General features: G+C 41.5%; 112 protein-coding genes and 2 tRNA genes (2 of these 114 running past the window's edge). 66 read left to right on the top strand and 48 right to left on the bottom strand.

Features of this window, described 5'->3' with window-relative positions; translation table 11 throughout:
- From E4635_RS08925 to E4635_RS08905, 5 genes are all read left to right on the top strand, one after another.
- Positions 1 to 900 carry the 3' portion of a helix-turn-helix domain-containing protein gene (locus E4635_RS08925; RefSeq protein WP_135526287.1) on the top strand. It extends 252 nt beyond the left edge of the window, so the window shows 900 of its 1,152 coding nt (coding positions 253–1,152); its start codon lies beyond the left edge, outside the window; the stop codon is at positions 898 to 900.
- A gap of 150 nt (positions 901 to 1,050) precedes the next feature.
- Positions 1,051 to 3,438 (top strand): TonB-dependent receptor domain-containing protein, encoded by a 2,388-nt coding sequence (locus E4635_RS08920; protein WP_135526286.1) that lies wholly within the window; start codon positions 1,051 to 1,053, stop codon positions 3,436 to 3,438.
- Positions 3,439 to 3,561: 123 nt separating this feature from the next.
- The gene (locus E4635_RS08915; protein WP_135526285.1) at positions 3,562 to 4,377 is read left to right on the top strand and encodes a 2,3,4,5-tetrahydropyridine-2,6-dicarboxylate N-succinyltransferase; all 816 of its coding nucleotides are present in this window, start codon (positions 3,562 to 3,564) and stop codon (positions 4,375 to 4,377) included.
- An 11-nt stretch (positions 4,378 to 4,388) separates the two neighbouring features.
- A complete protein-coding gene (locus tag E4635_RS08910; protein ID WP_135526284.1) occupies positions 4,389 to 5,363 on the top strand; it encodes a glycosyltransferase family 2 protein in 975 nt (324 codons plus the stop codon).
- A 7-nt stretch (positions 5,364 to 5,370) separates the two neighbouring features.
- Positions 5,371 to 6,435, top strand: coding sequence for a glycosyltransferase family 9 protein (locus tag E4635_RS08905; protein ID WP_246020734.1), 1,065 nt, complete (start codon positions 5,371 to 5,373; stop codon positions 6,433 to 6,435).
- Between the two features lies 1 nt (position 6,436).
- Here the strand turns inward: E4635_RS08905 and E4635_RS08900 are convergent, their stop codons facing one another.
- Both E4635_RS08900 and E4635_RS08895 read right to left on the bottom strand, forming a co-directional pair.
- Positions 6,437 to 7,204 carry a lipopolysaccharide kinase InaA family protein gene (locus tag E4635_RS08900; protein WP_394345974.1) on the bottom strand — a complete coding sequence of 256 codons (768 nt, stop codon included), beginning with the start codon at positions 7,202 to 7,204 and terminating at the stop codon, positions 6,437 to 6,439.
- Positions 7,205 to 7,230: 26 nt separating this feature from the next.
- The gene (locus E4635_RS08895; protein ID WP_135526283.1) at positions 7,231 to 8,094 is read right to left on the bottom strand and encodes a hypothetical protein; all 864 of its coding nucleotides are present in this window, start codon (positions 8,092 to 8,094) and stop codon (positions 7,231 to 7,233) included.
- A gap of 93 nt (positions 8,095 to 8,187) precedes the next feature.
- On the opposite strand from E4635_RS08895, the gene E4635_RS08890 reads away from it, so the two are divergent.
- Complete coding sequence (locus E4635_RS08890) at positions 8,188 to 9,204, top strand: glycosyltransferase family 2 protein (RefSeq protein WP_135526282.1); 1,017 nt, start codon at positions 8,188 to 8,190, stop codon at positions 9,202 to 9,204.
- Positions 9,205 to 9,208: 4 nt separating this feature from the next.
- Here E4635_RS08890 and E4635_RS08885 read toward each other — a convergent pair whose 3' ends face one another.
- Genes E4635_RS08885 through pseB form a run of 7 tightly spaced genes read right to left on the bottom strand, consistent with a single transcriptional unit; the run spans position 9,209 to position 17,928 of the window.
- Positions 9,209 to 10,699 (bottom strand): capsular polysaccharide export protein, LipB/KpsS family, encoded by a 1,491-nt coding sequence (locus E4635_RS08885; protein WP_169630232.1) that lies wholly within the window; start codon positions 10,697 to 10,699, stop codon positions 9,209 to 9,211.
- A 20-nt stretch (positions 10,700 to 10,719) separates the two neighbouring features.
- Positions 10,720 to 11,757, bottom strand: a complete 1,038-nt coding sequence (gene pseI, locus E4635_RS08880; RefSeq protein WP_135526280.1) for a pseudaminic acid synthase — start codon at positions 11,755 to 11,757, stop codon at positions 10,720 to 10,722.
- Positions 11,744 to 12,769 (bottom strand): GNAT family N-acetyltransferase, encoded by a 1,026-nt coding sequence (locus tag E4635_RS15735; protein WP_169630231.1) that lies wholly within the window; start codon positions 12,767 to 12,769, stop codon positions 11,744 to 11,746. Before E4635_RS15735 ends, pseI begins: the two co-directional genes overlap by 14 nt.
- A 10-nt stretch (positions 12,770 to 12,779) precedes the next feature.
- The gene (locus E4635_RS08870) at positions 12,780 to 14,870 is read right to left on the bottom strand and encodes a glutamate-1-semialdehyde 2,1-aminomutase (protein ID WP_135526279.1); all 2,091 of its coding nucleotides are present in this window, start codon (positions 14,868 to 14,870) and stop codon (positions 12,780 to 12,782) included.
- Positions 14,867 to 15,715 (bottom strand): aldo/keto reductase, encoded by an 849-nt coding sequence (locus tag E4635_RS08865; protein WP_169630230.1) that lies wholly within the window; start codon positions 15,713 to 15,715, stop codon positions 14,867 to 14,869. The genes E4635_RS08870 and E4635_RS08865 overlap by 4 nt, the downstream gene beginning before the upstream one ends.
- 2 nt (positions 15,716 to 15,717) lie before the next feature.
- Positions 15,718 to 16,908, bottom strand: coding sequence for a UDP-4-amino-4,6-dideoxy-N-acetyl-beta-L-altrosamine transaminase (gene pseC, locus E4635_RS08860; RefSeq protein WP_135526277.1), 1,191 nt, complete (start codon positions 16,906 to 16,908; stop codon positions 15,718 to 15,720).
- Between the two features lie 6 nt (positions 16,909 to 16,914).
- Positions 16,915 to 17,928, bottom strand: coding sequence for a UDP-N-acetylglucosamine 4,6-dehydratase (inverting) (gene pseB, locus E4635_RS08855; protein WP_135526276.1), 1,014 nt, complete (start codon positions 17,926 to 17,928; stop codon positions 16,915 to 16,917).
- 108 nt (positions 17,929 to 18,036) lie between these two features.
- On the opposite strand from pseB, the gene E4635_RS08850 reads away from it, so the two are divergent.
- From E4635_RS08850 to E4635_RS08835, 4 genes are all read left to right on the top strand, one after another.
- Entirely contained in the window at positions 18,037 to 18,606 is a 570-nt protein-coding gene (locus E4635_RS08850; RefSeq protein ID WP_135526275.1) for an L-threonylcarbamoyladenylate synthase, read from the top strand.
- Positions 18,607 to 18,692: 86 nt separating this feature from the next.
- On the top strand, positions 18,693 to 20,117 hold the full coding sequence (locus E4635_RS08845) for a CCA tRNA nucleotidyltransferase (RefSeq protein WP_135526274.1): 1,425 nt from the start codon (positions 18,693 to 18,695) through the stop codon (positions 20,115 to 20,117).
- Between the two features lie 33 nt (positions 20,118 to 20,150).
- Positions 20,151 to 20,501 carry a four helix bundle protein gene (locus E4635_RS08840; protein ID WP_135526273.1) on the top strand — a complete coding sequence of 117 codons (351 nt, stop codon included), beginning with the start codon at positions 20,151 to 20,153 and terminating at the stop codon, positions 20,499 to 20,501.
- A gap of 42 nt (positions 20,502 to 20,543) precedes the next feature.
- Positions 20,544 to 21,569: a COX15/CtaA family protein gene (locus tag E4635_RS08835; protein WP_135526272.1), complete on the top strand. Its 1,026-nt coding sequence runs from the start codon at positions 20,544 to 20,546 to the stop codon at positions 21,567 to 21,569.
- Here the strand turns inward: E4635_RS08835 and E4635_RS08830 are convergent.
- The 7 genes from E4635_RS08830 to E4635_RS08805 form a co-directional block, all read right to left on the bottom strand.
- The gene (locus E4635_RS08830; protein WP_135526271.1) at positions 21,550 to 22,302 is read right to left on the bottom strand and encodes a LytR/AlgR family response regulator transcription factor; all 753 of its coding nucleotides are present in this window, start codon (positions 22,300 to 22,302) and stop codon (positions 21,550 to 21,552) included. The two genes, E4635_RS08835 and E4635_RS08830, sit on opposite strands and share 20 nt — an antisense overlap.
- Positions 22,303 to 22,345: 43 nt before the next feature.
- Entirely contained in the window at positions 22,346 to 22,705 is a 360-nt protein-coding gene (locus E4635_RS08825) for a 2TM domain-containing protein (protein WP_246020732.1), read from the bottom strand.
- Complete coding sequence (locus E4635_RS08820) at positions 22,671 to 22,976, bottom strand: 2TM domain-containing protein (RefSeq protein WP_135526270.1); 306 nt, start codon at positions 22,974 to 22,976, stop codon at positions 22,671 to 22,673. Before E4635_RS08820 ends, E4635_RS08825 begins: the two co-directional genes overlap by 35 nt.
- Positions 22,977 to 23,095: 119 nt before the next feature.
- Positions 23,096 to 24,433, bottom strand: a complete 1,338-nt coding sequence (locus E4635_RS08815; RefSeq protein ID WP_135526269.1) for a histidine kinase — start codon at positions 24,431 to 24,433, stop codon at positions 23,096 to 23,098.
- A gap of 19 nt (positions 24,434 to 24,452) precedes the next feature.
- Complete coding sequence (locus E4635_RS15730; RefSeq protein ID WP_169630229.1) at positions 24,453 to 24,617, bottom strand: hypothetical protein; 165 nt, start codon at positions 24,615 to 24,617, stop codon at positions 24,453 to 24,455.
- Positions 24,618 to 24,661: 44 nt separating this feature from the next.
- Entirely contained in the window at positions 24,662 to 25,285 is a 624-nt protein-coding gene (locus E4635_RS08810; RefSeq protein WP_135526268.1) for a tetratricopeptide repeat protein, read from the bottom strand.
- 168 nt (positions 25,286 to 25,453) lie between these two features.
- A complete protein-coding gene (locus E4635_RS08805) occupies positions 25,454 to 27,628 on the bottom strand; it encodes a TonB-dependent receptor (protein WP_135526267.1) in 2,175 nt (724 codons plus the stop codon).
- A 1,094-nt stretch (positions 27,629 to 28,722) separates the two neighbouring features.
- Between E4635_RS08805 and E4635_RS08800 the strand changes: the two genes are divergently transcribed.
- The 15 genes from E4635_RS08800 (at position 28,723) to E4635_RS08730 (ending at position 46,773) form a co-directional block, all read left to right on the top strand.
- A complete protein-coding gene (locus E4635_RS08800; protein ID WP_135526266.1) occupies positions 28,723 to 29,181 on the top strand; it encodes a YciI family protein in 459 nt (152 codons plus the stop codon).
- Between the two features lie 90 nt (positions 29,182 to 29,271).
- Positions 29,272 to 29,622, top strand: a complete 351-nt coding sequence (locus E4635_RS08795; RefSeq protein WP_135526265.1) for an MmcQ/YjbR family DNA-binding protein — start codon at positions 29,272 to 29,274, stop codon at positions 29,620 to 29,622.
- Between the two features lie 101 nt (positions 29,623 to 29,723).
- The gene (locus E4635_RS08790; RefSeq protein WP_135526264.1) at positions 29,724 to 31,004 is read left to right on the top strand and encodes a chloride channel protein; all 1,281 of its coding nucleotides are present in this window, start codon (positions 29,724 to 29,726) and stop codon (positions 31,002 to 31,004) included.
- Positions 31,005 to 31,009: 5 nt separating this feature from the next.
- Positions 31,010 to 31,615: an HPP family protein gene (locus E4635_RS08785; RefSeq protein WP_135526263.1), complete on the top strand. Its 606-nt coding sequence runs from the start codon at positions 31,010 to 31,012 to the stop codon at positions 31,613 to 31,615.
- Positions 31,590 to 31,850, top strand: coding sequence for a hypothetical protein (locus tag E4635_RS08780; RefSeq protein WP_135526262.1), 261 nt, complete (start codon positions 31,590 to 31,592; stop codon positions 31,848 to 31,850). Before E4635_RS08785 ends, E4635_RS08780 begins: the two co-directional genes overlap by 26 nt.
- The gene (gloA2, locus tag E4635_RS08775) at positions 31,850 to 32,239 is read left to right on the top strand and encodes an SMU1112c/YaeR family gloxylase I-like metalloprotein (protein ID WP_135526261.1); all 390 of its coding nucleotides are present in this window, start codon (positions 31,850 to 31,852) and stop codon (positions 32,237 to 32,239) included. Before E4635_RS08780 ends, gloA2 begins: the two co-directional genes overlap by 1 nt.
- Positions 32,240 to 32,335: 96 nt before the next feature.
- A complete protein-coding gene (locus tag E4635_RS08770) occupies positions 32,336 to 32,872 on the top strand; it encodes an IS1096 element passenger TnpR family protein (RefSeq protein ID WP_135526260.1) in 537 nt (178 codons plus the stop codon).
- Between the two features lie 114 nt (positions 32,873 to 32,986).
- Complete coding sequence (locus tag E4635_RS08765) at positions 32,987 to 34,045, top strand: nucleoid-associated protein (RefSeq protein ID WP_135526259.1); 1,059 nt, start codon at positions 32,987 to 32,989, stop codon at positions 34,043 to 34,045.
- 242 nt (positions 34,046 to 34,287) lie between these two features.
- Positions 34,288 to 34,527, top strand: coding sequence for a DUF1660 family phage protein (locus tag E4635_RS08760; protein WP_135526258.1), 240 nt, complete (start codon positions 34,288 to 34,290; stop codon positions 34,525 to 34,527).
- A 139-nt stretch (positions 34,528 to 34,666) separates the two neighbouring features.
- Positions 34,667 to 35,125: a YybH family protein gene (locus tag E4635_RS08755; protein ID WP_135526257.1), complete on the top strand. Its 459-nt coding sequence runs from the start codon at positions 34,667 to 34,669 to the stop codon at positions 35,123 to 35,125.
- Between the two features lie 70 nt (positions 35,126 to 35,195).
- Positions 35,196 to 36,101: an ABC transporter ATP-binding protein gene (locus E4635_RS08750; RefSeq protein WP_135526256.1), complete on the top strand. Its 906-nt coding sequence runs from the start codon at positions 35,196 to 35,198 to the stop codon at positions 36,099 to 36,101.
- Between the two features lie 86 nt (positions 36,102 to 36,187).
- On the top strand, positions 36,188 to 37,027 hold the full coding sequence (locus tag E4635_RS08745) for an ABC transporter permease (RefSeq protein ID WP_135526255.1): 840 nt from the start codon (positions 36,188 to 36,190) through the stop codon (positions 37,025 to 37,027).
- A gap of 15 nt (positions 37,028 to 37,042) precedes the next feature.
- On the top strand, positions 37,043 to 39,319 hold the full coding sequence (locus E4635_RS08740; RefSeq protein WP_135526254.1) for a choice-of-anchor L domain-containing protein: 2,277 nt from the start codon (positions 37,043 to 37,045) through the stop codon (positions 39,317 to 39,319).
- 36 nt (positions 39,320 to 39,355) lie between these two features.
- A complete protein-coding gene (locus tag E4635_RS08735; RefSeq protein ID WP_135526253.1) occupies positions 39,356 to 44,365 on the top strand; it encodes a T9SS type B sorting domain-containing protein in 5,010 nt (1,669 codons plus the stop codon).
- Positions 44,366 to 44,394: 29 nt separating this feature from the next.
- Positions 44,395 to 46,773 (top strand): T9SS type B sorting domain-containing protein, encoded by a 2,379-nt coding sequence (locus E4635_RS08730; RefSeq protein ID WP_135526252.1) that lies wholly within the window; start codon positions 44,395 to 44,397, stop codon positions 46,771 to 46,773.
- A gap of 153 nt (positions 46,774 to 46,926) precedes the next feature.
- On the opposite strand, the gene typA is transcribed toward E4635_RS08730, so the two are convergent.
- The gene (gene typA, locus E4635_RS08725; protein WP_135526251.1) at positions 46,927 to 48,726 is read right to left on the bottom strand and encodes a translational GTPase TypA; all 1,800 of its coding nucleotides are present in this window, start codon (positions 48,724 to 48,726) and stop codon (positions 46,927 to 46,929) included.
- A gap of 192 nt (positions 48,727 to 48,918) precedes the next feature.
- Here typA and E4635_RS08720 point away from each other — a divergent pair, with 192 nt between their 5' ends.
- Positions 48,919 to 49,680, top strand: a complete 762-nt coding sequence (locus E4635_RS08720) for a DUF5995 family protein (protein WP_135526250.1) — start codon at positions 48,919 to 48,921, stop codon at positions 49,678 to 49,680.
- A 90-nt stretch (positions 49,681 to 49,770) separates the two neighbouring features.
- Here E4635_RS08720 and rpsT read toward each other — a convergent pair whose 3' ends face one another.
- The 4 genes from rpsT to proS all read right to left on the bottom strand — a co-directional run bounded on the left by rpsT (position 49,771) and on the right by proS (position 51,915).
- Entirely contained in the window at positions 49,771 to 50,022 is a 252-nt protein-coding gene (gene rpsT, locus E4635_RS08715) for a 30S ribosomal protein S20 (RefSeq protein WP_135526249.1), read from the bottom strand.
- A 157-nt stretch (positions 50,023 to 50,179) separates the two neighbouring features.
- Positions 50,180 to 50,251: transfer RNA gene (locus tag E4635_RS08710), tRNA-Glu, on the bottom strand.
- A 30-nt stretch (positions 50,252 to 50,281) separates the two neighbouring features.
- A tRNA-Glu gene (locus tag E4635_RS08705) sits at positions 50,282 to 50,353 on the bottom strand.
- An 83-nt stretch (positions 50,354 to 50,436) separates the two neighbouring features.
- On the bottom strand, positions 50,437 to 51,915 hold the full coding sequence (gene proS, locus E4635_RS08700) for a proline--tRNA ligase (protein ID WP_135526248.1): 1,479 nt from the start codon (positions 51,913 to 51,915) through the stop codon (positions 50,437 to 50,439).
- Positions 51,916 to 52,016: 101 nt separating this feature from the next.
- On the opposite strand from proS, the gene E4635_RS08695 reads away from it, so the two are divergent.
- The 4 genes from E4635_RS08695 (at position 52,017) to rimO (ending at position 57,016) form a co-directional block, all read left to right on the top strand.
- Positions 52,017 to 53,090 (top strand): hypothetical protein, encoded by a 1,074-nt coding sequence (locus E4635_RS08695; protein ID WP_135526247.1) that lies wholly within the window; start codon positions 52,017 to 52,019, stop codon positions 53,088 to 53,090.
- Positions 53,091 to 53,164: 74 nt separating this feature from the next.
- Complete coding sequence (locus E4635_RS08690; RefSeq protein WP_135526246.1) at positions 53,165 to 54,664, top strand: outer membrane protein transport protein; 1,500 nt, start codon at positions 53,165 to 53,167, stop codon at positions 54,662 to 54,664.
- A 16-nt stretch (positions 54,665 to 54,680) separates the two neighbouring features.
- Positions 54,681 to 55,547 carry a TolB-like translocation protein gene (locus E4635_RS08685; RefSeq protein WP_169630228.1) on the top strand — a complete coding sequence of 289 codons (867 nt, stop codon included), beginning with the start codon at positions 54,681 to 54,683 and terminating at the stop codon, positions 55,545 to 55,547.
- Positions 55,548 to 55,711: 164 nt separating this feature from the next.
- Positions 55,712 to 57,016, top strand: coding sequence for a 30S ribosomal protein S12 methylthiotransferase RimO (gene rimO, locus E4635_RS08680; RefSeq protein ID WP_135526244.1), 1,305 nt, complete (start codon positions 55,712 to 55,714; stop codon positions 57,014 to 57,016).
- An 82-nt stretch (positions 57,017 to 57,098) separates the two neighbouring features.
- On the opposite strand, the gene E4635_RS08675 is transcribed toward rimO, so the two are convergent.
- Positions 57,099 to 57,503, bottom strand: coding sequence for a DUF1573 domain-containing protein (locus E4635_RS08675; RefSeq protein WP_135526243.1), 405 nt, complete (start codon positions 57,501 to 57,503; stop codon positions 57,099 to 57,101).
- Between the two features lie 180 nt (positions 57,504 to 57,683).
- On the opposite strand from E4635_RS08675, the gene E4635_RS08670 reads away from it, so the two are divergent.
- From E4635_RS08670 to E4635_RS08655, 4 genes are all read left to right on the top strand, one after another.
- Positions 57,684 to 58,943, top strand: coding sequence for a sensor histidine kinase (locus tag E4635_RS08670; protein WP_135526242.1), 1,260 nt, complete (start codon positions 57,684 to 57,686; stop codon positions 58,941 to 58,943).
- A complete protein-coding gene (locus E4635_RS08665; RefSeq protein ID WP_135526241.1) occupies positions 58,943 to 59,632 on the top strand; it encodes a response regulator transcription factor in 690 nt (229 codons plus the stop codon). The genes E4635_RS08670 and E4635_RS08665 overlap by 1 nt, the downstream gene beginning before the upstream one ends.
- Positions 59,633 to 59,840: 208 nt before the next feature.
- Positions 59,841 to 60,392 carry a YfbU family protein gene (locus E4635_RS08660; protein ID WP_135526240.1) on the top strand — a complete coding sequence of 184 codons (552 nt, stop codon included), beginning with the start codon at positions 59,841 to 59,843 and terminating at the stop codon, positions 60,390 to 60,392.
- A 106-nt stretch (positions 60,393 to 60,498) separates the two neighbouring features.
- Positions 60,499 to 61,035, top strand: a complete 537-nt coding sequence (locus E4635_RS08655) for a hypothetical protein (protein WP_135526239.1) — start codon at positions 60,499 to 60,501, stop codon at positions 61,033 to 61,035.
- 4 nt (positions 61,036 to 61,039) lie between these two features.
- Here E4635_RS08655 and E4635_RS08650 read toward each other — a convergent pair whose 3' ends face one another.
- The 3 genes from E4635_RS08650 to E4635_RS08640 all read right to left on the bottom strand — a co-directional run bounded on the left by E4635_RS08650 (position 61,040) and on the right by E4635_RS08640 (position 64,062).
- Positions 61,040 to 63,229: a B12-binding domain-containing radical SAM protein gene (locus E4635_RS08650; protein ID WP_135526238.1), complete on the bottom strand. Its 2,190-nt coding sequence runs from the start codon at positions 63,227 to 63,229 to the stop codon at positions 61,040 to 61,042.
- Positions 63,230 to 63,252: 23 nt separating this feature from the next.
- Positions 63,253 to 63,597, bottom strand: coding sequence for a helix-turn-helix domain-containing protein (locus tag E4635_RS08645; RefSeq protein ID WP_135526237.1), 345 nt, complete (start codon positions 63,595 to 63,597; stop codon positions 63,253 to 63,255).
- A 108-nt stretch (positions 63,598 to 63,705) separates the two neighbouring features.
- A complete protein-coding gene (locus E4635_RS08640) occupies positions 63,706 to 64,062 on the bottom strand; it encodes a hypothetical protein (RefSeq protein ID WP_135526236.1) in 357 nt (118 codons plus the stop codon).
- 360 nt (positions 64,063 to 64,422) lie between these two features.
- Between E4635_RS08640 and bshC the strand changes: the two genes are divergently transcribed.
- The 3 genes from bshC (at position 64,423) to E4635_RS08625 (ending at position 67,440) form a co-directional block, all read left to right on the top strand.
- Positions 64,423 to 66,015 (top strand): bacillithiol biosynthesis cysteine-adding enzyme BshC, encoded by a 1,593-nt coding sequence (gene bshC, locus E4635_RS08635; protein WP_135526235.1) that lies wholly within the window; start codon positions 64,423 to 64,425, stop codon positions 66,013 to 66,015.
- Between the two features lie 110 nt (positions 66,016 to 66,125).
- The gene (locus tag E4635_RS08630) at positions 66,126 to 66,950 is read left to right on the top strand and encodes a formylglycine-generating enzyme family protein (RefSeq protein WP_135526234.1); all 825 of its coding nucleotides are present in this window, start codon (positions 66,126 to 66,128) and stop codon (positions 66,948 to 66,950) included.
- Positions 66,951 to 67,020: 70 nt separating this feature from the next.
- Positions 67,021 to 67,440 (top strand): nucleoside-diphosphate kinase, encoded by a 420-nt coding sequence (locus E4635_RS08625; RefSeq protein ID WP_135526233.1) that lies wholly within the window; start codon positions 67,021 to 67,023, stop codon positions 67,438 to 67,440.
- A 113-nt stretch (positions 67,441 to 67,553) separates the two neighbouring features.
- Here E4635_RS08625 and aceA read toward each other — a convergent pair whose 3' ends face one another.
- On the bottom strand, positions 67,554 to 68,831 hold the full coding sequence (aceA, locus tag E4635_RS08620) for an isocitrate lyase (RefSeq protein WP_135526232.1): 1,278 nt from the start codon (positions 68,829 to 68,831) through the stop codon (positions 67,554 to 67,556).
- Between the two features lie 78 nt (positions 68,832 to 68,909).
- The gene (aceB, locus tag E4635_RS08615; RefSeq protein WP_135526231.1) at positions 68,910 to 70,490 is read right to left on the bottom strand and encodes a malate synthase A; all 1,581 of its coding nucleotides are present in this window, start codon (positions 70,488 to 70,490) and stop codon (positions 68,910 to 68,912) included.
- 167 nt (positions 70,491 to 70,657) lie between these two features.
- Here aceB and E4635_RS08610 point away from each other — a divergent pair, with 167 nt between their 5' ends.
- Positions 70,658 to 72,136, top strand: coding sequence for a helix-turn-helix domain-containing protein (locus E4635_RS08610; RefSeq protein ID WP_135526230.1), 1,479 nt, complete (start codon positions 70,658 to 70,660; stop codon positions 72,134 to 72,136).
- A gap of 12 nt (positions 72,137 to 72,148) precedes the next feature.
- Here E4635_RS08610 and E4635_RS08605 read toward each other — a convergent pair whose 3' ends face one another.
- Positions 72,149 to 72,445, bottom strand: coding sequence for a DUF721 domain-containing protein (locus tag E4635_RS08605; RefSeq protein WP_135526229.1), 297 nt, complete (start codon positions 72,443 to 72,445; stop codon positions 72,149 to 72,151).
- Positions 72,445 to 72,861 carry a lipocalin family protein gene (locus E4635_RS08600; protein ID WP_135526228.1) on the bottom strand — a complete coding sequence of 139 codons (417 nt, stop codon included), beginning with the start codon at positions 72,859 to 72,861 and terminating at the stop codon, positions 72,445 to 72,447. Before E4635_RS08600 ends, E4635_RS08605 begins: the two co-directional genes overlap by 1 nt.
- Before the next feature lie 71 nt (positions 72,862 to 72,932).
- On the opposite strand from E4635_RS08600, the gene E4635_RS08595 reads away from it, so the two are divergent.
- Positions 72,933 to 74,000, top strand: a complete 1,068-nt coding sequence (locus E4635_RS08595) for a serine hydrolase domain-containing protein (protein ID WP_135526227.1) — start codon at positions 72,933 to 72,935, stop codon at positions 73,998 to 74,000.
- 26 nt (positions 74,001 to 74,026) lie between these two features.
- Here the strand turns inward: E4635_RS08595 and E4635_RS08590 are convergent, their stop codons facing one another.
- From E4635_RS08590 to ccsA, 3 genes are all read right to left on the bottom strand, one after another.
- Positions 74,027 to 74,512 (bottom strand): glutathione peroxidase, encoded by a 486-nt coding sequence (locus E4635_RS08590; protein ID WP_246020743.1) that lies wholly within the window; start codon positions 74,510 to 74,512, stop codon positions 74,027 to 74,029.
- A gap of 114 nt (positions 74,513 to 74,626) precedes the next feature.
- Positions 74,627 to 75,220 carry a glutathione peroxidase gene (locus E4635_RS08585; RefSeq protein ID WP_135526225.1) on the bottom strand — a complete coding sequence of 198 codons (594 nt, stop codon included), beginning with the start codon at positions 75,218 to 75,220 and terminating at the stop codon, positions 74,627 to 74,629.
- A 5-nt stretch (positions 75,221 to 75,225) separates the two neighbouring features.
- Complete coding sequence (ccsA, locus tag E4635_RS08580) at positions 75,226 to 78,363, bottom strand: cytochrome c biogenesis protein (protein WP_135526224.1); 3,138 nt, start codon at positions 78,361 to 78,363, stop codon at positions 75,226 to 75,228.
- A 142-nt stretch (positions 78,364 to 78,505) separates the two neighbouring features.
- Here ccsA and E4635_RS08575 point away from each other — a divergent pair, with 142 nt between their 5' ends.
- Positions 78,506 to 78,940: a VOC family protein gene (locus E4635_RS08575; protein ID WP_135526223.1), complete on the top strand. Its 435-nt coding sequence runs from the start codon at positions 78,506 to 78,508 to the stop codon at positions 78,938 to 78,940.
- 71 nt (positions 78,941 to 79,011) lie between these two features.
- Here the strand turns inward: E4635_RS08575 and E4635_RS08570 are convergent, their stop codons facing one another.
- A complete protein-coding gene (locus E4635_RS08570) occupies positions 79,012 to 79,452 on the bottom strand; it encodes a hypothetical protein (RefSeq protein WP_135526222.1) in 441 nt (146 codons plus the stop codon).
- Between the two features lie 239 nt (positions 79,453 to 79,691).
- Between E4635_RS08570 and E4635_RS08565 the strand changes: the two genes are divergently transcribed.
- From E4635_RS08565 to E4635_RS08530, 8 genes are all read left to right on the top strand, one after another.
- Entirely contained in the window at positions 79,692 to 80,453 is a 762-nt protein-coding gene (locus E4635_RS08565; protein ID WP_135526221.1) for a Rossmann-like and DUF2520 domain-containing protein, read from the top strand.
- On the top strand, positions 80,437 to 80,964 hold the full coding sequence (locus E4635_RS08560) for a KdsC family phosphatase (RefSeq protein WP_135526220.1): 528 nt from the start codon (positions 80,437 to 80,439) through the stop codon (positions 80,962 to 80,964). The genes E4635_RS08565 and E4635_RS08560 overlap by 17 nt, the downstream gene beginning before the upstream one ends.
- Before the next feature lie 54 nt (positions 80,965 to 81,018).
- A complete protein-coding gene (locus tag E4635_RS08555; protein WP_135526219.1) occupies positions 81,019 to 81,942 on the top strand; it encodes a geranylgeranylglycerol-phosphate geranylgeranyltransferase in 924 nt (307 codons plus the stop codon).
- Positions 81,932 to 82,519, top strand: a complete 588-nt coding sequence (locus tag E4635_RS08550) for a Maf-like protein (RefSeq protein ID WP_135526218.1) — start codon at positions 81,932 to 81,934, stop codon at positions 82,517 to 82,519. The genes E4635_RS08555 and E4635_RS08550 overlap by 11 nt, the downstream gene beginning before the upstream one ends.
- A 94-nt stretch (positions 82,520 to 82,613) precedes the next feature.
- On the top strand, positions 82,614 to 83,120 hold the full coding sequence (locus E4635_RS08545) for a hypothetical protein (RefSeq protein WP_135526217.1): 507 nt from the start codon (positions 82,614 to 82,616) through the stop codon (positions 83,118 to 83,120).
- A 105-nt stretch (positions 83,121 to 83,225) separates the two neighbouring features.
- The gene (gene truA / locus E4635_RS08540) at positions 83,226 to 83,978 is read left to right on the top strand and encodes a tRNA pseudouridine(38-40) synthase TruA (RefSeq protein ID WP_135526216.1); all 753 of its coding nucleotides are present in this window, start codon (positions 83,226 to 83,228) and stop codon (positions 83,976 to 83,978) included.
- Positions 83,965 to 85,722 carry an ABC transporter ATP-binding protein gene (locus E4635_RS08535; protein WP_135526215.1) on the top strand — a complete coding sequence of 586 codons (1,758 nt, stop codon included), beginning with the start codon at positions 83,965 to 83,967 and terminating at the stop codon, positions 85,720 to 85,722. Before truA ends, E4635_RS08535 begins: the two co-directional genes overlap by 14 nt.
- A 10-nt stretch (positions 85,723 to 85,732) precedes the next feature.
- Positions 85,733 to 86,146, top strand: coding sequence for an acyl-CoA thioesterase (locus tag E4635_RS08530; protein WP_135526214.1), 414 nt, complete (start codon positions 85,733 to 85,735; stop codon positions 86,144 to 86,146).
- Here E4635_RS08530 and folP read toward each other — a convergent pair.
- Positions 86,143 to 86,967 carry a dihydropteroate synthase gene (folP, locus tag E4635_RS08525; RefSeq protein WP_135526213.1) on the bottom strand — a complete coding sequence of 275 codons (825 nt, stop codon included), beginning with the start codon at positions 86,965 to 86,967 and terminating at the stop codon, positions 86,143 to 86,145. The genes E4635_RS08530 and folP overlap by 4 nt on opposite strands.
- A gap of 110 nt (positions 86,968 to 87,077) precedes the next feature.
- Between folP and E4635_RS08520 the strand changes: the two genes are divergently transcribed.
- From E4635_RS08520 to E4635_RS08490, 7 genes are all read left to right on the top strand, one after another.
- On the top strand, positions 87,078 to 87,620 hold the full coding sequence (locus E4635_RS08520) for a DUF1599 domain-containing protein (RefSeq protein ID WP_135526212.1): 543 nt from the start codon (positions 87,078 to 87,080) through the stop codon (positions 87,618 to 87,620).
- 1 nt (position 87,621) lies between these two features.
- Positions 87,622 to 88,092: a GNAT family N-acetyltransferase gene (locus E4635_RS08515; protein ID WP_135526211.1), complete on the top strand. Its 471-nt coding sequence runs from the start codon at positions 87,622 to 87,624 to the stop codon at positions 88,090 to 88,092.
- Positions 88,079 to 89,200, top strand: a complete 1,122-nt coding sequence (locus E4635_RS08510) for a MauE/DoxX family redox-associated membrane protein (RefSeq protein WP_135526210.1) — start codon at positions 88,079 to 88,081, stop codon at positions 89,198 to 89,200. The genes E4635_RS08515 and E4635_RS08510 overlap by 14 nt, the downstream gene beginning before the upstream one ends.
- Positions 89,201 to 89,224: 24 nt before the next feature.
- Positions 89,225 to 89,719, top strand: coding sequence for a TlpA family protein disulfide reductase (locus tag E4635_RS08505; RefSeq protein ID WP_135526209.1), 495 nt, complete (start codon positions 89,225 to 89,227; stop codon positions 89,717 to 89,719).
- On the top strand, positions 89,719 to 90,468 hold the full coding sequence (gene tpiA / locus E4635_RS08500; protein WP_135526208.1) for a triose-phosphate isomerase: 750 nt from the start codon (positions 89,719 to 89,721) through the stop codon (positions 90,466 to 90,468). The genes E4635_RS08505 and tpiA overlap by 1 nt, the downstream gene beginning before the upstream one ends.
- Positions 90,469 to 90,657: 189 nt before the next feature.
- The gene (locus E4635_RS08495) at positions 90,658 to 91,188 is read left to right on the top strand and encodes an RNA polymerase sigma factor (protein WP_135526207.1); all 531 of its coding nucleotides are present in this window, start codon (positions 90,658 to 90,660) and stop codon (positions 91,186 to 91,188) included.
- Complete coding sequence (locus E4635_RS08490) at positions 91,189 to 91,977, top strand: anti-sigma factor (RefSeq protein WP_135526206.1); 789 nt, start codon at positions 91,189 to 91,191, stop codon at positions 91,975 to 91,977.
- Positions 91,978 to 92,217: 240 nt separating this feature from the next.
- Here the strand turns inward: E4635_RS08490 and ftsY are convergent, their stop codons facing one another.
- The 11 genes from ftsY to E4635_RS08435 all read right to left on the bottom strand — a co-directional run bounded on the left by ftsY (position 92,218) and on the right by E4635_RS08435 (position 100,915).
- Positions 92,218 to 93,171 carry a signal recognition particle-docking protein FtsY gene (gene ftsY, locus E4635_RS08485; RefSeq protein ID WP_135526205.1) on the bottom strand — a complete coding sequence of 318 codons (954 nt, stop codon included), beginning with the start codon at positions 93,169 to 93,171 and terminating at the stop codon, positions 92,218 to 92,220.
- Positions 93,172 to 93,395: 224 nt separating this feature from the next.
- Positions 93,396 to 93,548 (bottom strand): DUF4295 domain-containing protein, encoded by a 153-nt coding sequence (locus E4635_RS08480; protein WP_135526204.1) that lies wholly within the window; start codon positions 93,546 to 93,548, stop codon positions 93,396 to 93,398.
- Positions 93,549 to 93,558: 10 nt separating this feature from the next.
- On the bottom strand, positions 93,559 to 93,741 hold the full coding sequence (gene rpmG, locus E4635_RS08475; RefSeq protein ID WP_011963553.1) for a 50S ribosomal protein L33: 183 nt from the start codon (positions 93,739 to 93,741) through the stop codon (positions 93,559 to 93,561).
- A gap of 25 nt (positions 93,742 to 93,766) precedes the next feature.
- Entirely contained in the window at positions 93,767 to 94,003 is a 237-nt protein-coding gene (gene rpmB, locus E4635_RS08470; protein ID WP_135526203.1) for a 50S ribosomal protein L28, read from the bottom strand.
- Positions 94,004 to 94,077: 74 nt separating this feature from the next.
- Positions 94,078 to 95,328 (bottom strand): competence/damage-inducible protein A, encoded by a 1,251-nt coding sequence (locus E4635_RS08465; protein ID WP_135526202.1) that lies wholly within the window; start codon positions 95,326 to 95,328, stop codon positions 94,078 to 94,080.
- 98 nt (positions 95,329 to 95,426) lie between these two features.
- On the bottom strand, positions 95,427 to 95,771 hold the full coding sequence (locus tag E4635_RS08460) for an Hpt domain-containing protein (protein ID WP_135526201.1): 345 nt from the start codon (positions 95,769 to 95,771) through the stop codon (positions 95,427 to 95,429).
- Positions 95,771 to 96,382, bottom strand: a complete 612-nt coding sequence (locus E4635_RS08455) for a fumarylacetoacetate hydrolase family protein (protein ID WP_135526200.1) — start codon at positions 96,380 to 96,382, stop codon at positions 95,771 to 95,773. The genes E4635_RS08460 and E4635_RS08455 overlap by 1 nt, the downstream gene beginning before the upstream one ends.
- Before the next feature lie 86 nt (positions 96,383 to 96,468).
- Positions 96,469 to 97,242, bottom strand: a complete 774-nt coding sequence (locus E4635_RS08450) for a 3'-5' exonuclease (protein WP_135526199.1) — start codon at positions 97,240 to 97,242, stop codon at positions 96,469 to 96,471.
- 170 nt (positions 97,243 to 97,412) lie between these two features.
- A complete protein-coding gene (locus E4635_RS08445) occupies positions 97,413 to 98,165 on the bottom strand; it encodes a porin family protein (protein WP_135526198.1) in 753 nt (250 codons plus the stop codon).
- Positions 98,166 to 98,359: 194 nt separating this feature from the next.
- Positions 98,360 to 99,670, bottom strand: a complete 1,311-nt coding sequence (locus E4635_RS08440) for a dihydrolipoamide acetyltransferase family protein (RefSeq protein ID WP_135526197.1) — start codon at positions 99,668 to 99,670, stop codon at positions 98,360 to 98,362.
- Positions 99,671 to 99,754: 84 nt separating this feature from the next.
- Positions 99,755 to 100,915, bottom strand: a complete 1,161-nt coding sequence (locus E4635_RS08435; protein ID WP_135526196.1) for a glycosyltransferase family 2 protein — start codon at positions 100,913 to 100,915, stop codon at positions 99,755 to 99,757.
- A gap of 225 nt (positions 100,916 to 101,140) precedes the next feature.
- Between E4635_RS08435 and E4635_RS08430 the strand changes: the two genes are divergently transcribed.
- From E4635_RS08430 to E4635_RS08410, 5 genes are all read left to right on the top strand, one after another.
- A complete protein-coding gene (locus E4635_RS08430) occupies positions 101,141 to 102,145 on the top strand; it encodes an ATP-grasp domain-containing protein (protein ID WP_135526195.1) in 1,005 nt (334 codons plus the stop codon).
- A complete protein-coding gene (locus tag E4635_RS08425) occupies positions 102,130 to 103,245 on the top strand; it encodes an FAD-dependent oxidoreductase (RefSeq protein WP_135526194.1) in 1,116 nt (371 codons plus the stop codon). Before E4635_RS08430 ends, E4635_RS08425 begins: the two co-directional genes overlap by 16 nt.
- Before the next feature lie 221 nt (positions 103,246 to 103,466).
- Positions 103,467 to 105,326 (top strand): ABC-F family ATP-binding cassette domain-containing protein, encoded by a 1,860-nt coding sequence (locus E4635_RS08420; protein ID WP_135526193.1) that lies wholly within the window; start codon positions 103,467 to 103,469, stop codon positions 105,324 to 105,326.
- 56 nt (positions 105,327 to 105,382) lie between these two features.
- The gene (locus E4635_RS08415; RefSeq protein WP_135526192.1) at positions 105,383 to 105,745 is read left to right on the top strand and encodes a four helix bundle protein; all 363 of its coding nucleotides are present in this window, start codon (positions 105,383 to 105,385) and stop codon (positions 105,743 to 105,745) included.
- 30 nt (positions 105,746 to 105,775) lie between these two features.
- Positions 105,776 to 106,549 (top strand): O-methyltransferase, encoded by a 774-nt coding sequence (locus tag E4635_RS08410; RefSeq protein WP_135526191.1) that lies wholly within the window; start codon positions 105,776 to 105,778, stop codon positions 106,547 to 106,549.
- A gap of 12 nt (positions 106,550 to 106,561) precedes the next feature.
- On the opposite strand, the gene E4635_RS08405 is transcribed toward E4635_RS08410, so the two are convergent.
- Both E4635_RS08405 and E4635_RS08400 read right to left on the bottom strand, forming a co-directional pair.
- On the bottom strand, positions 106,562 to 108,226 hold the full coding sequence (locus E4635_RS08405; RefSeq protein ID WP_135526190.1) for a DUF6029 family protein: 1,665 nt from the start codon (positions 108,224 to 108,226) through the stop codon (positions 106,562 to 106,564).
- A 9-nt stretch (positions 108,227 to 108,235) separates the two neighbouring features.
- Positions 108,236 to 108,709 carry a TlpA family protein disulfide reductase gene (locus tag E4635_RS08400; protein WP_169630227.1) on the bottom strand — a complete coding sequence of 158 codons (474 nt, stop codon included), beginning with the start codon at positions 108,707 to 108,709 and terminating at the stop codon, positions 108,236 to 108,238.
- Between the two features lie 124 nt (positions 108,710 to 108,833).
- On the opposite strand from E4635_RS08400, the gene E4635_RS08395 reads away from it, so the two are divergent.
- On the top strand, positions 108,834 to 109,649 hold the full coding sequence (locus tag E4635_RS08395; RefSeq protein ID WP_135526189.1) for an Omp28-related outer membrane protein: 816 nt from the start codon (positions 108,834 to 108,836) through the stop codon (positions 109,647 to 109,649).
- A 125-nt stretch (positions 109,650 to 109,774) separates the two neighbouring features.
- On the opposite strand, the gene E4635_RS08390 is transcribed toward E4635_RS08395, so the two are convergent.
- On the bottom strand, positions 109,775 to 110,452 hold the full coding sequence (locus E4635_RS08390; protein WP_135526188.1) for a DUF6565 domain-containing protein: 678 nt from the start codon (positions 110,450 to 110,452) through the stop codon (positions 109,775 to 109,777).
- A 158-nt stretch (positions 110,453 to 110,610) separates the two neighbouring features.
- On the opposite strand from E4635_RS08390, the gene E4635_RS08385 reads away from it, so the two are divergent.
- The 5 genes from E4635_RS08385 to secA all read left to right on the top strand — a co-directional run.
- Positions 110,611 to 111,300, top strand: coding sequence for an ABC transporter ATP-binding protein (locus E4635_RS08385; protein ID WP_135526187.1), 690 nt, complete (start codon positions 110,611 to 110,613; stop codon positions 111,298 to 111,300).
- 47 nt (positions 111,301 to 111,347) lie between these two features.
- Positions 111,348 to 112,205, top strand: a complete 858-nt coding sequence (locus E4635_RS08380; RefSeq protein WP_135526186.1) for an ATP-grasp domain-containing protein — start codon at positions 111,348 to 111,350, stop codon at positions 112,203 to 112,205.
- Between the two features lie 43 nt (positions 112,206 to 112,248).
- The gene (locus tag E4635_RS08375; protein WP_135526185.1) at positions 112,249 to 112,818 is read left to right on the top strand and encodes a cob(I)yrinic acid a,c-diamide adenosyltransferase; all 570 of its coding nucleotides are present in this window, start codon (positions 112,249 to 112,251) and stop codon (positions 112,816 to 112,818) included.
- A gap of 154 nt (positions 112,819 to 112,972) precedes the next feature.
- Positions 112,973 to 113,194 carry a DUF2795 domain-containing protein gene (locus E4635_RS08370; protein ID WP_002986941.1) on the top strand — a complete coding sequence of 74 codons (222 nt, stop codon included), beginning with the start codon at positions 112,973 to 112,975 and terminating at the stop codon, positions 113,192 to 113,194.
- A gap of 77 nt (positions 113,195 to 113,271) precedes the next feature.
- Positions 113,272 to 115,343, top strand: the 5' portion of a protein-coding gene (gene secA, locus E4635_RS08365) for a preprotein translocase subunit SecA (protein WP_135526184.1). 1,279 nt of this gene lie beyond the right edge of the window; only the first 2,072 of its 3,351 coding nucleotides appear in the window; it begins with the start codon at positions 113,272 to 113,274; its stop codon lies off the right edge, out of view.

Below are 115,343 nucleotides of genomic sequence, written 5' to 3'. Positions count from 1 at the left end.
TTGGCCGTCTGCTATACTGATTTCCGCCTGGAGGCCAGGCATCTGCTACACGCCACTCCCTTCGTTTTATTGAATTTGGCTTTGGCTCCTCGCCTATACCTCGCCGGAAATATTGAAAAACAATGGTTTGTAGCACATTTGCAACATACACCTGAAATGTATTTCTCCCACATCCTCGGGGAAGCGCAATATGCGTTTTATATTATTGCCGTTCTTAGGATCCTTACAAAATACAAAACGCTCTACCTGGAGAATTATGCCAATCCGAACAGGTCTTCCTACCAATGGCTTTTCCAGATGACCATGGTTTTCCTGGCCGCCCATTCTTTTGTCTTTTTCAGGAATGTGCTTCGGTTTACGGATTACAGCAGGCTCTTTCTTTGGGTGAATGTGGTTATTGGGATTGCCGTGCTGCTTATCACTTGCTGGTTTGTGTTGAAGGCTTTGAACAGCCCGGAACTTTTCAGGGGGATCGATTCCAAACTCGAATTGTCCAAAGACATCCACAAACCGCAACCGGAAGCCACCGGAAGCCAGCCTCAAAATCCTACGGATGAGAGTACTGTTTCCCAAATTGCTTTGCTGAAAACCTATATGGTAGAAGAGCAGCCGTACCTGGACCCTTCGCTGACCATTCAGGAACTGGCAAACCGGATTGAGATGCCCGTCCGTGAGTTGTCTGTTTTGATCAACCACCATATGGACCAGCATTTTTTTGATTTTGTAAATGAATTCCGGATCCTAAAAGCAATGGAAATCCTAAAAGACCAATCGAAAAGCCAGCTGACTATTCTCGAAATCTTATATGAAGTGGGTTTTAATTCTAAATCCTCCTTCAATACTTCGTTTAAAAAATACACATCACTCACACCGACCGACTTTAGAAACAGCTCATTATAAGTGTTTTGCAAAAAGTCGAACGGCTGCCTGAAAAAGTCGGACTCATTTTTACCGCTTAAATGAGTTCGACTTTTTTTTGTCGGTCGCCATTCCGGATTTCCTAAAGCACCTTTGCTTCAAATTATTAAAAGCATTAAATATTTAGAAATCATGAATAAAACAACCTTGTTTATTTTTTTACTGTTGCCGGTATGGGCCTTTTCGCAATCGGCTTCTTTTCAGTTAAAAGGAAAAGTATCTTCCACTTCAGATGCATTGGCTCAAGCCAGCATAGAACTCTTTAATCCGAAGGGAGAAAAAGCAGCGGCAACACTAACCGGAGCAGACGGAACTTTTGCCGTAACCGTTCCCGGAAGCACCTTCAAAATCAAAATCAGTGCTACAGGTTTTATGGTTTGGGAGAAAGACATCCTCATGGACAAAGACACTGACCTTGGTTTGGTATTTTTAAGCGAAAGCACCACCCGCCTCGGGGAAGTTTCCATCACCGCATCCAAAAAAACAATCGAACAGAAAACAGACCGCCTTGTTTATCATGCAGGCAATAACCTTTCCCATGCCGGAGGCGATGCTTTGGATGTCCTGGCAACCGCTCCGGGAGTGATGGTGCAAAACAATACCATCGGCCTGTTAGGGAAAGGCACAGCCCGCGTTATGATTGACGGGCGCATGGTTGAATTGTCAGGAGAAGAACTCGTTACATTCTTAAAATCATTGGCGGCAAGCGATATCAAAGACATTGAAATCATTAGCAATCCACCGGCTAAATATGATGCGGGTGGCGAAGGCGGGCTGCTCAACATCATCCTGAAAAAAGGAGCACGGGATGCCTGGAAAAACACAACAACGGCATCGTATGACCAAAATACCTATGCTTTTTATACGCTACGGAACAGTTTCAATTACAGCAAAGGCAAAATCCGTTTCTCCTGTACCGGAAACGGGCGCCTGGGGAACAGCAAGGAAACTGAAAAACTGGATATTTATTACCCGGACGGGCTGTGGCAATTAAGGGACGATTCAAAAATAAAAAAAGACAACCTTTCCGGCCGCCTTTCCCTTGATTACAATATTTCAGATAAAACTACCGTTGGTGCACAGTATTTGAATGACAATGGCAATCCTGATATCCAATCGAACACAGCGATTTCGGTTTACAATACGGCCAATAACCTTGACGCAATAGTGCTAAACAAAGGCCTCAATAATAAGCATACCGACAGCCAGACCTACAATGCCCATGTATTGTCCCAATTGGGTTCGGGTAAAAAAATAGCGGTAGATATTGACCATTTTACCTTCGCTTCCAGATTTGATAAAGATTTTGTGGCAACAGCGTACACTCCGGACATGGAATTCCAGGAGGTAACCCAATCGGCCAAAAACCAATCGGGCCAAAACATAAAAAACACAAGCATAAAAGCCGATATGGAGCATTCTTTATCCTTTCTTGACCTGTCTTATGGTTTTAAGGCCAGCTTTACCAATAGTAAAAGCGCGGTGGGTTATTTCAATACCATTACCGGTACTCCCGAATTGGATCCAAACCAGTCAAATGAGTTTGCTTACAAGGAAAACAACCAGGCCTTGTACATCAGCGGGAATAAAAAATGGAAAGAGAAGTGGGACATGCAATTAGGGCTTCGATTGGAAAACATGCAAACCAACGGCTATTCCCAAACGTTAGGCCAACACACGGAAAACAGCTATGTAAAACTTTTTCCTACCGTGTATCTTTCCTACCATAAAAACGAAAACCATACTTTCAATTTCAGTTATGGCAAAAGGATAAACAAGCCCGGTTTTAGCATGCTTAACCCGTTCCGTTCGTATATCAACAGTAACAGCTATTCGGAAGGCAATCCTTTCCTGAAACCTTCCTTTCATGACAACTTTGATTTTACATACGTTTATAAAGAAAAATTACGATCTAATATTTTCTGCAATGCCACTACGGACGGTTACGGTGTGTTATTTACTTCAAACCCTGACACGAATACGCAAATCATCAGCCGGGGAAATTATTACAAAGGTTATTCGTATGGGATTGGTGAAAATTATGCTTCTGAGATTACCCCATGGTGGGAAAGCGAAAATTCGGTTTATTTATTAGGGTCGAAAACCAACTTTACTACAGATATTGATGCGGTTCCGGCCAACGGATTCCAGTTTTATGTGGCCACCAGCAATACTTTTTCTTTAGGGAAAGGCACAAAACTGCAATTGGACTATATGTACAATTCTCCCAACAAAAGCGGTTTGTATACCACAGGTTATGCTTCCGGGCTGGATATTGCAATAAAACAACAATTATTGGGCAAAAGCCTGCAAATTACACTGCTTGCCAACGATGTTTTCAATACGGCCTACCTGAAAGAATATACTTCGGTTGTTAATGGTATCAAACAGGTGTACAGCGAAAATGAAAGCAGCCGTTTTTTCAGGGTATCTGTCACGTATATGTTCGGGAACAGCAAGATTAATGTAAAACAGCGGGAGCTTGGGAATGAAGAGGAGAAAAAACGTGCTGTAAAATAAAACCATCAGGCAAAAGCCGCATCAGGCAACTGCAACAATAAACCCCAAATATGTTAAATTAAAGACGGCTTTTCACTTTTGGCTATTGCCTAAAACAATTATCTTTGCTAAAAATTAAACACGATGAATGCATTACAAACCATTATAGAACAAGCTTGGGAGAACAGAGCATTGTTACAGGAAGAAACTACTACAAAAGCCATCAGGGAAGTTATCGATTTGCTTGATGCCGGGACATTACGTGTCGCCGAGCCCATCGAAGGAGGCTGGCAGGTAAACGAATGGGTAAAGAAAGCCGTAGTAATGTACTTCCCTATCCAAAAAATGGAAACCTTCGAAGTAGGCATTTTCGAATACCACGATAAAATCCCATTGAAGCGAGGTTATGCCGAAAAAGGAATCCGTGTTGTCCCTCATGCCGTAGCGCGCCATGGTGCCTATATCTCCAAAGGGGTTATTTTAATGCCGAGTTATGTAAATATCGGCGCTTATGTCGATGAAGGTACTATGGTTGATACCTGGGCTACCGTAGGAAGCTGTGCTCAAATTGGCAAAGATGTCCACTTAAGCGGCGGTGTCGGTATTGGCGGTGTGCTGGAACCTTTGCAGGCGGCTCCCGTAATTATCGAAGACGGAGCATTTATCGGTTCCCGCTGCATTGTAGTGGAAGGTGTCCGCGTGGAAAAAGAAGCTGTTTTAGGGGCTAACGTATGTTTGACCGCATCTACCAAAATCATTGATGTAACCGGACCGGAACCTGTTGAATATAAAGGAGTTGTTCCTGCGCGTTCCGTAGTGATCCCGGGAAGTTATGCCAAAAAATTCGAAGCCGGTGAATTCCAGGTGCCTTGTGCCTTGATTATCGGGAAACGCAAACCGTCGACTGATTTGAAAACCTCTCTGAACAATGCCTTGAGAGAATACGACGTAGCGGTTTAAGCCATTCTCCTATGACTGATATTGCCATCGTTATTGTAAATTATAAAAGCTGGGATGCTTTGGGCGAATGCCTCGAGGCCTTATCTGCTATGGACACCAACCGTTTCACTTTTGAAACAATTGTGGTCGACAATTGCTCCGGCGATGGAAAATACGAAACTTTTGCAAGCCGGTTCCCTAACATCCGTTTTATCGGGAATACAGGGAACAACGGTTTTGCCAATGGCTGTAATTTTGGCGCAAATGCCGCTCATTCTAATTATTATCTTTTCCTGAATCCGGATACGGTGGCCAGCGAAGAAGCCATTTATACCCTTTGGCAAACCGCCAAAAACAATCCGGATTTTGGCATTGTAACCTGTACACAGGTGGATGCACAGCATAAAAAATACAAGGAAATCCGGTTTTTCCCAAGCCTCAAAACATTGTTCGGGCCTTTCAGGGCTTTAAACCGGGCCATGAGCAAAGAAACGGTTCAAGGGGATTTCAGCAATGACAAGGCTATTGTTTTCCCGGATTGGGCAACAGGTGCCGTGATTTTTATGAGCAAAGGCTGGTACGACAAAATAAGCGGCTGGAATGAAAAATACTGGCTTTATTTTGAAGATGTGGATATCTGCAAGCGGGTTATCGACCAAGGCGGAAAAGTGGCCCTGATACGAAATGCCTCCATTTTGCATAAACACGGCGGTGCTTCCCGCATCAATATCAAAACCAAAGCATTGACAAAAACCGAAGTCCTGATCTCGCAGCATGTCTATTTTAACGAGCATACCAAAGGATTCGAGCGGATGCTGATCCAGTTCCTGCTATTGTTTACTTTGCTGCTGGAAAAAACACTTCTTGCAATCCTGGGCTTGGTTTTCTTTTTTATCCCAAAACTGAAAGTGAATATTTTTATTTTCAGGAACCTGGTGCTTTATTATGTTTCGGCCCTTTCAAAAGGCACATGGACAAGCCCAAGGGCACCATTATACACAAAATAACCATCCGATGAAGATTCTTGTTATCCAGCAAAAAATGATTGGCGATGTCCTGGTAAGTTCGGTCTTATGCGATAATTTGCGTAAGGCATACCCCAATGCCACCATCGATTATATGGTATATGAATCAACAGTTGCGGTTTTACAAGGGAACAAATCCATCAGTAACCTGGTATTGTTTAAAGAGGAGCACCGCAAGAGCAAATGGGCGTTTTTCAAATTCCTGATGAAGATTCGCAAAGCGAAATATGACATCGTTATTGATGCTTACGCCAAAATAGAAAGTTTCCTGCCGGTCATTTTTTCGGGTGCCAAAAGAAAAATCTCCTACGATAAAAAATGGCGTAGCCTTATTTTTACCGATGTTGTAAAGAAAAAACAAGTTCCCACTTCTAATTTGGGGTTGATTATAGAACAACGGCTTTCATTGCTTTCCCCATTGCATTTGGATATTGAGCTGGAAACGTTCCCAAGGCTGTACGTAACGCCCGAAGAAGAACATTTTGCCAAAGCACTCTTTGAAAGCAATGGTTTAGCCCCTTCCCGGAAAACCGTCATGCTCAGCATTATAGGCAGTTCACCTGACAAGACCTATCCGTCTGAATACATGGCTGCCATTATCGATTATATTGCCGATCATTACCCAGTGAATATGCTCTTCAATTATATCCCGAACCAGAAAGAATTGGCCCTGGAGATTTTCCGTTTGTGCAAACCCGAAACACAGTCTAAAATCTATTTTGACCTTTTAGGGAAAAACCTGCGGGAGTTTATTGCCATTATGCATGAATGCGATGTGATTATCGGAAACGACGGAGGCGCCATCAATATGGCCAAAGCCTTGCACAAGCCGTCCTTTATCATTTTCTCTCCCTGGATTGATAAAAAAGGCTGGGCGACCTTTGAAGATGGCAAAAACCATATTTCAGTGCATGTATCGGAATACAAGCCACAATTGTTCGAAGGAAAATCCCCTAAGGAAATCTTTGCGGAAAACAGGTCGTTGTACCACGAATTTGATCCCGCGTTGTTTATGCCTTTATTGGAACAGTTTGCCAAAAACCATTTGGACTGAATTATTTCTTCCAGAAGATAAACCGTTTTTTCAATCTCCTTTTCCTAAAGTACCTTTCCTGGAATTGGCTGGTATAGCCCCACATCTTATCAAACACTTCCACATAAGGACGGGAATACAGTTTGGCGTATGCATCGCTCATAATCATCACCATTTCTTTTTTTGGCGTTAATCGGGAAAGGTTTTTCATCCGGGTTTCGAAACTCATCTGCTTATGGAACTTCATCCGGTTCAAATCAACCAGGAAAAAATCGTATTTTCCTTCTTCGTTTTTCTTTATCAGTGTATTGCCTGGGGAATGATCGAGGAATTCGATGCCTTTTTCATGCAGCTGAAAGGAAAATGCGGTAAATTGCCGTAAGATGTTTTCAGTGTCTGGATAATCGGTTTCCACCAGCTCCCGATACGTTAGGTCCGCTTGCAGGTGCTCACTGACATAGTAGCTGTCATGCAATCCCACCGTGTCATAGTTTTCAAAATAAGCAATAGGTTGTGGAGTACCTATCCCGTTTTGCATCAGGATATTAGCATACTCGAATGAACGTTTAGCTTTAGATTTACGAAAGTACCTGTAGACGATTTTATTGTAGAATTTCGGTATTTTAAAGGACTTTACATTGGCATTGATAACTCCCAAAGGAAAAATTTTAATGACATTCCTTTTCCCGTTTTCCAATACTGTCCCTGAGCTTCCAAATTCCCGGATAACGGCGGTCAGTTCCTTTTGCAAGGAAACAAATAATGGATTGAAATGTTGTATCGGCTTCAAAATAATAAGGTTTGGATTAATCGGGATTATTTGAACAAGAACTTGAACCACTGCCCAAAATTCTTGAAAAACAAAAACGGCTTAGAAATAGCAAGGGCTTTGCTCGAATGGACAAAGTTCTTCATTTCGCCAATGTTTTTGGTAGGAAGGTACCCAAGTGTTTTCCATGTTTCGGGTTCGATATAATAAAAATCCCGCATTTCTTTGTAATTGTCCTGGTTTACGGATTTCCATTTGTCAAAAAAAGTAGTGTTGATCTGGACATTGTGCCCCCAATTTTCGAGTTTGAAAGCCAGTTGTTCTTCTGTCCTTGACAAACATTCGTGCAGGAGTACCTTATCGGTATAAATGACTCTTTCCTTCGATTTCCGGCCCACTTTATAGTTGGGGTAATTCGTCGCCAGGAGCACTCTTGTCAAGTTCTCCACGTACAATATCCCTTCATCGGTATATTTGTAAAGATGGGTCAGGAAACAACCGATCTGGATAGGGTTTTTCTCAGGGTTTTCCAGGTAGCTGTCATATTTCCTGAGGTCTTTGACAAATCCTGCAAAATCCAGGAAATATTCATCGGCATCAATCTGGATCAGCCAGTTCCCGATGCCCATTTTTTCAGAAAGCATGGTACGTTCGCGTACTTCGCAATCCATGGTGGTTAGTTCCGGGCGGTAAAAATTATCTTCGTAGATAACAATTTTATGGTCTGTATCGATTTCTTTTATCCACTGAAAAAAATCATCCTCAATGACAAATGAACCGCCGTTCCAGGTTTTCCTGTCCTTGTCAATGGCCAGGAATATGGTATCCGACTCTTTGTACACTTGCGGTATGGCATTTTTAAGCAGGTCGTAGTCGTACGATACCAAAAAACCAACTTGAATTTTTTTCATTTTAATTTATTTACAAAGCAAATATAAGAATATTGAAATCATTACTTTTGCTTTTATATATTTTACGTACACGTTTATCTTAAATAGTCCAATATGCCCAATCCTCAAGTTTCAGTAATAATGCCGGTATACAATGCTGAAAAGTATATAAGCGAAACCATTGAAAGTATTTTAAACCAGACTTATACGGATTTCGAATTATTGATCTTGAATGATAAATCGACAGACGGCAGCAAGGAAATCATTGAAAAATACCAAGCAAAAGATTCTCGTATCATACTGGTTGACAAAGAAATAAACGTTGGTCCTGCCCGCCTTAGGAATGAAGGATTCGAATTGGCAAGAGCACCTTTTGTTGCTTTGATGGATGCTGATGATATTGCAGCCCCGAACCGTTTTGAAAAGCAGCTGGCTTATCTTAAAAACCATCCTGACGTAGGTGTTTGCGGTACCTGGATGACTTATTTCGGAGGAAAAAAAAACAAGGCCATCCGCCACAGCGAAACCCATGATGCTATCAAAGTGTCTTTTTTATACAGCTGTGCCATCGGAAACCCAACCGTAATGCTCCGGAAAGAAAGCCTAAGCGGATTGCGGTTTGACAACGATTATGTTCCCGTGGAAGATTATGATTTATGGAGCAGGCTGCTGCCGAAAACCAAATTCCATAATATCCAGGAATCCTTGTTGCGTTACAGGCTGCACCCGAATAACATCAGTAAAACCAAAATAGAAAATGTAAACCGTTCGGTTAAAAAAGTAAAAATCAACCAATTATCAGAATTCGGCATTGAAAGCAACGATCCTAAAATAGAGTCATATTTAGGTGCGTTTGAGGTGCGAAGAGGCTTGCAGACGGCGGAAATCATCGAGATCATTGAAGCTTCAAAATACCTGAAAACACAAAACGGAAAACTCCGGAATTTCAACGCTGCATTACTTGAAAAACAAATCGATAAAACGCTACTCCGCATCATCAGGAATGCCGGCGCGAACAATCTTGCTTTTTACAGGCAATTAAAGAAAAACGAAGGTAAACTGTTTGCCAAAATGAGGTTTTTGGATAAAGCAATCTTATACTTAAAATCAGTAACAAACTGGAAAAGCTAGTTTTTTATTGAATGGTTTTTTTCCTTTTTTCAATAAACCGCCTCAATTCGCGCAGGATGAAATTCGCTTTGACCTGCTTCCCTTTATAGGTTCCTTTTCCTAAATTTATAGGGCTGTAATAGTTGTAATTGATCCCGAAACTTTCATTCCAATACCCATATTTCAACGGATCTTCCGGGTTTATTTCAGGAAAAACATACTGATCATCCATTAGGATACGCACCAATTCCTCGTGGTTTTTTGGGATGACAAAAGAGTCCAGGTTTTCGTAAGCAGCACGGCCCAACAATACTACTTTTTTTCCTGCAAAAACGGCTTCAGCCCCTACGGTAGAACCAAAAACGACTACAATATCGCTCTTGTTGATCAAGGCATAGGTATCGACACTGTCTTCGGCCGGGATAATCTCAATGGATGGATAAGAACCGATAACTTCTTTCAGGTACTTGTTCTGGCTGTTGTCCAAGCCTTTCAGGTTCGGGTGGACCCTAAGGTACAACTTGATTTCGGGATGATTTTGAAGGCTTTCGCATATTTTTTGTATCCCTTCGTTGTCATTAGCATAAAAATAAGGGCCAAAACCTTCCAATCCTTCGTATTCATCCAAAGACGAATTGAAAATCGTAATGACTTTTTTGTTTTCAACATGCTTAAAACTTTCGGGCAACCTTCCCTCCTGTTGTTCTTTGGTAAACGAATACCAGGCGTCTTCCACCCTTTTTATCCTATTGGTGTAAAATGTTTTCCCGATCTCTTTCCTGTTGTTCCGGGCAGTTTCCCATAAATAATCCATTTCGGCGCTGATTGTCTCTATGGAATGCGGGATGGAATTGATCCTGAACAGGAAATTATTGATTTTCCCGCCCCGTTCATGCGTTGCATACTTAATGTTCCGTTCCTGGCAAACGCGCAATAAAGGCCTGTTCTCAATGAACCTTCCGTTAAACAAAACAACCATATCCGGCTGGATCGTATCCAAAACCAATTGGAATGTTTCGTATAGGTAACCGCCGGTCAAAAGCCCTCTTTTGATAAAATCCTGGTATTTTGACACATCTGGCTCGTGGTTTCTAGTATAAGACACTAACGAAGAAGCTGTTGCCATTCCCGAATCATACGATTTATGATGGAATGCCTTGAGTTCTTTGATATCCGAAAAATGAAGATCCTGCTGGAAATAGCTTTTTTTAAACGCCTCGAGTGTTAAAAATTGCCTGTATTTTAGGATGTGGAGGTTTTCCGAGTGTTTACTGCTCTTTTTTAAGACATCCAACCCTTTATTGACACGGGAAAAGCAAACCTTGCAATCCATTGTGGTATGCTCCGGATTGTTAAAACAGGCTTTGAAATCGCTTTCGCAAACAATCCAGTAAATCGTATTTCCCTGTGCCAGCAATCTTTCTACAATCTCCATTTCCGTTTCAAGATGCGGAGCCGGATGATAGGTTGTCTGGACAAGGATTTTTTGATTCGATATAAGGTCTAATGGTGTCATAAAGTGCATTTACAAAAATATTATTCGGCAAATTCCAATTGCATCGGTGTCCCTTTTGTGAGGTCCATCAAAGCCTTTTTGCCCAATAGTCCATGGTAATATTTAGGATGGAGTCCAAAACCCGGGCGCACGGACCGAAGGTTTTTTTCTGTAAAAACCTCGCCTTGGGCCACATCTTCGGCAATATATAACGAACGGCTGAAATCCCTTCCTTTGGCTTGTTTTTCCGTTAAGGCATAATCGATAACCCCGGAAGCTTTTTCGGCTTCACGCACAGCTTTGACCATGGCGGCAAATTCTTCTTCATTCATCGAAAATGAGGCATCAGGCCCGCCGATAGCACGATCGATTATGAAATGTTTTTCAATAATTTTAGCCCCGAAAACAGTCGCAACAACAGGTACGGTACTTCCCATGGTATGATCGGAAAGCCCGCTGATAACCTGATAACGCTCGGCCAGGTCTTTGACCATGACCATATTTGCTTCTTCAATAGGCGCAGGGTAACTTGAAGTGCATTTTAACAATGCAATATCGTTATTGCCCATTCTTTTACAGGCATCCAAAGCCAGTTCGATGTCTTCTTTTTCCGCTATTCCGGTCGATATGATTACCGGTTTTCCTTTAGAAGCCACATATTCGATCAAGGGAATATCGGTAATTTCAAACGAAGCAATTTTATAGGCCGGGGAATCCAGGTTTTCCAGGAAATCGACCGCAGTCTTATCAAACGGGGAAGAAAAACAAACAAGCCCTTCTTCTTTTGCCACCTTGTAAATTTCTGCATGCCATTCCCATGGAGTGTAGGCTTCCTGGTATAATGAATGCAGTTTTTTTCCGTCCCAAATGGTTCCTTTAATCACAAAATCCTCTTTATCGGAATCCAGGGTAATAGTATCTGCAGTATACGTTTGCAGTTTTATACAATCGGCACCGGCACGTTTTGCGGCACGGATGGTTTCAATAGCCGTTTCCAGGCTTCCATTATGGTTGGCCGAAAGTTCGGCAATAATGAAAACCGGCGAATTGGAATCTATTGTATAGTTATCTATTGTCATATTTTTTTATATAATGAAAGCTCTCCGTATGTTGGTACTGAAGCATTTCTTTTAGTGTGAAACCTGCTTTTTCAAAAGCTTTGGCCGAAGCCAGGTTTTCCGATTTGATATAAGCGCTAATGCAAATATCCGGATTTTTAGCCAAAAAATACGCAGATGCCAACGAGATCATCTGACTGGCATACCCTTTTCCCCGGTGGTTTTCATCGGTGGAAACGCCTATCACAGCGGTATTCCCTTCCGATTTCTGGATACGTACCTGGCCCACATCCTGATGGTTTTTGTCTTGAAAAACAAGCATCAGGCAGTCCTCCTCTTTTATTTTGGAGAGAAACCAGCGAACGTGGTTTTCATAAGGAATACTCTCAGACATATAGGAATTGCTGCGTACCGAAGGGTCATTCGTCCAATTAAAATACAATTCAACATCGTTTTCTGTGGCCTTTCGGAAAGAAAGCAAATTATTTATTTTGGAATGAATGACTACATCCAGGTATTTGCCATCAAAATAACAATGTTCCTTGAGCCGGGCATCTTGCTTAAACCCACAACTCAAAAGGACTTCGTACAAATGTGGTCGAAGGTCGAAGGCATATGTGAATATCTTATGGAATTTTAATTCCTCAAAAGCCATTTTTTCTATCAATTGCAAGTAATTGGACCAGAATGACGCAAAAAATCCTTGCTCCATTGCTGTTTTCATCACAAAAGAGATCTCAGCGTTTTTGTCAATCCAATTGATATGCACCAGGCCGCCATAGCCCACAAATTCACCCTGATGGAAAAAAGAAAACAGCAATTGATTGGGCTTTTCCGTTTCAAACAAACCGGAAACCACCGTCGCAAAATAATTTTCCTGTTGGGCTGCAGTCAAGGGCTGGGACTGCCTCAAATGGTACAACTGCTCATTCCTGATTTCCAGGATGGCATATTTGTCCTCGTCCCGCAACGGTTCGATATGAAACAAATCATTCCTGAAAATATTGGTATGCAAACATTTGTATATCCTCATCAAATAAGTATTATAGTGTTTTCCGGAATACGGCTTTGGCCGGTTCGCCTACAAGGAATTTTTCAAATCCCTGCGCTAATGCTTCCTTGTAAACCGGTAATGACTCGCTGAAGGCTTTGGCAAAATAGTACACATCATCTTCCGTATGGGAAAAACAAGGCACAAACGCCCCCTGGAACAATACACCCCGTTTTATCATTTCCTGCATAAAAAGAGTACGGTACCCTTGACTGGCAATACCTGACGCGTCTTTAAACACGAAAAACGGCATCCATTCTGCGGGGACTACCTCGATAGAATCTGCCAGCCCGCTTTCTGTCACAAGCTGTTGGCATAATTCTGCCAGTTTTTTACCGATACTGTGGTTGTGTGCGATTACATCTTTTTCCCGGTATTCTTTAATCGTAGCGATAGCAGCGGCTAATCCATGGGTTTCTCCACCGTGAGTGGTAGAGATCAAAAATACTTTCTCTTCGCCTTCGCGGGTGATCCCGCCTAATTCCATTATTTCTTTTGTCCCGGTAAGGGCGCAGAATGAAAATCCGTTGGCAATGCCTTTTCCCCAGGTAGCCATATCAGGCTTGAGGCCGTATTTGGTAATGGATCCCGGAAAATCTGTTTTGAAACCCGTCACCATTTCATCTGCAATAAACAAAGCACCATTGGCGTGGCATAGGTCGATGGCTTCTTGCAAAAACGTTCCGGCATTAAAATCCGGGTTGTTCAGGTGCGGATAATTCCCTTTTTCAGGCTCGGTAATCACGCAGGCAATCTGATTTGGGTATTTCGCAAACAATTCTTTTAAAGATTCGATATTAAAGGATTGGAAGGTTACCGACAATTTCGAAACATCATCAGGAACTCCTTTATTACAGGCTGTTGAGCCGATGAACCAATCGTCATAACTGTAAAACGGATGGTCTCCAGGGAACGCCACCAAATTCCTTCCTGTCTTGGCCCTGGCCAGCTTCACGGCTGCGGTGGTCACGATAGAGCCGTTTTTGGAAAACTTAACCATATCATGCCCAGGCACCAAGGCTAAAAATTCTTCTGCCATCTCTTTTTCCAAAGCGGAAGGACGCTGGAAGTTCACTCCGTTTTCCAATTCTTTCCTCACAGCCTCCAAAACCGGTTCATAAGCATGGCCTAAACTAACACTGGTCAATCCCATGGAGCAATCCAGGAATTCATTCCCGTCGACATCCCATAAATGGGACCCTTTCCCTCTTACGATAGCCGCAGGAGATAAAACCGGGAATTGATCATCCCCTTTGGAATAGGTATGCCCGCCACCCGGAATAAGGTTGTGTATCGTTTTTCTGTACTCGTCCGATGCTTGGAAATTCGTGATATTCCTAAGCTGTATTTCGTTAAATTTACTTTTCATATAACCTTCGTTTCTAAAAATAGTATAATTAATATTTTGAATGTCTTGATGCTGTACAATGTAATCCGCATAGGGTTTCCATGGCAAATCTGCTCCCAAATGCTCTATCAAGTGCCGGATGAGCACAAAATCAGAAGGTTCGTCTACGGTAATCCGCAAGGACGCATATTTTTTATCGATGCCTTCATTGGCAACTTTTGTCCTGGCATTCCTCCTGATAAATGGCGTAACATGCTCCCTGTCGGCAATTGCCGTGGCAGAATGCCATGCTTCGGATAAAGCCTTAAAACTAAACACTTCCACGTCCAATCCATCGGGATAGGCTTCCTGTGATTGGTTGGAGTGGTAATCCAATTGATTGTCGAGGCAAAATTGTATGGTCTGATCGATCAATCCGGCGTCGATTAAAGGGCAATCTGAGGTAATGCGTACCACATAATCCGGCCCTTCGTCCTTGACAGACTGGTAAAACCGATCCAAAACATCCTCCAAACTTCCTCTGTAACTCCCGATTCCCAACTGTGTGGCAATATCGCAAATGGCTTCAGCCCCTTCTTCCTGGGTAGTAGCGACCAACCATTGGTTAACCAATTTGGATTTTTTAGCCCTTTCGAGGTGGTATTCCAAAAGTGTTTTGCCGTTTACCGTCAGGAGTACTTTTCCGGGTAACCGGGAAGAACCAATCCTGGCTTGTGTTATACCGATTATTTTCACCAGTTTACAGGATTTAATAATGATTTATCTTTTATTTCAATAGCTTCAATTCTTGAAAACAATTCCGCATCCCGTTTCCAGCTTGAAACCATCCGGATATTTTCCTGTAATTGCCCGGCCGTTTCCACACCCATGACAATTTGGTCGATATTTGGGTTTGAAACCGCGTAATTCAAGGCGGCGTCCCCAACAGAAATGTTTTTTCCCCTGCAAATAGCCTGCAACTCCATTAACGCTGGCCGCAACGGCTGTAATTTTTCCGGCAGTCGGTCAGGGTCCATAAAATAAAGACCTTGTAGGAAAACTGATCGGACATGGATTTCAGTCCCTATTTTTTTTAGGATGGAAAGGCTGTCTTCAAACTTACGGTCTAAAATACTGTACGGCAATTGTACCAAATCCGGGATGCACTGCAATTCCAAAAGCTGTTCCAACTGTTCCGGATGGTATAATGAAAATCCGATTTTAGCTATGGTCTTCTCTTCCTTAGCCTTTTGCAAAACCTCCCATAAAAAGGGTTTTTCGATCAAAACAGCTGCATTATGGGCCAAATATCCATACACCGAACTGCTATTTAACCTTGACAAGGAGTACGAAAGCGCATTCTCCAATTCTTCCCGGGTAGCAACGGCAGGGAATTTGGTAATAACCTGAAAACGGCCTTCTGAAAACTGCCCCAAGCGTTCCTCTGCATTTCCATAAGCCTGCGCGGTGTCCAATTGTTGAATCCCGGCTTCTTCCGCTGCGGAAAGAATGGCTTTCAATTCTGCATCGGAAGGGACACCATGTGTATTTGAGATACCATAGTTAATGCCAAACTGAACGGTTCCTAGTGTTATTTTCAAAATTACTTTGTAAAATATGTTGCTATTTTATCGATTACAAAAGACTGTTCTTCATCGGTTAACGTAGGATACATAGGCAAACTGATACAATGCTTGTAATAGTTTTCGGCTAATGGCATATCGTTTTCCTTCCATCCCAATGCCCTGTAATACGGCATCAGATGGCACGGTATATAATGGATCTGGGCGAATATCTTATGCTCTCTCAGGTAATTGTAAAGCCCTACCCTGTCTTCTATTTCTATGACGTACAAATGGTAAGCATGCCCTTCAATAACATCGGATTGCCCCTTGATGTACGGTTTTCCCGAAAAAGATTGCTGGTAGCGTTTCGCGATGGCCCTTCTTCTGTCCAAGCCTTGATCTGCCCTGGACAACTGGCTGATTCCCAAAGCCGCCTGAAAATCTGTAAAACGGTAATTATAACCCAGTGTCTGCATTTCCATATACCATCCCGGGTAAGGATCGTTTTCATTTACAGGCTGTCCTACGGCAAATTCCACCGAATTTTCAAAAATCGTAGTATCTCTTGTAATGCCGTGCGTTCGGAGTTCCAGGAGTTTTTTATACAGCTTTTCATCATTGGTCGTAATCATCCCTCCTTCTCCGGTAGCGATATGCTTTACAGGGTGGAACGAGAAAATCGCCAGGTCGGCATAATTACTGTTCCCGCAATGTTGTTTTTGCCCTTTGCTGTCGGTAAAAGAACCTCCGGGCGCATGGCAGGCGTCTTCTATGATCCAAAGACCGTATTCATCGGCCAGTTCCCTGAAAGCTTCCAGGTTAACGGCTCTTCCGGCGAAATCAACAGGGATAATGCCTTTATAAGTTCCTTTTGGTGCCGATTGCAATACTTGTTTTACTTTATTCACATCCAGCAGGTAAGTGTCCGGTTCGATATCCGCGAAAACGACTTCGCCACCACAATACCGGATGCAATTGGCGGAAGCTGCGAAAGTGATAGGAGTCGTAATGACCTTGTCCCCGTGTCCCACTTCCAAGGCTAATGCCGATAAATGCAAGGCAGCCGTACCATTGGAAACCGCTACCGCATACTTGCAGCCTATATAGTCCGCAAATGCCTTTTCAAATGCTAAAATCGTAGGGCCTTGCGTGAGAAAATCCCCGGTAAGGGCTTTGGCTACAGCCTGAATATCCTCTTCTGTAATATTTTGTTTTCCGTAAGGTATCATGGCTGCTTATTTGGCTTCAAAATCTGGATATAAATGCTCTTTTATCTGCTCTCGCATACTCTCAACCGTTTCCCATTCCTGGTTTTCACCCGAAGTATAGCTAAACCCTTGCGGTACCAGTTTTGCATTGAAGGTATCTTTGTAATCTTCCAGGTTCCAGTTCGTAACCTGCGGAAGTATCACATAATATTTGCCTAAATCGTAAGTCGTAAAGGAATCGGAAGAAGTAATCATTTCTTCATGGACTTTCTCTCCCGGTCGAATCCCTACAACCCTGTGTTCACAGTTAGGCGCAATGGCTTGGGCCACGTCCAGGATTTTATAGGATGGAATTTTAGGCACGAACAATTCTCCTCCCCAGGCAGCATCCAAAGCATGGAGCACCATATCGACACCTCCTTGAAGGGAAATGTTAAAGCGCGTCATGTTGACATCGGTAATCGGCAGGACTCCTTCGTTTCTTTTATTCATAAAAAACGGGATAACCGAACCATTCGAACCCATTACATTCCCGTAACGGACCACAGAGAATTTGATATCCTGCTGGCCTTTGATGTTATTGGCGGCAATAAACAATTTATCGGAAGTCAGTTTTGTCGCTCCGTATAAATTGATTGGTGCGCAGGCTTTGTCTGTAGAAAGTGCCACTACTTTGGTCACATTGCTCGACAAACAGGCTTTGATGACATTTTCAGCACCGCCGATATTGGTCTTCACACATTCGTCAGGATTGTATTCTGCAATATGGACATGTTTCATCGCTGCTGCATGGATCACATAATCAATACCGTTGAAAGCCCTTTTCAAACGTTCCAGGTCCCTTACATCTCCAATAAAATAACGAATGGCCGGATACTCCGATTCCGGGAATTCCTGGGCCATCTGAAATTGTTTTTGTTCGTCTCTGGAATAAATCACAAGGCGTTTTACATGAGGCCATTTTTTCAAAATCGTCTTCGTCAATTCCTTTCCTAAAGAACCCGTACCTCCTGTAATTAATATTGATTTGTTATTTAGCATACATCATTTTTTATAGAAATGCAAATATAATAATTTATGATTAGAGCTTCTAAATTTATAGTATCTATTTATTTTGAAATAAATACCTTTGCCAATATTTAAAACTTTATGAACGACATCAATACAGAAATACACAACGCTTTCGAAGCCATCAAGAACGGCGGGATCATCTTGTATCCTACCGATACCGTTTGGGGACTTGGCTGTGATGCTACCAATGCCGAAGCCGTAGCCAAAATCTATGCTTTAAAACAACGCGAGGAAAGCAAAAGCATGATCGTGCTGATGAACGGCGAAAGAATGATGTATAACGTGTTTAAAGACATTCCGGAAGTTGCCTGGCAAATCCTGGACCTGTCCGAAAAACCCACAACCCTAATCCTCGACAACCCACGCAATGTGGCCCCGAATGTCATTGCCGAAGATAAAACCCTGGGCGTGCGCCTGGTGAAGGAACCATTTTGCTTCAAACTGATGGAACGCATGAAAAAACCGTTGGTTTCCACTTCCGCGAATATTTCCGGGATGCCTACCCCAAAATCTTTTAAAGAAATAAGCCCTGAAATTTTAAAAGGTGTTGACTATGTAGTAAATTTGCATCACGATAAAATCTGCGACAAGCCTTCTACCATTATTAAATTATCTTTGGACAGCCAGGTAAAAATAATCCGGAAATAGTTTCAGCCGCAGGTTCCTGTCACGGTTTTCAGTATCGTCGCAACGGAAAACGATTTCTTTTGGGAACTGAACTTCAAACGTAACAAATGAATTATACCGAATCCCTACAAAATAAAATATTCCAGATTATCGCTCAGGCAGCCAAAGAGCTTAACGTTGACAGTTACGTCATTGGCGGTTTTGTCCGGGACCTGATCCTGGGCCGCGACCATAAAAAAGATATCGATATCGTAGCGGTTGGCAGCGGTATTGAATTAGCCCTGAAAGTTTCCCAGCTTATCCCGCACCACCCTAAAGTACAGGTTTTCAAAAATTACGGGACCGCCATGCTACGTTATGAAGACATGGATATCGAATTTGTCGGGGCGCGGAAAGAAAGCTATCAATCTGAAAGCCGCAACCCTGTGGTGGAAAACGGAACGCTCGAAGATGACCAGAACCGCCGTGATTTTACCATAAATGCTTTGGCTATTTCGCTCCATGAAGACAATTACGGCACCTTGATAGATCCTTTTGAGGGTTTGAAAGACCTGGAAAACAAAACCATCAAAACGCCGCTAAACCCGGATATCACGTATTCTGACGATCCGCTCAGGATGATGCGTGCCATTCGTTTTGCGTCCCAGCTTGGTTTTGAGATCGAAGCAGGATCGCTTGAAGCCATTTCCAGGAATAAAGAACGTATTTCGATTATTTCCGGGGAACGTATTGTAGATGAATTGAACAAAATCCTTCTTTCCGAAAAACCTTCCATAGGATTTCTACTTTTATATAAAACCGGCCTGTTGGATATCATCCTGCCGGAATTGACCGCCTTGAACCAGGTGGAGGAAATAGAAGGCCATACGCATAAAAACAACTTCTACCATACCCTTGAAGTAGTCGACAATATTTGCCCAAACACTGATGATGTCTGGCTTCGTTGGGCTGCATTATTGCATGATATCGGGAAAGCACCCACAAAACGTTTCAGTAAAAAACAAGGCTGGACATTCCATGGCCATGAATTCCTGGGCGGGAAAATGGCTAAAAAAATATTTGAGCGCCTGCACATGCCACTGAACCAGAAACTGAAATTCGTCCAGAAAATGGTCATGATGAGTTCCCGGCCTATTGTCCTGGCGCAGGATATCGTTACGGATTCTGCCGTGCGCCGATTGGTTTTTGATGCAGGCGAAGATGTAGACCACCTAATGACGCTTTGTGAAGCGGACATTACCACCAAAAACCCTGCAAAATTCAGGAAGTACCACAACAATTTCAATATTGTCCGTAAGAAAATCATCGAAGTGGAAGAACGGGACCATATCCGTCAGTTCCAGCCGCCGATAACAGGTGAGGAAATCATGGAACTATTCAATTTAAAGCCATCCAGGGAAATAGGTGTATTGAAAGAGGCTGTAAAAGAAGCCATCCTCGAAGGGGAAATCCCTAACGAATACCAGGCCGCTTATGATTTCGTACTGAAAAGAGCAGAAAAATTAGGCTTGCAAAAAGTGGCCAACCGATAAAATCAGAAGTGCAAAGGGTTAAAAAACAACAATATGAAAACGTTTAGGGATTTATTGATCTGGCAGAAAGCCATGGCTTTGACGGTACATACATACGCCGTGACCTCCAATTTTGCAACGGAAGAGCTGGCCTCCGAGATCAGGAAATGTTCCATTGCCATTCCGAGCATCATCGCGGAAGGTTCCGGAAGCGGGACAGGCAAGGATTTCTACAAATCCCTGGGCATGGCAACCGGTGCGTTATTTGCCTTTCAAACCCAAATGGAAATTGCCTTCAACCTAAATTATATCCCAGAGCAGGAATTCGGGATAGTATTCGAAAACAGCCGGGAACTCGAAAGAATGATCGGTTCTTTCAGGAACAAAATAAAAGAAACCTTGTAACATCGCCCTAACATCGGCACTGAAGCCTAAAACTTCCGAAATATGAAAAAACATTTTACCTCGATTGCAAAAACCGCTTTAATTTTAGTGTATCTGGTAATCATTGCGGGCGCTTTGGTCCGAATGACAGGTTCGGGAATGGGTTGCCCGGATTGGCCTAAATGTTTTGGATATTATATCCCGCCCACAGACATCAAAGAACTTACCTGGGCCGAAAACCGTGTATTTAAGAAAGGACAGGTCATCATCAAAGAGGAAACGCTTTTAGTAGCTAAGGAAGATTGCCTTACCGGTACAACATTTGACGCTTCGCAATGGCAAAAATACACCAAGCACGATTATGCAGTTTTCAATCCGACACATACCTGGGTCGAATACCTTAACCGGTTAACGGGTGCCTTGGCCGGCTTGGGCTGCTTTATCATGGCTGTTGCCGCTTTTAGGTTCTGGAAGCAGGACAAAAAAATCACCGTATTGTCCTGGCTGGTCGTTTTTATGATGGGCTTTCAGGGATGGTTGGGCGCCACAGTAGTTTATTCGGTGCTGAACCCGGTAAAAATTACCATCCACATGATCATGGCACTGCTGATTGTAGCGGTAATCCTGTACATTATCCAGCTGGCCAAACCTAAAGAATCCCAACAGGTTTTCAACCCTATGTTCCGGAACCTTTTATGGATTTCCCTTGGTTTGACACTTATCCAGGTTGTTTTGGGCACACAGGTACGCCAATTTGTAGACGAACAGGTGAAATCCGGTATCGAGAACGGTTCGCAGTGGCTGAGCCAACCACATATGACGTTTTATTTCCACAGGACGTTTTCATTCGTGGTGTTGTTTGTCAATGTATTTTTATATGTAAAAAACAGGAAATTACAACTTGGTTTTGATAAAATCAAATGGGTAATGGCGATTATTTTTGCCGAAATACTCACCGGGGTCGCCATGTATTATTTCAATTTTCCTTTCGGGAGCCAGGCGATACATTTGGTGATGGCATCGCTTTTATTCGGGATACAGTTTTATATGATCCTGGAAGCACGGAAATCTAACCGATCCACTCTTTAAAATCCGTAACCCTTTCCCGGGCCACAATAACCTCATCGTCTTTGTAGGTAGGCAAAAGCACTTTCAGCCTGGAATTGCTGTGCATCTGGATTTCCTTGATGGCTTTCATCGGGATGATAAATTTTCGGCTCACCCTGTAAAAATCTTTCGGGTCCAATTCGGTTTCGAGCTGCTCTAACGTGCCATCGAGCAAATAAGCCCTGTTTTCAAGGGTATGCAGGTATGTGCCTTTATTTTCACTGTAAAAACATTCGATTTCTTCTACGTTGATCACTTTGAGTTGCTGCCCGATTTTTACGGTAAATCTTTTTTTATAGGTTTTATCAATCGGATTAACCAGCATTTTTTTGATCATTTCAAAATCCAATGAAAGGTTTTGAGGTTGGTTCCTCGCCTTGAATTTGTTTACGGCCACTTCCAGGTCGTCTTCATCAATAGGTTTAAGCAAATAATCGACACTATTGAGTTTGAATGCCTTGAGCGCATATTCATCATAAGCCGTTGTAAAAATCACGGCACTTTGTATGGCAATCTTCTCAAAAATCTCAAACGACAAACCGTCTGAAAGCTGGATGTCGAGGAAAATCAAATCGGGATGTGCATTGTTTTGGAACCAATCCATCGATTCTTCTACCGAATGCAGCATCGTATTGACATTCAATCCTAATTTTTCCACTTTCCGTTGCAACAACCTTGCTGCCGGTTTTTCATCTTCAATGATAATAATGTTCATTTTCTTTTCGTGTTGATTTACAGTAACAAAACTTTCCGGGGTGTTATTCCCATCTGTCCTGTTTTTCTTGTTCCATAAATTCCCTGATCTTGCGTTCTTCCCATTTTTTCCCAAAAACAAGGTGGTGCCCAAAAACGCTTACGCCGTGTGCCAGCAAGCCTAATCCCCAGAAAAATGCCGTAAAAAAGTTTTCAAATTTAAAATAACTCTCCCCCGGTTCCAAATTATTGATATTTAAAAAAACAATGAGGATGTTTACGGTGATATAGGCCCCCAGATGCGAATAAAACCCTTTGAGCCTTCTTATCCTTTTTTGGGCATCGGCATAGCGCTCTTCAAAATTCTCTTTATGATCTTCCATAACCCAATTACCTCCATTCGTTTTTACGTCGGTCTTCCTCATCCATATATTCCTTCATTTTGCGCTCTTCCCAATCCTTGCCCAAAAAAGGCATGTAATTGAAAACACGCAGTCCGTGGAAAACCACTCCTATTCCCCAACCCAGCATCGGCCAGTAAAACCATAGGTGTTCCGGTGAGGTCAGTAGGTTTATGGCCATCAGGAATAAATTTACCACAATATAAGCAGTCAGGTTCCCGTAAAAACCTTTTATTTCCTCTACTCTTTTCTTCGCTTTTTTGTAGCGTTCTTCTTCATTATAATTGCTTTCCATAACTATTTTTGTTTTTTTAATTCCGATTCTAAAATTTTATCAATCTGTCTGCGCGCTCCCAATCTTTCCCGAAAATAATTTCCCTGGCAAAAGCTTCAGTGCCTCTTCTCCTTTCATGATTACCTCCAGTTTCGTTTGTCTTCCTCTTTGTTCAGGATTTCCCTGATTTTGCGCTCCTCCCATCTGGAACCGTATCCGAAGATACTGAATCCTTGAATGACAAGCCCCATTCCCCAACCCAGCATCGGGAACCAAAACCATTGGAATTTAGGCATGATTGTCAGGTTGATAAAGATGATCACAGGGATGATCACGCAATACGAAATAAGACTGCCGTAAAACCCTCGGATTGCCTCGACCCTTTTCTTTGCCCTGTAATAGCTGTTCTCGACAGCGCTGTTGTATGTTGTTTCCATAATGCCTACCTGTTTTGTCAATAAGGGCAGTTCTACTGTAAATTCTTTTTCGGTTTGCGTGATCCTCACTTTCCTCTCCGAGAGGATGGCATACCGGCTGATGATGTTTTGCAGCCCGACACCCTGGCGGTCCCTGAGCACTTCTTTTTTCTGGTAATCATTCTGGACGACAAGGCAGTTGTCCTTTTCAAAAATCCGGATCTGCAATGGCCTTTTCTCACTCACTACATTATGCTTGACGGTGTTTTCCAACAGCAATTGAAGCGAAAGCGGTACGATTTTGGCTTCCGGGTTGTTAACCTTCTCCGGCAATTCGTAAAAAATACTGTTTTCAAAACGCATTTTCAGCAAATTCATATAGGTTTTGGCGAAAGCCAGCTCTTCTTCGATACTCACAAGCTCCTTATCCCTCTGTTCCAAGACATAGCGGTAAATTTTAGAAAGGGATGCCGTAAACTTCTGGGCATTGTCCGGGTTTTCTTCAATCAGGGAACTCAATACATTCAGGCTGTTGAAAAGGAAATGCGGGTCGATCTGATTCTTTAAACTTTCAAATTTTGCCGAAGCCGTACCCGCAATGATCTTTTCCTTTCTGACCCTGTTTTCCTGATACGAACGGTAAAAATAAATCGCATGGGCAAAAAGCGTCATGATAAACGTGATAATACTTGCAATCACATAATTCCCCGGGCTTTCATTGGCCAGAAAAGCGTCTACCGTGTTTTTGTTGATGACCACTTCCTCAAACATCCGCAAGAGGAAAATGGTAAAAATCGAGACGACAAAAGAGCAGATAAAACCAAATACTATCCTTCTGATATTAAACCGGTCTCCCGTAAAAAGCTTATCCAAAACAATAAATAACACTGCATTTATCATGTACAAAGAAACCGAATACAATAATGTAAACTGTAAATTCATAAACAGCCTGCGGTTCAATACAATTGTGGATCCTGTAATCCAGCTAAGGAATGTCAGTACGAAAAAGACAATCAGCCCGATGCCTATGGCCCGCAGAAAATGTTTCAGGTATTTATTCATTTTTGATGATTTAGTGTTCTTATAATTTGGCTTTGGCCATTGCAGAAGCAATAAATCCGACTCCCATCCCGACCAAAGTCCCTACGGCAACCTTACCCAGGTACATCCCGATGCCCATTCCTACGAACATGCATCCTATAAAAAGAGTTCCGGCTACTTTATTGTTTTTGTTTTGCGTTTCCATATTGTATCTGATTATTACGTTTCTTTTGTCTTTTATCTTTTTTCTTATTTACTGCAGCTTTTCAAATTTTCCTGTGCTCTTTCCAATCCCCAGGTTGGATGAAACGGTGATTCCGGTTTAAAATCTGCGTATAATTTGATAGCTCTTTCCATGTCCTTGCATAATGATTTCACATCAGCTCCCGTCCATTGAGCTCCTCCGATTTCAAATTCCGCTTTACAGGAAACCACTCTTGGATTGTTTGGGGCAATAACCTGTGCCTTATAATACTGTTCCATGGCTTTGTTGGAATATTTCATGCCGTTTGTCATCGGGTCCTGAACAATCCATCCTGTATAAATCATCGCCTGTACCACCATGATTTCAGCGTTGTTGGGGCTTATGATTGCAGCCTCGTCCAATGCTTTTTGCGCTTTGTCCAGGTAGGCCGGGATTTTTGCTTTGTCTTCAGCCTTGAAAGCTTCAACGGTATTGATAAACGCCACATAATAATTAGGCAGCCAGTTGTTTTTCTCTACTGTGGCAATTCTTTCAAACAAAGCGGATGCCTCTGCAGATTTTCCGCTTTTCCATACTGTCAAAGCATTCCCCATTCCTTTTTCATACAACGTTTGCGCTGATAACAAACTGCAAACAAATAAAGCGATCATTGTGAAAATTTTAGTCATAATTTTAGTTTTTTAAAGTTATTGTTTTTTTGTTTATTTAATTATAGTGTAAAAATACTGTGCTTGTTCCTTTTATAAAATTTATAGTTACCGAATTGTCGGATTTGAAGGATGAACCGTCTTTCTTGTCTCTTTCTTCTATTTTCTTTGTTCTATTTTCTTTCTCCCCTACAAATTATCCAACTGGTTCTTTTTCTTATCCTGGCTGATGGTCCAGAAAAATCCCACAAAGAAAAACCGGTCTGCTGATGGCGTAATGGCCCTTCTGCTGTACACACCTTCCGCGTCCGGCGTGTTCGAATATTCATAATTGTAAATATTTTTGGTTCCCATCACATTAGAAATCGAGAAATACAATATCTTCTGTTGTGTAAGCAAGTAAGCCCAATTTACGCTTAAATTATTGTACGTTTTGGTTTTCCTGCTCATAAACTGAGTCTGGTTAGGATCGTTATACGGCCTTCCGGTATTGAAACTATGCGAAATTCCTACCTGCGATTTCCAATCCAAAATAAAATATTTCCCTACTAAAGATATGTTTTGTTTGGCAATAAACCCCGGAGTCACTTCAGAAACATAATTCCTGTAATCCCTTTTTGAATCGATATAAGAATAAGACAACCAATATTCCAGGAACTTAACCGATTTCCCATCCCTCCAGAACAAATCCAGCCCTTTGGCATACCCAAATCCGTCATTGGCAAAATTACTGTTGTACATGGCCATATCCGTATCGTATTTTACCAGGTCGTTATACTTTTTATAATACAATTCTGCCCGTAAGGTCCTTTTGTCTGCAGTATATTGGTAATTCAGGATGTAATGGGACGCTTTTTCGTTTTCAAAACGGTCATTGTATTTCAGGTAATCCTGTTTTGGCGCCTGTTCAAATATTCCGTAGGCTAATGAAAGTTGGCTGCTGCCGCTCACCTTATAAGCCAGGGAAGCCCTTGGCGAAACAGCCGTTTGGTGCAACAGGTCATTGTTTGAGATGCGCACTCCTGCTTTGGCTGCAAATTCCTTCGAGAAAAAAATATCCGCTTCGCCATACACCGCACCAATATTGGAATCATACCCACTGCCGAATTCCTTATTGAAATCCTCGTCATACTTGGTGATAAAATAATCTCCCCCAAACGATACTTTCACCCTGTCCGAAAAACTCTTTTTTAGCTTCAGTTTCAAATGGGAAGAATGCTCCGTACTGGAAATCCTATCGGTATCCACCTTTGTTTTTGTATCACCAAGGCCATAACTCAATCCTGAAATAATCTGCCAGTTGCTCCCGAATTTGCCTTTATAAGAAGCATTGTAATAAAAATTATTGTTCTTCAAATCTACCCTGCTCACAAACGGAGCGTTAATGCTTTCCTGGTTCAGGTCAAACCGCGACCCGTCAAAAGCCGCGTACATTTTCAGCATTCCCGAATTGAATTTATAACGGTACACCGTTTCTCCGGAAAGCGACTGGAACGGCCTGTTCCATTTCACGTTTTGCGGGATGGCTGCCTGGTACGGCGACAAATCAATATAAGCCACATTTACGCTCAACGAGCTTTTGTTCCATTTTTGCGTATTCCCCAACCCTAAACCTACTGTCATTAAGGAAATATCGGTTTGTTCCTGCTCCGGTTCTTCAATGGTATTCAATAACAGCACGCTAGACAACGCGTCTCCATATTCTGCCGAATATCCTCCAGTCGAAAAAGAAATCCCACTAAATAAAAACGGGGAAAACCGTCCTCTGGTTGGCAAATTATTCGCACTCGCGCCATACGGTTGTGCCACTCTTAGCCCATCTACAAAAGTTTGTGTCTCGTCAGATTCCCCACCACGTACAAACAACCTGCCGCTCTCCCCCACAGTTTGCGTCCCTGGCAATGTTTGCAAAGCCCCCACAATATCCCCGGCAGATCCGGCTGTCGTTACAATATCCAGTGGCTTTAGAACCGAAACCCTTGCTTTTTCGCCCGCTTCAAACGTTCCTGCCGAAATGTATACCGCATCAAGGGTATTCACGCTTGCTTTTAATTTGATAGTCTGCGATTGGTAATTTTCAATGACCACCGGAAGGTTTAAGGTTTCAAAAGCCAGGTAGCTCACCACCATAACCTGGTTTCCTGTAGTGGTCGTTTCAAAACTGAAGTCCCCGGTTTCCGTAGTCGTTGCCCCGTCGTAAGTTCCTTCTATGTAGATATTGACACCAGCCAGCGGATTGTTTTTTTGATCGGTTACTTTTCCGGAAATTGTCGTTTGGGAAAAAACAGCTGCCGGGAATAAGAAAACACAAAGTGTAAAAACGAGCCGGTTTGCTGTTAGGAATGCCTGAAGATTTGTTTTCATGGTTTGTTTATTTTGATGAAGCAAAGTTGCATCAAAAAAAAGTGAGTAAAAACTTATCTTTACCCAATTGTCATTTTTTAAGGATGAATTGTTATAAGAAGAAAGAGCAAAGAGAATAGAACAAAGAAATAAGAAGTAAACCTCCCCAATCTTTCCATCCCATCCCATCGCCCTCACAGCATAATCCGTAGAAAACAACAAGTCATGAAGCGGCAGCGTTCCGCGTAGCGAGGAAGAATGACGAGCGGTTCGGGACGCGGAGCGGAATGACGCGGTAGTTTTCAGGATTGTGATGTGCAGGCTTGATTTTTTGTTTCTTTTGCATCAAGGCAAAAGAAAATAGAGAGTAGAAGTAAAAACAAAGAGTCAAGAAGGATAAGTTAATAAAGATTTACTTCGTCAGTTCGCTTCGCTCGTGCCCTCCTTCGTTGAAATGACAAACGTTGTGGCAGTAACCGAAAATTATCCGTAATCTTGTCATCCCGACGAAGGAGGGATCTCTTCAATCTTTCCATCCCATCCCATCGCCCTCACAGCATAATCCGTAGAAAACAACAAGTCATGAAGCGGCAGCGTTCCGCGTAGCGAGGAAGAATGACGAGCGGTTCGGGACGCGGAGCGGAATGACGCGGTAGTTTTCAGGATTATGTTGTGCAGGCTTGATTTTTGGTACTTTGTATCAAGACAAAGTACAAGAACAAGGAGTTTACAGAGATTCCTCCTTCGTCGGAATGACAAACGTATCGGTAAAAGATTATCGATAAATTAAAACTATCCGTAATCTTGTCATTCCGACGAAGGAGGAATCTCAAGCACCAACGGTCACGGTATTCACATAGGCAAAAGAAAGAAGAAAAGAGACTTTACTTTACCACAAAGTACAATATACAATACTTCAAAGTACTTTCAGAGTGCCTTTAAAGTGCAGGATGTAGTATGGATCTAGTATGGATCTAGTATGAAAGATTGCTACTACACCCCAGCTAGACATCATTTATATCGCTACGTCATCCCATCATAATAACATTATTCCTGTAAGGACATTTAAAATAAACTCCAATTGACTAACTTTGATACCCCGTAAAGACAACCTTATGAAAAAAGCCCTCCTTTTAGCATTCATCATCCTTAGCATTGGCACATCAAAAGCCCAGGAGACCGCTTCCGTTTATGACGAAAAACTGGCCAAGGAACTGGGCGCCGATGATTACGGCATGAAACATTACGTATTCTGCATTCTCAAAACAGGGACCAATACTACTGCTACCGCCGAAGAGAAATCCAAGTATTTTGCCGGCCATATGGCCAATATCACCCGCTTGGCCAAAGAAGGGAAGCTAGCCGTAGCCGGCCCTTTTATGAAAAACGACCGCAATTACCGGGGTATCTTTATTTTTAACGTAGCCACAGTTGAAGAAGCCCAGGCTTTGGTCGATAGCGATCCGGCAGTCAAGGCAAAACTATTCGAAGCCGAACTCACCCCTTGGTACAGCAGCGCTTCGTTAATGGAAGTATCCAAAATACACGACAAGATCTCTAAAACCAAATTCTAATCAAAGGCCGAAACAATAGCGAACAGCAAAAAGCGTGTCCTTCCGTGGCATCCGTATTTTATCCATACCTAAATATAATACAATCTGAACATGAATATTGAAGACCTGCAACAACTCTGCAAAACATTTCCACAAGTTACCGAAGATATCAAATGGCAAAATGACCTGTGTTTCTGCATCGGCGCGAAAATGTTCTGTGTCGTGGGCATGAACCAATCCCCTACTTCGGCTTCTTTTAAAGTCCTGGATGAAGAATTTGAAGAAATGAGCAGCCGCAAAGGTTTCCAACCGGCACCGTATGTGGCACGGTACAAATGGGTTTTAGTAGAAGATATTAACCTTCTTAGCCCGAAAGAATGGGAGCATTTTGCCTTCCAGTCCTATACGCTTGTAAAAAACAAACTGGCCCCAAAAATCAAAAAAGAACTAGGTTTGTCATGACCTTAAATTCTCAGCCAACAACAATTTTAACGTTTTAGAAAGAAAACTTTGGCTTCCAGTACTTACTTTTGTAATACCCACAAAAGTAATCGCCTTGTTTTATGAACAATACTGCCCGGATTAAAAAGAATTTTACGTTTATCAAATATCAAAAACTTATCACCGTTTCCGTTTTAGTTGGTTTTTTAAGTTCATTCTTAGCCATTTCACTAAAACGCCTGACGGAACATTACGAAGAGATTTTCCTCGACAAAGCCAACCTAAACAACGTTTATTTCATTGTTTTGCCGGCTATTGGCCTTTCGGTGATTTATTTCCTGCGCCATTACCTGTTCAAGAAAAAAGAAAACAAAGGCATCCGGGAAATATTTGATACTACGGCAGAACGAAAAAACAGCTTACCGCTTTATAAGATCCCGTCACACTTCATCAATGGTTTGATCACTGTTGTTTTTGGAGGTTCTACAGGTATTGAAGTTTCAACCGTAGTGGCTTCGGCGACCATCGGATCTGTTGCGCAGGAAAAAGAAAATGTCTTCAACCGCCACAAAACCGAATTGATCTGTGCCGGTGTCGCAGCAGGAATTACCGCTTTATTTTGCAGCCCTTTTGCAGGAATCCTCTTTGCCTGGGAAGTTATTTCCAAAAAAATCTCCAAAACATTTCTTATTACCGGCGGAGTTTCGGTAGCTGTGGCTTTGGGTTTTATTTATTTCTTAAATGAAAAACCGCTTTTTACCGTTACACTAAACGGATGGCATTGGCAGGCCATTCCTTATTTTATCTTATTGGGGATTATCGCCGGGATGAATTCGGTTTACCTGACCAAATGCGTGCTTTTCTTTAAAAAACGTTTTGGTAAAATCGAAAAACACCCCAACAGGATTTTCTTCGCAGCAGTCATTTTGAGTGTGTCCTTGCTGCTCCTTCCGCAATTGTACGGAGAAGGATACCATGCCATTAAAGAAAATATTGTCCATTCCAACGACCTTACTTTTACCATTACGCTGGCCCTTACTTTTTTGGGTATTATCATCATGAAGCCAATTGTCACTTCGGCAACGTTGGCAGCCGGTGGAGACGGAGGCGTTTTTGCACCGAGTATTTTCATTGGAGGATTTGTGGGGTTATTGCTGGCCATTTGCCTTAATACGTTTTTTGATGCCGGTGTCATACCGCTGAATTTCATGATCTTGGGAATGGGCGCCATGTTAAGCGCCAGCATCCATGCGCCTTTGACCGCTATTTTCCTTACCTGCGGGCTGGTAAACGATTATTCTTTATTTATTCCTATCTGCATTGTCTGCCTGGTGGCAAAATATACGGCCAAAATGATTTATCCTTTCACGGTATACACCTATCAGCCCAAACCAACCTTATAACAACAATGCCTACGCAGAAAATAAAACGCAATTACCGCAAAGCAAGATATGTCCTTTACAAAGAGACTTTAGTTGATTTTAAAGAGCATTTTTGGGCTTTCGCAGGAGCGTTTACAGGAATGGGGATTATTGCCTACCTGCAGTACAACATGTTCCCAAAGCAGGATTTTGTGTTCCTGATCGGATCTTTCGGGGCTTCGTGTGTATTGGTATATGGCGTCATCCAGAGTCCTTTGGCACAACCCAGGAACCTTATCGGCGGGCATGTCATTTCGGCCTTGGTAGGCGTTACCGCTGCAAAGATTTTCCCGGACACGATCTGGCTGGCTTCGGCAGTGGCAGTAGCTTTATCTGTAGTGATGATGCAAATCACCAAAACGCTCCATCCTCCGGGCGGCGCCACAGCATTGATTGCAGTGACGGGTTCTCCGGCCATTCTGAAATTAGGTTACTGGTATGTCATTTCTCCGGTTTTAAGTGGTGCCACAATACTTTTAGTTGTAGCTTTGCTATTCAACAACATGACTTCGAACAGGCAGTATCCAACTCATAAAAGGTTTACGAAGTTCAAAAACAAGATCCGTCATGCCACACGTATTAGCCAAACTTAAAAATGTCCCTTTGGAAGTTATCCGGGAGGTTTTAGACAAAGACAAGGATTTCCATGCCTCACAAGGCATGTACCTGCAGCACCTCTGGCAAAATGCCGATGATTCGAACGAAGTGCAGTTCCTCTTCCGCATCGATTCGGTTGCAAACACAAAAGCACTGATCCACAAACTGCATTCGGAAGCTTTGGCCCAGGACCCGGATGCGAATTTGCCCACCATGACGTATCTCCAATAATGTTACAACTCAATAAAATACACCACATTGCCATTATCTGTTCGGATTATCCGAAATCGAAACAATTCTATACACAGGTTTTAGGATTGGAAGTGTTGCGGGAAGTGTATCGCGAAGCCAGGCAGTCCTATAAGCTTGATTTAGCACTTAACGGAACGTATATCGTCGAGCTTTTTTCGTTTCCGAACCCACCCAAAAGAGTATCTCGCCCTGAAGCTTCGGGCTTGCGCCACCTGGCCTTTGAAACGGATAACCTGGAAGGTGCCAGGCTTTTTTTACTTTCACAAAATACAAATCCGGAAGAAATCCGCACCGACGAATATACGGGCAAACGCTTTTTCTTTATTTCCGATCCCGATGATTTGCCTATCGAATTCTATCAAAGCTAATTAAAAATCTTATCAACAAATCTGAAAATCTAACAATCGGGTACTCTATCAATCCAAATTATATTTTACCTTTGACCTTTCAATAAAAATAAGAATATGGTTTACAAATTCAGAGTAATTCTAGATGCTGAAGAAGATATTTTCAGGGACATCGCCATCCTGGAAAATGATACATTAGAAGATTTGCACAACGCCATCGTGAACGCTTTTGGTTTTGACGGAATGGAAGTAGCTTCTTTTTACACCTGTGATGAAACCTGGAACCAGGAAGATGAAATCCCTATGTTTGACACCGGGGATGTTGCCGGGGAACAAAAAACAATGGCCGATTACCAGCTGGCCGATATCCTGGACGAAGAAAACACCAAAATCATCTATGTGTATGATTTTATCAATATGTGGACATTCCTGGTAGAACTGGCCGCTATCGAAGAACCCGCAGCCGGCGCCGCTTATCCGGATTTGTTATTCTCCCACGGGGAAATGCCGCTGGAATCCGGGGAAAAAAACTTCGAGGCCGAAAACGAAGATTTCTATTCCGAATTTGAAGACGATTTAGACGATGACGACCTGGATATGTTTGACGGGGACGATAGTTTTGAAGATTATGGTTTTGAAGAAAACTGGAATTAAATTAGAGTAGAGAAGCAAGAGACAAGAAAATTATAAATTAAGAAATACCGAACCAAGATTTAAGACACTACTTTTGTTTTAAACCTTGGTTCTTTCTTCTAAAAAAAATAAAAAATGATCAACTTATTCAACACGCACATCGAAAATCTTTCCATTCACCGTGTAGGGAACAAAAGCCGTAACGAAGCCTTGTTCCTATCCGATAACCCGTATGGACTGAACGACGAAATCGTGCCGTTACTGAAAGAATTTTTCCTGAAACCTTTCCGTGAAAAAGAAGAAAACTATTTCCAATTTGCGCATGAAGTCGATTTGGATTATAACGAAATGTACAAATTTGCCACAGAGATTTTCGAAAATCCGGGCAATGTGCACAACATTTCAAAAAACATCACCAAACATCTTTTTGAGCAGTCCAACCATCCGCATATCAAGAACGGGGAAGTCTATGTCACGTACCTGACCAACATTTCCATAGATAATAATGTGGTGGATGCGATTGGGGTTTTTAAAAGCGAGATCAAATCCGATTTCCTTCAGTTTGAAGAAAAAGGGACAACTCTTGAAATGATCCTCCAGCAAGGAATCAACCTGAACAAACTGGACAAAGGCTGTTTGATCTTCAATTATAAAAAAGAAGAAGGGTATAAAATCCTTACGGTAGACAGCAACCGCTACGATGCCAGGTATTGGCTGGAACATTTCCTTTCGGTGGATGCTTTTCAGGATGAGAATTTCATGACTAAGAAATATTTGAAATTCTGCCAGGATTTTGCCAAAGAAGTGGTCCTTCCTGCAGAAGATAAAAAAGAAGAAGTCATGTTCATGAACCGTGCCGTAAACCATTTTGCCAAAAACGACCAGTTTGAAGAAACCAATTTCTTAAATGAAGTTATTGACAACCCGGATTTGATTTCGGAGTTTAAGAATTACAAAGTAGACAAAGGCGAAAAATACAGCATTGAGGACCTGACCACCTTCCCTATTGCAAACGCGGCGGTTTCCGATGCCAGGAGAAGCATGAAAAATGTCATCAACCTGGACACCAACATACAGATCAAACTGGATTTCATCAATCCGGAAAGCGCTGAAAAATTTGTGGAAAAAGGCTGGGACGAGGAAAAACAGATGTATTATTACCTGGTCTATTTCAACAAGGAAAACAAGAGCTAATTTTTGCCCTCAAAATACAATCCCCAATTGTTTAGCAGTTGGGGATTTTTTTATGAAAATCCTTTTATTGGAATGCTCTTACATTCAAATCAAAACCATAATTACTTAACAATCAGCATTTAGAAGTTAAATTCGTAAGTTTATTCTTATTTTGAAGATAATAAAATACATTTTATCGATTTTATTTGTCACTTTATCGATTATTAATTACGTTTGCCGAACAATTCTTCAACACACTCATTATGAACACGATAACACGGAAAAGAAAGTTTCTTGGCAGAAAAATCTTATGCTCTCTTTTTGGTCACAAATTAATTACGACCCGAAATGTTACCGCTCATTTTAAGGAGTTTGAATGTACTGTTTGCCGTATGGAACTGACCAATGATGTGAAAGGCCAAAAAACGTTCCTGACGCCAGAACTTCGGGAAGTAAACGAAACACTACTCAACTTATACAGAAGGAGGCATCCTTTGGCATAAGCCTTAAAAAATATATTACCTTTTTTACCCCACAGATACCGAAATCCCCAGCTTTAAAAAGTTGGGGATTTTTTATTGTAACAAATTGCAAGCGGACTAGTCTTATGGTAATCAATCCAAAAACAAATAACCATACCTTATGAAACGTACTTTTACAATCCTTCCAATGCTTGCTCTATTAGCCATTAGTTGCCACAGCAAGCCTACTTTTGAAGAAGCAAGATCAAAAATAAAGGCCCAGAATGAAAAACTGCATCAGGTCATAGCAACCAAAAACACAGCCCTGCTGGAAGAAGTTTATGCAAAAGATGCCAATTTCCTTGCTCCTGGCGCCGGAATCGTCAAAGGGCGCGACAGTATTATCGCCTTATGGAAAAGCGGTTTGGGCAATATGCTCGAAATGCATTCCGAAACAACCGATATAAACGGTACGCCGGAAGTTGTGTATGAAGTGGGCGTTGTACAAACGAAAATCAAGATAAGCCGAAAAGACAAGGATACTGTTTTTACCTACAAAGCCAAGTACAGCAACGTTTGGAAGCGGGATGAAAAAGGGGAATATCGTTTGGCTGTCGATATCTGGAATGATTTCAATTAGTAAAAAAAGGCGTTTGTAACAAATTCCAGTTCCATTCGTCTTACCAACATCAATCAACAAATCAAACATCTTGGAAACTATTCTGACCATTACAAATCTCAATAAGATTTACAACAAACAGGTCCACGCCGTAAAAAACCTTTCACTGGAAATCCATAAAGGCAACGTTTATGGTATTTTAGGGCCGAATGGCTCCGGCAAATCAACTACGCTCGGCATTGTTTTGAATGTCGTTAACAAAACCTCAGGGGAATACAGCTGGTTTGGCGGCACGACCCAAACGCACGACGCCTTGAAAAGGGTTGGGGCAATCATCGAACGCCCTAACTTCTACCCTTATATGACGGCCAAAGAAAACCTGGAACTGGTATGCAAGATAAAGGGGATCAATTATTCCAAAGTGGCGGAAAAGCTTGAAATCGTCGGCCTGACCGAAAGGATGGACAGCAAATTCAGTACTTTTTCATTAGGGATGAAACAACGTTTGGCCATTGCTTCGGCACTGCTCAACGATCCGGAAATCCTTATCCTGGACGAACCTACAAACGGATTGGACCCGCAGGGAATCCATCAGATCCGCGACATCATCAGGCTTATCGCTTCGCAGGGCACTACAATTTTGCTGGCTTCGCATTTGTTGGACGAAGTTGAAAAAGTATGCACGCATGTCCTGGTTTTGCGTAAAGGCGAAATGCTTTACTCCGGAACTGTTGACGGCATGACCAATAAAAAAGGGTTTTTCGAATTGAAATCAGGTAACCTGGAAACCTTAAAATCCGCTTTAGAGAATCATCAGGATATAGAAAAAATAGTGGAAGCTAATGGAGATGGACGGTTATTGGTGTATCTCAAAAACAATCTGGAGGCCGAGGACCTGAATTCCTATTTGTTCCAAAACAATATTGTCTTGCAGCATTTGGTAAAACGCAAACACAGCCTGGAAGAGCAGTTTTTAGAACTGACCAACAACCATTAAGCGAATCCTTACCTTTTAAATTTCAATATCATTTTACACTTCCTTCTGTAAAACCAAGGATTGTAAAACCTAAAACATACATTATAATGAAAAGACTACTCTCTATAGAATTACAGAAAATATGGAAAAACAAGGCCAGTAAAGTCCTGAGCATCACTTATTTTGTCATTCTTTCTTTTATCGCTTTAATTGCTTCGATTAAATTTGACATTGGCCCCGTCCATATTGATGCTGCCGAAACAGGCATATTCAATTTCCCTTACATCTGGCATTTCAACACGTACATTGCCGCGATTTTGAAATTCTTCCTGGCGGTCGTAATCGTTTCCATGATGGCCAACGAATACAGCTACGGGACCCTGAAACAAAACCTTATTGACGGGATGAGTAAAATGGAATTTATCCAATCTAAATTCTTAACAGTATTGGTATTTGCAGGTGTTTCAACCGCTTTTGTGTTTGTAATGACCCTGATTTTAGGTTATTCTTTTTCCTCGTATAATGAATTTTCCATTGTGTTTTCGGATTTGGAATACCTGCTCGCCTATTTCATAAAATTAGTAGGTTTCTTCTCTTTTTGCTTGTTTTTGGGGATTTTAGTGAAACGTTCCGCCTTTGCGCTGGGTTTTTTATTGGTTTGGTTCGTGGCCGAAAATATCATGCACGGCATCATGTACCGGTTCATTTTTAATAATGATGATGAAATGGCCTCTAAAATATTTTCCGCATTCCCACTCGAATCTATGTCCGGCTTAATTGTCGAGCCTTTCTCCAGGCTTTCTTTCATCAAAACAATAGGCAACCAGATTGGCGTGGAAGGCATGAAGGATTATGGCGTTCATTTTTCGTCAATTCTAATCGTCTTGGCTTGGACTGTTATTTTTATGTTAATGTCGTATAAAATTCTGCAAAAAAGAGATTTGTAGTATCTTTGCGGCACTATGAAATCAGGTTTACAAGTATTCTTTTTAAGTGTCGTTTTATTTTTTTCCGAAGGCTTAAATGCCCAATATATCACTATTGACGAATCCTATACTGCCCAGCAGTTGGTGCAGGATATATTGGTAAACAGCGGTTGTGCTTCCGTGTCTAATTTTTCTGCTACCGGCGGGAATTTTAATGACGGTTCCAAAAGCTATGCCTATTTTACCAATGCATCTTCCAGCTTTCCGTTTACAAACGGTATCGTATTGGCAACGGGGAAAGCTTCATCCGCTCAAGGGCCTAACACCTATATTTCTGACGATGGCGGAAGCATGGCCTGGCCTGGCGATCCTGACCTGGAACAGGCTTTAGGACTTAATAATACGGTTAACAGGACGGTTTTGGAATTTGATTTCATCCCTCAAACCGATAAAATCAGTTTTGATTATATTTTCGCTTCGGAAGAATACCATGACAATGCCCAATGCCGATATTCCGATGGTTTTGCCTTTCTCTTGAAAAAAATAGGCAGTACCGCTCCGTACCAAAACCTGGCGGTGGTTCCCGGAACTACTATTCCCGTGAAGGTAACGTCTGTACACCCGGATGTTCCCGGTAGTTGCGCTGCACAGAACGAAAGTTATTTCGGCAGTTACAACGATGCAAACCATCCTACCAATTTTAACGGGCAAACAGTTGTCATGACAGCTCAGTCTGATGTAGAAATCGGCCAGGCATACCATATAAAATTAGTAATCGCCGATGAAGGCAATTTCCGGTATGATTCTGCTATATTCTTAAAAGCCGGAAGCTTCCAAAGTGCTGTAGATTTAGGACCGGACAGGTTGATTGCTACAAACAATCCTTATTGCTCGGGCGCTAGTGTTACATTCAATGCGGCACAATCGGGAACGAATACGTACAAATGGTTTAAAAATGGCATCGATACGGGTATTACAACCCCAACGTATACCGTTACGGACAATACAAACCCCAATATGGTAACTTATTCTGTAGAAGTTACCATAAACGGCACCTGTACTTCAAGCGGAGAAATCAAAATCCAATTTGCAGATTTACCGGTCCTGGCAAACAAAACGTTAGTGCAATGTGATGATAACCACGATGGGATTTCGGTTTTTAACCTAAACAATGCCTACTCCATAAGCGGTGTCACGTTCTTCGAAACTTTCACAAATGCGCAGAATAATACCAATCCGATACAAAATACAGCTGCCTATCAAAATACGGTAACGTCTACTGTTTACGCGAAGGTGAGCAATGCTTACGGATGCGTTACAATAGCAACTGTAACCTTACAAATAGCCAACAACAGCATTCCTGCACAAAACGATATCGAAGAATGCGACCAGGACGGGCAATTGGACGGAGAGACGTCATTTACTCTCCCGGTACAATTGACAGGGATTCCGGCCGGCTTGACCGTTAGTTATTTTGCTTCGGTTGCAGATGCGGTGCTTCAGGCGAATCCTTTAAGCAGCCCTTACCGGAATACGACTCCGGATCTTCAGATTATTTACGCCAGGGTAATCAACGGCCCTGATTGCTATGGCATTGTCCCGATCCGTTTGGTTGTGCACACGTTCAATCCTCCTTATTTTGAAGATGTTACGGTTGGGATTTGTTCCGGCAACATTGTAACTTTGAGTGTAAACAATGGATTTTCAACCTATACCTGGAGCAACGGGGATACCGATGCGCAAACTGATGTGTCTTCGGCCGGGATTTATTCTGTTGAAGTTACCAATACCGACGGTTGTAAAGCTGTTAAGGAATTTACGGTCCAGGCCTCAGCTCCTGCCTCTGATATTGATGCGGTAATCGAAGAATTCCAGGGAAATGCCAATACTGTTTTAATTACCTATACCGATAATGGCGGGAATTATGTTTTCTCTATGGATGGGGCCAATTACCAAAACAGCCCTTATTTCACGAATGTCCCTGCGGGAGAATATACCATTTCGGTCAAGGACCTGAACGGTTGCCTTCCTACTCCTTCAAAAGTAATTTATGTCCTGGATTACCCTGCTTTTTTTACCCCAAACGCAGACGGGATACACGATATATGGGCCATCAGGAACGGCCAGCTTAAACCCGGCACGATTATTTCGGTTTTTGACAGGTTTGGAAAACTGATCAAACAATTCAACTCCAATTCATCAGGTTGGGACGGTACTTATAACGGGCAAAAGCTCCCTTCTGACGATTATTGGTTTACCCTGGATCTTTCAAACGGAAATATTATAAAAGGGCATTTCTCGCTTAAGAGATAAATCCATATATTTGGAGGCATTTTTTATATTTTTCCCATGAAAATAAAATTACTCCTGCTCTCACTATTTGTAAGCATAACCTGTTTTTCGCAATTTAGTAAGACGCATTATATACCGCCATTGTCAAATTCTGACAGCCAGGAACCACAGGGCCAGTACCTATATATTTCCTGTCCGAGCCTGACTCCGGTAAATTACAAGATAATTGCCATAGGCGGAGGTATTGTAACAGGTGTGGTTTCGAGGGATTTACCTGCAAAATTCGAGATCGGTTCCGGTTTCGACACACAATTATTAGTGAATGCGAGCGACGTAGGTTCAGTAAGAAACAATAAAGGATATATTGTCGAAGCAGAAGACCTTGTCTATGTGACGGTCCGGCTTACTTCCACTCCACTTAATTATCAGGCCGGAGGATTGGTTTCAAAGGGGCTCGCCGCGCTTGGGACACGATTTAGGGTGGGCGCTTTTATTAATACGGGAGTGGCCAACACGAGCGACAACCATTATACTTTCGCTTCTATTTTAGCTACGGAAAACAATACGGTGGTTTCCTTCGGGGATATTAAGCCGGGCGTTTCCCTTGTTAACGATGCCGGATCTGGAAATACGCCTGCAAACGTTACATTAAACAGCGGGGAAAGTTATGTCATCGCTGTTCACGGTCCGTTGGATGCAAACCGGGACGGGCTTATCGGGGCCTCCATCACTTCCAATAAACCGATTGCCGTAAACTGCGGTTCATTTGCAGGAAGCAACGGTACGACTTCCAATCTTGATTTGGGTTTTGACCAGATCGTATCGGCCGAAAGGACCGGGAAAGAATACATTTTTATCAAAGGAAACGGGCAAGATGTGACCGAACGTCCGTTAATTATCGCCAATGAAAACAATACCGAAATATATTTAAACGGAAGCGCTACTGCTGTCGCAACACTTAACGCCGGCGAATACCTGGCTTTGAGTGGTTCGGATTTTTCCGGTAACGGGAATTTATACGTACGGACTTCCAAAAACGTCTTTGCCTACCAAGGCATCGGAGGAACATCAGACCAGGCCAATCAGAACATGCATTTCCTGCCGCCTTTGAGCTGTGAAACCCCTAAAATCATCAATAATATTCCTTTTATCAATGAAGTTGGTGGTAATTTGGTCAATTTTAACGGAACGGTATGTATCGTTACCGGAACCGGGGCCACTTTAAACTTTATCATTAACGCGGTCAATTATACTTTGGCTTCATTGCCTACGGCCGGTATTACTGTTAATGGTCCTTTCGCTGTAAATGGTAATCCGAACTACCAAACGTATACCTTTGAAGGGCTAACGGGCAATGTATCCGTATTCTCATCAGAATCTGTGTATCTTTCTTATTTTGGGTCGAGCGGTGCCGCTACCTATGGCGGTTTTTATTCCGGATTCACATTTAAACCCGAAATCGCATTTAATAAAATTGCAACCACTGCCGAGAATTGCATCCCTAACGTAAAACTTGCTGTAAACAACCTGACTGGTTTTGATGTTTTCCAATGGTATTTTAATGAAACAGCCATTCCCGGTGCGGTTTCAAACGAGTACAACCCAACCCAGCCGGGCTATTACCATGTAAAAGCCACTATTTCTTCTTGCGGGACAAGTCTTGAATCGGACAGGATCCCCGTAAGTGATTGCCCAACCAACCTAGATGGCGACCTTGCCAATGATAATATCGACATAGATGACGACAATGACGGGATAACAAATTGCACGGAATCCTTTGGCAGTCAAAACATTAACCTTACCAATTCTGCAGCAGGCATCGTTACTGCCGGAACCTATTCCAATACATTTTCAGGTACGGTAACCAATTCCGTTCCTGCTGCAGCCACACCTTTTACAAGTAATGCTGACGGGAGTTTTATTATGGAAATGCCTGCAGGAAAAGGGTATTACGTTGCTTATAACCTGAATTTTGCACAACCGGCCAACATCAGCCTGGAATATCCGGCTGTTGCCAATGCTGCCGATTTGTTGAATGCCAATGCCGAATATGTGGTCAATTCCGACACCAACAAAACGATAACTGTTTTAAACCCGACCAATCAGTTATTGATTGACACCAATTATGATGGAATTTACGAAAGCGGCGTCACTCAATTTTCTTCTTTTGAAATCCGCTTCAGGCTCAATGGCAATGTCCCTCTTGCTGCCGGGACCGGAACATTCAAATTCCAGTCGTACCAAGTTTCAAATTTCAAAATCACCCATAAGAACCTGTTGGATTCTGCCGGGAATAAATCTACTTTCAAGTTTGTCGCTACTTGCATCCCTAACGATACCGACGGTGACGGGATTCCGAACCAACTGGATACAGATAGTGATAACGATGCCATTCCGGACAGTACGGAAGCGCAGGTCAATGCAGCGGCAGTATTTGCCAATACCGATACCAACCTGGATGGCCTTGACAATGCTTATGAACCTGGAATAACACCGATAGATACCGATACCGACGGTGTGCCTGATTATCTTGATACAGACAGTGATAACGACGGAATCTACGATCTGGACGAATCAATTGCCGATACTGATGCTGACGGTATAAAAAACTACCGGGAACTCGATAGCGATAATGACTTGTGCAACGACGTAGTGGAAGCTGGTTACCTGGACCCTAATGCCGATGGCTTGTTAGGCAACAATCCGGTGACCGTAAATGCGAATGGCCAGGTAACAAGCGCTGCAGGCTATGTGGCCCCTAACAATAATTATACGATTGCGGCTCCTATAGCCATTACTGCCCAACCGGCTGTTTCTCCTATTTGCGAATTGCAGAATACTTCAATTACAGTAGCAGATAATGGCGGGAATACGTACCAATGGGAAGTTTCTGCAGATGGTGTGCTCTGGAATCCTATCGCAAACGATGCGACTTATTCCGGCGCTACGACAAATACGTTAGCCGTTACAGCTGCTACAAATGCCATGAATGGTTACAAATACAGGGTTCGACTAGACAAAACAGGAAATTCCTGCGGATTGCTTTCTGCCGATGCCACGCTGACCATCTATCCTTTACCGGTCGTGAATGATGTGACGATTGTCCAATGTGACGACGATCTTGATTTGATCACTTCCTTTAACCTGACCATTAAAAATGATATTATCTCGGCTAATTTTGCCGCGGAAACCTTTACCTATTACAAAACGCTTGCCGGTGCAAATACTGCAGATCCTGCTCAATTGATTGCCAATCCGATCGCTTTTGTAAATACCACGTCTCCTACCCAGGTTTGGGCCCGGATCGTAAATGCCAACGGTTGTTTTAACGTAGCCAAAATCAATCTGGTTGTTTCGGTTTCGAATATCCCGCAAACATACAGCTATGTGATTCCTCCGGTTTGTGATGACACTTTAGCACCGGATGGCACTGTATCAGGAGACATTGCTATCAACAGAAGGGACGGCATCGCTACTTTTGATTTTGCTGTTGCAGAAACAGATCCGGTTAACGGTATATTGCAGCAATTGCCACCGCCTGCTTCTAATTATGTTATCAAATATTACAAAAACGAAACCGATGCGCTGGCTATCCAAAATGAAATCACAAATATTTCGAACTATAGGAATAATTGTACCGGATGCCAAAACCAGCAAGATATCTGGGTTCGTGTTGAAAATGTCATCGGTGAAGGTTGTTTCGGCCTTGGCCCGTTTATCAAACTTGCCGTAGAAGCATTGCCGAAAGCAAATCCGGTAACGATCCAGAACCAATGCGATGATGATCATGACGGTATTTTAACCTTCAATACGGCCACACTTGAAGCTACTTTATTAGGCAGCCAGTCGTTAGCCAATGTGTCCGTTACTTATTTCGACCAGGCCAATAATCCGTTACCGAGCCCTTTCCCTGCTACTTTCACAACAGCAACACAAACAATAAAGGCAAGGCTGACCAACAATACGCCTCAAGCCTGTTATGATGAGACAGCGATAACTTTTACAGTCGATGCCACGCCACAGGCTTTTGCACCAACAACTCTAATCGCCACAGTTTGTGATGATGAAGCAGATCCTGTATTGCAAAATGGCAGCTATCCTTTTGCTACGGCAACAATGGAAAGCGAAATCATAAATGGCCAGACAGGCGTAACAATTACTTATATTGATGCTTCCGGAAATCCTTTAACGGATGCCGTCGGAAATCTTATCGTTAGCCCATTCCCGGCAGTGTTTATGTCGCCTACACAAACCATCAGGGCGATTGTCCGCAGCAATACCAACAGTAATTGTACTGCAAGTATTGCCATTCCTTTTGTAGTGAATCCTGTCCCAAACATCAAGTTGCTCGACGACAAGATTATATGCACCAACATCCCATCGTTTTCGGTAACCATAGATGCAGGTCTTTTGGACCCGAATTCCCAAAACAATTACAACTATAACTGGAGCCTGGACGGCGGCGCAACCCCGGCTGTTACCACTTACTCGCAAGTAGTAAGTACCACAGGTGTTTACACGGTAGAGGTGGAAGATAAAATAACGGGTTGTTCCCGTACACGGACCATTACGGTAGCCCAATCAGATGTTGCCACGATCCTTCCTGCTGACATTGAAGACCTGGTAGATGAAAATACCGTAACTATAAATATTTCCGGTCCTGGCGACTACTGGTATAGTTTGGATGAGGAATTCGGGCCGTTCCAGCAAAGCAATATTTTTACGGAAGTAATTGCGGGAATCCATACGGTCTATGTAAAAGACATCAACGGGTGTGGGACGGTTTCTAAAGAAATTTATGTTTTGGGCACACCAAAATTCTTTACGCCAAACGGCGACGGGATACACGATTTCTGGAATGTACAAGGCATCAGTGCGCAATCGAATGCCAATACGGTCATTTATATTTTCAATCGTTTCGGGAAATTGTTAAAGCAGATTACGCCATTAGGAGCAGGATGGGACGGGACTTTCAACGGAATCCAAATGCCTGCTGATGATTATTGGTTCACTGTAACCTTCGAAAACGGGCGTACCGCAAAAGGGCATTTTGCCTTAAAACGATAAAAAAACACATTCAAAACAAAACACATTACATGTCATTCCATACATCATTATATTATCTCATCCTTCTCCTTCTGGTTTCCGTCCAATTTGCCTATTCCCAAAATGACTGTACAGATGCTTTAGTGGCCTGTGGCAACACAAGCTACAACAATTTGTCTATAACAGGAGCCGGTGTCAATGAGCTTTCGGGCATCAATACCTGCAGCGGAGGAGAAAACAATACGCTCTGGATAAAGGTAAACATCAAGACACCCGGCACATTAGGATTTACGCTTACGCCGGAAAGGGCCAATCTTAACATCGATTTTGATTTTTATGTTTTCGGGCCGGACGCTACTTGTGGAAATTTAGGCAGTTCCATACGTTGTTCGACCACGAATCCTTCCGATGCGAATTCCACCAGCAATATAACAGGAATGAATGGTACCGAAACCGATACTAGTGAAGGTCCCGGCCCAGATGGGAATAATTTTGTGCAATGGTTGGATGTACTTGCCGATGAAACGTACTACATTGTCATTGACCGTTTTGTAGGAGAAACGAATTTTTCAATTGAATGGACAGGAACAGCGACTTTTAACCAGCCACCGTCATTCAGCAACACCACAACCGGAACGACTCTGAATCTTGAAAGCTGCGATAATGGTGTACTTGGAGACAATAAAGCTACCTTCAATTTAACCGCCAACGAATCTCTTGCTATTGGTACCCAAGCGAACATCATAGCTACTTTCCATACTTCTGAAAACGACGCGATTACCGGTCAGGGTGCTATTCCCAACCCCAACAATTACGAGAACACGGCAAACCCGCAAACGATATACATCCGGCTGGAAAACACTATTACAGAATGTTTTTCAACATCAGAATTCACCCTGAAGGTCACTCCTTTTCTAACGCCTGATCCTGTAAATATAGCGGAATGTGACCTGGACAATGACGGATTTGTAACCTTCAACCTTGCTGCCAACAATACCGGTTTAATCAACGGGAACAGCGATATCGTGGTGAGTTACCATCCTTCGGCCAATGATGCCGTGGTACTGCCAGCTTCCTACACAAACCAAGCTGCTTTTACCAATGAGACAATATGGGCAAAAATCCGTAATACGGTAACCGGTTGCTATACTTACAAACCATTCGATATCATTATCAAAAAAATCCCAAATACAACTCCCGTTACTCTTACCCAATGTGATTTCGAGTTGTTCCCTGACGGTTTAACCACTTTTAACCTGGCGGAAGCCAATGCTGCTTTAACAGCCGGGGATGCTAATTTGTCTACACAGTTTTTCCGGAATCCAACCGATGCCCAAAACGGGTCAGGCGCCTTAAGCAATGATTTTGACAATACTTCGAATCCTCAGGTCCTGACGGTAAAAGTAACAGACAATACCACTCAATGTTACAGCTTTACACAACTAACACTGAACGTCAATACCAACCCTACGATAACAAAAACCCTTGAGGTTTGTGATGATGCAATAGAAGACGGAGTGGCTGTTTTCAATTTAGCCGATGCCGGTTTTGAAACTCCGGGAAATACCGTTACCTATTACCTGGCTTCCGATGATGCTTTGTTAGAACAAAACCAAATTACCACATCGCAATTCAGCAACCGGGCCATTTATGCCCGCATCGAAAATGGGAACAATTGCGTTGGAATAAACATTATCAACCTTACGGTAAACCCGTTGCCTCAATTTACCCTTGAGAACAAGGATATCCTTTGCCTGAACAGGCCGACAATTCCTGCAAGGGTCACGACTGTCATTGGCAATCCTTCCGCCTATTCTTTCCTTTGGACGCCAAATGGAGAAACTACGGCTACCATAGACGCTTTTGCGCCGGGAACCTATTCGGTTACCGTGACTGATCTTGCCTCGCATTGTACCAAAACACTTTCGACAGAAGTAATCGCTTCTGATATCGCCACCATACTTCCGGCAACGATTATCGATTTGGAAGACAATAATTCCATAACCGTCAATACTTCGGGAATCGGGGATTATCAATACAGCCTTGATGATGCTAACGGCCCTTTCCAGGACAGTAACGTATTTTCTAATGTAGCGGCTGGAATCCATATTATCTATGTCCGTGACACGAAAGGATGCGGAACTTCAGAAAAGCAGGTAAATGTTTTAGGAGCTCCACAATTCTTCACGCCAAACGGGGACGGAATCCATGATTTTTGGAACATAAAAGGTTTAAATGCTGCTTCAGATGCAAAAACCGTCATTTTTATCTTCAACCGTTACGGAAAACTGCTCAAACAGATTTCTCCAACCGGTAAAGGATGGGATGGGACTTTTGGAGGCACAGCTTTGCCTGCCGACGATTATTGGTATACCATTCAATTTGAGAATGGCCGAAGCGCCAAAGGGAATTTTACTTTAAAACGATAATGACTTATTATATAAATTCAAAATCAAGCCCGGCAACAGCTGGGTTTTTTTATGGTGCTTTCTAAGCCTTTAGCAAAGCCAAACAATACTGGATATAAAATAAAAAACCATCAGTTTTCACTGATGGTTTCTTTTTATATACTATGAAATAGATTACGCTATTTTAAAGCGTTTTCTGTCATTTTCAGTCAAATAGATCTTACGCAAACGCAATGATTTAGGCGTAACTTCCACGTATTCGTCTTTTTGGATGTATTCCAATGCTTCTTCCAATGAGAATTTGATTGCCGGGATAATCCTTGCCTTATCATCTGCTCCAGAAGAACGTACGTTAGATAGTTTTTTGGTTTTGGTTACATTCACAGTCATATCATCGCTACGGCTGTTTTCTCCAATAACCTGGCCTTCGTAGATATCCTCATTAGGATCTACAAAGAATTTACCTCTGTCTTGTAATTTATCGATAGAATAAGGAATTGCTTTTCCATTTTCCATAGAAATCAGCGAACCATTGTTTCTTCCAGGGATTTCTCCTTTGTAAGGTTCGTAACCGATATAACGGTGCGACATGATTGCTTCTCCGGCAGTAGCAGTAAGCAATTGGTTTCTCAATCCGATGATTCCACGTGATGGAATATTGAATTTCACGATCATACGCTCGCCTTTTCCTTCCATACTCAACATTTCTCCCTTACGGACAGAAACGAATTCTACGGCTCTTCCAGACAAATGTTCCGGTAAATCAATCGTCAATTCTTCAATCGGTTCGCATTTAGCGCCGTCAATTTCTTTTATAATTACCTGTGGCTGGCCAATTTGAAGCTCATATCCTTCTCTTCTCATTGTTTCGATCAAAACAGACAAGTGCAATACTCCACGTCCGAAAACCATGAATTTATCTGCTGAATCTGTTTCGCCTAATTTCATCGCCAGGTTTTTCTCCAACTCTTTGGTCAAACGTTCCCTGATGTGTCTTGATGTTACGAACTTCCCTTCTTTACCAAAGAAAGGTGAATCGTTGATCGTAAACAACATACTCATCGTAGGCTCGTCGATAGCAATGGTTTGCAATGCTTCAGGATTTTCAAAATCTGCAACAGTATCACCAATTTCGAAACCTTCGATTCCAACGATTGCACAAATATCCCCTGCAATTACGCTTTCCACTTTCTTACGGCCCAAACCTTCAAAAGTATGCAACTCCTTGATTCTTGATTTGATGATTTTTCCGTCTCTTTTTACCAAAGATATCGGCATTCCTTCTTTTAATTCGCCTCTTTCCAAACGACCAATAGCGATACGTCCTGTAAAAGATGAGAAATCCAAAGAAGTGATCAGCATTTGTGGTGTTCCTTCCGAAACTTTAGGAGCAGGAACATTCTTTAAAACCATATCCAATAACGGCTCTATGTTTTCTGTTTGGTTCCTGAAATCGTCAGACATCCAGTTGTTTTTGGCAGAACCGTAAACAGTAGGGAAATCCAATTGCTCCTCAGTAGCGCCCAATTCAAACATCAGGTCGAAAACTTTTTCATGCACTTCTTCCGGAGTACAGTTTTCTTTATCCACTTTATTGATTACCACACAAGGTTTTAGTCCTAAATCGATAGCTTTCTGCAATACGAAACGAGTTTGTGGCATCGGCCCTTCAAAAGCGTCAACAAGCAAACAAACACCATCGGCCATGTTCAATACACGCTCCACTTCCCCACCGAAATCGGCGTGGCCAGGAGTATCGATAATGTTGATCTTCGTTCCTTTATACGTAACGGAAACGTTCTTAGAAGTAATTGTAATTCCTCTTTCACGCTCTAAGTCGTTGTTGTCAAGAATTAAATCTCCGGTATTTTCGTTTTCACGAAATAATTGACAGTGATACATGATTTTATCAACCAAGGTAGTCTTACCGTGATCGACGTGAGCAATAATTGCAATGTTTCTAATAGATTCCATGTGTATTTTTTTGTGGGTGCAAAAGTACATAAAAAATTACATTAATCATAGTATTGTTTTATGTCTTTAATTTCCAAAGAGATAACTTAACATTTTAGCAATACATATCTTCATATCGGCCACTTGATTTTTCATTTTGAAAGCCTAAAAATTATAGTATATTTATAGTATTATTATACGAATTGACTTACAATGGAATCCAAAACAATACACGAGGTAATCGAAACCCTTAACGGAATTATTGAAGAGTGCAAAACAAACAATTGCCCTTTGGGGTTTTTCGCGGTTTTGTACCGGGAAGTAACCATTAATGTAAAAGAAGGAATCAGCAACAACCGGTTCGAAGACAATGTCCGGATGGAAAAATTAGATGTCTTTTTTGCCAACCGTTATTGCAAAGCGTATTTTGACTTTAAAGAAAATAAAGCCATTTCAAAAAGCTGGAAAGTGGCTTTCGACGCCAAAAACAAGGAACATCATTTGGTGCTGCAGCATCTTTTATTAGGCATCAATGCACATATCAATCTCGATTTAGGCATAGCAACAATCCGGACAATAGGCGATTTTCCGTTGGATGGCATCAAAAATGATTTCGACCACATCAATAATTTATTGTCCGACATGACCGAACAGGTGAAGCAAAAAATGGGAAGCATCTCTCCTGTTTTTAAGATTTTGATGCCGCTGGCCAAACAATGGGACGATAAAATAATCCAATTCAGCATTGAAACCGCCAGAAAAGGCGCCTGGGATTTTGCAGGGCAGCTCAATGGCGACAGGACCAAGGAAGAAAGCATTATCACCGAAAGGGATTATGCCATATCCAGATTGGGAACAGCACTGATAAGCCCGGTCAGGACATTGCAATGGGTATTGAGCATTATCCGTTTTTTTGAATCAAAACCTGTAGGATCGAAAATCGAGATCCTTGAAAGCAAGATACAAGCCGCGTAAAAATAATTCATTCTTTACACCCGGAAAATACAGCATACAAAAAAACCCCTAAAAAAGGGGCTTTCTGATAATTTTTGAACACTTATAATATTACAAAGCAGCTACGTGTCTTGTTAATTTAGATTTTAAGTTACCTGCTTTATTATCGTGTATAATGTTTTTCTTAGCTAATTTATCAATCATTGAGATAACGCTTGATAATTTTGCAGAAGCCTCAGACTTGTCAGTTGCTAATCTTAATGCTTTGATAGCATTACGAGTAGTTTTGTGCTGGTATCTGTTTAACACTCTTTTCTTTTCGTTGCTTCTAATTCTTTTTAAAGCTGACTTATGATTTGCCATTTTACTTGTTTTTTAATTGTAATAATTATTTATAAACTATCAGTTAAAAAAGAAAAACCTCCCACAATTGTTTTGCAATCACTTTGGTTTTAACTAATAAAATAAAAACTTGAGACACTAAGCTTAAATTTTATAAAACTTATTTACAACTAATTTGTAGCCCGTAGGGGAATCGAACCCCTCTTACCAGGATGAAAACCTGGCGTCCTAACCGATAGACGAACGGGCCATCAATAATTTTTTAACTTCAGTATTCTAGTAGCCCGTAGGGGAATCGAACCCCTCTTACCAGGATGAAAACCTGGCGTCCTAACCGATAGACGAACGGGCCATTACATTAATTTTGTAATGCGAGTGCAAAAATACAACTATTTTTTATTCTCGCAATAGCCAACTAATATTTTTTCGATTTTTTTAGTACGCTTTTGCAAAAAGCACTCTTCCAACCGATGGCTTCCCAGTAAATACACAGCTTCCCGCCTCTTCTTTCCTATCTAAGGCAATACAGCGGATTGTGGCTTTTGTAAGCTCTTTAATTTTCTCTTCCGTTTCGGCAGTCCCGTCCCAATGCGCTGCAATAAAACCTCCTTTACCCTCAAGAACCTCTTTAAATTCCTCAAAATTAGAAACTTCAGTAATATGCGTATCTCTATATTGTAATGCTTTAGCAAACAAATCGTCTTGAATCTGGCTTAAAAGGCCATTTACATAATCTGCAATTCCATCGGCAGATTTCGCTTCTTTTGTCAGGGTATCGCGTCTGGCTACCTCAAAAGTCCCGTTCTCCAAATCTTTCGGGCCTATGGCAATCCTGACCGGCACTCCTTTTAGTTCCCATTCTGCGAATTTAAATCCTGGTTTTTGAGTTGTCCTGTCGTCATATTTAACAGAGATCCTCATCTTCCTGAATTGTGCCGCTAAATCATTGGCAACAGCCGAAATCTTTTCAAACTCTTCATCGGTTTTAAAAATAGGCACGATAACCACTTGAATTGGCGCTAAATTCGGAGGCAGCACCAAGCCGTTATCATCGGAATGCGTCATAACCAAAGCACCCATCAAACGTGTTGAAACACCCCACGAAGTTCCCCAAACGTGCTCTTGCTTCCCTTCCTGGTTGGCAAACTTCACATCGAACGCTTTGGCGAAGTTCTGGCCCAAAAAGTGGGAAGTCCCCGCCTGAAGTGCCTTTCCGTCCTGCATTAAGGCTTCAATACAATAGGTTTCTTCTGCTCCTGCAAAACGTTCTGTTTCGGTTTTCAATCCTTTTATAACCGGGATGGCCATGAAATTTTCGGCGAAATCAGCATATACATTCATCATTTTCTCTGATTCGGCAATAGCTTCAGCCTTTGTCGCGTGCGCAGTGTGGCCTTCCTGCCATAAAAACTCGGCAGTACGCAAAAACAAACGTGTACGCATTTCCCATCGGACCACATTCGCCCATTGGTTAATCAGCAAAGGTAAATCCCTGTAAGACTGTACCCAATTCTTATATGTACTCCAGATAATAGCCTCACTGGTAGGGCGGACAATCAGTTCTTCCTCCAGTTTAGCATTAGGGTCAACCATTAGTTTCCCTGGTTTGTCCGGATCGTTTTTTAATCTGTAATGTGTTACAATAGCACATTCTTTGGCAAATCCTTCTGCATTTTTTTCTTCGGCTTCAAACATGCTTTTGGGAACAAACAACGGAAAATAGGCATTGCTATGCCCTGTTTCTTTAAACATCCTGTCCAATTCAGCCTGCATCTTTTCCCAGATTGCATAGCCATAAGGTTTGATTACCATACAACCTCTTACTCCTGAGTTTTCAGCCAAATCTGCTTTAACTACCAGTTCGTTGTACCATTTTGAATAATCTTCTAAACGTTTTGTTAAGTTCTTGCTCATATTGAAAAGTTTGGCACAAATATTGTACCTTTATATTTATAATAAATAGTTCGACAAAACTAACTATTTTTGTATTGTCCAACAATAAAAAACTCAACGATATGAAAACTTATAACTTTTCTACAGGAAATATACTCCTAAAGTCCATTGTTGGATTATTAGGGTTGGTTTCTGTATCATGTGGAACGTATCAGAACAAGTCCTATTATGACAATGACGGGATTTATGGTGGCCAAAGACAGGAAACAGCGGCCGCTACTTCTGATGCAAAAGACAGCAATGTCTCGGAAGCTAACCAGAAATACAAAGAATACTTCGGGTCGAACGCTTACAATTACAGCACTGATACTTCTGAATCTTTCACTGATGTAGATAATTATTCCAGCACCTCCAGCCAGGTCCAGGATCCTGATTCTGAGTCCGAAAACTATGGTGCCTGGGGAACCAATAACGAGAACGTAACCATAAATGTATACGACAACAGTTGGGGCTGGGGCGGTTACAATTATGGCTATTGGGGCAATTACTGGGGCTACAGACCTTGGAGAACAGGCATCTACCTAGGATGGAATTCCTGGAATTACAGCTGGGGCAGCCCTTACTGGGGATATTCCGGTTATTACGGCCCAAGCTGGGGATGGTATAATCCTTATTATTATGGAGGATATTATGGCTATTACGGCTACAACAATCACTGGCACAACCATAACGGCTATTATTATGGAAACGATTATGTTTACAACAGAGGAAGAAGGGGATCTGCTTACAACGGTACCAGATACGGCTCGCAGAACAATTCTATGACCAATAACACTCCGCGGCCAAGAAGCTCTTCTTTTTCTCCTAGAAACAATGATGGTTTCCAAAACCCGAGAACAACGCAGCAACCTCCAAGAAGAAGGGATGTAAGGCCTGAAACATCTTCGGAAAACACCTTTTACAATCCAAGGCCGAGACCTAATAGTTCAGAGTCAAATCCAAGGCCAAGAGGAGAATCAACACCTAGAACCAGGGAATCAAATCCACCTAGGCTGGAGCCTTCAAACAATACCCCTAGGCCAAGATCTGAAAGTTCTTCCCCACGCAGCTCTTATGAATCCCCAAGATCTTCATCAGGCTCAGGCGGCGGTTCCTATGGCGGAGGCCGTTCCGGAGGCGGAGGAAGGAGAGGATAAAAAATAACATTCATAACCTATGCAAATCAGTCCATGTGTTGCATAGGTTTTTTTTGACTTAAAATTACTAGTTTATGAAAAAATACATTTCTTTTTTTTCGCTTGTCCTTTGCATATCAGGAGTTCAGGCACAGGATATTTCCGATGCTTTACGATATGCGCAGGACCATCCAAACGGAACAGCCCGTTTTAGAGCGATGAGCGGAGCTTTCGGGGCTCTTGGCGGCGATATGTCGGCTATAAGCGTGAATCCTGCGGGGTCTGCGGTTTTTGCCAACAACCAGTTAACGGTAACGGTGAGCAATTTCAATACCAAAAACAATTCGGATTATTTTGGGACAAAAGCATCAGAAAGCAACAATTCTTTCGATTTGAACCAGGCCGGTGGCGTTTTTGTATTTGAAAACCATAGCGGGAACAGCGATTGGAAAAAATTCTCCCTAGCGGTAAATTATGAGAATTTGAGCAATTTTGACAATGATCTGTTTTCGGCGGGAAGGAACCCTTCACATTCCGGGACAAACTTTTTCGTAAATTACGCTAATGGCATCAAGTTGGGCGTTATCGAAGGCTACAATTATGACGAATTAAACTATGGCGAGCAACAAGCTTCTCTAGCGTATTATTCCTATCTGATAAACCCGGATGATAGTTCAAACCCGAACAATACCCTATATTTCCCTAATATTACAGCCACGGGCAACTATTATCAGGAAAACGAGGTTTCCAGTACCGGTTACAACGGAAAACTCTCTTTTAATGCCGCAACGCAGTACAAAGATTTATTGTTTTTGGGTATCAATTTAAATTCCCATTTTACAGATTACAGAAGGTCTTCCAGCTTTTATGAAGATTATGCCGGTGCAACAGGCGAAAATACAGCTGCAGGTGTACAGCGATTCCGTTACAACAATGATTTGTATACTTACGGATCAGGATTTTCGTTTCAATTAGGAGCCATTGTCAAACCTATAAAAGAATTAAGAATAGGGCTTGCGTATGAATCGCCAACATGGATGACACTTAATGACGAACTTTCGCAAAGTTTGACTACTGCTTGCGCCGATTGTCCCGAACCTGTCTATAATGAGGATCCGGGTGTTACAAACGTATACGAGCCTTATAAAATAAGTACCCCTGGCAAATGGACGTTCAGTTTGGCTTCTGTTTTTGGCACTATTGGATTGATCAGTGTCGATGTTAGTACAAAAGACTATGCCGCAACCAAATTCAAGCCGCAAAGCGATTTCAGCGTGCTCAACAGGACGATGGCCAATACATTGACACGTGCTTATGATTTCAGGGTTGGTGCCGAACACAAAATCAAGCAATGGAGTTTGAGGGCAGGATACCATAACGAAGGAAGCCCGTATGAAAATAAAGATTACATGGGGAACTTAACCGGTTATTCCGGAGGTGTGGGCTATAATTTCGGTTCCACCCGATTGGACCTGGCCTATTCCGCATCCAAACGTAAATACGGGGAATTGTTTTTCTCTCAAGGCATGACCGACCGCGCAACTATTGAAGCGAAAAACAACAATGTCACACTAACTTTAGCTTTCGAATTATAATATGCGGGCACTTCATTTGAATTGGATCTTTTTCATCTTTTTATCAGTCAATTGTTTTTCACAAAACAAAGCACAGTTATTCGAACCGGAAACGATTTCCAAAAACGATGTCTTCGGATTGACCATTTCGCCTAACGGCGAGGAAGCTTTCTGGGTACATTCCAACGGAGGAAGGGACACACTGACTATAATGCAGTCCAAAAAAATAAAAGGGCAATGGCAGCAGCCGGAAGTGGCTTCCTTTTCGGCAAACCGCAATTGGAAAAATATCGACCCCATGTTTTCGCCCGACGGAAAAACGCTATATTTCCAGTCCAACAGGCCGGTTGAAGGAAAACCAGCCAGGAAAGGATTTGATATTTATGCCGTAAAAAAGACAAAAAACAATTGGAGCGAAGCCTACCGTTTGGATGACACCCTAAATACCGATGCTTCGGAATCGTTTGTTTCCCTGACCAAAAACGGATCTGTTTACTTCACTAAAGAAAATCCCGACGGAAAAGGAAAAACCGATATTTACAGGTCAAAATTCGAAAACGGGCAATTCCAGGCACATGAAAACATAGGCCTTCCCATCAATACCTCAGACAGGGAAGCCAATCCTTATATTGACAAAAACGGGAAGTATATCATCTATTTTTCTTCCAAAGCAGAAGGGAATTTCGGGGATGTAGACCTATATATCAGTTTCAACAAAAACGGCACCTGGAGTACACCAAAAAACCTGGGCCCGGAAATCAATACCATAGAAGGCGAATTTTGTCCCTTTTACCATGAAAAGGAAAAGAAATTATATTTTTCAAGAACCAAGGTCCTGCCCAACGGAAGGCGTGTCGAAAAAATATACTCCATTCCTTTCGATGCGGAACAGTATAAAGTATAAAATACGATTCAAAAGCCATTTCATCAGGAATGGCTTTTTTATTTCCGAATCAAAAAAGCCGACAGTTGCAAATCATGCAGGATAAGACATTTTTTCAAAAAAAGCACAAAGCATGATGCTGCTAAACATAAAAAGCGTAATTTTGCACTCCAATTTTCAACTGTATGAGAACCAAATCGTTAAAGAAAAATAAAATCAATGTAATAACTCTTGGCTGTTCCAAAAACACTTACGATAGTGAAGTTTTGATGGGACAACTGAAAGCCAGTGGAAAAGATGTCGTGCACGAGCAGGAAGGTAATATCGTGGTGATCAATACCTGCGGTTTTATTGATAATGCCAAAGCGGAATCAGTAAACACCATCCTTGAATACGCGGACAAAAAAGAAAAAGGCATTGTAGACAAGGTTTTCGTTACAGGTTGTTTATCAGAACGATACCGTCCTGATTTGGAAAAAGAAATTCCAAATGTCGATCAGTATTTCGGCACGACCGAATTGCCACTTTTATTAAAAGCATTAGGAGCCGATTACAAGCATGAATTATTAGGCGAACGTTTGACTACCACGCCAAAAAACTACGCTTATTTGAAAATTGCCGAAGGTTGTGACCGTCCGTGCAGTTTTTGCGCTATTCCTTTAATGCGCGGAAGCCACGTTTCCCAACCGATAGAAAAATTAGTCAAGGAAGCTGAAGGCCTTGCCAAAAACGGCGTTAAGGAACTTATCCTCATTGCCCAGGACCTAACCTATTACGGATTGGACCTGTACAAAAAACGCAACCTGGCGGAATTGCTTGAAAACCTTGTAAAAGTGGAGGGCATCGAATGGATCCGTTTGCACTACGCCTTCCCTACCGGTTTCCCGATGGACGTATTGGAATTAATGAAGAAAGAACCTAAAATTTGTAACTATATTGATATTCCGTTGCAGCATATTTCGGACAACATCCTTAAATCTATGAGGCGCGGGACGACTAAAGAAAAAACCACAAAATTACTGAAAGAGTTCCGGGAAGCCGTTCCGGGAATGACCATCAGGACAACCTTAATCGTTGGTTACCCAGGCGAAACACAGGAAGATTTTGAAATCATGAGGGATTGGGTACAGGAAATGAAATTTGAACGTTTGGGCTGTTTTGCCTATTCCCATGAAGAAAATACTCATGCTTTTTCGTTGGAAGACGATGTTCCTTTTGAAGTAAAACAGGCTCGTGCTACTGAAATCATGGATTTGCAATCCCAAATTTCATGGGATTTGAACCAGGAAAAAATCGGGCAGACTTTCAAATGCATCGTTGACAGGAAAGAAGGCCAGTACTTTGTAGGAAGAACCGAATTCGACAGTCCGGATGTAGACAATGAAGTATTGATCGACGCTTCTAAATTCTATGTAAAAACCGGCGATTTCGTAATGGTGAAAATCATTGACGCCACTGAATTTGACTTGTACGGCGAACCTGTCGCATAAGGCATACCGTCATAAAATCATATAAAAAAACTCCAGAACGTAATCCCGTCCTGGAGTTTTTCGTTTAACCAACCTTTATTAATTATAAAACTGTGCCTTTAAAAGACAAAACCTTTGGTGCTTCCTCAGCGTTAGTGGTAACGGTAACTGTTTTGGTAAAAGGCCCTTTTGCAGCAGCATTAAAAGTAGCAGAAACCTTTGCAGTTGCTCCTGGCTGTATTGCTGTTTTGGTATAATCTGTGGCAGTACACCCGCAGGAAGCCTTTACATTTGTGATAAGCACCGCTGTTTTTCCGGTATTCTTGAATTCAAACTCAATTGCTTTTGGTTTGCCTTGTGGAATTTCGCCTAAATCGATCATTTCGCTTTTCCAGGAAATCGGAGACGTTCCTATTTCTGTTGAAATTGCATTTTTGAGGCTTGGCGCCGCTGTGAATGACATTAAAGCTAATGCAAGTGCCAATGTGGTGATTTTGATGGTTTTCATAATTGTTCGTTTTTTAAATGTTGATGAATATTTATTTGGTTTGTCAAATTTGATCTATCCAAAAGTAATCCGTAAAAACCAATGGGCTTGTTAATCGGTTTCAAACGTTTGTTAACGAGTTGTTAATAGCACAATCTGAGCGAAATTTTGCTTAATATTACACTTTCTAACATCCGGCTATTGAAAGTAAACAAGCTTAATATTGTGATCGTTTTGGGGCTCATTGCCATTATCGGCATCCTGGTGGCGCAACTGCTCTGGACCCGGCAGGCGTATACGCTGGAAGAAAAGAAATTCAGCCAAAAAGCCCACATTGCTTTGCTTGAAGTGGCTAAAAAACTATACGAAGGCGTAAACAATGAGTTGCCTTCTGAAAACCCTGTGCAGAAAATCTCGAACGATTACTATATTGTAAACGTGAACAATGATTTCGAACCTGAAATCCTGGAATACTATTTAAAAACCGAATTCGAGAAAATCAATATCACTACCGATTTCGAATATGCCATGTACAATTGCCAGAGCGACGAAATGGTGTACGGCAATTACATTTCGCTTTCCAGCAAATCCAAAACAAAACAATCCGTCTATTTTCCCAAACACAAAAACCTGGTTTATTATTTTGCCATCCGTTTCCCGAACGAAACCAGCTATCTGTTCAGTTCGATGAAATTCTGGTTTGTGCTTTCGTTTGCCCTGATTGTTATTTTATTGGTATACGTGTATTCTATTTTCACGCTTTTGCAGCAAAAGAAATATTCCGAACTCCAACGGGATTTCATCAACAATATGACGCATGAATTCAAAACCCCGCTTTCTTCCATACTCATCGCTTCAAATTACCTGGTAAAACAGGAACAGGTAAAAACGGATGAAAAGCTTGAGAAATACGCCCAGATCATCATCAGCCAGAGCAACAAACTCAACAATCATATCGAAAAGATACTGAACATTGCCAAATCTGACAATTCGCCTTTGGCCCTGGACAAGCGGCCCACAAATGTCGTATCGGTCATCCGGGGTGTTATTGAAAACGTCCTGCTCAAATACCCGCAGAGCAATGTCCAGATTGACAACCACAGCCGGGACTATTATATTGAAGCCGATGAATTTCATTTTACCAACCTGGTTTACAACCTTATAGACAATTCTGTAAAGTACTGCGAAGGCCGTCCTGAAATCATGATCCGGATGTCGGAAGAAGGCCAAACCCTTAAAATCGAATGTATAGACAACGGGATTGGCATTTCCCGGAAGGATATTTCTTTTATATTTGATAAATTTTACAGAATCCCAAGCACCAAAAGCAATGAAGTGAACGGTTTCGGGCTCGGATTGTATTATGTGAAGAAAATATGCAATTTGCACCATTGGAAAATAAACGCGAGAAACAATCCTGACAAAGGCATCACCATTACTCTTTTAATACCGAAAAAATAATGCAGTCCTATAAGATACTATACGCTGAAGATGACCAGACACTGGCTTTCCTTACCAAAGACAACCTGGAACAGAACAAGTACGAGGTCCTGCATTGCGGATTTGGCGATGTGTGCCTGGAAGCATTCAAAAAAGAGCATTTCGACATTTGCATCCTTGATATTATGCTGCCTAAAATGGACGGGTTTGAACTCGCTACCGAGATACGCAAAATAAACACTGACATCCCTATTATCTTCCTGTCTGCCAAAACCTTAAAAGAAGACCGGATCAAAGGACTGCGCCTGGGTGCCGATGATTACCTGGTAAAGCCGTTCAGTATCGAGGAATTACTCCTGAAAATAGAAATCTTCCTCAAACGTTCCCAAAAAAACAATACTACCGAAAAATCGGTGTATGCCGTTGGCCGCTATTTTTTTGACAGTAAAAATTACCTGGTTTTTAATGAGGGTGAAAAGATAAACCTGACCCAAAGGGAATCCGAATTGCTGAAATTATTCCTTGACAATAAGAACACTGTACTGAAAAGAGAACAGATCCTGACCTCGCTTTGGGGCGATGATGACTATTTTATGGGAAGGAGCCTGGACGTATTCATTTCAAGATTACGGAAAATATTTACAAACGAAACAGGCATCAGTATTGAAAATCTTCATGGTATTGGGTTCAAATTCTCAATAACAGAGTAATATTCTTACAAATTTCACAAAAAAAGTTTTTTTAGAATCATATTTAACAATAAATGAGGTAAAACCGTAACCAAACCCTTATTTATCGTAGTACTATTGTATAACAAATTTAACAGGTTTACATCAAACTAACTTTATAGGGTTAGAATGAAAAGTAGGTCTTTATAACTGAACTGAAGAGCATTGTTATAACCAAAAAAGAAAGATTATGATTCCAGAGACTTTATCAATTGTTGAAAGACAAATTTTAGCCAATCAATTTCGCATTCTTTCTAAAATTGGGAATGACTCTCAAAATTATGAAATGAAAATTGAAATACTGGAAAACGGATATACTGAACAGTATTATGAAGTTTTCGACCTGAACATCGAGGAAATCCCGCTGGAAATATGCGAAGAAACTACTCAGATATTATTGATGTACAGACGTATTGAGGATGCCATTCAGTTGTTATCGGACAAAGAGAAAAACGAATTTGATTTGGAAAAAATAAAGTTCGAAGGTTTTGACGCCAAAAAAGACCCACATTATCATTACATGCTTTTCATGATTGATAATATGAGTATGTGGCCGGAATACAAAGGACAATATATAAATTCACATTGTGAGTATCAATTATCTAAATACAAAAGAATGCTGGAATACCAGACTTTCCTATTAGATAATGATCAATACGATTTAAATAAAGAAAATCTAGAGCATCTGATCGACGTAGTTGTTAACCCAAGGAACAAAAGAGCAATACAGTTAGTGAGATAAAAATACGGCTTTTAAAAACAAGAACAACTTTCAGTGCTTATCAATCCCTGCAACACCTTATTGCAGGGATTTTTTTTTATCTTTGGAATTCTCTAAGACAGAAGTTATGAATGAATTTTTAAGGAAGGCGCATCTTTTGGAAACTATTTCCATTACATTGGACAGCACTAAAACCGATTTTATAAAAGTATTCGAGGAGAATGTTGATTTTTCAGAGTTGGAGTTCTCCGACCAATTCTTTGAAGCGCTGACTACAGGCGAAAACGAATACAAGGGAACTATAGACAACCGCTCCTTTAAACTCAGGAGACGCAGAAGGCTTTTTGACACCAACAATAATTTTGCACTGGCGGAAGGTACCATGCATGAAAAAGAAGGAAAACTGGTATTGGAAACTGAAATAAAAGGGTTCCATACGATGATGAAATTCTTTTATGCCATTGTTATGGGGTTTTATCTTATTTTTATCTTCGGGTTGGCCTTCACTTCTTTTTTTGTAAAGGATTCTGTTCCCCTTTTCGTACCTCTCCTTATTTTCCTTCATGCATTGCTCATGATTGGGATCCCGTATTTTGCCATGCGCAGGAGCGTTACCCGGATGAAATACGAACTGGAAAGGGATTTCCATTTTTGGATGAAATAGCGGTTTACAATACCAACAGCCCGAAATCCCGTAAGGTATTGACCGGTTTGGAATACCAAAACAGCTCGAAATCTTCGAGGCCGGAATCCTCATAATCGGATTTGACTTCAAGGAATGTATATTTCTTATCGTTTGCGGCGGCAATCTTGGTGAGAACTTCGCTCAGCCATTCTCCTTTATCTTTGTCGGTAACAACCTCAACAATTTCGCGCTTGTCGTGAAAAGTCATTTTGAGCATTTCCCAGGAATGGCCTTTTTTACTTTTGGTAAAAGCCTCAACATAAGGCTTGCCTCCTATCCAGACTATCTTAGCTTTCGGTTTTATGTTGAAATCAGCTTCTTGTTCCAGGGCATTGTAAATAAAATCTGAAGAGATGGTTGTCCTGGGTATCTTAAAATCAAACCAATCCTGCAGCGGATAATCAAAACAAATCCCGTGCATGAAATTGAATAAGGATTTCTTTAGCCCAAAACTGAATTTGTCATGGTCAATTCCAGTTTTATCTTTAAACTGAATGTCGTTGTTGGCAAAAGTAATGTCGTTCTTTTCGGGGATTACGCCAAATTCTTCCGGGAACATTCCCACCGGGCTGTGGGCAGTCATTGCGAATTGGTGCCAAAAACCGGATTGCAGGATTCCTGCTTCAAAAAGCTGCCGGACCATTTCAAGGCTATCGATTGTTTCCTGAACGGTTTGCGTAGGATAACCGTACATGAGGTACGCATGCACCATGATTCCGGCCTGGGTAAAATTACGGGTTACCTGTGCCACCTGTTCTACTGTAACTCCTTTTTTGATAAGCTCTAATAAACGATCTGAAGCAACTTCCAACCCTCCGGAAACGGCAATGCAGCCGGAAGCCTTAAGGAGTATGCACAAATCTGCGGTGAAACTTTTTTCGAATCGGATGTTGGTCCACCAGGTGACGGTAAGTTGCCTGCGGAGTATTTCGAGTGCGACCTCCCGCATGAGTGCCGGCGGGGCTGCTTCGTCTACAAAATGGAAACCGTTGTGGCCTGTTTGAGCAATCAGCTCTTCCATCCTATCCACCAATATTTTTGCGGCGATGGGTTCGTATATCTTGATATAATCCAGGGAAATATCGCAAAATGTGCATTTGCCCCAATAACAGCCATGGGCCATGGTAAGTTTATTCCATCGGCCATCACTCCAAAGGCTGTGCATGGGATTTGCAATTTCAATAACGGATATGTAACAGTCTAAAGGCAATCCGGAATAATCCGGTGTCCCTACTTCGCTTTGCTTATAATCGTGACGGAGTGTGTTGTTTTTATAAACCACTTCCCCATTTTCGAGAAGGAATGTCCTTTTGTACTGGTCCTGCCCGGGTTCTTGTATATGGGAAATCAGCAATTCTACAGGCAGTTCGCCATCATCGAGTGTGATGAAATCAAAAAACTCAAAGACACGAGGATCTTTTAAATCACGCAATTCGGTATTGGGGAAACCGCCTCCCATGGAGACTTTGCATCCGGGAAAATGTTTTTTAATGAACTGGGCGCCACGGAACGAACTGTATAGGTTACCGGGAAACGGGACAGAAAAACAGACGAGTTCCGGATTGACGGTTTTCATTTTCTCCTCCAGGAGAGCCAGGGTGATTTTGTCGATGTAAGTAGGTTCTGCCTGCAGGTGGCCGTATAGTTCCCCGAAAGAATTCGCGCTTCTGCCCAAACGTTCCGCGTAACGGCTGAAACCAAAATTCCCATCTACACATTCGACAATAAAATCAGACAAATCCTCCAGGTACAAAGTAGCCAGGTGTTTGGCCTTGTCCTGCATTCCCATGGTGCCAAAAGCCCAATCCAGGTCATCGAGCTGTGCGAAACGGGAAGCTTCCGGCAGGAAACCATCCAAACAGATTTGCCGCGCCAAAGTGGGGTTTTTCCCTTGAAGGAAAGCGATCACCGAGTCGATGGTTTTGATGTACTGGTGCTGTAATGCCAGGATCCGTTGGGAATTTGGAGTTAATTCCTCGGTAGTGGATATGGCAAAAGCAAATATGTCTTCCAGGCCTTTTTTAGAGAACAATTGCAATATCACATCGATCCCGAGATCCATCTGGACAGACGGGATGCCTTTGGTAGTAAGGAAACCTTTCAGGTAAGCGGTGGCCGGGTACGGCGTATTGAGCTGTGTGAAAGGTGGTGTGATAAGAAGTGTTTGGCCCATTGGATTGTCTTGAAGGGGCAAAATTACTCGATATTTTTAATGATATCATGTATTTGCTGAATTTTCTCGAGCGGAAGCGTGTTTATTTTAACCAGAACCTCATTTGTGATTTCGGGTTTGGTTAGCGAAAGTAGCGCATGGCCTTCCGGGAGCGGCTTTTTAGAATACGGGCGGTAATCGAAGATATCATTGGGGGTGCAGTTGAAATCCCGGCAAAACCTTTCCAGTCTTTCGGCATTGACCTGAGTGACCTGGTTGTTTGCGATACGGGTGGCATAACCTTTGGAATATCCTAAAGAAACCAGGTAAGTAAAGGGCCTGTTAATACCTTTGATCTCGAAGATACGGGCGAAATTGAAATACAACATGATGGTAATTTGTTTTTTTGATTTTTAAAGTAATAAACTCAATATAAAGAGCATAACAATAATAGCGTTAATTTTTATAAGAATTATCTTATTTATTGAAAATAATTTTTAAAAATATAGAAATAAGTTGCTTTTACTTAAAGCAAAGTCACCTTCATTTAAAACAAAGTTCCTTATATTTAAAACAAATGTTTTTATACTTAAAACAAAGTACCTCTTACTTAAAACAAAGTCCCTTATATTTAAAACAAATGTCTTTGTACTTAAAACAAAGTACCTCCTATTTAAAACAAAGTCCCTTATATTTAAAACAAATGTCTTTATACTTAAAACAAAGTCCCTCCTACTTAAAACAAAGTCCCTTATATTTAAAAGAAATGTCTTTATATTTAGAATGAACCTTCTCCAACTTAAAATAAAGTTTCTTGTACTTGAAACACATCTTCTGCATACTATAATTAACATCTTCAAAATAAAAAAGATAGCTGTAAAAATGAAAATCAACCCATCCATCATGTTGGCAAATGAAAAACAAATGTTGTTATTATTAGTTCTTTTGCAGGCCAGCACTCCTGTTTTCCTATGAAAATAGTATAGCTGTGGCATAGCCCCGATTGCAGTAAACTATCCTTTTTGCCCGTTCTTGAAAAAGGGCAAAAAGATAGTGCGGAAAGCGGGACAACAGTTGAATGAGAACGTGATTTCCTTGCTCCTAAAAAAATTAGACGGCTATACGAAAAAAACGAAATCATAAGCAATTGTTAAACTCGTTTTTCGGTCTATATTTTGCTTAAATTTACATCTTCCAAAATTAAACTTCAAACTATGCCAACTGACTGTATCAGCTACCAAGAATCGGGTTATTTCTCAAAACTAATGGTAGATTACCTAAATCAAAAACCTGAATTGGGACAGTTTTACAATCATTTCCCTTCTATTGAAAACTTTGAAAAACAAATACGCGAGAAGCAACAAAACTTCGCCGGGGATGCCAAAAGGGAAACGTTGGTAGAGGCCCTGGAAAAGCAATATGAAGGTTTTGCCATTTCTGGTGCGACCCGAAAAAACATCGCCGATTTGACAAACCAGGATACTTTTACGATTACCACCGGCCATCAGTTGAATTTATTTACCGGGCCTTTGTATTTCCTGTATAAAATCGTTTCGGTGATTAATCTGACCAAGGAATTAAGGGCAGCATACCCGGATTATAATTTTGTACCGGTGTATTGGATGGCTACGGAAGACCATGATTTTGAAGAGATTAACCATTTTAGCTTTAAACGAAAAAAAATCCATTGGAACACGGAAAGTACAGGCCCGGTGGGACGTTTGCCTACAGACGGGCTGGATAAGGTCCTGGATGCTTTTGCTTTAGAATTAGGCCCTGGAAAGAATGCCGGTACCCTTAAGGAATTGTTCCGTGAAAGTTACCTGAACCATGCTACTTTGGCCGATGCTACGCGCTTTCTTGCCAATGCATTGTTTGGGGAAGAAGGATTGGTAATTGTGGACGGAGACGACAGGAAGCTGAAAAAATTGTTTATCCCTTTTGCAAAAGAAGAATTATTGCACCGGACTTCTTTTGAAAAAGTATCTCAAACCATTAAAGACCTGAAACAGTATGATATTCAGGTAAATCCCCGTGAAATAAACCTGTTTTATATTGAAGACCATATAAGGGAACGCATTGTTTTTGAAAACGGGAAATACAAAGTCAATACTACAACTCTTGAATTTTCGGAACAGGAGATACTGGACGAATTGGAAAATTCTCCTGAAAAATTTAGCCCGAATGTCATTTTAAGGCCCTTATACCAGGAAATTATCCTTCCGAATTTATGTTACATAGGCGGTGGCGGGGAAATTGCGTATTGGTTGGAACTCAAGGAAATGTTTGATTTCCATCAGATTACTTTCCCGATGCTGCTGTTGCGGAATTCGGTGCTGTTGGTGAGCGGCAAACAAGAAGCCAAAGCAGATAAGTTGCAATTGCGTTGGCAAGACCTTTTTGCAAAACAAACCGACCTGGTCCATGCCAAAACAATAGAATTATCAGCATTCAACCTGGATTTTTCAGAGCAGAAGGCCTTTTTGCACCAGCAATTCGAAAAGTTAGGCCAAATAGCTTCTCAAACCCATCAATCTTTTACCGGCGCTGTAAAAGCACAGGAAGCAAAACAATTGAAAGGCTTGGAAAACCTGGAGAAAAAACTCCTCAAGGCCGAAAAGAAAAAATACCAGGAAGAACTCAGCCGCATAACCTCCCTACAGGAAGAATTGTTCCCAAACCAGGGCTTGCAGGAAAGGCAGCTTAATTTTTCCGAATTTTACCTTGAGAGCGGTAATATGCTAATTGCTACTTTATTAGAGCAATTACAGCCTCTAACGCAGGATTTCTCTATTGTAAAATTATAAAACTTCATTAAATGTATCATTTTAAGCCTATTACTAACAAAACGAATTGCTTTTGTTAAATATATTTATATTTTTGTCAGAAAAATTAACAAATAAACAACAATTATTAAATGACAAAAAAATACTTTTTAACAGGAGCAGCCCTTTTCATGCTGTGCACATTATCGTTTACAACCGATGGACCCATCCTTGAAATGGTTAAAGTAGAAGGTGGCACGTACCAAATGGGTTCAAAAGATGACAATAGGAATGCCGAAACAGACGAACAGAAACAACACGAAGTAAAGGTCAATAGCTTTGAGATAAACAAACTCGAGGTAAGTGTCTGGGAATGGAAAGAATACTGCAAAAAAACAAAAAGAAAATTACCTGCAACGCCGGTTTGGGGCTGGCATGACAACTATCCTATTACGAATGTTACCTGGTTCGAGGCCGTTAATTATTGCAACTGGCTTAGCAAACAGGATGGTTTGAAACCGGCTTACAGTGTGAACGGACCCAATTACGCCTGTGATTTCAATGCTTCCGGATACAGGCTTCCTACCGAGGCAGAATGGGAGTTTGCGGCCAAAGGAGGAACTAAATCCAAAGGGTATGTTTTTGCCGGTTCCAATGATTCGGAAGAATTGGCCTGGTTTATCAAAAACAGTAACAAAAGCCCGCATTCGGTAGGGACAAAACTACCTAACGAACTTGGCATTTACGATATGAATGGAAATGTTTGGGAATGGTGCTGGGATTGGTACAACAAGGAATACTATAAAATCGAAGACGGGAACAACCCTAAAGGCCCGCTTCGCGGGGAAAAGAAATCGGTCCGGGGCGGATCCTGGGACAGTCAGGAAAATTATTTAAGGACTGCAAACAGAATCAGCACTTTGCCGGAGAAAACAAATGAATTTTACGGATTCAGGCTGGCCAGGACCATTCGATAAAAATATTCCAAAGTAGTCTTGAAATGTAATAAAAAAGCTTATTTTTGCAGCCAAATTTAAAAAAATTAAAATGGCAACGAATAGAACATTTACAATGATTAAGCCTGATGGTGTTGAAAACGGACACATCGGTGGAATACTAAACATGATTACTGAGGCTGGTTTCAGAATCGTATCCATGAAATTGACGCAATTGACTGTAGCTGATGCTCAGAAATTTTACGAAGTGCATGCTGCAAGACCATTTTACGGAGAATTAGTAGAATTCATGTCAAGAGGACCAATTGTTGCTGCTATCTTGGAAAAAGAAAATGCAATTGAAGACTTCAGGACTTTGATCGGTGCTACTAACCCAGCAGAAGCTGCAGAAGGAACTATCCGTAAGAAATATGCAAAATCAATTGGAGAAAATGCTGTTCACGGTTCTGACAGTGATGAGAACGCTGCTATTGAAGGTGCTTTCCATTTCGCAGGAAGAGAGCAATTCTAATACTCTATTTTTTTCGCCCTGCACATTTACAGGTTGAAACTTATTATACAAAACCCCATTCGCTTTTGGCAAATGGGGTTTTTTCGCAAAAAACAAACTAAAATCCGGGGATTTTAAAATTGTGCCGCCTCTGTAGAATCCTTCATAGCTACGGTAGAGGCCAATCCTGCTGTAACCGTGCTCTGTACTTCATCAAAATAAGTGGTCCCCACAAATGCCTGATGCTTAATTGCCTTAAAACCTTCGGCCTGGAGCAGGAATTCTTTCTCCTGTAATTCGGAATAACCAGCCATTCCTTTGCGCTTGTATGCCAATGCCAATTCGAACATGGAAGTGTTTAAGGCATGGAAGCCTGCCAAAGTTATAAACTGGAATTTATATCCCATGGCTGCTAATTCCTCACGGAAGGTTTCCATTTCCGCAACCGATAACTTTGCCGCCCAGTTAAACGAAGGAGAGCAATTGTAAGCCAATAATTTTCCGGGATACTGCCTGTGGATTGCTTCGGCAAATTCGCGGGCCTGATTTAGGTCCGGGGTAGATGTTTCCATCCAGATCAAATCGGCATATGGAGCGTAAGACAGCCCTCGGTCTATGCCTTGTGCAATGCCGCAATTGACATAAAAAAATCCTTCGGATGTTCTTTCTCCAGTTATGAATTTGTGGTCGCGCGGATCTATATCGCTTGTAATCAAATTAGCAGCATCTGCATCTGTCCTTGCCACAATCAGGGTTGGAACGCCCATCACATCGGCAGCCAGGCGGGCAGCTATTAATTTGTTGATGGCTTCCTGCGTAGGAACCAGTACTTTGCCTCCTAAATGGCCGCATTTTTTTGCCGAAGACAACTGATCTTCAAAATGGACACCGGCCGCACCGGCTTCAATCATGCTTTTCATCAGTTCGAAGGCATTCAGGTTTCCGCCAAAACCGGCTTCAGCATCCGCTACAATAGGGACCAGGTAATCCTTTTTATTTTCAATTTTATTTACATTCTGGATCTGATCGGCACGAAGCAACGCATTATTGATCCTTTTGACCACTTGCGGGACACTATTGACCGGATAGAGCGATTGATCCGGATACATTTCCCCGGAAACATTAGCATCGGCGGCCACTTGCCAACCGCTCAAATAGATGGCTTCCAATCCGGCTTCAACTTCCTGGATTGCCTGGTTTCCCGTTAGCGCTCCCAAGCCGGCAACCCAATCCTGGGTATGGAGTTTTCCCCATAAAATTTCGGCTCCTCTTCTGGCGATAGAATGCTCAATCTGATACGAACCTTGTAAAGTCACTACTTTTTCTGCAGTGTACGGCCTTTCAATTCCTTTCCATCTTGGATTAGTTGTCCAATCCGTGATTAATTCTTGAATTCTTTCTTCCGTTTTCATAAATTTGTGTTGAATTTGATAGTTATGTAATTAATTATTGATTTAAACTGTTGAGTGTTGCCGCATTCAGCAGTTTTTTTATAGGTATTTATACGCTTCAATTGTTAGGAATTCATCCAGTTTGCCATCGAAAACCATATTGGAGAACAATTCCACCGCTAAATCGAATTTGCCGGATTCAAACCTGGTTTCTCCAAGATATTCCTTGATTTTTACAAGTTCTTCTTCAATCAGCAACTGATAAAATGCTTTCGTGCATTGTTTTCCGTCTTCCAATACGACACCTTTGTGCAGCCAGAGCCATAATTGTACCCTTGAAATTTCAGCCGTTGCAGCATCTTCCATCAGGTTATACAAAGCTGCCGCCCCTACTCCCATCAGCCAGGATTCCAAATACAAAATCCCAACATTGAGGTTTTTCCTGATGCCATTTTCTGTAATTTTCCCCACAGGAAGTTCCAGCAATTGTTGTTCGGTGATGGTAAGTTCATGCCGTTTTATATGCACCTGGTTTTGAGTGGGCATGTTTTCATTGAAAATTTTCAGGGCCAACGGTACCAAACCAGGATGTGCGACCCAGGTTCCGTCGTGGCCGTTTTTCACTTCGCGCTCTTTGTCGGCTTTTACTTTCTCCAAAGCAGCCTCGTTAGCCAAATCGTCATTTTTGATTGGGATTTGTGCCGCCATTCCGCCAATGGCCAAAATGTTCCTTTTATGGCAAACCTGGATTACCCGGAGCGAATAGGCGCTCATAAAAGGACTCGTCATGGTGACCTGGTCCCTGTCCGGAACTATAAAGCCCGGGTGGTTTTTTAATTTTTTGATATAGGAGAAAATATAATCCCAACGACCGCAATTCAAGCCTGTAATATGGTTTTTAAGTTCGAAGATAATCTCATCCAGCTGAAAAGCCGCCGTTATGGTTTCAATCAGGACGGTGGCTTTAATAGTCCCGGAAGGAAGGCTGAAATAACGCTGTGTAAATTCAAAAACATCATTCCACCACCTGGCTTCGAGGTAATGTTCCAGCTTCGGAAGGTAATAATACGTGCTTTTGCCCTGGTTACGCAAAGCTGTAATATTGTGGTAAAAAAACAAGCCGAAATCTACCAATGAAGCCGAAAAGCAGTCGCCGTCAAAACGAATATTTTTCTCTTCCAGGTGCAAACCTCTGGGTCTTACCAAAAGCGTCGCCACCGTATCATTCAAAGCGTATTTTTTACCGTTTTGTTCCAAAGAAATAGTTTTGTTTACGGCATCTTTGAGGTTTTGCTGGCCTTCAATTAAATTATGCCAAGAAGGAGCGCAACTATCTTCAAAATCGGCCATAAATGTTTTTGCCCCGGAATTTAAAGCATTGATAACCATCTTTCGGTCTACCGGCCCGGTAATTTCAACCCTCCGGTCAGTAAGGGGCTCGGGAATGGGAGTAGCTGTCCAGTCTGAATTCCGGATTCCTTCGGTTTCTGTAAGGAACTCAGGTCTTTTCCCTTTGTCGAATTCCGCCTGCAATTCTTTTCTTTCCTGAAGTAGTTTGATTCTCCGAGGATTAAAATTCACATGCAGTTCCTGAAGAAATGCCAATGCTTCGGGCGTGATAATTTTTTCAATGCCAGTCTTATCCTGGATGTGAAGTACATTTTTTTCTATTGTTTCCATGAGGTTTGTTTTTGATGTGACAATATTAAAAAAAATAAAAACACAAAACAAGCGAACGTTCGCTAAAATTAATAAAAATATTTAAAACGAACGTATTTGGAATTTTGTAGTATATTTGCTTTACTCTAAGAAATCCATCCTTTACTGGAACGAGAAAGAAATAGCTTATGATAGAAGAAGAATACATCCGATTGATTTTTGGTTTAAAACTAAAACAGATCCGAACAGATAAAAACCTTTCCCTGTTTGGGCTGGCCAAAATAACCGGATTGTCAAAATCGTACCTGAACGAAATCGAAAAAGGGAAAAAATACCCAAAACGCGACAAGATCATCATTCTCGCCGAAGCTATGGATGTTACGTATGACCAAATGGTTTCGCTCAAACTGGACAAAAACCTGGCTCCGATAGGTGAAATCCTCCAATCCAGGATTTTAAAGGAAATCCCGCTGGAAATTTTCGGTATAAAAGAAAGCAACCTGATCGATATTATTGCGGAAGCCCCGCTTAAGGTCAATGCTTTTATCAGTACTTTATTTGAAATCGCCAAACATTACAATTTAACCCGCGAGAGCTTTTTCCTGGCTGCTTTGCGATCCTATCAGGAAGCACACAATAACTATTTTGAAGATTTGGAGCTTCAGGTGGAAAAATTCGCCAAGGCCTATTCGATCGACCTGACCAAAAAATTAAAGCTGGAAGACCTGGAAGAAATCTTAACCGAAGAATACGGCTATACTATTAATAATGAAGAACTTACCACACATAAGGAGCTCATTTACCTGCGTTCTGTTTTTGTTCCGAAATCGAAGACGCTTCTTGTTTCAAAAGACGCCGATATTTCGCAAAGAATGTTTATCTACGCCAAGGAAATTGCTTATAACTATCTGGAAATCAGCGAGAGGCTTTATACTTTTTCATGGATCAAATTTGAGAGTTTTGACCAGGTCTTAAACAATTTCTTCGCTTCTTATTTCGCTGGGGCGCTATTGATTCCCAGAAAGGAACTGGTCAAGGAATTGAAGGTTATTTTCGAGCGAAAATCATTTGAAGCGGCCAATTTCACAGCATTGATTGCCAGATTCACGGACTCGCCGGAAACATTTTACCAGCGCCTGACCAATATCCTGCCGAAAGATTTCAATTTGAAGAATATTTTCTTCCTTCGTTTCAACTACAAACCGGAACGGAACGATTTCCAGCTGACCAAAGAATTGCACATTACCAATTTGCTGGAGCCGCACGGGAATGAAAACAACGAGCATTATTGCCGGCGTTGGATTTCGATAAAAACATTGCAGGAAATTCCTTTTTCAAAGGAAAGCCATCTGTTTGATTCGCAAATTTCCAGCTACAACCATACAGACAATGAGTATTTTGTAATTTCTTCCGCTACCAAAGACCCTTTCCGGAGTGGCTATTACAGGAGTATTGCTTTAGGGATTATGATTTCACCGCATTCTCAAAGTAAAATACAATTCCTGAACAGCCCTGACATCAAAAAGCGAAGAGTAGGCGTTACTTGTGAATCCTGCGCTATCGCCGATTGTGCCGAACGGGCCGTACCTCCCAAAAAACTGGAGCGGAAACTACGCAATGAAGCTACCGATAAAGTGGTGCAATCTTTAATGGAAAAATACAGCTAAAAACCGGCAGGTTTACCTTAAAACGACATCTTTTACGATTTCCTTACCGAGTTCCTCGTTGATCATTTTGATGATTTTGTCTTTGCCGTAGCTTAATTCTTCGCGCAAAACCGCCGAAGTCAATTCGACATAAAGCGTATGGTTTTTGAGAAGCACATTTTTAGTGTAATTATTCACGCCGTTCCCCATCAGGTTTTTCCACGCATCGGAAACGGAAACCTGGTTTAATCCGGTTTCCAGCTTATTGGCTTTGATAATTTCGTTGAGAATATCGCCAATCGCACTTTCGTTATTGATCCGTTTTGCCATTATTTAGGTTTTACGTCTACTTTTTTATATACAAACCGAAGTTGGTCTTTGGAAACCAATACCATTTCATCTGCTGACAAGGACGTCAGGTTTTCGCTGTGTTTGCCATAGGTTGACGAAAAATCAAGCCTGATTTCATCGGCTGTAACCATCACTTTCACTTCTTCCTGCAAATCGTTGACCAGGAAAGTACCATCCGGCTGCCATTGCACTTTTTTATGGAACCCGCTGTTGTTTTTAATGTCAAAATAGTCATACACTTCATTTATAGGGTATTCCTTTTTGTTCCCGTCTTCGTCCGTGACTTTACTAATTTGCCAATACCCATTTATAAGAGGCAGCTTCGACGGATCTGCCTTTTGCGAACAGCTGGCCAATACAACCGTTAAAAGAAATAGAAGTATACTTTTTTTCATGTTGTAAAAATAAGGATAATCCATTAAACCTTTTTTAAATAATTGCATCTAAATAGACATAACTTTACCATATGAAATCAATCTTACTGACACTCATGGGACTGGCCTTGTTTACCAATTGCAGCCCGAACGAACAGGTTCCTGCCGAAATAACCCCGGAAACCATGTATTTCCCACCTATTGGGAGCAATACCTGGGAAACCAAAGACTTCCAGTCCTTACACTGGAATCCTGCTGCACAACAGCCGCTTTTAGATTATCTCGCCTTAAAACATTCCAAATCGTTTATGATACTCATCAATGGCAGGATTGTCATGGAAGCCTATTTCAACGGGCATTCCGCAGCCTCGAACTGGTATTGGGCAAGCGCCGGGAAAACACTTACTTCTACCATGACCGGGATTGCACAACAGGAAGGGCTCCTGAATATCAACGATAAGGTTTCGGCATACCTCAATACCGGCTGGACCAGTGCGCCTTTGGCAAAAGAGAACCTCATTACCTGCAAGAATTTACTTTCGATGAATTCCGGGCTCAATGATGCTTTGGGAGATGATGTTTCTGCAGCAAACCTTCAATATACTGCTGATGCCGGGACACGGTGGGCCTATCATAATGTGTATGTCAAACTGCAGGATGTGGTTGCAGTGGCCAGCGGCCAAAGTTATACGGCTTATTTCAATGCGAAATTGAGGGATAAGATCGGGATGAACGGATTATGGGTCCCAAATGGGGATTTGAGCGTGTATTGGAGCGATACCCGGAGCATGGCACGTTTTGGCCTGCTGATGCTCAACAAAGGGAAATGGCAAAATACCACAATCCTGAATGAAAATTACTTTACCGAAGCGACCAATACTTCCCAAGCCATCAATCAGTCATACGGTTATTTGTGGTGGCTGAACGGGAAATCAAGTTACCATTTGCCGCAAAGCCAGCTGCAGTTTAACGGAAGTATTATTCCATCCGGCCCGAACGATATGTTTATGGCGCTTGGCAAAAACGACCAGAAAATTTATGTTGTACCGAGTAAGAAAATGGTTGTCATCAGGATGGGAGACGCCGCAGATGCCGCTAACCTTGCCCTTTCGGATTTTGACGATGTTTTATGGCAAAAAATAAATGCACTATATCAGTAAGTGCATTTATTTTTCCGGGTTTCCCTTTATTTAATCCAAGTGGTTACCGATTCGTCGATAGGTATGGTTGCAGGCGGGATTATTTTGGCCAGGTGCCCTTCTTCATCCAATAGGTATTTTTGGAAATTCCATTCCACTTCACTGTCTGCAAAACCATTGTCAGATTTTTGGGTCAGGAACCGATATACCGCATGCATGTCATCTCCTTTAACAGAAATTTTTTCCATCATCGGGAAAGTCACTCCGTAATTCCTGGTACAGAAGGAAGCAATTTCCGCATTGGATCCTGGTTCCTGCGCTCCGAAGTTATTCGCCGGAAAACCGACAATTGCGAAATTATCTTCTTTAAATTCATTGTACAACTCTTCCAGTTGCTCATATTGCGGGGTCAATCCGCATTCCGACGCCGTGTTGACCACCATTAGTTTTTTGCCTTTGAATTGGGCAAAATCGAATTCTTTGCCGCTAATGTCCTTTACCTTAAATTGGTGTATTGATTGTGATGCCATGATTTTTTTATTTCCATAAAATTAATCAAAAACAACCATAATCCCATGCTGTTCCTGTTTTTTAAACATAAAAAAAGGGACAACAATTGTCATCCCTTTTTACTACTTTACGATTTCTTATTTAATCCAATCCATGATGGTTTCATCAATAGGAACAACCTGAGGAGCAATAATCTTGTCCAGGTGCCCGTTTTCATTGATTAAGTATTTTTGAAAATTCCATTTTACCGTGTTATCTTCAAGACCGTTTTTGGATTTCTGTGTCAGGAATTGGTACAAAGGATCCATATCGGCACCTTTAACAGAAACTTTCCCCATCATTGGGAACGATACTCCGTAATTTTTTTTGCAGAAAGTAGCAATTTCCGCATTGGTCCCAGGCTCCTGGTCCTCAAAGCTGTTTGAAGGAAAACCAACCACAACAAAATTGTCTGCCTTAAACTCATCATACAAAGCTTGTAACTGCTCGTATTGCGGAGTCAGACCACATTTTGAAGCCGTATTGACTATCATTACTTTTTTTCCTTTTAAGGAAGCAAAATCAAATTCCTTTCCATCAATGTCAGTGACCTTAAATTGATAAATAGTCTCCCCTTCCATATTCTCTTGGATATCAGCCATATGGGAAGATCGGTTTTTAATGTTGTCCTCTTGGTTTTTACAGCTTAATGTAACAACCCCCATTAACACAATAAGTAAAATTTTTCTCATAATCATCAAGTTTTATCGATTTGTCTGCGCCGAATGTAAACAATTATTGAAAATATAACAAAAATAATTAGCACTATAATGTATATTTTAACATTTTGCCTTTCTCCCGTAGCGTAAGAATGTAGCCCGCTCAGGTGGAAATTGACTCCAAAATAGGTCATCAAAATCGAAGCAAATGCCAATACGCTCATAAAGTTGTAAGTAAACTTCCCTCTTAAAGCCGGTACAAATCGCATATGGATGACAAAAGCATAGACCATAATACTGATGAATGCCCAGGTTTCTTTAGGGTCCCAGCCCCAATACCTACCCCAGCTTTCGTTGGCCCATTGACCTCCGAGGAAATTTCCTATAGTCAGCATGACCAAGCCTACGGTTAACGCCATTTCGTTAATGTAAGTAATTTCCTTGATGTTCAGGTCCATGACCGTTTTATTGGTTTTTGTGGTAAAAAGCATCAGGAACATGGCCACCAATCCTAAAATGGCTGCCAAAGCAAAAGGACCGTAACTGGCAACAATAACGGCAACGTGGATCATCAACCAATAAGAATCCAGTACAGGCTGCAAGTTGGCAATAGCCGGATCCAGCCAGTTCCAGTGGGCGATCATCAAAATCATGGAGGCCACAAAAGCTGTCGAGGCTACAGTCAGTTGGGACTTCCTTCCGAAAACCAATCCGAAAAGCATAATCGACCAACCTACATAAATCATTGATTCGTAAGCATTACTCCAAGGAGCGTGCCCGGAAATATACCCTCTGGCAATCAGTCCAAGAGTGTGCAGAATAAACAGCAACCCAATGATGACATGAAATGCTTTTACCGTGTATGCCACCCATTTCCTCTTACTGAAAATATTGATAATTACAAATACGAACATCAAAACCCCGGCATACATATACCATGAAAAGAGTTTTTTGAAAACATCGTATTTGTTGTATAAAATCTCGGAATCAATTTTTTCCTGTGATGGCATTACCTTGGAACCGTACTTTCTTTGGTATTTTTCCAAGCCGATAAGCAAGCTGTTAGCCAGTTTGTAATCTTTGGTAACGGCAGCCTTATCCAGGGAATTCAAGTAAAAAGGGAGGATATTTTTGATGGTATCCAAAGCGGTATTCGTAGGATGGTTCACTTCCAGGTAGGAAACCCATTTGTTGTTTTTATCATACGGTTTTGGGAAAACTTTCAATATTTGCCCACTCAGGGCAGAATACAATAAGTTCACTCTTTTGTCTGCTTCAATAAAATCCTTTTGGAATTGGTTTGGCACCGCTTCCTTGTATGCTTCGTCCAATTGTTTGGATAATTTATAATTTCCTCTTTCATCGAAAAAGTCGATTAGAGACGCCCTCTTTACATCGGATGCAATCCCGATCAGCTTCCTGATACTGTCATTGCCGGATTTTAAGTAAATCAAAGGTACTTCATACCAAACCTGCGGGAATTGCGTCATCGATATGAAAGCCTGGTCCGGATTCATCTCTTTGTAAGTATCGCTTTTGCTTACCTTCCGTAGCAATTCGGAAGCAAAAGTATTGATAGGCTTCATACGGCCACCTTCGTCCTGGATAACCAAACGCCCGAATTTTGCAGCGTGCTCTTCACTTACCAGGTATTTTGTCAATAGTGAATCTACCTGTTTTTCAGTTGGTTTGTTCCTTGCATGGTCTTGTGTATGGTTTTGTGAAAACCCTGCCACAGAGAACAATAACACTAAAATACTGATCATTTTTGATTTTTTCAGTCTCACCTTATCTAGTTTTTTCTTTAAATCGGCAAAACGGGAATGCTTGGTAAACAAAATCGCCAACATTCCAAAATACAATAGGAAATACCCGATATAGGTAATCCAGGTCCCGTAAAAGTCGTGGTTTACAGAAAGTTTTGTCCCTTTTTCATCATCGTCAAACCCAGATTGAAAAAATCTATAGCCTTGGTAATCCAATACATTATTCATGAATATCCTGGCATCGAAAGGTTTGGTATCTTCAACGGTTACCTGGCTTTCAAAGGCAGAATAGCTTTTTTCCGTACCGGGATATTTGGAAGCGATAAATTTATTAAGCTTAATTCTGAACGGTAGTTCGTATACTTTACTTCCGTAAAAAACGGTATATTCCAAGTCACCTTGCTTGAAAAGGTAAGGCTCTCCCATTTTCCCTTTCGAACCGATCAGCGTAATGGTTTTCTCTTTTCCTTGGCTGGAAATCTTCACAATTAGCGCGTCATCGGTTTTTTTGTCTTTATAATCGTTATTGGATACAAATGATTTGCTTCCTTTCATGGCCAATTCCGGGAAAACGAACTGCGTCCCTCCCAAATTATACAGCGAACGCATCATCAGCGGTTCCGATTTGTCTTTATTTACTTTTCCCTGAAGCTTGTCTGCCATTCGCATGAAATTCCCGTCAAATGGCGTCTGTATGGTGTAAACATCGTTCTTTACCGTAATATTGATGGCACCTGCGGTAAATTTATTCAGGGTAAAAAGAACATTGTGAATGCTTTGTATTTCGCCTTCTTTCAGGTAATGTTCATGCCTTGTCCCTCCTCCGGCTTCTACCAGTTTAAGGTACAAAATGCCTTTGTCATCCTTTTTGATGGTTTCGGTAGCGCCCATGATAAAATCCTGGTAAGCCACTTCAAACGGTATTTCGTCAAAATTATCGGAAATCGTAAAATCATTGTTTACCGCCGGGGAAAGCAATAAGGGTTTTTCAATGGTTTTGCGTTTTAATTCTCCCTTGTACTGGCCATCGACCAAAACAGTCAGGAAGGTTTTATCCGAAAAAACCTGGTTCTCGGAAGCTCCTTCACGGATAGGCATCATTCCCTCATAACTGATATAACGGGTTACAAACGCACCCAATAGGATTAAAATGAAGGCCAGGTGAAGTGTCAAAGTGGCCCATTTTTCTTTTTTGTAAAGCTGATAACGCTTGATATTCCCTAGGAAATTAATCATAAAAAATACCATAATCGCTTCAAACCACCAGGAATTGTATACAATTATACGTGCTGTGTCTGTATTGTAGGCGTCTTCAATAAAAGTCCCCGCAGCCATCGCAGCTGCAAAAGCAATAAACAGAAAAGCCATTAAACGTGTCGAAAACAGGAATGAGAATATTTTTTTATCCATGGTGTGGGAATTTCGTTTTTTTGGTCGTACAAAAGTAATTTAAAATTGTTTACTTTATAAATTCAGGCCCGGTTTTAAGAATTAATTAAGGAAATCGATAGCAAACGGAAAATTTACTAAATTTGAGAAAACAAACTAAATTATGGCTACAGTAAATGCTTACCTTACTTTTAACGGAAACTGCGAAGAAGCGTTTCTATTTTACAAATCTGTTTTTGGGGGAGAATTCCCATATATAGGCAGATACAAGGACATGCCTGAAACCGAAACAGGGCACTGCCCACCGGAAGAAGGAGAAAAAATCATGCACGTTTCCCTGCCGATAAGCAAAGAAACGATCTTAATGGGGAGCGACAGTTCGGAATCTTTCGGGCAGGCTACCGTAATGGGGAACAATATATCGCTTTCCATAAACACGGACACCGAAGAAGAGGCTACGAGGCTTTTCAACGCTCTTTCTGCCGGAGGAACAATCAAGATGCCTTTGGATAAAACTTTTTGGGGCGCTTACTTCGGGATGTTTACAGACAAATTCGGTATCCACTGGATGGTCAATTACGATTACCAGCAAAAATAAAACAGGAAACCTCCTGGCAAAAAAAAAGCGAAACATGACGTTTCGCTTTTTCTATTTTATAATACTGAAGACTAGCTTCTTTCGAATAATTTTTTAATGTCTTCCATTGTCAGGAATCCTGAAATCCCTGTAGAAGAAGTCACTTTGTTAGTTGTCATGAACTGAACTCCCGCTTTTGCTCCTGTTTTAGAATAGTGCAACCAAACATAATCGTTAGGCAACTCTAATTTGATATCGTACATAGGAGAAGCGTTGAAACCGTTGATGATGATTTTGAAAAAGTTTTCGTAATCGTTTTCTACATTCTTGAAAGAAAAATTCTTGATTGAAGTATCTTCCTGATCTTCAACGTTTTTATAGAAAAAAGTATACTGACTCCCTTCTTTTTGTACATAAACATCATTAATACCTACTCTTCCTAATCGCTCTAAAGGTGTGGTTTCTAATACTTTAATCTGTCCAAAAGACAATACGCTCAACAATAAAAGCGCCGCTGTGAATAATTTTTTCATGTTAATTATTTTTATAGTAATTGGTTGTCGCAAATATATAATTTTACTTCAATAAAAAAATTAATTTATTGTAAACTGACCAATTAATTATCATTTCCCCCATTTTTACTGGCCTCGCATTAACATTCGCATTACCCCGCAATTGCCTGTTACTTACAATCCGTAACTCATAATGCATAACTCTCGACTCATAATTTTTAATTCATTTCCGCTTCTGGAAAATTTACTATTTTAGCCGAATGGTTTCAGTTGTTATAATCGGCTCGGGAAATGTGGCCAATCATCTAATTTCGGCATTCGCCAAAAGCGATACGGTTGACGTTATCCAGGTCTTCGCCCGAAACCCAAAAACCGTTTCAGCACTTATAAGCCCGGAGAAAATTGTCGGTTCTTATCCTGAAATAACAGAAGCGGACCTTTATATCATCTCTGTTTCAGATAATGCCGCTGCAACCGTATCCCAAAGCCTGGATTTCCATAACAGGCTGGTTGTCCATACTTCGGGGACTATTGCCCTTACTGATTTGGATGCCAAAAACCGCAGGGGCGTATGCTATCCGCTGCAGACATTCTCCAAGGGAAAAGAAGTAGACTTCAAACGCATCCCGATTTGCCTTGAAACCGAAAACGAAGCAGATTACCAACTGTTGGAAACCGTAGCGCGGTCCATTTCGGACAACGTATTCCGGATTGATTCCGGGCAAAGGAAAGCCTTGCATGTAGCAGCCGTTTTTGTCAATAATTTTGTCAATCACCTGTATCATATCGGCCACACCATTTGCAGCGAAAACGGCATCCCGTTCGAAATACTGCAACCTTTAATCCTGGAAACGGCGGCCAAAATCGGTTCGCTTACACCAAAAGAAGCGCAGACCGGACCTGCCGCCAGGAACGATTCGCAAACGATAAATGCGCATTTATCCTTTTTATCGGATCCAGACCAGAAAGAAATATATAAAATAATCACAAAATCAATTATCGATAATGGCAAAAAGCTATAAAGAAATCATGAATGACATCACCACTTTTATTTTTGATGTGGATGGTGTTTTAACGGATGGTACCGTCCATGTGTCCCAAACAGGAGAAATGCTTCGCGAGATGAACATCCGTGACGGATTTGCCATGAAAGCAGCTATTGAGAGCGGTTACCATGTGTGCATTATTTCCGGCGGAAGCAATGAAGGTGTCCGCATCCGCTTGAGGAACCTGGGCATTACCGATATCCATTTGGCCACGCCGAACAAAGTGGATACATTTAAGGAATACATCGAATTGTACAACATCCGGCCGGAGCAGGTATTGTATATGGGTGACGACATTCCTGACTTTCATGTAATGAAATTAGTCGGATTGCCTACTTGCCCGCAGGACGCCAGCCCTGAAATTAAGGCGATCTCTAATTATATTTCGCATAAAAACGGAGGAAAAGGTGCTGTCCGCGATGTGATAGAGCAAGTTATGAAAGTACAGGAAAAATGGCATTTGTATTATAACGGCAAATTCGATTAAACCATTTTAGCTTCAAAAAATAAAGAAACCGCTTTTGCGAATTACCCTAAAAAGATGAAATACCTTAACCTGATCCGCTACAAAAACCTGATAATGATCGCTTTGATGCAACTGATTGTTTTATATGGCTTTTTAAACCTTCAATATATAGAATTGTTCCTGGAAGACTGGCAGTTTCTCCTGCTTGTGCTCGCTACCGTGAGTATTGCGGCCGGAGGCTACATCATCAACAACATTATTGACCAGGGCACAGATCTGGAAAACAAACCCCAAGATGTAGTCATCGGAAAGGCAATCCCTGAATCTTTGGCTTATAATTTATATTTCCTGTGTACTGTTACAGGCGTCGGAATCGGGTTTTACCTCTCTAACGCGATCAACAAGCCGGGGTTTGTGACCGCTTTTATCCTTGTAGCTGCCATGCTTTATATTTACGCTACCAATTTCAAGCAGATCATTATCATAAAGAACATTATTGTTGCCCTTTTGCTTTCGTTCAGCATCCTTATTGTAGGGTTGTTCGAAATTTTCCCGGCCACACATCCCGGGAACCAAGTGCGGATGAGTGCCGCTTTTTCGATCTTATTCGATTTTGCCACCATCGCCTTCATCATTAATTTTATACGGGAAATTGTAAAAGACATTGAAGATGTAAACGGCGATTATAACAGCGGGATCCAGACATTACCGATCGCTTTTGGTGTTTCCAGGACTTCAAAACTGGTTTTCGGGCTGAGTTTTATCCCGGTCCTTTGCATCCTATATTATATTTACAACTATTTGTTCCAATTGCAATACGCCATGTTCTACCTTCTTGGGTTTGTAATTGGCCCGCTTCTTTATTTTACGATTAAAATCTGGTCGGCGAAAAGCAAAGAGGAATTCCATCATTTGAGCCGGGTGTTAAAACTCGTGATCTTTTTTGGGATCATAGCCATTGGGGTTATCGGATTAAACATCAAATATTATGCTGCATAAAAAGTTCGAAAACGCAAAAATCATCCTGGCTTCGGGTTCTCCCAGAAGGCAGCAGTTCCTGAAAGATCTGGATCTTGATTTTGAAATCCGGTTAAAAGAAATCGAGGAGGTTTTCCCCGAAACATTACAATCTGTAGCCATTACTGATTATCTGGCGGAATTAAAAGCCAGTGCCTTTGACGGAGAACTGCTCGACAACGAACTGCTGATTACCAGTGATACTTTGGTGTGGTTGGGCGGAAAAGCTTTGGGCAAGCCGAAAGACTACCAGGATGCTTTCCAGATGCTTCGCCTGCTGTCGGACCAGACGCATGAAGTAATTACTTCGGTGTGTTTCAAAACCAAAAACAAAACAGAAACCATCAATGAAATTACCAAGGTAACCTTCAATCATTTATCGGACCAGGCCATTGCCTATTACCTCGATAATTACAAGCCTTTTGACAAGGCCGGAAGTTACGGGATCCAGGAATGGGTAGGCCTCACAGGCATTTCAAAGATTGAGGGTTCGTATACGAACGTCGTAGGGTTGCCTACCGAAAAAGTCTATCATTACCTTTCTCATTTTACTTTTTAAATTTCTCTTACATTCACTTTGGCATAGTTATTGGATACTATAATTCAAATAAAATCGTTATTACGATTAATACCCTTAACTAAAACCTAAGATTATGAAAAATTTAAAATTAATTATCGGAGCATTCATATTGTTTTTTGCAGTACAGTCAAACGCACAAGTTTCCGTAAACGTAAATATCGGTTCGCGTCCTGAATGGTGCGGCCATTATGAAGATGATGTAGAATATTTTTACCTTCCGGAAATTGAAGCCTATTATGACGTTAACACTGCAGTATTCATTTATTTAGGTCCAAGAGGATGGGTTCGTTCGGCATATTTGCCAAATTATTGCCATGATTATGATTTGAACCACGGATATAAAGTAGCCATTGATTACCACGGGTATACGCCTTATGCTTACCACAGACATCACAAAGTGAAATATTTCCGTCCGAATTACAGAAACTACCGTCAGGAATACTACAATCCCGGGCCACACAGAAGAAGCACTTATTATGCTGTATCGCCAAGGCATGATGACGATCACGATCATGGACACGGGCACCAAGGAGGCCATGGACATGGAAACGGTCACGGCCACGGGCACAGAAGAGGATAACATACCACTTAAAATAGGAAAACAGGGAACTTTCGGTTCTCTGTTTTTTTTATATCGGATAGCCGGCAGTTTTATTTTATCTTTGTAAAAAAATCAAATTTAATTTTGAGGTATTTTATCGAATTTGCATACAACGGAACCCATTACCATGGCTGGCAGTACCAACCTAACGCCTCTTCCGTCCAGGAAACCCTAAACAAAGTCCTTTCGACGCTTTTGCAGGAAGAAATCGACATTATGGGTGCCGGAAGGACCGATGCGGGAGTACATGCAAAACAAATGTTCGGCCATTTTGATTCCGGAAAAACCATAGATGTCCCCGTATTTATCCATAAAGCCAATTCCTTTTTGCCGAAAGATATCGTAGTGTACGATATCATTGCGGTCCATGAAGAAGCGCATGCGCGTTTTGATGCTGTTTCCAGGACGTACCATTATCATATCTCGACTTATAAAAACGTGTTCCACCAGGAATTAGCGTGGCAATTTGGCCAGAAATTGGATGTGGAAGCGATGAACGAAGCAGCAAAACTATTACTGGAGTATACTGATTTCAAATGTTTTTCCAAATCCAATACCGATGTAAACACTTATAATTGCAAGATCACGAAAGCATTTTGGACCGTCAAAGGAGACGAACTTGTTTTTACCATCTCCGCAGACCGTTTTTTACGCAACATGGTTAGGGCTATTGTCGGGACGCTGATCAACATAGGTTTACACAAAATTACAATTCCTGATTTTATCCAAATCATTGAAAGCCGGAGCCGTGAAAAAGCCGGATTTTCGGTACCGGCACACGGCTTGTATCTCACCCAAATCACTTACCCGTACCTAAGCACGCATGAAAGCATTTGACACTCAACTTTTTAAACGGATTTTAGAATACACCAAACCTTATAAAAGGAGGTATTACAGCGTAATCCTATGGGCTGTTTTATTATCATTGTTTGCAGCGCTTCGCCCTTACCTGCTCAAGGAAATCATCGATGGCTATGTCATCCAAAAAAACTTCAACGGATTCATTTTGATGGTTTCACTAATGGGTATCACTTTGGTTTTGGAAGTATTGGCCCAATTTTACTTTACATACGGGACAAACTGGCTCGGCCAGGACATCATCAAAGACATCCGCATCAAGCTCTTCAAGCATATGACGAGTTTCAGGATGAGTTATTTCGACCATGAGCCTGTGGGCAAATTAGTGACCCGTTCGGTTTCCGATATTGAATCTATTGCCAGGATATTCAGCCAGGGTTTGTTCATGATTATCAGTGACATCCTTAAAATGCTGGTCATCCTGATTTTTATGTTTTTCATCAATTGGAAATTATCCTTTACCGTTATGGTTTCCATGCCGATCCTGATTTATGTGACAAGGGTTTTCCAAAGGAAAATGCAGGTTGCTTTTGAAGAAGTCCGGAACCAGATTGCCAATATGAATACTTTTGTGCAGGAAAGGGTAACCGGGATGAAGATCGTACAGCTTTTCATACGGGAAGACATCGAGCTTGAAAAATTCAAGGAAATCAACGACAAGCACCGCAAAGCCTGGATAAAAAACGTTTGGTATAACTCCATTTTTTTCCCGATTGCCGATATTATTTCTTCATTGACCTTAAGCTTTATCGTTTATTTCGGGGCAAATCTTCTGCTAACCGGTGACCCTGTAACGGAATTTGGTGATTTGCTGGCTTTTAATATGTACATCGCTATTTTCTTTACGCCGCTTCGTCAAATTGCCGATAAATTCAATGAGATGCAAATGGGGATGATTGCTGCCAACCGTGTTTTTGAAATATTAGATACGCAAAGCCATATTCAGGATACGGGAACACAGAAAGCGCCTAATTTTAAGGGAAAAATTTCTTTTGACAAGGTAGTTTTCGGTTACAAACCCGATGAAGACGTCCTGAAAGGCATTGACCTTACCGCCAACGAAGGGGAAATGGTTGCTATCGTAGGAGCGACAGGTGCCGGAAAATCAACAATCATCAATTTGCTGAACCGTTTTTACGAAATAAAATCCGGTACCATTTCTATTGATGGCAATGACATCCGGAATTATTCCCTGGATAGTTTACGGACACAAATTGCGGTGGTCCTGCAAGACGTTTTTCTTTTTGCGGACACCATTTACAACAATATTACGCTCCACAACCCACATATTTCCAAGGAAGAAGTGATGGTCGCCGCCAAAGAAATCGGAGCGCATCAATTCATCATGAGCCTGCCCGAAGGATACGAATACAATGTTAAGGAACGAGGTAATATGCTTTCTTCAGGCCAGCGCCAGCTCATTGCCTTTTTGCGTGCTTATGTGAGCCGCCCGAGTATTCTGATTTTGGACGAAGCCACTTCCTCGATTGACGCCCATTTGGAAGAATTGATCCAAAAAGCAACCGATACAATTACCAAAAACAGGACTTCAATTGTTATCGCCCACCGATTGGCCACTGTAATCAATGCCGATAAAATCATTGTACTCGACAAGGGAATGGTCGTGGAAGAAGGCACCCACAGCCAATTACTGCAAAAAGAAAACGGCTATTACAGAAGGCTTTACGATTCCCAATTTGTAAACCACCAAGAAGAAATCTAAACTATAAAAAATGCAAAAATTTTCAATTGAATTGACCGTAAGGGATTACGAACTGGATGTGCAGGGGATTGTAAACAACTCTGTGTACCAAAATTACCTCGAGCATGCCCGACATGAATTTTTACACCATCACGGTATCGATTTTGTGGAATTTGCCCAAAACAATATCATGCTGGTGGTTAAAAATATCGAAATGAACTTTAAGAATTCATTGGTGAGCCGTGATGCGTTCAGGATTGAAGTACATGCTGAAAAAGAAGGCAATTTAAAAGTCGTTTTCCACCAAAACATCATCAAAATCGCTGACGACAAACCTATTTTATCTGCAAAAGTAACGGGAGTTGCCATTAAAAACGGAAGGCCGGTCGCTCCGGACACGATTCCTCAAATAGGGAATTTTATAAACAGCTCTTTAGAAATTTAAGACTGCATCGCTTCCCACAACGTGACACATTCCATCGCTTCTTTTACATCGTGCACCCTGAGGATGGATGCTCCTTTGGCCAGTGCCAGCGTATTAAGTACCGATGTCCCGTTAAGCGCGTGTTCAGCAGAAGTTTCCAATGTTTTATAAATCATTGATTTACGTGAGATTCCGGCCAAAACAGGCAATTCCAACAATTGGAACAGCTCGAGTTTTTGCAACAGTTCAAAATTGTGGGCTATTGTTTTGGCAAACCCGAAGCCCGGATCTACAATCAGGTCATTGATGCCCAATTGCCTCGCCTGAAATACTTTCTGGGAAAAATAAAACATCACTTCCTTGACCAAGTCTTCATAATGAGCAAGCTGTTTCATGGTCTGCGGAGTGCCTTTCATATGCATCATAATGAACGGGACCTGTAGCCTGGCCACGGTTTCCATCATATTAGGATCGAGGCTTCCGGCAGAAATATCGTTAATGATAGCCGCACCGTTTTCAATACAAGTTGCAGCGACTTTACTGTGGAATGTATCGATGGAAAGCAAGGCTTGGGGAAAATTTTTCACAATGGCATCCACCACAGGTACCATCCGGCTTAATTCTTCATCCACGGAAACAAAAGCCGCATTTGGCTTGCTGGATTGCCCTCCGATGTCAATAAAAGAAGCGCCTTCCACCATCATTTTCTCCACTTGCGCCAAAATGCTTTTATCGGAAACATACCTTCCTCCGTCATAAAAAGAATCCGGTGTCACATTCAGGATTCCCATTACTTTGGGAGTGGATAAATCAATAAGTTGCCCTTTGCAGTTAATTGTCATTTTAAGTCTTTCCGTTTTAAAAAATGTATGTTCAAAAATCGTTAATCTTCAATCGACAATCAAAAAAATACCTTATTTTTGAACAAATTTGATACAAATATAAATTAATAATGACGAATACGGCACAACAATATGATGCTATAATTTCTATCTGCCGAAACTTATATAGCAACAAAATGAAAGATTATGGAAGTGCCTGGCGGATTTTACGGTTGCCATCGCTTACAGACCAGATATTTATCAAAGCCCAGCGCATCCGCAGTTTACAGGAAAACGAAATCCGGAAAGTAAACGAAGACGAAACTTCAGAATTTATCGGGATCATCAATTATTCCGTTATGGCGCTTATCCAATTGGAAAAAGGAGTTGCGGACCAGCCCGATCTTGATGTGACGCAAGCGGTTCAGCTGTATGATGAGAAAATCAAGCTGACCAAAGACCTGATGGAAAACAAAAACCACGATTACGGAGAAGCGTGGCGCGATATGCGCGTGAGCTCGCTGACAGACCTGATCCTGCAAAAAATCCTTCGGGTAAAGCAAATTGAGGACAACAAAGGGAAAACACTGGTTTCCGAAGGGATTGACGCCAATTACCAGGACATGATCAATTATGCTGTTTTTGCCTTAATTTTAATGGATGTAAAGAAATAAGATGGTTTTCAGAGAAGCCCAAAAGGAAGATATCAGGCAAATACAGATGGTACGGAATTCGGTAAAAGAAAATACCTTATCCGATCCCGGTTTAGTTACTGACAAGGATTGTGAGGAGTTCCTCTTTGAAAGAGGGAAAGGCTGGGTATGCGAAATCGACAATCAAATCATTGGTTTTGCGATCGCCGATTTGAAAGAAAACAATATCTGGGCGCTGTTTTTAAATCCGGAATTCGAAAACCGGGGCATTGGGAAAAAGCTCCACGACATGATGATGGATTGGTATTTCAGCCAAACCAAAGAGAAAGTCTGGCTGGGAACGGCTTTTGGCACAAGGGCGGAAGGTTTTTACAAAAAAGCCGGCTGGACCGAAGCCGGAATGCATGGAACAAAAGAAATAAAATTTGAAATGACCTTCGAAAACTGGTCAGATAATACTAAAAAGCAAATCAATACAAATGGAAAAAGTTAAAAGTATACTGCCTTGGCCTTTAAGAATCATCATTTCCTTCCTGTTCATTATCTCGGCCATTGCCAAAATGTACCCGTCACCGTATTTTGCGATTTCCACTTTTGAAGTAAAACAGCTGTATCCATTAGGTTTTTCAGATACTATAGCACCTTATTTTTCAAGGTTCCTGATCGGAATCGAACTGGCATTGGGGATTTTGATCCTGCAAAACAACTTTTTACGCAAAATCATTATTCCTGCCACGATACTGCTCCTGGCGGTTTTTACCACACACCTTACCATCGTTACGATACAGGACGGAGGAAATTCAGGGAACTGCGGATGTTTCGGCAGTTTATTGCCTATGACGCCAATTGAAGCTATCATCAAGAACGTAGTGGCTATGGCTTTGCTCGTTTACCTGTTGTACCTTCTTCCGAAAGAAGCGAACGGAAACAGGAATTTTTGGTTCCTGGCTACCGTAACACTTGCTTCCATATTGGCATTATTCATGCTCGCACCAATCCAGCCTGCGAGCCATTTTGAATTGGCTCCCGGGACTTCTATTGAAACCGATACTATCCCTGCCGAAAACAATACGATAACTACTCCAATCGATGCGGTTGGAAAAACCGAGAAAAAGGATTCTGTCAAAAGCGGCGACACCCAAAAAACAATGCAGAAAACAGCTCAAACCACCATTTTGACCGAACCTGCTCCGCGTAAATCAGGCTATGCCAAATTCTTTGCCAAAATTGACAACGGCCGCAAAACACTATGCTTTTTTGTCCCGGGCTGCGATCATTGCCGCCAGGCTGCCAAAGAATTGACGGAACTGAAACAGAAAAATGCGGATTTCCCTGAAGTGTCCATTATTTTCATGAATGAAGAAGCGGACCTGATCCCTGACTTTTTCAAAGAAGCCGGTGCCGAATACCCGTACACCATAGTGGAAGTTATCCCTTTCTGGAATCTGTTAGGGCCAAAAACCGACACTCCCGGCGTAAAATACCTCTGGAACGGAAACACATACAAATATTACAATGGTATTACAGATAAGAAATTCGATCCGGTAGATTATCAGAAACTGATCAATAAACCGTATTCGGAACTAGCCCCAAAAAAATAATAAACATAATCAAATAAGAAAAAAATGAAAAAATTACTTTATTTAGTCTCTTTTGTGCTGCTGAATATTTCGTGTTCAAGTGCACAAACCAAATTTTCGGCCGAAGCCTTAGAAACCAAATTGGCCAACATAGAAGGCACCCAGGTCCTTTTTCAGGATATCATCAAAAAACACAAAGGCAAACCTGTTGTTATTGAAGTTTGGGCTTCCTGGTGCGGGGATTGTGTAAAAAACATGCCGAAACTTAAAGAACTGCAAGCCGGGAATCCAAACGTAGATTTCGTTTTCCTTTCCTGCGATAAAAATACGGAAGCCTGGAAAAACGGGATAGCAAAACACGAATTGGCCGGAGATCATTATTTGGTTCCCGAAGGCATGAAAGGCAGTTTTGGAAAATCAATTGACCTGAACTGGATCCCAAGATACATCATCATCGATAAAAAAGGTAAGATCGCTTTATACAAAGCCATTGAAACCGACCACGAACAAGTGAAATCCTTATTAAAAAGTTTACAATAATGAGACAAAAAATAGTAGCGGGCAATTGGAAAATGAATAAAAATTCAGAGGAAACGGAAGATTTAATCAACGAATTGATCGATAAGCTACCCGCAGATTCTGAAGCAACCGTAATTATCGCGCCTACATTCGTCAACCTGGCCTCGGCGGCAGACCATACTGAATTTACAGCCATCCGTGTCGCGGCGCAAAATATGCATCAGGCTGAAGGAGGTGCTTTTACAGGCGAAATTTCAGCGGATATGCTAAAAAGCATTGGTGTTGATATTGTGATTATCGGGCATTCCGAACGCCGCGCCTATTTTCATGAAACAGATGCATTACTGGCCAATAAGGTCGAAACAGCCTTAAAACATGACATGAAAGTTATTTTCTGTTTTGGCGAAGAACTGAAGGACCGAAGCACCAACAGCCATTTCAATATCGTAGAAGGCCAATTACGCGACGGATTGTTCAACCTTCCGGCGAACGCATGGTCTAACATCATCCTGGCTTACGAGCCGGTTTGGGCTATCGGTACAGGAGAAACGGCCACTCCGGAACAAGCGCAGGAGATGCATGAATTTATCCGGGAAACCATCCGTAAACAATACGGGTCAATCGCTGATGACATTTCGATTTTATATGGCGGAAGCGTGAAACCTGACAACGCCCGGGAGATTTTCTCCAAACCGGATGTTGACGGTGGTTTGATTGGCGGAGCATCACTAAAAGCAGATGATTTTGTCGCCATTGTAAACGGAATCTAACTAAAACAAGCCACTCTATCGGGTGGTTTTTTTTATTGCCTTTAAAAAAATTCACTTTCTTGCGTTTTCCTTCAAGGCCTTCATTTCTTACTAATGGCAGGCAATTCAGATTTTAATGCGTTTAATCTGATAAAAAATAAATTATTTCTTAAAAAGATTCTATAAGTTTGTATAACAAATCATTATACGATGACACAAGAAGAACTACTGCCTTTGGTACTTAAAAAAGACGACAGAGCGTTTAAGTATCTCTATGATATGTATTCCAAAAGCCTTTTTGCTGTCATCAGCAATTTGATCAAGGACCGGGAAGAAGCCGAAGATGTTTTGCAGGAATCTTTCATAAAAATCTGGAAAAACATAGATTCTTACAATGAAGAAAAAGGGCGCTTTTATACCTGGATCCTTAATATTACCCGTAACACGGCTATTGATAAATTGCGTTCTAAAGGATTTAACAATAGTTTGAAAAACCTTTCATCCGATAATTTCGTACATCTGTTAGATGATAGCGCTAAAATGATTAGCCGGATCGACACCATTGGAATTCAGGAATTTGTAAAAAAATTAAAGCCAAAGTGCATCCAAATCATAGATTTATTGTTTTTCAGGGGATACACGCAACAGGAAGCTGCCGATGAGCTGGAAATCCCGCTGGGGACTGTAAAAACCCAAAACAGGAATTGTATAAATGATTTAAGGAACTTCTTAAAAGTATAAATGGACATAAAAGAATACATAGCATCAGGGATTTTGGAACTCTACGTTTACGGATTATTAAGCGAATCTGAAAACAGGGAAGTCAACCGCATGGCCGCTGCATACCCTGAAATCAATACCGAAATCGTAGCCATAGAGAAATCAATCGTGAATTTGTCTGCCAGTTTCTCTCCTTTCTTATCGGCTGAGAATTTCTCCTTGATCAAAAGCAAATTGGAACTCAAACATGGCAAAATAATTGACCTGAAACAAAGGAACAACCGCCTGCAGTATTTAGGATGGGCTGCTTCTATGGTGTTGCTTATTGGGATAGGGTATCAATATTTCAATCAGGTGCAGTTTAAAAATGATATCTTAAACCTTCAGGATGAGAAAACAAAACTGCAGCAAACGGTAGTGTCTTCCGAAAACCAAAACAAGGAAACCCTGAATGCACTAAACGTGGTGCGTGATTCTAAAAATACCGTCATTACGTTAGCCGGCCAGGCCGCTGCTCCAAATTCATTTGCAAAAGTATATTGGAACAAAGAAACACGGACCGTATATGTGGATGCTTCCGGATTGCCAGAACCTCCTCAGGGGAAAGTATACCAGGTTTGGTCTCTTAAATTAAAACCGTCACTCTCGCCTACCAGTATTGGTTTGCTGAATAATTTCACAAACGGGCAAACCCGTATTTTTGAGGTAAGCAGCACAAGTGATGCCGAAGCATTCGGGATAACCCTCGAACCAACCGGCGGAAGCACATCGCCAACAATGGAGCAATTGTACACTTTGGGGGCTGTATAAACAAGACTATCAACTTCAGGAAATAAAAAGGCCGCTGAATTCAGCGGCCTTTTTAGTATTATTATTTTTTCTTGATATACTTTACCAAAGCTAAAATATAGGTGAAAAGGGAGGCAAAAAGACACCCCATTTCTACTCCGAAATCTCCTTTGACCGTTCTCGCCAAAAGCAAAAAAGCAGTGCCAAACAAAAATAAATGCAAGGGTTTTAAGCTGTTATAAAACTTGATCATCTTCCGGATTATTTAAAGAATGAATCTACAAATTCATATTTATTAAACACTTGCAGGTCTTCGATACCTTCTCCAACTCCAATATATTTGACAGGGATTTTAAACTCATCAGAAATTCCTATAACCACTCCGCCTTTTGCCGTACCGTCAAGTTTGGTAACTGCCAGTGAAGTCACTTCCGTAGCGGCTGTAAACTGTTTTGCCTGTTCAAATGCATTTTGTCCGGTCGAACCATCCAAAACCAACATGACGTCGTGTGGAGCATCTTCAACCACTTTTTGCATGACACGCTTCACTTTGGTCAATTCGTTCATTAAACCGACTTTATTGTGCAAACGCCCTGCAGTATCGATAATGACAACATCTGCGTTTTGTGCCACGGCACTTTGCAGCGTATCAAAAGCTACTGAAGCCGGGTCGCTTCCCATCTGTTGTTTCACGATAGGCACTCCTACCCTGTCTGCCCAAATTTGCAATTGATCGATAGCGGCCGCCCTAAAAGTATCGGCTGCTCCCAAAACAACGGAATAGCCTGCTTTTTTAAATTGATTGGCCAGCTTCCCGATGGTAGTTGTTTTTCCTACCCCGTTTACACCGACAACCATGATCACATATGGTTTTTTATTTTTCGGAATGGTAAATTCGGATTCTTCCCCGGAATTGGTTTCCGAAAGCAGGCCTGCGATTTCCTCACGAAGGATTTTATTCAATTCCTCAGTTCCGAGGTATTTGTCTTCTGAAACACGTTTTTCGATCCGATCGATAATTTTCAAAGTAGTCCCTACTCCTACATCGGAAGAAACAAGGATCTCTTCCAGGTCATCCAATACGGTATCGTCAACCTTTGACTTCCCGGCAACGGCTTTGGTCAGTTTTGATAAAAAAGAGGTGCTTGATTTTTCAAGGCCTTTATCTAAGGTTTCCTTTTTTTCAGAAGAGAATATTCTTTTAAAGAAGCTCATTTTTTTGATTGATTAGATTATTCGGTTGTCAGATTGCCTGCTCCGGTCATTTCCGGGCATAAATCGAACGGAAGCCAAAGTTTTCATGCTATTATTAATCCTGATAAACAGAACGCGAACGACCATGAAAAAATAAGAGCTGTTTTCTAAATTAACTGGCACAAATATAAAACAAAAAAGCTACTTTCAGAAGAAAGCAGCTTTAGTATATTTTTATTTCGAGATTATTTCTTTTTCAAGAAAGTATCTACTTCTTCTGGAGCCATGATAGCTTCAACAAAAGTGTAAGCGCCAGTTTTAGGAGATTTTACCATTTTGATAGCTTTTGATAATCTCTTAGAAGCTGTTTGTAAAGTTGCTACGGTTTTCTTTGCCATGACTTAATAATTATTTAATTTCTTTGTGTACAGTCACTCTTTTCAAAACTGGATTGAATTTTTTAATTTCCAATCTGTCTGGAGTATTCTTTTTATTTTTCGTTGTAATGTAACGAGAAGTTCCGGCTACACCAGAAGCTTTGTGCTCAGTACATTCTAAAATTACCTGGATTCTATTACCTTTCTTTGCCATCTTAATATATATTTATAGGAACAGATTATTTAATAAATCCTTCTGTCTGCGCTTTTTTCAAAACTGCAGAAATTCCATTTTTATTAATCGTTTTAATTGTAGAAGCAGCTACTCTTAGAGTAATCCATCTGTCTTCCTCAGGAAGATAAAAACGTTTTTTAATCAAGTTCACAGAGAATTTTCTCTTTGTCTTGTTCATAGCGTGAGAAACGTTATTTCCAACCATCGCTCTTTTTCCTGTAAGGTCACAAACTCTTGACATTATGCTTATCTTTTATCGTTATTCAAAATTCAGAGTGCAAAATAACAAAAAAGAAACGGATGTAGCAAACAATATTATAAGTTTTTTGTAATTTCTTTATAAATTATTTCCAAACCTTTAATTACCGCTCTATCAATGACTTTTTCCCGCGGTTGGCCAAAGTTGAATTCTTCGCTGAAAACCCCATCCGGCGTTGCAATACCGATAAAAACTGTCCCTACTTCTGCTTCGGACTCACCTTTGTCAGGACCTGCATTTCCGGTGGTGGCAATGGCATAATCCGTATTTAAGATCTTTTGCACCTGCGACGCCATGGCTTCGGCGACCGCCGCACTCACGACCGAATGCTCCCGGATCACTTCAGGGGAAATGCCCAAAATCGTTTCTTTAACTTCGGTGGCGTAACTCACCACGCTCCCTTTAAAATATGCCGAAGAACCCGGAACAGAAGTTATCAAAGAGGCGATTTTCCCTCCTGTACAACTTTCTGCAGTAGCGAGCGTTATTTTTTTCGCTGCCAGCAATTTCCCTAAAACCACTTCTAAAGTTTCTCCATCATCATACCCGACAATACAATCGGAAATGATCAGTTGTAGTTTTTCGACTTGCTCCCTTATTCCTTCATGTAATTGGTTTTCGTCGGTTCCACGGGCAGAAAGCCGTAACCGTACACGACCCGGGCTTGGCAAATAGGCCAATTTGATATATTCCGGCAGCTCGTCTTCCCAGGATTCGATCCTTTCGGCTAAAAGGCTTTCGCCCACTCCATAGGTCAGGATTGTTTTATGGACAATATAAGGCCTGTCAAAGCGGGAAATCAATGTAGGGATAACCGCATTTTCAATCAGGTGTTTCATTTCAAAAGGCACGCCGGGCAACGAAACAAAAACCGTATTTCCTTTTTCCATCCACATTCCCGGAGCTGTCCCTACCTGGTTGAACAATACTTCGCAACGCGACGGGACAAGCGCCTGGTCTTTATTTATCTGGGTAATCGGGCGTTTAAAAAAGCCTTCGATCAATTGTGTGACATGTGCCAGGACTTTTTCATCAACCACCAGTGTATCCTCAAAATAATCGCAAAATGTCTTTTTGGTAATGTCGTCTTTTGTCGGCCCCAAACCTCCGGTAACAATCACTACATCCACTTTATCCTGCAAAGAAGAAAGCGTGTTTAAGATATGTTTCCTGTCATCGGTAATAGATAACATCTCATGCACGCCAATACCGATCTTATCTAATGATTTGGCTATAAATGAGGAATTGGTATCGACAATTTGCCCTATAAGGATTTCATCGCCAACAGTAACTATGGTTGCTCTCATGTCTAAAGTAAGATTGGGGTTTGCATTCCGGAAGCAGGACTGTTTTACAACGGTTATTCAATCTACAAAACCGGAAAGTATTCCAGGAAAGGATCCTATTATAAGTTAAAATCTTTTTTTATTTCGGCCAGGGCCAAATCTACTCTCTCCGACAAGCTTTTGTAGACTTCCTTGATTTCCTTCTTTTTCCCCTGATCCTTGGTCCATTGCTCGATTTGAAGGATTTCTTCATGCGCGGCTTCCATACCCAAAAGGTCAAGGGTTGGCTTCACTTTATGCGCAAAACCATAAGCATATGGAAAATCCTTGGCATTGATCCCTACCTTTATTTGCTGTACATCCGCGGGAACTTCTTCCACAAAAAGGTGTATTATCTGCAATACAAAATCCTTGTCATCATCAGAAATTGCATAAACTTTCGCTAAATTGTAATGTATCGCCATTATTTTACTTGAATTCTAAATAATTTGTTCTCTTCTAAAAACCCTTCCAAAATATCGTCCGGATTTACTTTGGCTACCCCGGCCGGTGTCCCGGTAAAAATAACATCCCCAATTTTTAAGGTGAAATATTGTGAAACATAAGCAATCAGTTCGTCGATTTTCCACAACATATGGCTTGTATTCCCTTTTTGGACCGTTTTACCGTTATTTGTTAGTTCAAATGTAAGATTTTCCAGCGAATTGAAATTTTTTATCGATAAAAAGTCACCTATTACCGCTGAACCGTCAAAAGCCTTCGCTTTTTCCCACGGTAAACCCTTTTCTTTGAGTTTGCTTTGAAGGTCACGGGCTGTAAAATCAATCCCCAATCCGATCTCTTCGTAATATTTATGTGCGAATTTGGCATCGATATATTTCCCTACTTTGCTGATCTTCACCAAAACTTCCACTTCATGATGGATGTCATCACTGAATTCAGGGATTACAAAAGGATGCTGTTTCAGCAAAATGGCCGAATCCGGCTTCAGGAAAACCACTGGCTCGGCCGGGCGTTCGTTTTGCAGTTCGGCTATATGTTCGGCATAATTCCTTCCTATACAGATTATTTTCATTTTTCCGGAGCTTTTCCCGCTATTCATTCCAATCTGCTGTTCCGCTGTCGCTGCACAGCAGGATTTCCTTTGCTATCGGGGCTATGTTATGATTTTGTATTTAATTTTCTCAATTTGATTCCCGTCAGGACCTTTTTGGTATACAACGGGAAGTCCGCGTTTTGGATCCATCCGAAATAACCCGGTTCTTTTTCCAGTACATCGTCAACCAAAGCGCCTTTGTGTTTCCCGAAAGAAAATACTTCCTGGCCTTCCGGATTCAGGGTTATAAATCCTGCAAAATCAACCGATTTTTTCCGCGTCGTGAATTCCGATAAGGCTTTCATGTCATTTTCCAATTCAGGATAACGTTCTAATTGGGCTTTTAGTATTTCATAGGTTGCCATAGTATCGGCGGCGGCACTATGTGCGTTTTCAAGGCTTTGCCCGCAATAAAACTTATAGGCAGCACTCAAGGTCCTTTCTTCCATTTTATGAAAGATGGTCTGTATGTCTACGGAAACGCGGTTTTTCATGTCAAAATCCACTTCGGCACGCAAGAGTTCTTCGGCCAGCAGCGGGATGTCAAACCTGTCGGAATTGAATCCGGCGAGGTCCGAATCCTTAATCATCGTATGGATTTGTGAAGCAAGTTCCCGGAACGTGGGTTCGTTTGCCACTTTTTCGTTTGAAATCCCATGGATGGCTGTTGAGCTTGGAGGAATAGGCATTCCCGGATTTACCAGCCACGTTTTGCTTTCTTTGTTTCCGTTTGGATATATTTTAAATATTGCAATTTCAACAATTCGGTCTCTGGCTACATCTATCCCTGTCGTTTCCAGATCAAAGAAGCAGATTGGCCTGTTTAATTTAAGTTCCATTTCTAATTTTTGAGTAGCTACAAATGTAAATATTTAAAAAGTGGCAACGCAGGAAAATAGCAAAGTTTTTTCAACACGGAACCATTTTTGAAATTTTCAATACCCAAAAAGAAAACCCGATAACTAACGTATCGGGTTTTGGAAAACGAATAAACAATCCGTTCGTATGCTTAAAATTTGTATCCTACCGAAATCTGGGCACTGGAAGCTTTAAGCGATTCTCCGTAATGGTTTGGCACTACAGGCGTGCCGCTTCCTGAAACATTCCCGGACAATACGTTTCTGTTTTCGGTAAAATCGGTCAATCCTAAATTGTACCTTGCCTGGAAGAACATACCGCTTTTCAATTCATAACCTACACCAACGTTTACGCTAAAGTTTATTTTATTCAGTTTGTAATCATGGTCAATTACCGCGGCGCTTAAAGAACCGTCTCCATTGGTTACGACAATTACGGTTTGGTCTTCGCTCATATCTCCATCTGTTCTTCCCACTGCGTTTGAGTCCGGCACCCTCAATTCTGATTTGTCATTGGCTTTTACGATAAAACCGATTTGCGGGCCTGCTTCAACACTAAAACCTGCTGTAGGATAGTATTTGAACATCACCGGAAAATTGATGTTGTTTAAGGTGATTTCTTGCACATAGTGGTATTGCGTTCCGCCAACCTCATCATCGAATTCGTCTTTTCCTCCTTCAAGAGAGTAGAATATCTCCGACTGGATGCCGAATTTTTCATTGAATTTATACTCCATGACTCCACCGATGTGAAATCCGAGTATTGGAGAAGAAATACCATCAACCGATGCAACATTTACTCCTGATTTAACACCAAATCTAACTGGTTTCGTGCTTACCGCCTCTTGTGCGTTAGCCATTCCTAAAGCGAACAAAGCCGCTATTAAAAAAACATTTTTTCTCATTGTTTTTGAATTATTTACCGCAAAAGTACTATATCAGTTTTAACTTACAAGAAATTGCACTCTTTCTCGATAATCCGATAAAAAATTCAGGTGAGTGACCAAAAAAAATGAACGAAGTCCAAAAAACAGGCTAAAAAGAAAACCCTTTCCTGAATTCAGGAAAGGGTTGTATGATAAATTAACATATCTTCTAATTAGAAATCCCTGTTTGCATCAAAAGCTTCAAGGTAATCGGCAACACGTTTTACGAAACTGCCTCCCAACGCTCCGTCAACTACCCTATGATCGTAAGAATGCGACAAGAACATTTTCTGGCGGATCCCGATGAAATCACCTTCCGGGGTTTCGATAACAGCCGGCACTTTACGGATCGCTCCAAGGGCGAGGATACCTACTTGCGGCTGGTTGATAATCGGTGTCCCGAAAACAGAACCGAAAGTCCCTACGTTCGTTACGGTATAGGTTCCTCCTTGCGTGTCGTCCGGTTTTAGTTTTCCGGCTTTGGCACGGTTCCCTAAATCATTGACTGCTTTTGCCATGCCCACCAAGTTTAATTGGTCTGCATTTTTAATTACCGGGACAATCAGGTTCCCGTTTGGCAAGGCTGCTGCCATACCCAAGTTTATATTTTTACGTTTGATGATGAATTCGCCATCAACAGAAATATTCATGCCAGGAAAATCTTTCAATGCCTTAGCTACAGCTTCCATGAAGATTGGCGTGAAAGTCAGTTTTTCGCCTTCCCTCTTCTCGAAAGCGGTTTTCACTTTATCCCTCCATTTTACAATATTGGTCACATCCACTTCAATGAATGACTGAACGTGCGCAGATGTTTGTACGGAAGCAACCATATATCCTGAAATCAGTTTACGCATCCTGTCCATTTCGACAATTTCGTCACCACCGTTTACCGAAACCGGAACAGCTTTTTGTCCTTCGGCTGCGCTTGTAGCAACAGCTTTTGGGGCTTGTACGGCAGGAGCCGCTGCAACTGCAGGTTTATTTCCTCTGTTTTTGATATAATCCAAAATATCAGCCTTGGTCACTCTGCCTTCCTTACCGGTACCGGCAATAGCTTCCAATTCGGCAACGGAAACACCTTCTTCTTTGGCAATGTTCTTCACCAATGGGGAAAAGAATTTATCCGAACCTGAAAAATCCGCCGGGGCAACAGCTTCTTTTGCTGCTTCAACCGTTTTGGCAACCTCTTGCGCTGCTGCAGGAGCTGCTTCCGCTTTAGGGGCATCAGCCACAACGGCACCACCTTCAGTTTCAATGATCGCAATGGTTTGACCTACCTGTACCACATCATCGGTATTGAAAAGAATTTCAACAAGCGTTCCGGCCACTTCCGAAGGCACTTCACTGTCTACTTTATCCGTAGCAATTTCAAGTACCGCTTCGTCCATTTCGATTTTGTCTCCCACTTTTTTTAACCAGTTGGTTACGGTCGCCTCAGCAACACTCTCTCCCATTTTGGGTAATTTCAATTCAAACTTTGCCATATCTTTAAACTAAAGTTGTGTTTTCGTATTTGGTTTGCAAAATTAACAATTATTTCAAATATAAATTTCGCAAAATGCATTTTTTTACTCGATTTCGATAATTTGACCCCGATCATTACTGCTATTGCTTCCGATCATAAAGGAAGTTTTGCCGGGAATGATCTTAAAAGTGTAATCTTTATTTTTGTATTCCTCCAAAAAACCTATAATTTCCCGGAAAGTAAAACTGCCGTTGTCCAGCAGGATTTCGGTTGTCCCTTTTTTGAAATCCGATTGCGAAAATAACGTATTTCTGTTAATATCCGTAAACCATTTCAGCTTTTTTTGGAGCCGTTTTTCTATTTTGTTTTTCAGCTTTGGGTTATCGGAAAACAGTACATAGGTGTCTGCATGTAATGCCATTTGCCTGGCCTGGCTTTTCTTTGCCAATGCGAAAAAGAAACTGCCCAGCCGCATCAAAGCATCAAAAGCAAAAGCACTTTTAAAATGCTTTTTATAGAAAAACTGCATGGCTTCCCTGAAACGTTTCATGTACATTCCGTCACGCACGGTGCTTTCTCCTTTATAATGAATGACTGATGTTTGGTGGAAATAATAATTTGACTTCCCGGACTTTAGGATCATATAACTCAAATCGATATCGTCGGAATACATGAAACAGTTTTCGTCAAAGCCTCCAACCTGCAGGTACAATTCCCTTTTCATAACCATAAAGGCCCCTACCAGGATATCGACCTTGCCGGTTTCGTTTTCGGAAAGATGCTGTGCGTAGTACTTATTGAACAAGCTGTTTTTTGGAAAAAACTTATACAAACCGAAGATTTTTGTGGCTGCTACCCATGGTGTCGGTACGCCACGCTTGCATTCGGGCAGGAAATTACCGGTGCCGTCTATGAGTTTGCAGCCTGCAATGCCCAAGTCGGGTTTGGTTTGTGCGAATGCCAGCATTTTTTCAAAAGTATCTTCGGCAACGACCGTATCAGGATTCAGTATGCAGATATATTCTCCTGAAGCTTCGGCTACACCCATATTGTTGCCTTTCGGGAAACCGAAATTAGCCTTGTTATCAATAAGAAGGACTTCCGGGAAACGTTCCCTGATCATTTCACAGCTGCCATCCTGCGAGAAATTATCGACGACAATGATTTCCCCATCTATGCTTGAGAGTGCTTTTTGAACGCTCAGGACACATTGTTCCAGGAAATAACGGACATTATAATTGAGGATGATGACGGATAATTGCATTGAGCAAATATAATTGGTTTTTTCCTTTTTTTAAAACAAAACCAGGCGTAGCGGCTTCTTTCTGCCAGCACTTCGATAGTATCCGTTTGAGGCAAAAGCAAAATATAGCACTTTTTTCATAAAAAAACAAGTAAAACTACCTATTGCATGTTATTTTATAAATTATATTTTTGTAAATATTTTCTTAATTTTTATCGATACCAAAAACACTAAACCATTCATTCTATGGTAAAAAAATTACTTATGCATCCGGGTTTCCCAATCTGGTTTTTCCATCTTCCTATCGTACCATGCTACCTCTACTTGAGCCTGCGGAGGTTATCGCTTGCTTTTTTCACCAACACCAACCCGGCGATTCACACAGGAGGATTTGTAAATGATTCCAAAACAGATTATATCAAAGACATCGATGCAAAACTCATTCCCGAGTATTTGTATATCAGCCAGATGCGCTCTTTTGAAGCCGTCCTTTCCGAATTGCAGCGCAAAAAAATGGTTTTCCCGCTCATCTTCAAACCGAATGTGGGCGAACGGGGAAAAGGTGTCGTCAAAGTGCATAACGAACGGGAACTGGCGAGGCAACTGGAGAAAAACCCTTCCGATGTAATCCTTCAGGAATTTATTGATTATCCACTGGAATTCGGGGTTTTGTATTACCGTTTGCCCAATACGAAAGAAGAAGGCATTACTTCTGTCACGCTCAAGGAAATCCCAAATATCAAGGGCGATGGCATCCATACCATAAAAGACCTTATTGAATCCAAATATGGCAACCTGTCCTTTGAAAACCTCGGTAAAATCAACACCGGGACCATTTTGGAAAAAGGTGAATACCTGCCCTTGGAATACATTGCCCATCGCAACAGGCAATGTGTTTTCAGGAATTACAACCATATCAACAGCCCGGAACTCCTGGCTACATTTAGCAAAATATCCGCCCAGATTGAAGGTTTTTATTTTGGGCGGTACGATGTCAAGGCCAACAGTGTGGAGGACCTGATTAGCGGAAATAACATTAAAATACTGGAAATCAATGGCGTGGGAAGCCAGCCTATCCACATTTTCGATCCAGCTTATTCTTTCCTGAAAACCTATTCCGACTTAACTACACACTGGAAATTAATTTATAAGATAAGCCGTCAGAACCAAAAAAGGGGCTTCCATCCTATTTCCTTCAAAAAACTGTATAACGAAATCCAATTAAACCAAGAAACATGTCAAAAATTCTAATTATCGGGGCTGGTGTCAGCGGCCTTACTACCGCCCTTTGTTTAGCCCGGGAAGGATATGGAGTTACTGTCCTTTCCAAAGATTTCTCTCCTAATATTACCTCTAATGTTGCCGGGGCTTTGTGGGAATGGCCTCCAGCGGTCTGCGGGTACCACAGCGACCTGATTTCCCTGGAAAGATCAAAGGAATGGTGCATGACCAGTTATGATAAATTTTACGAATTGGCACAAAACAAGGAAACGGGCGTTTACATCAGGGATGTTTTCTTCTTTTTTAAGGATTTTGTCCAAAACAATGATTTCCATCTGCATAAGATGAATGAATTGAAAACCAAAGTCAAGGGCTTCCGTCACGATGCTTCTTTAATTGAACGCGAAGGCATCAATCCTAAAACAGGAATGGTAGACGCCTATTGCCACGAAGCTCCCATGGTAGATACTGACATTTACATGGAATGGCTACTGAAAGAAGTACTTGATTTAGGTGTAGAAGTACTTCAGTCCGAAATCACCGAAACGCTCTCGGATATAGAACAAATACTACTGGAGCAATATAACTGCGAGTATATCGTAAACTGTTCGGGCCTTGGCTCCATAAAACTGGCCAATGAAGACATGTATCCTTTGCGGGGCGCTTTGGTACGGATTAAAAACAATGGCGCTGGATTTCCGGTGCTGGATAAAGCATACTGCGTTTCTTTTGACGAAAAAACCAGGGAACAGGACATTGTATTTATTGTCCCGAGAGGCGAAAACCATGTTATCCTGGGGGCTTTGGCCGAAGAAGGCGAATGGGGCACCGATATAAACCTGGACAATTACGAGCCAGTAAGGCAAATGTTCGAACGTTCCAAAAATTTCCTTCCGTACCTTGAAAATGCTGAACTGGATGAAACCGAACCGGTTCGGGTTGGGCTACGGCCTTTCAGAAAAGGGAACGTGCGCCTGGACTGGGAAATTGACACATCTATTATCCACAATTATGGCCATGGCGGTGCTGGCGTTACCTTTTCGTGGGGTTGTGCAGAAGAAGTCGTTGCCATGATCAACTACAAAATGTATGCGGATAGGAAAAAAGCATCTTCCGTTTACGCAGAATAAAAACAATCCACAGCATTTTATCAAGCATTTTTAAGGGTTACCTTGGAAATGCTTTTTTATTTCCTTCACTTACTATTAAGACGTGTTGTTTGACGTCCGGAATCCCAAAAACGGCGGTATTATTTCCTTTTTACCGCTTTGCCGTCCTGTATCGGTTAAAAGATTGCCCAGTTCTTCGCAAGTACAAAACAAAAGACCTATTTTTGCCAAAAATTACCGTTGTGAATTACTTATCAGTCGAAAATATATCGAAATCCTTTGGAGAGCGTACGCTGTTTGAAAACATTTCCTTTGGCATCAACAAAGACCAGAAAATCGCTTTTATTGCCAAAAATGGTTCGGGGAAAACCTGCATCATGAAGATCATCAATGGCGAAGACGAACCGGATACCGGTCAGGTGGTAGTCCGAAAGGATATCAGGATGGCATTTTTATCGCAAGACCATAATTTACAGGACGAATTAACTATTGAAGAAAGCATTTTTGCTTCCGATAATGAGGTTTTGAAAGTCATTGAACGTTACGAAAAAGCCTTGGAGCACCCGGAAGACGAAGAAGCATACCAGAAGGCCTTTGATGACATGGACCGTCATAATGCCTGGGATTTTGAAACGCAGTTCAAACAGATTTTGTTCAAACTCAAACTCGAAGACTTCAAACTGAAGGTAAAAAACCTTTCCGGAGGGCAGAAAAAAAGGCTTTCGTTAGCCATTATCCTGATCAACCGCCCTGATTTACTAATCCTTGACGAGCCGACAAACCACCTAGACCTGGAGATGATTGAATGGCTGGAAAGTTATTTTGCCAAAGAAAATATTACGTTGTTTATGGTCACGCACGACCGTTTCTTCCTGGAACGTGTCTGCAACGAAATCATCGAGCTGGACAACGGGAAATTATACCAGTACAAAGGGAACTATTCCTATTACCTGGAGAAAAAAGAGGAACGCATCGCTTCTGAAAATTCGAGCATAGACAAAGCCCAAAACCTTTTTAAGAAAGAATTGGAATGGATGCGCCGCCAGCCCAAAGCCCGAACGACCAAATCAAAGTCGCGCCAGGATGATTTTTACGTTATCAAGCAAAAAGCCGAAAGCCGCCGCAAAGAAAATGTGGTCGAACTGGAAATCAATATGGAGCGTATGGGCAGTAAGATTATCGAACTTCATAAAATCTCAAAAAGGTTTGGCGACCATGTTATTTTAGACAATTTCACTTTCGATTTCCAGCGTGGCGCCCGTATTGGGATCATTGGCAAAAACGGGACTGGCAAATCTACATTCCTGAATTTGCTCACCGGAACCCTTCCGCTTGACGGCGGGAAAGTAATTGTGGGCGACACCATCAAAATAGGTTATTATACCCAAAGCGGTATCAATCCGAAACCCGGGCAAAGGGTTATCGATATCATCAAGGAATATGGAGAATATATCCCGCTAGCCAAAGGAAGGATTATTTCAGCATCGCAATTACTGGAACGTTTCCTTTTTGATTCCAAAAAACAATACGATTATGTCGAAAAACTAAGCGGTGGCGAATTGAAGCGTTTGTATTTGTGTACGGTTTTAATCCAAAACCCGAACTTTTTAATCCTGGACGAACCTACAAACGATTTGGATATTGTGACCCTGAATGTCCTGGAGAGCTTCCTTCTGGATTATCCGGGATGCTTGCTGGTTGTTTCGCATGACCGTTATTTTATGGACAAGATCGTGGATCACTTGTTTGTTTTCAGGGGCCAGGGTGAAATTGAAAACTTCCCCGGGAATTATTCTGATTTCAGGGCGTATGAAGATAGTGCCGATGTGGCGCAAAAAGAAGAGAATAAAGCCGAAAAGAAAGACTGGAAACAGCAAAACAATACTTCCGGGCTGAGCTTTAACGAACAGAAGGAATTCCAAAAAATCGAAAAGGAAATCAAGGAACTGGAATTGAAGAAGAAGGAAATCGAGCAATTGTTTTCGGACGGGAAAGTCGCAGATGCCGATATTGAGAAAAAAGCCAATGAATTGCAGGCTGTCATCCAAAAACTGGAAGAAAAAGAAGAACGCTGGTTTGATCTTTCGAGTAAGATTGAGTAGTGTTCAGTCACAGTTTTTAGTTTCAGTTTTCAGTCATAAAATTATAAGCCACAATAATGGATTTCAGAGGATTATTAGCCTATCAAAAAGCTATGGAAGTATTCAATATTTCTAAAAATTTCCCTAATGACGAAAAATATTCATTAACAGATCAAATCAGGCGTTCTTCAAGAAGCGTTTGTGCAAATATGGCCGAAGCCTATAGGAAAAGGAGATATGTGAATCATTTCATCAGCAAATTAACAGACAGCGATGCTGAAAATTCAGAAACAAATGTATGGTTGGAATTTGCTTTAAAATGTAATTATATTACGATTGAAGCTTTTGAGAAACTAAGCTCCCAAAATATAGAAATTGGAAAACTAATCAACTATATGATTAACAATCCTGAAAAATTTGGCTGCACTGAAAATAACTGAAAACCGAGACCGAGACTGAAAACTAAACACATGAACCAAATCAAATCCTACATACGATTCCTTTGGCACTCCAAAAACGAACATGGGGTGCATTCCCCGTTTGTATTTGACCTGGTGACCAAATGTTTTTATGGCAAAAAACCAAAAAAAGCATATTCTGACTTAAAAGGTTACAGGAAAGCCTTGCTTCAAAATAAAAATACGATTGAAGTGACCGATTTCGGTGCCGGTTCCAAAGTGTTCCGGTCAAACACCCGCCAGATTGCTAAAATTGCCCAAACCGCCGGGATCACGCCCAAACGGGCCGAATTATTATACCGCGTTGCCCATTATTTCCAGCCACAGTCTGTTTTGGAGATTGGGACTTCCCTCGGGTTGGCGACCGCTGCATTATCTCTGGGGAACGAAACCTCACAAATCACTACGGTGGAAGGCTGTAAAAACACTTCGGCTGTAGCCAAAAACCAGTTTGAAACATTTGGCCTCAATAACATCGAAACTGTAACGGCAGAATTCACCAGTTACCTTGAAACTGCAGCCAAAAATTGCAACTGGGAGCTTATTTACTTTGATGGCAACCATTCCAAAAAAGCGACGCTGGCATATTTCGATCTTTTGCTACCGGGTGCCACCAACGATTCCGTATGGATTTTTGATGACATCCATTGGTCTGCAGAAATGGAAGAAGCCTGGGAAACAATCAAGAAAAACCCCAAAGTAACGGTCACAATTGACACATTCCAATGGGGATTTGTATTTTTCAGGGCAGAACAACGGAAAGAAGATTTCGTTATCCGCGCCTAATTATTTTCTGTTTTAAAAAGACGTATTGAGCGACAAGGACAATCCGGTGCTTTCCGGAACGAACCTGCAGACGCCGCCTACGCACAACAAACCGCCTCTTTGCCTACCGTAATTCAAGGATACCCTTGTAGCATTTCTCCTGAAAGCCGTCCCTACATTGTAGTAATGCTTTCTTTTGGACACATCGTCATTTCCGTAATTATACAAGTCGGAACAATAAAAAGACCATTGCTTATTGGCATTGAATTCCAATGTGGAAGCCGCCCAGTTTTTCTTATCACTGTCGGCCCAAAGATGCTCTGCCAGAAGCCTAACGGACTTATCTTCCATAAACCTGTAGGTGGTTTCGGCTGAAACTATATTGGTTTTGACAAGGCCGGAAGTTTCCTCCACGAATTTTTTATTGTAATATTGATTGATGTAGGTGAAAATCGTATGCCATTTATCATTGATTTTCTTGTCGATTTCAATATTGTAGTCTGAAAAGTATTTTTGTCCGAAAGCCAGGAAGTCTGTCTGGTAATCCCTCGGGTCTGCAAACGAATATTTACCGTCCAATCCGTACCAGTTCGACATGTTGAAAGAGACTTTGGTCCCGGTTTTACCGCCTAGGGCAGATTCTTTTTTGAAATTATAAAAGAAATCAACCTGGCCTCCTATTTCACCTGATTTCATAATGGTTTCATCCGGCAATGATACGCCCGGCTGAGCTTGGTATACATAAATATTGGCCAAACTGTTATGGTGCTGTTTGGTCAAGCTGGGAATGAAATTAATGATCTTGTCATTGTAAAGGTTTCCTTTGGCGGTCCTTTCGGAGAAAAAATTCATGTTTTCAAGCCTTCTGAAAGTACCGTCAATCCCGAATCCTTTCTTGGAATACCCAATATTGAACAGGAAAGCGCTTCCGGGTTTGATAAAATCATTTTCAATCTTTTGAACCTCTACAATGGCATCTTCGGATTTATAATCGAACTCCGTTGAAAAATAAAAAGCGTTATGGGTGAAATTAAGCCTTCCGGAATATACGTTTGTCAGCTGTGAGAAATTAGGATCGGCAACAGCTGTTTTTTCATCCCTTCCTACATAACTTAATCCTAAGGTCACATCGGAAGATTCTATTTTAAACATGTCTGAAATCCCGATTTCGGAGTTGAACCCGAATATTTTGCCATCAGAAACCTTAAAACCGCTTTTCTGCTGGCCGTACAAACCTGTAAACGAGAGATAGCTCACAGGAGAATAGACAATCCTTCCGCCCCGCAAGGCATTGTTGATCCCCAAAGCCCTGTCTTCCCAGCTCCTAAGCGCCAAACCGCTTCCGAATTGCTCATAGAAATACCCGGCTGTAACCTCTAATTTCTCTGATTTATATTGAAGGAAATACGTAGACACATTGGTTTTTTTGTATTCCGGATTGTAATTTAAAAGGGCGTTGGGCTCATACGATTCTCCTTGTATGCCTGCCGTCCATTTTTTGTAATTGTAATTTAAAAACAGGTAATTATTAGACCGGAAAGGATCTTCAGGATGCGTGGTATGCATTCCTTTGTCATTCAGGTACCACTGCGAATTGGATTCGAAACCTCCGGACACATGCCCGTAGTCTTTTTTTTCTTCCTGCGCGTAAAATGCTGTTGATAGTAGGATCAAAAGCGCCGTAACTTTGTTTTTCATCACTTAAATTTATAATGTTTTAAGTTTTTCATACAACTCTTTTTCACTACCTGGAACATAACCATTCTGGACATATAGGATTTTTCCGTTTTTGACCACAATAGTGTACGGCGGGTTTACGATGGCCATCGCCCGTTTGAAATCCTGATTCGTATCCAAAAGCACATTATAATCCCATTCCTTGCCTTTAACTAAAGGTTTTACTCTTTTTTGCGTGCGCGAATCGTCTATGGAAACCGCTATGATTTCAAGGTTAAGGTTCTTTTTCCATTCTTCCTGAAGCTCGTTCATTTCCTCCAGCTCGTTGATGCAGGGCCCGCACCATGTCGCCCAGAAGGAAAAGACATAAATTTTATCAGTTTCGGTAAAGTCATTTTTTAAGGAAACGGATTTCCCTTCAATGTTAAGAAGGCTCAGGTTCGGCAGCTCTTGGGCCGCTAAATTAAAGCCGATAAGTAGGGTAAGAAGGTAGAGGTTTTTCATAGTTATAATTTTTCCGCAAATAAAAACATTTTTTAATTTATTAAGAGATAAATTGTTTATTATTTAAAAAAAAAGTATTTATTTGCAAAATAAACCTCAAAAAACACACTAATTTAAACAAACTATGAAAAAACTTAAATTGCATTTTTTTGCCCTTGCCGTTATTTTGGCAGCTACCTCCTGCAGTAAAGACGACGCTCCGGAATCTACAGGTTCTACACCAGTTAATGATGACCCGATTTCGGGAATGTTCCAAAAAAATGTCCTGATCGAAGATTACACAGGAACTTGGTGCGGATGGTGCCCAAGAGTGGCTTACAGCATCCAGCAAGTGGAAAACGTTACCACAAAATCTGTTGCCGTAGCCGTTCATGGAGGATCAGCATCTGAACCGATGCGATATACGGGATCCCTTCCTATCGATATCCAGGGTTATCCAACTGGAATGCTTGACAGGACTGTAGAATGGGTATATCCGGAAAACACACACATCAACCAGGCTAAAAATTTAGCCAAAAACAATAGCGGATTAGGGTTGGCGATGAATTCGACCGTATCCGGTGGGACCATAGATCTTAATGTTAAAATAAAATTTGCCCAAGACGTCACCAACGCTAAATTAGTGGTGTATCTGGTAGAAGACAACTTAGTATACGACCAGACCAATTATACTTCTTATTTCGGCGGAGGAGCTACTATTGCAAACTTCGACCACGATAATGTATTAAGACAGACATTAACGAGCATTACAGGAGATGCACTGACAGGCACAACTGCTTCTCAGACCATAACCAAAAATTTCAACTTACCGATACCTGCTAACGTTACCAATGCAGCCAACATTCATTTTGTGGCTTTTGTAACAGGGTCAAACGGAGGTGCTATCAATGTTAGGAAAGCTGCGCCGAATACGGACCAGGCCTTTGAGGTGAACCCTTAATTTTTCATATTATACATTAAAAGCCCTTAACAGCATTGCTTTAAGGGCTTTTTTTTTTGCCGCAGCAGATAAAAAAAGGCAGCCATCCCTGACTGCCATTCTTCCTTGAATTAAAATTAACTTAACTATTTTTTTGCTTTGGACATTTCTTCTGATTTTGCTCCCATTCTGTTTACAGTATACATAGGGGCGAATTTCAGTTTCAAGCCGGCAATTTTTCTGTTGTCTTCAGCTGAAAGTCCTTCTTTTTCAACTGTATTTTTTCGGCTGTCAAGCGCTTCGTACATTGTTTTAATTTCATCCCAGTCTTCTCGGGAATAACTGTCTTTATTATCCTCGACAGTATGTACGAATTGTTGGTAAACACCATGGATGTTTGCGGCATTTACCCAATCGAAATTCATGTCATCGCCAATTTTGCCTTCTCCAAACAAAGCGTTTCTCATTTTTTGTTTTGGGCTCAAAGCAGCGGCAGCTACTTCGTTTTGTTTTGCTTTTTCAGCTTCCAATTTTGCTTTCAGTTCCTCGTATTTGGCTTTACTGGCGTTTATTCTTTCCTGGGCTTTTTCCTTGTCTTTCAAATTTTCCAAAGCAGCTTCAGCATCCATCGTTCTGGACTGGTAAGCCGCATCAATGGCTTCCCAATTGGTTTCAGCATCTGAAGTGGGAACATTTCCTAATGAATCTACATAAATAACGTAGGTATCAACCGTTTTTTCCGCTTGCGCTTGTTTGTCATCCTTGCAGGATACAAATCCTAAAGCGATAAGTGCGGCGCCTAAAATCAAATTTTGCTTTTTCATAATATTTAACTTTTTAATTATGTGTTAAAATTATTGCGAATGGCGGTTTTTTTACTTACATAATTCCTTCCGATTGTTATACAATTCCTAATTCCCTGCCCTATGTGTAACATTCTTCCTTTTATGCATACTAATCCGAAGAACATAAATTTCTTACAATGTCAAATTCATTAATCAGGATAACCAATATCAAGAGGGATTTCATCCTTGGAAGCGAAACCATTAACGTTCTCAAAGGAATAGACCTGCAGATCAACAAAGGGGAATATGTTGCCTTAATGGGCCCTTCCGGTTCCGGGAAATCAACATTGATGAATCTTTTAGGCTGTCTGGACACTCCTACTTCGGGCCAATATATCCTGAACGAAAAAGATGTCAGCCAAATGGTCGACAACGAACTTGCCGAAATCCGAAATAAGGAAATAGGCTTTGTGTTCCAAACATTCAACCTTTTGCCCAGAACAACTGCATTGGACAATGTGGCCTTACCGATGATTTATGCCGGTTATTCCAAAAGCGACAGGAAAACAAGAGCTGAGGAAGTTTTGACACAAGTGGGCCTTAATGACAGGATGGACCACCAGCCCAACCAACTTTCGGGAGGGCAACGCCAGCGTGTAGCCATTGCAAGGGCTTTGGTAAACAAACCTTCGATTATTCTTGCCGATGAACCAACGGGAAATTTAGACAGTAAGACTTCTGAAGAAATCATGAAGCTTTTCGGGGAAATCCACAGTAAAGGGAATACCGTTATCCTGGTTACGCACGAAGAAGATATTGCTTCCCACGCCCACAGGATCATCCGCCTTCGCGACGGCCTTATTGAAAGCGACACACAAAACAATTGACCTTCCCAATCTTTCGGGGACCGTCACGATAAATCCATAAAACCATAATGAACATTGCCCTACTCACTTGTGCCGATTTTCCGGAATTGGCTCCAGCCGACCAGCTACTAATTCCGGAACTTGCCAAACACGGCATCACGGCAAGCGCAGTAATCTGGAATGACAAAACCGTCCACTGGCCTGATTTCGATTACCTGGTTTTCCGCAATACCTGGGATTATTTCGAAAAAGAGGCCGAATTCAACCTTTGGCTTGACCATATCGGACAATTAGGGATCAGGACTTTAAATCCCATCGAAGTCATCCAGGAAAACAAACACAAATTTTACCTTCGTAAAATGGAAAAGGCCGGAATCCGGATTATCCCGACTGTTTTCATTGACAAAACAGAACAACTTGACCTTCCCGGCATTATTCCTCCCGATTGGAAAAAAATGGTCCTAAAACCGGCATTTTCAGGAGGCGCTTACCAGACAAGCGTTTTTGAAACGGCCGATAGCGATAAAATCAATCACGAATACCAATCTGTGGCAGCACAAAAAGAACTCTTGCTGCAGAAATTCATGCCTGAAATACAGTCTTTGGGAGAAACCTCTTTTATTTTTTTCAATAAAAAATTCTCGCATTGCATCAACAAAAAACCTGCCGAAGGTGACTTTAGGGTGCAGGTACAATTTGGAGGGAATTATACTTCGATCGACCCTTCGCCAGAATTGATACAAAAAGCAAAAAAAATAGTCGATCAGTTCGATTATGATCTTTTGTACGCCAGAGTAGATGGGATCATCATTGACGGCGAATTGCATCTGATGGAAATAGAATGCATCGAACCCGATTTGTATTTTAACCTAAGCGCCGGCTCACTTGAGAGATTTGTCAAATCAATATTGGAATTAATACAGTAAATTTGTATCCAGATTTGAATTTACCATCTATAAAAACCACCTAATGAAAGTATATACTAAAACCGGCGACAAAGGCACTACGGCTCTTTTTGGCGGGACACGTGTGCCAAAACACCACATACGCATTGAAAGTTACGGGACTGTAGACGAATTAAACTCTTACATAGGGCTTATCCGCGACCAGGAAATCAACATACAGTACAAAAATGTCCTTATTGAAGTTCAGGACAGGCTATTTACCGTAGGCGCCATTTTGGCTACGCCACCTGAAAAAGAGACCTTAAAAAACGGCCAGCCGCGGTTGCAAAACCTTGGTATTGTAGAATCTGACATCGTTTTTTTGGAAAATGAAATTGACACTATGGAGGAATCGCTCCCGCCAATGACACACTTTGTTTTGCCAGGAGGCCACACAACGGTGTCATATTGTCATATTGCACGCTGTGTTTGCCGCCGTGCGGAGCGTTTAGCAGTGCATTTGAATGACATGGAGCCCACAGACGAGCTCGTAATTAAGTACCTGAACCGACTTTCTGACTATCTTTTCGTATTGGCACGGAAGTTGACAAATGACTTAAACGCAGACGAAGTACAATGGATACCCCGAAAGTAATCAAAACCCGTTTGCAAGTGTCACCGGCCGGCTTATCCCGGATCAAAACCGGACATAAAAAAAGACGTTCTTAACTTTACCTAAAAATAAATCAAAAAAAACTTGATTTTTTCAGTAGAAAAATTATTTTTGCAATAAATTAAAATTCAACAAGATGTATTGGACATTAGAATTAGCATCATATTTAAGCGATGCACCATGGCCTGCTACCAAAGACGAATTAATCGACTACGCCATAAGAACAGGTGCTCCACTTGAAGTGGTAGAAAACCTACAATCTATTGAAGACGAAGGAGAAATTTACGAATCAATGGAAGAAATATGGCCAGATTATCCAACTGACGAAGACTATCTTTGGAACGAGGATGAATATTAGAAATAAAACCTGCTAAAAAGTCTCTTTCGAGGCTTTTTTTTTGGTCAATTTAACACCCATTTTTAAACAAAATTATTATGAGTTTCATAAACAGTATATTAAAAGCATTTGTAGGCGACAAATCACAGAAAGATGTAAAAGCCATTCAGCCGCTCATCACTAAAATAAAAGCATTTGAAAGCAGCCTCAGTTCCTTATCGCATGATGAATTAAGGGCTAAGACGACAGAATTCAAACAAAAAATCAAGCAGGCGCGTGCTGAAAAAGATGCTAAAATCGAAAGTTTAAAACTGGAAGTGGAAGCCATTCAGGACATTGATGCCCGTGAAGAAATCTATGTTCAGATCGACGCTCTGGAAAAAGAAGCGTATGAGATTTCCGAAAAAACATTAAATGAAATCCTTCCGGAAGCTTTCGCCGTGGTTAAAGAGACTGCAAAACGTTTTAAAGAAAATACGCAGGTTACTGTTTCCGCCACTCCAAAAGACAGGGAACTTTCTGCTTCAAAATCCTACATCAATATTGTTGGGGATACTGCCGTTTGGGCCAATTCCTGGAATGCCGCAGGTAAGGAAATTACCTGGGACATGATCCATTACGATGTCCAGTTAATTGGTGGTATCGTATTGCACCAGGGTAAAATTTCCGAAATGCAAACCGGTGAAGGTAAAACTTTGGTAGCAACCCTTCCTTTATATTTAAATGCTTTAACCGGAAACGGTGTACACCTTGTAACGGTAAATGACTACCTTGCCAAACGTGACAGCGCCTGGAAAGCCCCTTTATTCGAATTCCACGGATTGACCGTAGACTGTATCGATTTGCACCAGCCTAATTCCGACGAACGTAGAAAAGCGTACGAAGCGGACATCACTTACGGTACCAATAACGAATTCGGTTTCGATTACCTGCGTGATAATATGTCACATTCCCCAAGCGATTTGGTTCAGAGAAAACACAATTTCGCCATAGTCGATGAGGTCGATTCTGTATTGATCGATGACGCAAGGACACCATTGATCATCTCCGGACAGGTAACCGATGGAGACCGTCATGAATTTAACGAGTTAAAACCGAAAATTGACAATCTGGTTAACCTGCAGCGCCAACTGGCAAACGGGTTTTTAGCCGAAGCCAAACGCCTTATCAAAGAAGGAAACACTAAAGACGGTGGTTTCCAGCTATTAAGAGCTTACAGGGCATTGCCAAAAAATAAGGCCCTGATCAAATTTTTATCGGAAGAAGGCGTAAAACAACTCCTTCAGAAAACCGAAAACCAATACATGGCAGATAACAACCGTGAAATGCCAAAAGTGGACGAAGCGCTTTATTTTGTTATCGAAGAAAAAAACAACCAGGTAGAATTGACCGAAAGCGGAATCCAGGCGATGTCGAGGGACACAGATGATACTTTCTTCGTTTTACCGGATATCGGGACTGAAATCGCCCGAATAGAAAAACTGAACCTTTCCAAAGAGGAAGAAGCAGAGCAAAAAGAAATACTGTTCCAGGATTTCAGCGTAAAAAGCGAGCGTATCCATACGTTGACACAGCTTTTAAAAGCCTACACTTTATTCGAAAAAGATACCGAATACGTAATCATGGACAACAAAGTCCTTATCGTTGACGAACAAACCGGGCGTATCATGGACGGCCGTCGTTATTCCGACGGATTGCACCAGGCGATCGAAGCCAAGGAAAATGTAAAGATTGAAGACGCGACCCAAACCTATGCGACTGTAACGCTTCAGAATTATTTCCGTATGTACAGCAAATTGGCAGGTATGACCGGAACAGCAACCACTGAAGCCGGTGAGTTTTGGGAAATCTACAAATTGGATGTTGTGGAAATCCCAACAAACAAAGGAATTTCACGTATTGACAAAGAAGACTTGATTTACCGTTCGGTTCGTGAAAAATTCAATGCGGTAATTGAGGATGTAGTACAGCTTTCCCAGGCGGGAAGACCGGTGCTTATCGGGACAACTTCCGTAGAGATTTCCGAATTGTTAAGCCGAATGCTGAAAATGAGGAATATCCAGCACAACGTATTGAATGCTAAAATGCACAAGCAGGAGGCCCAGATCGTTGAAGAAGCCGGTAAGCCGGGCGTAGTTACCATTGCGACCAATATGGCCGGCCGTGGTAC

Source organism: Flavobacterium humi, assembly GCF_004745595.1.
In the GTDB taxonomy this organism is placed as follows: Bacteria; Bacteroidota; Bacteroidia; order Flavobacteriales; family Flavobacteriaceae; genus Flavobacterium; species Flavobacterium humi.
This window is presented reverse-complemented; position numbering and strand designations above follow the sequence as displayed.

Bases quoted from the DNA above. Each gene is read 5' to 3' on its own strand.
- E4635_RS08575 (WP_135526223.1), top strand. From the start codon at position 78,506: ATGGCTACAGTAAATGCTTACCTTACTTTTAACGGAAACTGCGAAGAA.
- E4635_RS08795 (WP_135526265.1), top strand. From the start codon at position 29,272: ATGAATATTGAAGACCTGCAACAACTCTGCAAAACATTTCCACAAGTT.
- E4635_RS08495 (WP_135526207.1), top strand. From the start codon at position 90,658: ATGACACAAGAAGAACTACTGCCTTTGGTACTTAAAAAAGACGACAGA.
- E4635_RS08380 (WP_135526186.1), top strand. From the start codon at position 111,348: ATGAACATTGCCCTACTCACTTGTGCCGATTTTCCGGAATTGGCTCCA.
- E4635_RS08385 (WP_135526187.1), top strand. From the start codon at position 110,611: ATGTCAAATTCATTAATCAGGATAACCAATATCAAGAGGGATTTCATC.
- E4635_RS08605 (WP_135526229.1), bottom strand. From the start codon at position 72,445: ATGGCAAAACGGATCAATAACGAAAGTGCGATTGGCGATATTCTCAAC.
- bshC (WP_135526235.1), top strand. From the start codon at position 64,423: ATGCCAACTGACTGTATCAGCTACCAAGAATCGGGTTATTTCTCAAAA.
- E4635_RS08465 (WP_135526202.1), bottom strand. From the start codon at position 95,328: ATGAGAGCAACCATAGTTACTGTTGGCGATGAAATCCTTATAGGGCAA.
- E4635_RS08510 (WP_135526210.1), top strand. From the start codon at position 88,079: ATGGAAAAAGTTAAAAGTATACTGCCTTGGCCTTTAAGAATCATCATT.
- E4635_RS08655 (WP_135526239.1), top strand. From the start codon at position 60,499: ATGAATGAATTTTTAAGGAAGGCGCATCTTTTGGAAACTATTTCCATT.
- E4635_RS08910 (WP_135526284.1), top strand. From the start codon at position 4,389: ATGACTGATATTGCCATCGTTATTGTAAATTATAAAAGCTGGGATGCT.
- E4635_RS08625 (WP_135526233.1), top strand. From the start codon at position 67,021: ATGGCAACGAATAGAACATTTACAATGATTAAGCCTGATGGTGTTGAA.
- E4635_RS08505 (WP_135526209.1), top strand. From the start codon at position 89,225: ATGAAAAAATTACTTTATTTAGTCTCTTTTGTGCTGCTGAATATTTCG.
- E4635_RS15735 (WP_169630231.1), bottom strand. From the start codon at position 12,769: ATGAGGATATACAAATGTTTGCATACCAATATTTTCAGGAATGATTTG.
- E4635_RS08490 (WP_135526206.1), top strand. From the start codon at position 91,189: ATGGACATAAAAGAATACATAGCATCAGGGATTTTGGAACTCTACGTT.
- E4635_RS08395 (WP_135526189.1), top strand. From the start codon at position 108,834: ATGAAAAAACTTAAATTGCATTTTTTTGCCCTTGCCGTTATTTTGGCA.
- rimO (WP_135526244.1), top strand. From the start codon at position 55,712: ATGAGAACCAAATCGTTAAAGAAAAATAAAATCAATGTAATAACTCTT.
- E4635_RS08515 (WP_135526211.1), top strand. From the start codon at position 87,622: ATGGTTTTCAGAGAAGCCCAAAAGGAAGATATCAGGCAAATACAGATG.
- E4635_RS08400 (WP_169630227.1), bottom strand. From the start codon at position 108,709: ATGAAAAACCTCTACCTTCTTACCCTACTTATCGGCTTTAATTTAGCG.
- E4635_RS08790 (WP_135526264.1), top strand. From the start codon at position 29,724: ATGAACAATACTGCCCGGATTAAAAAGAATTTTACGTTTATCAAATAT.
- E4635_RS08430 (WP_135526195.1), top strand. From the start codon at position 101,141: ATGGTAAAAAAATTACTTATGCATCCGGGTTTCCCAATCTGGTTTTTC.
- E4635_RS08440 (WP_135526197.1), bottom strand. From the start codon at position 99,670: ATGGCAAAGTTTGAATTGAAATTACCCAAAATGGGAGAGAGTGTTGCT.
- E4635_RS08755 (WP_135526257.1), top strand. From the start codon at position 34,667: ATGAAACGTACTTTTACAATCCTTCCAATGCTTGCTCTATTAGCCATT.
- rpmB (WP_135526203.1), bottom strand. From the start codon at position 94,003: ATGTCAAGAGTTTGTGACCTTACAGGAAAAAGAGCGATGGTTGGAAAT.
- E4635_RS08825 (WP_246020732.1), bottom strand. From the start codon at position 22,705: ATGAGGAAGACCGACGTAAAAACGAATGGAGGTAATTGGGTTATGGAA.
- E4635_RS08805 (WP_135526267.1), bottom strand. From the start codon at position 27,628: ATGAAAACAAATCTTCAGGCATTCCTAACAGCAAACCGGCTCGTTTTT.
- E4635_RS08645 (WP_135526237.1), bottom strand. From the start codon at position 63,597: ATGTTGTATTTCAATTTCGCCCGTATCTTCGAGATCAAAGGTATTAAC.
- typA (WP_135526251.1), bottom strand. From the start codon at position 48,726: ATGGAATCTATTAGAAACATTGCAATTATTGCTCACGTCGATCACGGT.
- E4635_RS08835 (WP_135526272.1), top strand. From the start codon at position 20,544: ATGAAAAAACATTTTACCTCGATTGCAAAAACCGCTTTAATTTTAGTG.
- E4635_RS08555 (WP_135526219.1), top strand. From the start codon at position 81,019: ATGAAATACCTTAACCTGATCCGCTACAAAAACCTGATAATGATCGCT.
- E4635_RS08640 (WP_135526236.1), bottom strand. From the start codon at position 64,062: ATGTTAATTATAGTATGCAGAAGATGTGTTTCAAGTACAAGAAACTTT.
- E4635_RS08785 (WP_135526263.1), top strand. From the start codon at position 31,010: ATGCCTACGCAGAAAATAAAACGCAATTACCGCAAAGCAAGATATGTC.
- E4635_RS08770 (WP_135526260.1), top strand. From the start codon at position 32,336: ATGGTTTACAAATTCAGAGTAATTCTAGATGCTGAAGAAGATATTTTC.
- E4635_RS08690 (WP_135526246.1), top strand. From the start codon at position 53,165: ATGAAAAAATACATTTCTTTTTTTTCGCTTGTCCTTTGCATATCAGGA.
- E4635_RS08665 (WP_135526241.1), top strand. From the start codon at position 58,943: ATGCAGTCCTATAAGATACTATACGCTGAAGATGACCAGACACTGGCT.
- E4635_RS08840 (WP_135526273.1), top strand. From the start codon at position 20,151: ATGAAAACGTTTAGGGATTTATTGATCTGGCAGAAAGCCATGGCTTTG.
- E4635_RS08885 (WP_169630232.1), bottom strand. From the start codon at position 10,699: ATGACACCATTAGACCTTATATCGAATCAAAAAATCCTTGTCCAGACA.
- E4635_RS08480 (WP_135526204.1), bottom strand. From the start codon at position 93,548: ATGGCAAAGAAAACCGTAGCAACTTTACAAACAGCTTCTAAGAGATTA.
- E4635_RS08570 (WP_135526222.1), bottom strand. From the start codon at position 79,452: ATGAAAAAATTATTCACAGCGGCGCTTTTATTGTTGAGCGTATTGTCT.
- pseC (WP_135526277.1), bottom strand. From the start codon at position 16,908: ATGATACCTTACGGAAAACAAAATATTACAGAAGAGGATATTCAGGCT.
- E4635_RS08695 (WP_135526247.1), top strand. From the start codon at position 52,017: ATGAAAACTTATAACTTTTCTACAGGAAATATACTCCTAAAGTCCATT.
- E4635_RS08415 (WP_135526192.1), top strand. From the start codon at position 105,383: ATGGATTTCAGAGGATTATTAGCCTATCAAAAAGCTATGGAAGTATTC.
- E4635_RS08410 (WP_135526191.1), top strand. From the start codon at position 105,776: ATGAACCAAATCAAATCCTACATACGATTCCTTTGGCACTCCAAAAAC.
- E4635_RS08745 (WP_135526255.1), top strand. From the start codon at position 36,188: ATGAAAAGACTACTCTCTATAGAATTACAGAAAATATGGAAAAACAAG.
- E4635_RS08675 (WP_135526243.1), bottom strand. From the start codon at position 57,503: ATGAAAACCATCAAAATCACCACATTGGCACTTGCATTAGCTTTAATG.
- E4635_RS08390 (WP_135526188.1), bottom strand. From the start codon at position 110,452: ATGAAAAAGCAAAATTTGATTTTAGGCGCCGCACTTATCGCTTTAGGA.
- E4635_RS08460 (WP_135526201.1), bottom strand. From the start codon at position 95,771: ATGGCGATACATTACAATTTAGCGAAAGTTTATGCAATTTCTGATGAT.
- E4635_RS08730 (WP_135526252.1), top strand. From the start codon at position 44,395: ATGTCATTCCATACATCATTATATTATCTCATCCTTCTCCTTCTGGTT.
- E4635_RS08425 (WP_135526194.1), top strand. From the start codon at position 102,130: ATGTCAAAAATTCTAATTATCGGGGCTGGTGTCAGCGGCCTTACTACC.
- E4635_RS08905 (WP_246020734.1), top strand. From the start codon at position 5,371: ATGAAGATTCTTGTTATCCAGCAAAAAATGATTGGCGATGTCCTGGTA.
- E4635_RS08735 (WP_135526253.1), top strand. From the start codon at position 39,356: ATGAAAATAAAATTACTCCTGCTCTCACTATTTGTAAGCATAACCTGT.
- ftsY (WP_135526205.1), bottom strand. From the start codon at position 93,171: ATGAGCTTCTTTAAAAGAATATTCTCTTCTGAAAAAAAGGAAACCTTA.
- proS (WP_135526248.1), bottom strand. From the start codon at position 51,915: ATGAGCAAGAACTTAACAAAACGTTTAGAAGATTATTCAAAATGGTAC.
- E4635_RS08545 (WP_135526217.1), top strand. From the start codon at position 82,614: ATGAAAAATTTAAAATTAATTATCGGAGCATTCATATTGTTTTTTGCA.
- E4635_RS08720 (WP_135526250.1), top strand. From the start codon at position 48,919: ATGGAATCCAAAACAATACACGAGGTAATCGAAACCCTTAACGGAATT.
- E4635_RS08830 (WP_135526271.1), bottom strand. From the start codon at position 22,302: ATGAACATTATTATCATTGAAGATGAAAAACCGGCAGCAAGGTTGTTG.
- E4635_RS08815 (WP_135526269.1), bottom strand. From the start codon at position 24,433: ATGAATAAATACCTGAAACATTTTCTGCGGGCCATAGGCATCGGGCTG.
- E4635_RS08375 (WP_135526185.1), top strand. From the start codon at position 112,249: ATGAAAGTATATACTAAAACCGGCGACAAAGGCACTACGGCTCTTTTT.
- E4635_RS08600 (WP_135526228.1), bottom strand. From the start codon at position 72,861: ATGAAAAAAAGTATACTTCTATTTCTTTTAACGGTTGTATTGGCCAGC.
- rpsT (WP_135526249.1), bottom strand. From the start codon at position 50,022: ATGGCAAATCATAAGTCAGCTTTAAAAAGAATTAGAAGCAACGAAAAG.
- E4635_RS08760 (WP_135526258.1), top strand. From the start codon at position 34,288: ATGAACACGATAACACGGAAAAGAAAGTTTCTTGGCAGAAAAATCTTA.
- E4635_RS08405 (WP_135526190.1), bottom strand. From the start codon at position 108,226: ATGAAAAACAAAGTTACGGCGCTTTTGATCCTACTATCAACAGCATTT.
- ccsA (WP_135526224.1), bottom strand. From the start codon at position 78,363: ATGGATAAAAAAATATTCTCATTCCTGTTTTCGACACGTTTAATGGCT.
- E4635_RS08370 (WP_002986941.1), top strand. From the start codon at position 112,973: ATGTATTGGACATTAGAATTAGCATCATATTTAAGCGATGCACCATGG.
- folP (WP_135526213.1), bottom strand. From the start codon at position 86,967: ATGACAATTAACTGCAAAGGGCAACTTATTGATTTATCCACTCCCAAA.
- gloA2 (WP_135526261.1), top strand. From the start codon at position 31,850: ATGTTACAACTCAATAAAATACACCACATTGCCATTATCTGTTCGGAT.
- E4635_RS08915 (WP_135526285.1), top strand. From the start codon at position 3,562: ATGAATGCATTACAAACCATTATAGAACAAGCTTGGGAGAACAGAGCA.
- E4635_RS08560 (WP_135526220.1), top strand. From the start codon at position 80,437: ATGGCAAAAAGCTATAAAGAAATCATGAATGACATCACCACTTTTATT.
- E4635_RS08765 (WP_135526259.1), top strand. From the start codon at position 32,987: ATGATCAACTTATTCAACACGCACATCGAAAATCTTTCCATTCACCGT.
- E4635_RS08895 (WP_135526283.1), bottom strand. From the start codon at position 8,094: ATGAAAAAAATTCAAGTTGGTTTTTTGGTATCGTACGACTACGACCTG.
- E4635_RS08890 (WP_135526282.1), top strand. From the start codon at position 8,188: ATGCCCAATCCTCAAGTTTCAGTAATAATGCCGGTATACAATGCTGAA.
- E4635_RS08535 (WP_135526215.1), top strand. From the start codon at position 83,965: ATGAAAGCATTTGACACTCAACTTTTTAAACGGATTTTAGAATACACC.
- E4635_RS08455 (WP_135526200.1), bottom strand. From the start codon at position 96,382: ATGAAAATAATCTGTATAGGAAGGAATTATGCCGAACATATAGCCGAA.
- E4635_RS08435 (WP_135526196.1), bottom strand. From the start codon at position 100,915: ATGCAATTATCCGTCATCATCCTCAATTATAATGTCCGTTATTTCCTG.
- E4635_RS08530 (WP_135526214.1), top strand. From the start codon at position 85,733: ATGCAAAAATTTTCAATTGAATTGACCGTAAGGGATTACGAACTGGAT.
- E4635_RS08920 (WP_135526286.1), top strand. From the start codon at position 1,051: ATGAATAAAACAACCTTGTTTATTTTTTTACTGTTGCCGGTATGGGCC.
- E4635_RS08610 (WP_135526230.1), top strand. From the start codon at position 70,658: ATGATAGAAGAAGAATACATCCGATTGATTTTTGGTTTAAAACTAAAA.
- E4635_RS08780 (WP_135526262.1), top strand. From the start codon at position 31,590: ATGCCACACGTATTAGCCAAACTTAAAAATGTCCCTTTGGAAGTTATC.
- E4635_RS08585 (WP_135526225.1), bottom strand. From the start codon at position 75,220: ATGAGAAAAATTTTACTTATTGTGTTAATGGGGGTTGTTACATTAAGC.
- E4635_RS08820 (WP_135526270.1), bottom strand. From the start codon at position 22,976: ATGGAAAGCAATTATAATGAAGAAGAACGCTACAAAAAAGCGAAGAAA.
- E4635_RS08550 (WP_135526218.1), top strand. From the start codon at position 81,932: ATGCTGCATAAAAAGTTCGAAAACGCAAAAATCATCCTGGCTTCGGGT.
- E4635_RS08450 (WP_135526199.1), bottom strand. From the start codon at position 97,242: ATGGAACTTAAATTAAACAGGCCAATCTGCTTCTTTGATCTGGAAACG.
- rpmG (WP_011963553.1), bottom strand. From the start codon at position 93,741: ATGGCAAAGAAAGGTAATAGAATCCAGGTAATTTTAGAATGTACTGAG.
- E4635_RS08810 (WP_135526268.1), bottom strand. From the start codon at position 25,285: ATGACTAAAATTTTCACAATGATCGCTTTATTTGTTTGCAGTTTGTTA.
- E4635_RS08565 (WP_135526221.1), top strand. From the start codon at position 79,692: ATGGTTTCAGTTGTTATAATCGGCTCGGGAAATGTGGCCAATCATCTA.
- pseI (WP_135526280.1), bottom strand. From the start codon at position 11,757: ATGACAATAGATAACTATACAATAGATTCCAATTCGCCGGTTTTCATT.
- E4635_RS08630 (WP_135526234.1), top strand. From the start codon at position 66,126: ATGACAAAAAAATACTTTTTAACAGGAGCAGCCCTTTTCATGCTGTGC.
- E4635_RS08650 (WP_135526238.1), bottom strand. From the start codon at position 63,229: ATGGGCCAAACACTTCTTATCACACCACCTTTCACACAGCTCAATACG.
- E4635_RS08595 (WP_135526227.1), top strand. From the start codon at position 72,933: ATGAAATCAATCTTACTGACACTCATGGGACTGGCCTTGTTTACCAAT.
- aceA (WP_135526232.1), bottom strand. From the start codon at position 68,831: ATGAAAACGGAAGAAAGAATTCAAGAATTAATCACGGATTGGACAACT.
- E4635_RS08445 (WP_135526198.1), bottom strand. From the start codon at position 98,165: ATGAGAAAAAATGTTTTTTTAATAGCGGCTTTGTTCGCTTTAGGAATG.
- E4635_RS08740 (WP_135526254.1), top strand. From the start codon at position 37,043: ATGAAATCAGGTTTACAAGTATTCTTTTTAAGTGTCGTTTTATTTTTT.
- aceB (WP_135526231.1), bottom strand. From the start codon at position 70,490: ATGGAAACAATAGAAAAAAATGTACTTCACATCCAGGATAAGACTGGC.
- E4635_RS08845 (WP_135526274.1), top strand. From the start codon at position 18,693: ATGAATTATACCGAATCCCTACAAAATAAAATATTCCAGATTATCGCT.
- E4635_RS15730 (WP_169630229.1), bottom strand. From the start codon at position 24,617: ATGGAAACGCAAAACAAAAACAATAAAGTAGCCGGAACTCTTTTTATA.
- pseB (WP_135526276.1), bottom strand. From the start codon at position 17,928: ATGCTAAATAACAAATCAATATTAATTACAGGAGGTACGGGTTCTTTA.
- tpiA (WP_135526208.1), top strand. From the start codon at position 89,719: ATGAGACAAAAAATAGTAGCGGGCAATTGGAAAATGAATAAAAATTCA.
- E4635_RS08660 (WP_135526240.1), top strand. From the start codon at position 59,841: ATGATTCCAGAGACTTTATCAATTGTTGAAAGACAAATTTTAGCCAAT.
- E4635_RS08850 (WP_135526275.1), top strand. From the start codon at position 18,037: ATGAACGACATCAATACAGAAATACACAACGCTTTCGAAGCCATCAAG.
- E4635_RS08800 (WP_135526266.1), top strand. From the start codon at position 28,723: ATGAAAAAAGCCCTCCTTTTAGCATTCATCATCCTTAGCATTGGCACA.
- E4635_RS08520 (WP_135526212.1), top strand. From the start codon at position 87,078: ATGACGAATACGGCACAACAATATGATGCTATAATTTCTATCTGCCGA.